Below are 113,864 nucleotides of genomic sequence, written 5' to 3'. Positions count from 1 at the left end.
TGCTGTCTCTTCTGAACTGGTGTGCTCGTGAGCCATGGTCAAAGATTACGCACCCGGAGCAACTAATCAGGGTCGGACTCGTGTGGCAATGACGGCTACACGAAGATCACACCCGTGGGCCGCGGTTCTGCGATGCTGGTCGGAACGAGCAGAGAAGGCCATCGAGGAACGGTATGAAATACGTCTACAACGGTCTCGACGAGGCGCTTCGGTGCGAACGGCCCGTCGACCTGCCGATTTCTCTCGACCTCAACCGGACCGACAACGTGGTTGTCTGGTTGTCGGCGATTCGGGTTTACTCGTTCGGGATGATGTTCGCGATTGATGCCCGCTACGAGGATCCGGCACTCTCGCTGAGTCTCGGCACTTACGACGGGCGTCCCACGTTCACACATTTCAGCGCGCCGCTACTCCTCGGCCTCGGTTTCGCGGACGGATCATCGGTGACCACCGCGCAAAGAACGCGAGGCTCGCTGCTGGAGTTACGCACGGCTGAAAGCCGCTCGGGCTCAGTGCGCGGTGAGTATTTGCTGGCTCCGATACCGCCTGCCGGGCCGATCGATGTCGCAACTGCATGGCCTCAGCTGGGAATGGACGAGAAGGTTGTCACCCTCGACGGAGAAGGCATCGCATCCGCATCCGAAAGTGTCACACAACTATGGGAACCGAAACGACAACCCGATCCCGACCTCACCAGTGAACACGTGACACATCAACTGCAGTACCAACGTGGGGGTTGGTTCGGAATCCGACTGGATTGAGGAAGATCCCGGGTGACTTTCGAGCAAGGGCCGCAGTCAGCCCAGCGGTATCCACCACTTCGACGGCGGTGTCGGTGACAACGCGTCGATCCTGCCGCCAGGCATCGGGACCGACACTGTTGTGCCTGCCTCTGCGGCCGACTCGTTGAGGCGAATGATCGGCTCCGACCACGAGTGAAACGCGAGGTTGAAGGTCGCCCAGTGGATCGGGACGAAGACACCGCGCGATCCGTCGCCCTTGTTGAGGTCGATGTGTGTCTGCACTGCCTCTTCCGGATTCATGTGAATGTCCGGCCAGCGCACGTCGTACGCGCCCACGGGGAGAAGCGTCAGATCGAAAGGCCCATAGGTTTCACCCAACTGTTCGAAACGTGATGTGTATCCGCTGTCTCCGCCGAAGAACACCCGGTGCTTCGGACCGGCGAATACCCACGACGCCCACTGCGTCGTGTTCCGGACGAGGCCACGACCGGAGAAGTGACGAGCCTCGGTGCACGTGAGAACCAGGTCGTCGATTTTTGTCGACTCGTCCCAGTCCAATTCCACGATCCGGTTCTCGGGCACCTTCCAGTGCCGCAGGTGAGCCCCGATACCGATCGGAACGACAAACGGAGCGGTCTGGGTGCGAGTCAGAATCTTGACCGTCGCCATGTCGAGGTGGTCGTAATGATCATGCGAGATGACTATCGCATCTACCGTCGGTAGATCAGCCAAGGCCACGGGAGTGGGATGCATACGTGCGGGACCTACTGTGGCCGAGGGTGATACGCGTTCGCTCCACACCGGATCGGCGAGAACGCGGTAACCGTCGACCTCGACGAGAACACTCGAATGGCCGTACCACGTCACGGCCGCGTCACCCGCTACCGACGGCGCCAGCGGAGTTGCCAACGGAATCGGCTGACGCGGCCGACCCGTCGACCCCCGTGTAGCCATCGACTTGAACATCCCGGCATCGGTGCCCGGAACCAGAGTGCTGCTGGGCTCCGAGTTGTGGAACTGGCGGTCCCGGTATCGCGGGGACATCGCCGCATACGGTTGCACTGTGTTTCGCGACGCCCCGATCTGCGTCGGGATTCCCCATGCGGCTCGCGCCACCCACCCTGTCGCCGCGGCAACAGCCGCAACTCCGAGAACCGTCGTCTTCTTCATTCAGACGAGCGTAGCCACTATCTGTCCCGCGTGCCTGGTGCCTGTTTTCCCTGCAACGAGCTTTACTTTCCCTTGAATACGGGAGGGCGGTTCTCGATGCGGGCGGCGCGGGCTTCCTGGACGTCCTCGCTGAGCCAGGCGGCGTGGAGGGCGTCGAGTTGCTCGGGAGACTGTTCCTCCATGGTGCCGTCGTCGTTGAGAACCATCTTCATGTGCCGCAACGACAGCGGTGCGAGATTGGCGATGCGGTGCGCCCATTCCTGAGCGTCGTCGAGGGTTCCGAGCTTGTTGGCGAGACCGCGCGTGAAAGCTTCCTCGGCGCCGATCTGTTCGATGCCGAGCAGAATGGTACGCGCCGGACCGCCGCCGACCAGCGACGCGAGCCGACGCATGGTCCACTTGTCCACCGAGACTCCGAGGGTGGCCGCGGGGATTCCGAAGCGAGCGGTCGGTGCCACGACGCGCAGATCCGACGCGATGGCCAGCTGGGTACCGGCGCCGATGGCCGGACCGTTGACAGCGGCAATGACGGGGATGGGCGCCGTGTCGATCGACCGGAGCATTTCGAACAAGCGGTCGGTGAAGCCCTCCATGTAGACGTCGCCGGACAGGTCCGCGCCTGCACAGAACGCCGATCCCTCACCGGTGATGACGACAACGTGCGCATGCTCGGCGACTGCCGCGTTCATCGCGTCCCGTATTGCAATGCAGAGTTCGGCGCTGAGCGCATTACGACGCTCGTGACGCTGCAACTCGATGGTCACGACGTTGCCGTCACGGGAGAACCCGATCATGTCCGCTCACTTTCGTTTCTGGAAGGCTCGACACACGGGAGTTCCGAGGCGCCGCTACCGTCCGCATACTTCTCTGCAGCTAAGTTCTGTACATCAGGAGGTTAGATTACCGATGAGTACAGACGACCTTGCCGCACAGCAACCACACCCGGTTGACGTGGTGGTGATCGGCGCGGGACAGGCCGGACTCTCCGCCGCGTACTACCTGCGCAAGTTCGGAATCGAACCCGAATCGGGGTTCGTGGTGCTCGATCATGCGTCCGGTCCGGGTGGAGCGTGGCAGTTCCGCTGGCCGAGCCTGACACTGAGCACCGTCAACGGTGTGCACGACCTCCCGGGGATGTCCTTTGCGGAAACCACCGGTACAGACGCCGAACAAGTGCCTGCATCGGTGGCGGTCCCCCATTACTTCGAACTGTACGAAAAGCAATTCGAACTTCCCGTCCACCGCCCGGTACACACACGGGTGGTGTGTCCGAGGGAAGAGCGACTGCGAATCGAAACCGACCAGGGGGTGTTCGCGGCGCGAGGCTTGATCAACGCGACGGGAACCTGGGAGCGCCCCTTCATCCCCCACTATCGCGGGGCCGAGTCCTTCCGTGGCCGACAGCTCCATACGAAGGACTATCGAACCGCTGCGGAGTTCGAAGGCAAACATGTTGTGGTGGTCGGCGGCGGTATCTCGGCCGTCCAACTGCTCGACGAGATCTCACGCGTCACGACCACTACCTGGGTGACGCGGCGCGAACCCGAGTTCCGCGACGAGCCGTTCACGCCGGACATCGGCCGCGATGCGGTTGCCATGGTCGAAGATCGTGTACGACGCGGCCTGCCACCGGGATCCGTTGTCTCGGTGACCGGCCTCCCCGTGACGCCTGCCATCCGGGCAGCGCGAGAGCGTGGTGTGATGAATCGACTGCCGATGTTCTCCGAAATTCTTCCGAACGGCGTGAAGTGGGCCGACGGTACCGTCGTCGACGCCGATGTCATCTTGTGGTGCACCGGTTTTCGTAGCTCACTCGATCACCTGGCGCCGTTGCACCTGCGCGGACCGGGTGGCGGAATCCCGATGACCGGGCGCCTCGCCACGCAGGTCGAAGCGGACCCTCGCGTGCACCTGGTGGGATACGGACCGTCGTCGTCGACGATCGGAGCCAACCGCGCCGGCCAAGCGGCAGCGCGCGAACTGACCGCGTACCTGGGAATCGGCGAATGAACAGAATACTGATTCCGGGCGAAACCTGCTGGCGCATCGAACCGGCGGACAATCTTGCCTGCATCGTCGACGCCGCTGACTACTTTCATCATGCGAAGTCCGCAATGCTGCAAGCGGAAAAGCGAATCATGTTGATCGGCTGGGACTTCGACACGCGCATCAAACTCGAACCAGGCAAGCAGACGCTCGACGGCCCCAACCGATTGGGAATGTTCCTCCGCTGGCTGGTCCGCGAGAAACCCGACCTCGAAATCCTCGTACTCAAATGGAACATCGGCGCGTTCACCGCAATTGGGCGCGGCATGACTCCCGTCTTCGTGTCCAACTGGCTGACCGACGAGCGCCTGCGGTTCGAGATCGACGGCGCCCATCCCGTGGGTGCGGCGCACCATCAGAAAATCATCGTCATCGACGACGCTCTGGCGTTCTGCGGCGGCATCGACATGACGGTGGACCGCTGGGACACCTCGGATCACGTCGACCGCAACGACTACCGGATCACACCGAGCGGAAGACGTTACGGCCCTTGGCATGACGCAACCACGGCGGTCGACGGCAATGCTGCCGCGGCCATCGGCGAATTAGCGCGGGCACGCTGGAAATCCGCAACCGGAGAGGACCTCCCACCGGTCCAGAGCACGGCGACGCCGTGGCCGGTCAATTTGGCTCCTACCTTGCGCGTCGTCGACGTGGCCATCGCCAGAACGCTGCCGGAACTCGGCGAACGCACAGAGGTACGCGAGATCGAGGCGCTCTATCTCGCGGCCATCGCCGGGGCAGAACACACGCTGTACATCGAAAGCCAGTACCTCGCCTCACGCACGCTGGCCGAGGCGATTGCCGCGCGTCTACGTGAGGCCGACGGGCCGGAGATCGTTCTGGTCATTCCGCGCAATGCCGATGGATGGCTCGAACAAAAGGCGATGGACGGGGCACGCCACGACCTGCTGCATTTGCTGTGGTCGGCCGATATCCACGACCGGTTCGGTGCGTTCTATCCCGTGACCTCTTCCGGCGCACCAATTTACGTGCATGCCAAGGTCCTCGTGATGGACGATCGCCTCCTGCGAATCGGGTCGTCGAACCTCAACAACCGTTCGATGGGCTTCGACACCGAGTGCGACATCGCCGTCGAATCCAACGACGACGCAGATGTCGAGTTGCGCGCCTCGATCATCGGATTGAGGCGCCGGCTACTCAGCGAGCACCTCGACGTCACCGAGGAAGAAGTCGACGACGCGTTGGGTGAGCAGTCACTGTTGTCGACGGTTCGCGCTCTCTCGACCTCCGACGCTCGCAGTCTGCGCGAATTCGACCGGAATACAGTCGACGGCGAAGACCACGTGCTCGCTGAAAATGCACTGATGGATCCCGAGCGCACGCCGCCCAGACTGAGCGATCGAATCGAAGGATTGCGCCGCCTGCTCGGCAAACGCTGAGACTCTAGAACACGCGCACGCAGTGCCCGGCTGCCAGCGCGAGTTCGACGAGTGTTGCACCGTGAACACTCGGGACGAGCGCGATGAGAAACGTATCGCTGTCGCTGTCGAGCCAGGCAAGTGAAACGCCCGTCTCGGTGATGTTGTCGCCGACTCGAGCGAGAAGCGATTCGAGTCCGGCAGCTCGATCGAAGGCCATGGCAAGACTCTGCGCCCACTCCCACGATCCTGCCGGCGCCGACTCGAGCGCTCGTAGCTGACCGAGAACCTCGGCAGCGTCCTCGTTCCAGTCCACCCAGACCAGGAGTTTTCGGTCGTGCAACGCGTCGACGAGAGCAAACCACGCCAATTCCGGGTGCGGCTTCTCGAGCGTCTGTGAGTACAGCTCGTTCTGTACTTCGACATACCGTTCCGGATAGTCGATCGCGAGAGTCACCCGGTCGATGACGACAGTGCTGTCAGGGGCGAGCAGTTCGGCGATCGCGCGCAACGCGTCGCGAGCAGGTCCACCCACTATGGCTCCAAGGTTCGATTCGGTCATCGGTGCGGTTTCCACAGTCTGACATGCGAGTGCGCCTCGTTCGGACGTGTCTTCGATGTCAGGTCCTGAGGCAGATCCCTCCGGAGATTCCCGCGCGCCGCACATCAACGAGTCGACGAGTTACCGAATCGAACAACCCGGCTATCCCATTCGCCGCACTTGTCCGTTTACCCTTTCACCTGGCCTTACAATCCGGATATAGTCATCGGCGATCCATGAAGCCAACTGGGATGTAGCGAGCCAGCGAACAGTCTGTTACCGTTCAGCTAACTACCCCTTCTGGTCAAACCGGATTGAAGGGGTTCGGGCAATGACCCACGGGGGGTTGACGTGAAGGGGCCATGTTCCGCATGAAACACGATTCACACACGACAACCTCTTGGTGGTCGATCGGCGAATGGCGCCTGGGATGGAAGGTCATCGCCGTTCTCGCATTGCCGATGATCGTCGCCGTCGTCCTCGGCGCACTTCGAGTTCAGACAGAACTCGAAGAAGCCGCACAGCTGAGTTCCTCGTCCGAGCGTGCCCTCGCAGTGCCCGCGGCGATCAACCTCGAATCCGCACTGTACGAACTCGCCGAAGCCGCATCGGCACGCACTGACACCGGCCCGGCAACACAAGCAGTTTCGGACGCAATGGACCAACTGGTAGACGCCGCGCGCGCGTTCCAGTCCGACGGCGACCTCAACGACCAAGTGACTTCGGCGCTCGCCGAGAGCCGTTCCATCACCGAGGAGATCGCCGCCGGCGCGGTGGCTCCCGCACGCTTGGTTTCGCGGGTCGGCGAAGTCTCGCGCGCACTCTCGAGCACCTTCACCAGCGTCGTCGAGCATTCTCAACGCCCTGTCCTGCGCGAACAAGGTGGTCGACTCTCCGCACTCTGGGAAGCGCGACGAGCGCTGGCCGAACAACGAATCCTCTTCGGCTCCGGTGATCCGGACCAGCAAGCTCGTACGTCGATGGTCAGTGCTGCCGGTGCCGAACTGGTCGCTCTGAACAACATTCTGGCCATCGACGGGAGTAACGACACCGTCCAGACCCTCAGCAACTCTGCTCAGAACCGGATCAACGCCCTCGGATCAACGCCGTCGACCTCTCCTCTGGGGAGTCGCGTCGGCGCCGATCTGAAATCCGGCAACGACCAGTACAACAGCCTGACCGACACCACCGTCACCGAGTTCGGCGACACCGTCACCGCCGAATCCAATGCAGCACGAACCGCAGCACTCCGTGACACTGCAATCGTGCTCGGCGCGGTTCTGCTGGCACTGGCCATCGCCCTCGTCATCAGCCGATCGCTCATCGATCCGATCCGCCGGTTGCGATTTGCCGCATTGCAGGCCGCACGACGCGGACTCCCCGACGCGATCGAACGAATTCGCGCAGGTGCCAGTACCGACGAACTCGACTTCGCCCGTGTCCCGATCCGCACCCACGAGGAAATCGGCGAGCTTGCGCGCGCGGTGGACGACATGCACGGTCAGGCCATCACGCTTGCCGGCGAGCAGGCCACCCTGCGGCGCCAGGTCAACGACATGTTCGAAACGCTGTCGAGGCGCAACAAGTCCCTCGTCGACCAGCAACTCGGTTTGATCGAACAGTTGGAGCAGGACGAAGACGACCCGCGTCGCCTCGAGAATCTGTTCCGGCTCGATCACATCGCCGCGAGAATGCGTCGAAACGGCGACAACTTGCTGGTCCTCGCCGGAACCGATGTACGCCGCGCCAGGACCGCCCCCGTCGCTCTCGGCGATACGCTTCGCGCCGCGGTATCAGGCGTCGAGGAATATCGACGCGTCGAACTCGGGCAGATCCCGCCCGGAGTCGTCACCGGTCATGCTGCCCCGGACGTCGTTCACCTCATCGCTGAGCTGCTCGACAATTCTCTGCGGTACTCCCCACCGGAGACCACCGTCTCCATCAACGCTGCCCGCACTATCGACGGCTCCATGATCGTCGAGATCGCAGATCTCGGTATCGGCATGTCGCCTGCCGATATCCTCGATGCCAACGAGCGCCTCGCCGCCGGCGGCGAGATGAGCGCGGATACAGCGCGTCGCATGGGTTTGTTCGTCGTGAGCCGAATCAGCCGTCGCTACAACATCTCTGTGCGCCTGCGCCCGACGGCAACGTCATCGACGCACAGCGGCATCACCGCCACGGTGCTCCTACCGACGTCGATACTCGATTCGTCTCGGGGACCCGAGATCCGCACGCCGCGAACCGGACCCATTCCCACGCTCGATCGGACTCCCCCTCCCACACCGCCCGCACCGTCATGGTCACAGCCCGTCCCGACCGACTCCGCACCCCCGCGGCCTGCGACCAGAAGTTTCGCTGATCTCCCGCGTCGAACGCCCGGTAACAGTACCGATCGGACCGAGACGTTCGCCCCGATCACACCACAATCCACTCCTACGGCAACAGCGCCTTCGGGATTGCCACGTCGCACTCCGGGCACAAGTGGAGTACCGGCAGTCAGCACCTCGACTCCGACCACTGCTGCACCCGCCACCTCGGTGTCGTCCTTCGCTCCTCTGCCCGATCCCGAAGGCACAAGCACATCGACGTCCCTTCCCGTTCGTACTCCGTCGCCGGAATTCACCTCGCCGGCACAGGGTCCCGAGATCCCGGTGGGTCCACAACCGTCGACAACCCCGCCGCCGCGGCACCGGCTCTCAGCCCCGACGCCGACAAATACTGCGGCATTCTTCTCCTCACGCACCCGTGACGGGCTCTCTGCTCGCGCATCGGCGAGGGCTGACGGCGCGGGCGACGGCAACTCGAACGGCGTACCCTCTGCTCCGACCACGATGCCGATTTTCGCCCGGATGGTGTCGGAGTGGCTCGTGGATCCGACGGCGGAGACTTCAGCGGCTTCCACCGGCAGTTCGTGGACCACCGACGCGGATCAAGGCTGGCTGGCCGCTCGGACCTCGTTCGAGATGCCGGTCACCAAGATCGCCGATTCCGGTCTGCCCATTCGAGACCGCGGAGCCCGCCTGGTTCCTGGTGCCGTCGGCGGAGGCGGTACGACACAACGCCATGCATCCAATCCGGCGGACGTCCAACGTGGTTGGAGCAGTTACCAATCCGGAGTACAACGAGGGCGTCGGCGCGCCGCCGACCATCAGCCCGATGGCGGACAGTCTTTCGAATCGTCCACGATGTTGCACAACGATGAAGGAGAACAGTGAACACTGTCGGAGCCCAAGAGACTCCCCGCGCACTCGACTGGCTGGTTTCGGCTTTTGCCCGAGACGTGCCGGGTGTGAGTCACGCGATCATCGTCTCAGCCGACGGGTTGTTGACCGCCTCGAGCACACACCTTCCGCTTGATCGGGCGGATCAATTGGCCGCTGTCACTTCCGGACTCGCCAGCCTGTCCGCGGGAGCGTCACGCCTCTTCGACGGTGGAGCCGTCATGCAGTCCGTCGTCGAGATGGAGAACGGCTACCTGCTTCTCATGGGCGTCGGTAGCGGCGCTTACCTTGCCGCCCTCGCTGTCGCCGGATGCGACATCGGCCAGATCGGTTACGAAATGGCGACTCTCGTCGATCGCGTCGGGACCACGATGGACATTGCCCCGCGAACGTCGCAGGGTATTTGAGTTCGATGCCTCACCATCAATCCGAGTACGACGACGCCGAACCCAGCTTGGTCCGGCCGTACGCGCTCACCGAAGGTCGGACCCTGCCGTCCATCGACCTCCCGCTCGAAGCGATCATCGCGACGATCGAGGACGTGGTCTCGAACAATCTTGCACCGCAGGATATTCGTGCATCGATCGTCGCACTCTGCGAGCAGCGGATCTCGATTGCCGAGATCGCTGCCCACCTCGGTGTTCCGATCGGAGTCGTGCGGGTACTGGTTGCCGACCTCGTAGTAGCCGGATCACTGGAAATACATGCCACTCTGCGAAGCGACGCATCTCGAGTCGAGCGACGCGAACTGATCGAAAGGACCCTCAGTGGACTTCGGGCACTCTGACTCATCGTCTCGCGTGAAATCGACAAAAATCGTGATCGCCGGGGGTTTCGGTGTTGGCAAGACAACGCTTGTGGGGACCGTCTCCGAAATCGTCCCCCTTCGCACGGAGGCAATGGTCACCGACGCCAGCGACGGTATCGACAATCTCGGTTCCACTCCCGACAAGAGCACCACGACGGTCGCGATGGACTTCGGGCGCATCACTCTCGCCGACGACCTGGTCCTCTATCTGTTCGGAACCCCGGGACAGCGCCGCTTCTGGTTCATGTGGGACGACTTGATCACCGGTGCAATCGGTGCGGTCATTCTGGTCGACACGCGCCGCCTGGAAGACAGCTTCGCTGCAGTCGACTTCTTCGAGGCGCGAGGGCTCCCGTTCATTGTGGCGGTCAACCGTTTCGACGGCGCACCAATCCATTCGGCGAGCGATCTCCGGCAGGCATTGGCGCTACCCAACCGCGTTCCCATGATCGAGATCGACGCCCGAAACCGCGAATCGGCCAAACGCGCGCTGATCGCCGTCACCGAGTACTCCCTCGAACGACTTGCAGCTGAAGCAGTCGTCTAGATGAATCACCAGATGCAAATCGTCGCCGAAAGGAACTGGCATGTCGGATGAAATGCACCATTTCTCGATGGGAATCTGGCTGCTCGGGCTCGCCTACGTCGTGTCCGTGGTCGGGTCGGTAGTCGGCCTGGCGTGCACCAGGCATTCAGCGTCGGCGACGACAACCGCCACACGCATGCGATGGCTCGCCATGGCTGCCCTGTCGATCGGTGGTGTCGCCATCTGGCTGATGCACTTCATCGCCATGCTCGGCTTCGCAGTCCCCGGCAGTCCCATTCGATACAACCTCGGATGGACCGTGATCTCCGCGATCATCTCAGTAGGTGCTGTTTTTGTCGGTCTGCTGATCATCGGGACCGAATTCCGCTGGACGCGGCTTCTGATCGGCGGCGTGGTGACCGGTCTCGCCGTGAACATCATGCATTACACCGGCATGCGCGCCTTGCGCTTTCAGGGTGAGATCCACTACGACCTGCTCTTCGTTGCATTGTCGGTTCTCATCGCAGTCGTCGCCGGAACCGCTGCACTGTGGTTCACCATGGTGCTCGAGTCCACGATTCTGCGTTTTGTCGCCGGAATCATCATGGGCATCGCCGTCGTCGGTATGCACTACACCGGAATGGCCGCAGTCGAGGTTGTTCACGACGCGGCAGCCCCGGCGCCGCAGGGACTCGAAGTGTTCTCATTCCTCTTCCCCGTCTTCGTTCTCGGCCTGCTGGCGTTGGCAGTTCCGATTGTCGCCGTGTTGACAGCACCCAACCGTGCGACGGCACGGATGGAATCCGCCGCCGACGACCTGGCGTTCGAAGCACGAGAGTTCGCGACCTCGAACTGAGAGGAGTACGGGGCGAGTCGATGTGAATCGACGACGCCCCGTACATTTCGGGGATGGTGGATGCCGGACACAACCCCCAGCCGTCGGCCGACGCGGCACTGGTCGTGATCGGTGGTTTGCCGGCCACCGGCAAGTCGACGATCGCGCGGGCGCTTGCTCAGCATCACAAGATCCCCTACGTGCGAATCGATACCATCGAACAGTCGCTGATCCGCAGCGGTATCGCTGATGTATCCGGGACCGCCGGATACATCACCGGGTACGCGCTCGCCGCCGAACAATTGCGACTGGGACTCTCGGTCGTGGTCGAATGCGTCAACCCAGTCGAGGCGACACGAAACGCCTGGTCAGCTACCGCACAACAGAATTCGGCGCGCTTGCTCAGTGTCGAAGTCATCTGTTCGGATCCCGACGAGCATCGCAGACGCGCAGAACAGCGAGTCGTCGACATCCCGGATCTTGTACTACCTACGTGGCAGGAAATCCTGGACCGAGACTACGAGCCGTGGACCACGGAACGGCTCGTGCTCGACACCGCAATCATGAACTCCGAGAGCGCAGTACGATGAATAACTGCCAGAATGTTCACCGAATGAGAGCTGCTCACAGGGTGAGAACGAAGAATGCACTGTTCGGATCTTCGCGGTAGTTTCCGAACGGTGGACACGGGACGAACCCGAATCTCGCGTACAACCGGCGTGCCGGATCGAAGAAGTCCTGTGTGCCGGTCTCCAATTCGAGTTGCCGGTAACCTCGTTGTCTCGACTCGTCCACGACGTGTTGAAGAAGTCGCGTACCCACGCCACGCCCTCGAGCTACCGATGAGGTTCGCATCGACTTGATCTCGCCACCGGTCGACGACCGTTCCTTGAGTGCAACACAACCGAGTAGCTCGTCACCTTCGCTCCACAGCGTCCACATGGTCACGGAGCTATCCGTCAGCCCGGTGATGTCCAGCGCGTGAACGCTGTCCGCGGGCGAGGTCGCATGCATGTCGGCGAGATGTTCGGTCAGTAGAGCACGGACCACATCCCGACTCAGGTCGTCAATTTCGATTCGCACGGATCCTCACTGTCCTCTTCGCTTCCGGCAGCATCGAATGAAAGTATGACTGGCCGTCACTTCGGCGAAGGCTTGGCCCGTACGTGGATGCGTTCTCCTTGGGGGCCGAACAGACTCAGTACCTCGACCGGGCCGCCGCCGTCACTACCGAACCAATGCGGGTTTCGGGTGTCGAATTCAGCAGCTTCACCCGTACCCATCACGATGTCGTGATCGGCCAACACCAACCGCAACCTCCCCGACAAGACGTACAGCCATTCGTAGCCGTCGTGCACTTGCGGGTCGGGGTCCGTCTGGCTTGCCGGGATGGTCATCTTGAATGCCTGCAGCCCACCGGGTTGCCGAGTCAGCGGCAATACCGTTCGCCCACTGACGCTTCGAGGCGCACTCTGGATACGTGGATCGGCGACCTGTGGTGCCGCAACCAGTTGGTCCAACGGCACTTGGTGGGCAAGCGCGATCGGAAGCAGCAACTCCAGACTGGGTCGACGCTCCCCCGCTTCGAGCCTCGACAGGGTGCTCTTCGAAATACCGGTGGACTCGGACAGCGCTGTGAGCGTGACGTTCCTCTGTGTACGAATGCGTTTGAGGCGCGCGCCGATCTGCGAGATGGCGGCATCGATGTGCGGACCGTTGACATTCATGGTGCCGAGTCTGACGACGATTCCCAGAAATGGCAACATTAGTTGCTGACGAACCTCCTCCGCGAGCAATCTGTGCTCATGCGAACACACACTGAAACAGAGATCCTCGACGCCGTGATCGTCGGCGGTGGCGCCGCCGGACTCAGTGCAGCCCTGGTGTTGGGTCGTGCTCGGCGCGCGGTCGTCGTCATCGATTCCGGCAAACCGCGCAACACACCGGCAGCACACATGCACGGCTTCCTCTCGCGAGACGGCATGGCGCCAGGTGAGTTGCTCGCCGTCGGACGCAGCGAATTACAGACGTACGGAGTCGAATTCAAACGCGACGACGTAGTCGACATCTCCTGGCGCGGTATCGAACCCGGCTTTGTCGTCGAACTGTCGGGAGGCACGACGCTCGAAACTCGCACTGTGCTGGTTGCCACCGGCCTACGGGATTCACTCCCGGAAATACCAGGAATCCAGGAGCTTTGGGGGCAAAGCGTGCTCCATTGCCCGTACTGCCATGCGTACGAGATCAGCGACCAACCGATCGGCGTTCTCGGCGGCGACGCTCGCGAGATGTCACTTCACCAGGCGTTTCTACTCCGACAGTGGTCGTCGGATGTGACGTTCTTCCCCGACAAGATCTCGCTCACCCCCGACGAACGCGCGCGACTGGCTGCCCGAGGAGTGACGGTTGCCGACGGATCGGTATCTGGATTGGTCTGCGAGAAGAGCAAACTGAAAGCCGTCGAACTCGACAACGGCCAACTGGTTGCGCGCTCAGCACTGTTCGTTGCGCCGCGTTTCGTTCCGAACGACGCACATCTGACGCGACTCGGCTGCAAAGCCAGCCCCACGGGATTCGTGGCTGTCGATCATTCCGGCGCCACCAGTGTTCCCGGTATCTGGGGCGCCGGCAACGTCGTCGACCCTCGCGCACAGGTAATCAATGCTGCGGCTGCAGGTTCAACCGCGGCGATCGCAATCAACGGATACCTGGTCGAGCAGGACGTCGAATCGGCTCTTCGTTCGACCGAGCCTGAAGGTGGTTTCTCGGCGGCCATGGAGCAGGGCGTCTGCGAGATGAACGGCGGCAGCGCCCTTCACGGCATCTGACCGAAGCGTCTAGGTCGCGGGGCCGCCGTGCAACTTCTCGTAGGCGGCCTTCTCGGCGTCGTGGCGCGAGACCTTCTTCGGGTTCTCGAGGTCGGAAGGCAAACCGTGACGCTCGAGGCGACGCGACCTGTTCTGAGCCATGTAGGAGACCGAATAGAACAGCGCCAGAAGCACTCCGAGCAGCACCATCGACGCCCGCAGGGCCCACGGCCCGGGGAAGAGCATGAAGGCCGCGAAGACGGGAATGAACGGCACCATGCTGCGGATCAGGTGACGTGGCACAGCCCAGTCACCGATCAGGTCGTTTCGCACCCAGTCCTGCATCGAATCGGGCAACTTGCGCCCCACTGAATAACCCAACCACTGAAGGGGATTCGGGCTCGTGCGTTGCTTTTTGGAAGTCACGGAAGTCACCTGTTCGGTACGCATCGGTCTTGACGCAGTCGTCACGTTTCTTTCAGATGTGGTCATCACATTTCTCTCATTGGTCCAAAGCGCCGGCGCGGAGCGCGGCCTCGTTGACCCGCGTCAGAACGTTGTGGAGTTCTTCGAGTTCGGCGAGGCTGACGCCGAGCTTCGCGACAACCGCCGGCGGGATCTTCTCCGCCTCGTCACGCAGTGCCACACCGGCTTCGGTGAGGTCGACGTCGAGTTGACGTTCGTCGGCGCGGCTACGGGTTCGCGTGATCAACCCGGACGCCTCGAGTCGCTTGAGGAGCGGCGAGAGTGTCGGCGAATCGAGCTGCAATGCCTGCCCGATTTCCTTGACCGCCATCGGCGACTTCCCCCACAGGGCAAGCATCACCAGATACTGGGGATGTGTGAGGCCCATCGGCTCGAGCAGTGGCCGGTAGACGGACAGGACTGCCCGGTTCGCGACCGCAAGTGCAAAACACACCTGCCGGTCGAGAGCCAGCGGATCGTCCATCTGCGTCTGCGGAGCCTTCGTCGTCATGAATCCGATGTTACCAGATTGATTAGTGCAGTAACTATTATCGCACTAATCAATCTGGCGACGATCGTCACTTTTCTCCAACGTCGACGTGGGTTGCCCGGTGAGGCCCACGTGCGCTTCCGCCCTCATTCGCTCCACCATGTGCGGGTAGTGCAGCTCGAAGGCCGGACGCTCGCTGCGGATGCGCGGCAACTCGGTGAAGTTGTGACGCGGCGGCGGGCAAGTTGTCGCCCACTCGAGCGAGTTTCCGTAGCCCCACGGATCGTCGACGGTGACCACTTCGCCGTAGCGGTAACTCTTGAAGACGTTCCAGATGAACGGCAGTGTCGACGCGCCGAGCACGAAGGCGAAGATCGTGGACACCGAGTTCAGCACCGTGAACCCGTCCGAGGGCAGGTAGTCGGCGTAACGACGGGGCATACCTTCGCCACCGAGCCAGTGCTGGACGAGGAAAGTGCCGTGGAAACCGACGAACGTGGTCCAGAAGTGCCACTTGCCGAGGCGCTCGTCCATCATGCGACCGGTCATCTTCGGGAACCAGAAGTAGATACCGGCGTACGTGGCGAACACGACCGTACCGAAGACCACGTAATGGAAGTGGGCGACAACAAAATACGTGTCGGTGACGTGGAAGTCGATCGGCGGACTCGCGAGAATGACGCCCGACAGACCACCGAAGAGGAAGGTGATCAGGAAGCCGATCGAGAACAGCATCGGTGATTCGAAGGTCAACTGCCCCTTCCACATCGTTCCGATCCAGTTGAAGATCTTCACACCTGTCGGCACGGCGATCAGGAACGTCATGAACGAGAAGTAGGGCAGGAGAACAGCACCCGTCGCATACATGTGGTGAGCCCACACCGCGATGGACAGAGCTGAGATCGCCAGTGTCGCGTAAACCAAACCGGTGTATCCGAAGATCGGCTTACGGCTGAAGACCGGGAAGATCTCCGAGACGATGCCGAAGAACGGCAGCGCGATGATGTACACCTCGGGGTGCCCGAAGAACCAGAACAGGTGCTGCCACAACAGAACTCCACCTGACGCTGGGTCGAAGATGTGTCCACCGAGATGGCGGTCGACGAACAGGCCCATGAATGCGGCGGTCAGCAGCGGGAACGCCATCAAGATCAGGATGCTGGTGATGAAGATATTCCAGGTGAAGATCGACATCCGGAACATCGTCATGCCTGGTGCGCGCAAACAGATCACCGTGGTGATCATGTTGACCGCACCGAGAATAGTGCCGAGACCGCCCACTGTCAGTCCGAAGACCCACAGGTCGGCTCCGACACCGGGGCTGTGCACCGCACCCGACAGTGGGGTGTACGCAGTCCAACCGAAGTCGGCAGCGCCGCCCGGCGTGAGGAATCCGCCGAGTACGATCAAACCACCAAAAGTGAAGAGCCAGAAGCCGAATGCGTTCAAGCGCGGGAAGGCCACGTCCGGGGCACCGATTTGCAGCGGAAGTATGTAGTTCGCGAAGCCGAAAACGACGGGCGTCGCGTACAGCAGCAACATGATCGTGCCGTGCATGGTGAACAACTGATTGAACTGCTCGTTCGAGAGGAACTGCATCCCGGGGACAGCCAGTTCCGCACGCATGAACAGGGCCATCAGGCCGCCGATCAAGAAGAACACGAAAGCCGTGATCATGTACATGATCCCGATCTTCTTGTGATCGGTGGTCTTGATCATGTCGAACATCCACGACCCCTTGGGATCACGACGCTTCGGGTACGGCCGCTCCGGAATCGGCTCCAGCTCTCCGGTCCGCTCGTCCGGCACCGTTGTTGTCATGCTCGCGCGTCCTCTTTCGTGCTCGATACCGCCCTCAAGAACTTTCCGCACGACCATATCGCATGTTAATAGTTAATGCACAAACTAAGTGTGGTCGACGTGGACATCAATCGAAAACCGAACGTACGCAACCTTTTGCAGATTTCGGTGAGATAAAGTCAGGCGGCGGAATAGGTCAAGGGTCCGCCGCGTTGAACAAACCCGTGACTCTTCCCGACACATCGACAGCACCCGAGGCCCCCGCGTTGCGCGGCCTCTTCGAGCCTTTCGAGGTCAAATCACTCTCGTTGCGCAACCGTTTTGCGATGGCCCCGATGACTCGCGCCTTCTCTCCTGACGGGATCCCCGGCGCCGACGTGGCCGAGTACTACCGTCGTCGCGCAGCGGGCGGGGTCGGCCTGATCATCACGGAAGGCACCTATATCCCGGACCCGGCAGCCGGCCCCCACACCCGCGTACCGCGCATCTACGGTGATTCGAGCCTGGGCGGCTGGAAGTCGGTAGTGGACGCCGTGCACGCCGAGGGTGGATCGATCATTCCTCAGCTGTGGCACCTCGGAGTCGAGCGCGGCGAAAACTCGCGTCTGAACCCCGAGGTCGAAACCGTCAGCCCCTCCGGCCTGGCGCTGGACGGCACCCGTCTGGGACGAGAATTCACCACCTCGGATCTCGACACCTTGAAGCAGTCGTGGGTCGACGCCGCACTCAACGCGAAGAACACCGGTTTCGACGGGCTCGAGTTGCACGGAGCGCACGGCTACCTGCTCGACGAATTCATGTGGGCCGGAACCAATGTCCGCACCGATGAATACGGCGGATCACTGGAAGCCCGCACCCGTTTCCCGGCCGAGGTCGTCGCCGCAATCCGAGAGGCTGTCGGAAACGAGTTCGCGATCGTCTACCGATTCTCGCAGTGGAAGTCCGGCCACTACGACGCTCGTATCGCCCAGAGCCCGGCTGAACTCGGCCGCATCCTCACTCCCCTGGTCGACGCCGGCGTCGACGTTCTGCATCCGTCGACGAGGCGCCACTGGGAACCGGCGTTCGCTGAACTCGACGGTGAAGACGGCAAGCTCGGCCTCGCCGGCTGGACGAAGAAGCTGACCGGGTTGCCGACCATCACCGTCGGCTCGGTCGGACTCGACTCCGTGTTCACGACGGCATTCACCGGCGACGCCGCATCGGCTGTCACGGGGCTGGAGCGTCTCGAAGCTCAGTACGATAGGGGTGAATTCGACATGGTTGCCATCGGACGCGCGCTGCTCGCCGATCCCGAGTGGGTCGAGAAGCTCCGCACCGGACGCGCGGACGAGCACATCGCATTCACTGCAGAACATCGCACGCACCTGAACTGACCTCGCACGACAGAACGGCACTCCCGCGATTGCGGGAGTGCCGTTCGTGGGTCTACCGGAAGTTCTAGCTGCCGAGCGTGACCGGGTCGGGGCCGATGCGGCCGGCCGGGTCGTCGAGAGCACCGATCGCGTTGATCTGTTCCGGCGTCAGTTCGAATCCGAAGATATCGAAGTTTGCGGCGATACGTTCGGGGGTCACCGACTTCGGAATCACCACGTTTCCGATCTGCAGGTGCCAGCGAATGATCACCTGAGCCGCGGTGACGCCATGAGCGTCGGCGATAGCGGTGATGGCGGGGTCACCGAGAACAGTTCCCTGGCCGAGCGGGCTCCACGCTTCCGTCGCGATTCCCTTGCCGGTGTGGAAGGCGCGCAGTTCGGCTTGGTTGAACTTGGGGTGAAGCTCGATCTGGTTGAGGACCGGCACCTCACCGGTTTCACCGATGACACGCTCGAGGTTCTCGATGGTGAAGTTGGAGACGCCGATGGATCGAACCCGTCCGTCCGCCTTGAGCGTCTGGAATGCCTTGAAGGTCTCGACGTACAGGTCCTTGGACGGAACCGGCCAGTGGATCAGGTACAGATCGAGGTAGTCGAGACCCAACTTGTCGAGGCTGGCGTCGAAGGCGGCAAGCGTCGAGTCGTAGCCCTGATCGTCGTTCCACAGTTTTGTCGTGATGTACAGGTCTTCGCGGGCGATGCCGGATTCGGCGATCGCGCGGCCGACGCCCACCTCGTTGCCGTAGATCTTGGCGGTGTCGATACTGCGGTAACCGGTCTTCAGAGCGGTGGAGACGGCTTCCTGCGTCTCGTCGTCCGGAACCTGGAACACACCGAATCCCAGTGCGGGGATCGTCTTACCGTCGTTCAGAACAATGGTCGGTACAGAGGTCACATCGTTGGTCTCGGTCATATGTGGATCCAACGCACGGGCGCCAGGAGGCATTCCCCACCGAACCTCCTCTTCGCACCCTTGTCGCACCCGAAATGCCGGTCTACCTTGGAATACAAGTAATCGAATCGCCTCGAGAAAAGAGAGAGCGATGAATCTCGGATATCGCCTCGCCTACAAGGTCGGCGTCACTCCATGGGAGCACACCGGTCACGGCTTCGACGCTCAACTGTCCGGCCTTCTGGATGCAATTCCCCTCCCGGACGGTGGCCGTGCACTCGATATCGGTTGCGGCACCGGACGCCATTCCATCGAGCTGGCGCAACGCGGGTGGCACGTCACCGGCGTCGACGCCGAACAGGAACCGCTGGACAAAGCGCGCATTCACGCGCGTGAAGCACACGTCGACGTCCGGTTCCTCCACGAGGACGCGGCAGACCTGCACATTGCTGTCGACGGCGGGCACATGCTGGTGCTCGACATCGGCTGCTTTCACGGGCTCACCGATCATCAACGACGCGACTACGGGAGGTCGGTCAACGCGATCACCGCACCCGGGGCGTCCATGGTGATGTTCGCATTCGGGCCAGGTCACCGTTGGCCGATGCCACATGGCGTCTCCGAGGAGGACGTCATGCGAGTATTCGACGGTTGGTCGATGGCCTCGAGTACGGCCGCCGACGTGAGTGAATCGCCACTTCCGGTCCGTGCGGCACATCCGTGCTGGTACCACCTGGTCCGTGACTGACTGCTGTGCGCCTTTATTAACCGCCCGCGGTTAATAAAGGCGCACAGCACCGATTAACACAGGCGCACAGCTCCGGGGATACTTCTCAGGTGACTGCAACACTGCGCATCAGCGGCCTCTCTGCCTCCCGGGGAGAACGCACTCTGTTCTCCGACCTCGATCTCACCGTCGCGCCCGGCGACGTCATCGGCCTCGTCGGCGCGAACGGCGCCGGCAAGTCGACGCTTCTCACTGCACTGGCGGGAATCGGAACTGCCGACGTCGAAGGTTCGATCATCCTCAGCCCGCCAGACGCTGCGGTGGGCTATCTCGCGCAGGAACCCGACCGCATCGAGGGCGAGACCGTCCTCGAGTTCCTCGGCCGACGCACCGGCGTCGCGCACGCCGAGGCGGTCATGAACGCCGCGGCCGAAACCCTGGCTGAAGCGGAGGAGGATCTGTACTCTCCGGCTCTCGAACGCTGGCTGGCTCTCGGCGGCGCCGATCTGTTCGAGCGCGCTGAGAAGGTGGTCGAAGAACTCGGGCTCGGAGTTCCGCTCGATGCTCACATGACGGCGTTGTCCGGCGGTCAGGCCGCACGCGCCGGGCTCGCGTCGCTGTTGCTCTCGCGCTACGACATTCTCCTGTTGGACGAACCCACCAACGATCTCGACCTGCGGGGTCTCGAGCAGTTGGAGCGATTTGTCGCCGAGACCCGAGCGGCGCTGGTTGTCGTGAGCCACGATCGCGAGTTCCTCTCGCGCACCGTCACGGGGATCGTGGAACTCGATCTGGCACAACAGGACATCGCCGTTTACGACGGCGGCTACGAGTCGTACCTCGCCGAACGCGAGATCGCCCGCCAGCACGCACGCGAGGCGTTCGAGGAATACGCAGGCACCCGCTCCGATCTCGAAGATCGCGCACAGATGCAGCGCAACTGGATGGAACACGGCGTCCGCAATGCGCGTCGTAAGGCCAAGGACAACGACAAGATCGGACGCGGATTGCGGACCGAGTCGACGGAGAAGCAAGCCGCGAAGGCACGCCAGACCCAACGTCGCATCGAGCGACTCGAAGTGGTCGAGGCACCGCGCAAGGAGTGGGAACTTCGCATGGAGATCGCGGCGGCTCCGCGGTCCGGATCCGTTGTCGCAACCACGAATGGTGCCAAGGTAACGCGCGGTCAGTTCACGTTCGGTCCGGTCACGACACAGATCGACTGGGGCGATCGAATCCTCGTCACGGGCGCGAACGGGGCAGGCAAGACCACCCTCCTGAACGTTTTGCTCGGCAAACTCGTCCCAGACGAGGGCATCGCGTCCTTGGGTTCCGGTGTCGCGATCGGTGAGATCGATCAGGCGCGTGGATTGTTCGAAGGTGATCAACCAGTCGTCGAGGCCTTCGGCGCTCAGGTTCCGGACTGGCCCGATGCCGATGTCCGTACTCTGCTCGCCAAGTTCGGCCTGCGCGGACACCACGTACTCAGATCTGCCGCTTCCCTGTCCCCCGGCGAAAGAACAAGGGCTGCACTTGCTTTGCTCCAAGCTCGCGGCGTGAACCTACTGGTACTGGACGAGCCGACGAACCATCTCGACCTTCCGGCGATCGAACAGCTCGAGCAGGCGATGGAATCCTTCGAGGGAACCCTCCTCCTGGTCACTCACGATCGACGCATGCTGCAGTCCACCCGAAGCACGCGCCGGTGGCGAATGGAGAACGGACAGCTCTTCGAGGAGTAGCCAACCGACTCTGCTTGCGCAGACAACCCGCGTGTGCAACTATTTATCAGGCGCACGCAATAGTTGCATGCGCGGCATAGGTGGGCACGGGCGACACGATCGCCCGTCGAACCGCCACACCCAGTCTTGAAAGGCGCTCTTCAATGTTGTCGATCCCCGACCGCACACTGACTCACGGAACCACCGGCGAACCGATCACCATCCCGCAACTCGGGTACGGCGTTTTCCAGGTACCGGACGCACAGACCGAAGAGGTCACTGCCACCGCTCTCGAGATCGGCTACCGCCACATCGACACGGCCGCAATCTACGGAAACGAAGCCGGTGTCGGCCGCGCCATCGCTAGTTCGGGTGTTCCGAGGTCAGAGCTTTTTGTCACCACCAAGTTGTGGAATGACGATCAGGGCCACGACCGAGCGCTCGCCGCGTTCGACACGAGCCTCGACAAGCTCTGCCTCGACTTCGTCGACCTGTATCTGATCCACTGGCCGGCACCGGCAAAGGGCCTGTTCGTGGAGACGTGGGCCGCTTTCGAGGAGATCCTCGCCTCCGGCCGTGCCCGTGCGATCGGCGTGTCCAACTTCCTGCCGGAGCACCTCGAACTGCTGGCCGAGCACAGCTCGATCACCCCGGCCGTCAACCAGATCGAATTGCACCCCAGACTGCAACAGCACGCGTCACGGGAGTACACGCGAAGTCGCGGCATCGAAATCGAGGCATGGAGCCCACTGGGACAGGGAACTATCCTCGACGACCCGACCATCGGGAACATCGCTGCAGCACACGGAAAGAGCCCAGCGCAGATCATTCTGCGCTGGCATCTCGAACAGGGACACACCGTTTTGTCGAAGTCGGTGACACCTGCCCGCATGCGCGACAACGCCGCAATCTTCGACTTCGCACTCGATACCGACGAGTCAGCTGCCATCGCAGCGCTGAACACCGACAGCCGTGTCGGACCCGATCCAGTCGAATTGAACTGAATCGAAACGGCTTCAGGAATTTTCGTGGGGAGTCAACGTCAGCAGCACGGAATCGACGGACTGCTCGGCCAGGAGCGCGTCCAGCGGTAAGTGACGGAACAACGCTCGGTAATAGATCGGCGACGCCAGGGCATCCAGGACGAAGTCCAGGTCGAAGTCGCTCCGAATTTCGCCGCGTAGCCGCGCCGATTCCAGCACTGCCGCAGTGGAATCGCGTCGTGGCTGAAAGAATGCCGACTGGAAATCCCGCGCCAATTCCGGGTCCGCCGCCAGATCCGCGACCAACGCGGGCAGGATCCGCCCAACTACCGTTTCGCTCAGCCCCACAACCAATGTCGTGATGCCGGCGACCAGGTCTGCCCTGAGATCGCCGGTGTCCGGCGTCGGATCAGTGCCGATGTGCGCCACGACGACGTCGACCACCAGATGCCGCTTCGACGGCCATCTCCGGTAGATGGCGGGTCGGTGCACGCCGGCTCTCGTCGCCACCGAACCGATCGACAGCTCCGCATAACCGTTCTCCCCCAACAACTCCAGGGTTGCCGCCAGTACGGCGTCGTCGATCCGCTCGTCGCGGGCGCGCACCATCTACAGCACCGGTCGCGGCATGAGCACCAGACGCCAGCCGTCGGGATCTTCGAAAGTCATCCCCGCATTCTCCTCCCAGTACGGATTCTCGGCGCCAACGGGTTCGTGCCCTGCTTCACCCAACCGCTGAACTACCTCGTACATCGCCGATTCGCCGGCGAAGTAGAGCACCAACAGGTTGTCCTGCGTCGGCGCCGGGCACGGGCTTCCGTCTTCGTGGGTCGTGAATTCGAGGTGATAGTTCGAATCCGGCAGCCCCAGCATGATTCCGTCGTACCCGGCATGACCGGAGAACCGGTAGAGCTCGGGCAATCCTAGACAGTCGCGATAGAACGCAATCACGTCGTCGAGCCTGTCGGTGGGTCGCGCTACGCGCACTTGCACTACTGCGAGGTCGTTCGGCCAAGTTGTCATTCCCAAACAGTACAGTACGTACCGTAATGTTTCGAGAAGATGGCCGCCAGCCTCCCGACGCCAGCTCGCTGCAACTACAAGCGATCATTCTCCGGAAACGCCGCTTTGGGCATGAACTTCGGCCTGGCGAACAGCACAGAGAGATTGGTGGGCTGCGACTCAACCGGGCGATCGGACCGATACAGCAAGGCCTGCTGCGGGGTACTCACCCATTCGCTGGCGAAAATCTCACCGATACGGCCCACCGGCACGTGCGATCCATCCTCGAGTCGAACGGTGACGTCTGCCCCGGCGTCCGACTGGCCGTACACGACCCACCACGATTCACCCTCAACGTCCCCTGGAGTGTGCTGACCGATACCGATGACGGCACCTTTTTCCATCGCATCGCGCCAGACCACTTCACGCCCTTGCGGTCCCACGCTGTAACTACCGTCCTCGCGCACCTGCACGACGAGACAGGACTTCTCGAGCACCAACTTTTCGACCACCATGCGACGCCCCTTCTGTTGCCCGAACCCTATCCGCCGACACCACCCAGAAACGGCATCTTCGCGGTTCATGTTGACAAACTGTTGGGTTTTTACAACACTTTGATGCATGAGCCCAGTCCGACGGGGAGACGCGCTCCCCATCTTCAATCGCATCGGAGTGCTTCGCGCCGAGCGGAAGATGAGTCGGGCCCAGCTTGCACAACTCGTCGACGTCAACCCGCAGACGGTGGGGGCGCTCGAACGCGGCGATCACTACCCCAGCCTGGATCTCGCGTTCAGGATCTGCTGGGTGTTCGACCTTCCGGTCGAAGCGGTGTTCTCCCGGACGGAGTTCGGGCCGCTGTCGACGGAGGTCTACCGGAATGCACTGTCGACGGAGGTCTACCGGAATGCACCGTCGACAGAGGTCTACCGATCTGACCGCACTACCGAGGGGAGTGAAAAGCCCAGTGCCTGAATCAAATCTGATCGACCGCTACCAGGCCCACCGCACTCGGCGGTTCCTGCAGAACGAGGAGACGTTCCGACATTGGCTCCCGAATTGGCGAACCCGTCGACGTCGGCGGATGCTCGTCATCGCCCTCGGAGTCCTGTTCGCCACGATGGTTGCCATCGGCATAGCGTGCCTGTTCAACCCACTGTTCGCGGTGGCATGGCCGGTCCTAACCCTGTTGTTCCTACCGACGTGGTCTTCACTTCAAATCGTGTCGGGCAGGCAAGGGGATGCGCCGCGGCATGCTCTGGACGAATGGGAGATCCAGCAACGCAACGACGCCCGTTCCGTCGGGTTGAGCGTGACTCAATCGTTGGTCTTCATTGTCGCCATTTTCCTCATTTTCACCTCGTCGGTGCAGTGGAATGTAGAGAGACTGCCTTACTCGGGAGGTTTATTGGCACTGACTGCAATGCTGATCGGCGCGTGCACGCCCGCGATGATTCTCTCGTGGACCAATCCAGACCCGGATCCGATTGATTCCGAAGAGTTCGACCTCTGACCCGTATTACCGAAGCGCACCACTCGACCGATGGGAAGGACCCATGTCAGCCACCCTCACGATCGACGGCATCTCGAAACGCTACGGCGACGTCGTTGCACTCGACAACCTCAGTTTCGAAGTGCGACCAGGCGAGATCTTCGGATTCGTCGGCAGCAACGGCGCCGGCAAGACGACCACGATGCGCATTGCGCTGGGTGTGCTCGGAGCAGATTCGGGGGAAGTTCGCCTCGGCGGCAAACCCGTCGACCTCGACGTGCGTCGCACTATCGGATACATGCCGGAGGAACGCGGCCTCTACCCCAAGATGAAGGTGGGCGCGCAACTTTCCTATCTGGCCGAGCTACATGGACTCTCGAAAGCCGATGCGCATGCGGCGACAGAGCGCTGGACCGAACGTCTGGGTATCGCCGAACGCGTCAAGGACACCGTCGACTCCCTGTCCCTCGGTAATCAGCAACGTGTGCAGCTCGCGGCCGCGCTGGTTCACGATCCAGCGGTACTCGTTCTGGACGAACCGTTTTCGGGCTTGGACCCCGTAGCGGTCGATGTCATGAGTGACGTGTTGGTCGAGAAGGCTCGCACCGGTGTTCCCGTAATCTTCTCCAGCCATCAGCTGGATCTGGTGGAGCGCTTGTGCGATCGCGTGGGCATCATCAGCCGCGGCAGCATGCGAGAGATCGGAACCGTCGACGAACTACGAGGCAAGGGCGACGGCCGAATCGAAGTCTTCGCCCCTGACGCGCCGGTCGGCTGGGCACACCACCTGATCGGTGTCACCACACTGAGCCACCTCGACGGTCGAACGCTCCTGAGCGTCGACGGAACCGCCGACGATCAGCAGATCCTGCATGCAGCGTTGAAAACCGGACCGGTGCACGAGTTCACGCTACGACGTCCGTCACTGACCGATCTGTTCCGAGAGGTAGTAGCCGCATGAGCAACCAGTTGAGCGGAGGTCGAGCCATCGGGTTGGTCGCCCGACGCGAATTCATGACGCAGATCTCGAAGAAGAGTTTTGTGATCAGCAACGTCATCATTCTGGTCGCGATCGTCGGCGGCATCATCGCCTTCTCACTCTTCTCCGGCGGTGACGAGGACAAGTCGAAGATCGGCTTGGTCGGCAACCAATCACTCAGTGCCACGATGGTGTCCATCGGCGACACCCTCGGAAATCCGGTGACGGTGACGGAGGTTTCCGACGACGGAACCGCGCGTAACCAGGTCAAGGACGGCGACCTCGACGTGGCCGTGATCGCTGGATCGGGCGGCGGCGTCACTGTCGTGACCAAGAAGGAAGTGCCCACGAATCTGCGCGCCGTCATCGAGAGTTCCGTTGCACAACAGGCACAATCGAATGCGCTCTCCGCCGCGGGGATCGATCCGGCTCAGCTCGCCGAAGCCACGTCCACCGCAGTGGTCACCATCGATGCCATCGATCCCCCGGATCCCGAACAGGGCCAACGCATAGCGATGTCGATCGCTGCTGTGGTGCTCCTGTACATGCAGATCCTGCTGTTCGGAACGTACGTGGCGATGGGCGTCGTCGAGGAGAAGTCCAGTCGCGTGGTCGAGCTGCTGCTCTCCACTCTTCGTCCGCTTCAGTTGTTGTGGGGCAAGGTTCTCGGAATCGGTGCTGTCGGCCTGATGCAGATGGCTGCCTATGCCGTCGCGGGCGTCGCCACCGGACTGGCGACGGGCGTCCTGACCGTGACGGGCACCGCGATCGGCGTTCTGTTCGGCACTCTCGGGTGGTTCATTCTCGGCTTCCTCTTCTTCGCCGTGCTGTACGCCGCCGCCGGGTCCATGGTCTCGCGGCAGGAGGACGTCAACGCCACCGCGATGCCTCTCGCGCTGCTCGTCATGGCGATGGTCAGCGTGGCTTTCGTTTCGGTGAGCAATCCAGAAGGAACCCTGAGCAACGTGTTGAGTTGGATTCCGCCGTTCTCGGCAATCCTCATGCCCCTGCGTATTTCCGCCGGTGTTGCTTCTCCGTTCCAGATCGTGGGAACGATTCTGCTGATGCTGGTGGTGACCGCTGCGTTGTCGATGATCGCGGCAAAGATCTACCAGCGCTCCATCCTTCGTATCGGCAAGGTCGTGTCATGGAAAGAGGCGTTCGGACGCTGATTCTCCAGCGCACAACTGGCGCCACGCGATCCCGGCGGCACCCCGTCCAGGTAGGTTCATCCTGGACGGGGTGCTGCTTACTTGGAGGACGTTGTGCGAATCTCGGCCGAAGAACTACTCACTGCGGTACTCGATCCCGAGAGCTTCGTCTCTTGGGACTCCCCGCCCGTCGACGTCGGACCTGGCCCGAAATACGCAGAAGACCTGGCGAAGGCCCGCGAGAAGAGCGGAGTGGACGAGTCCGTCGTCACCGGTGTCGGTACGGTTCGGGGCCGTCGGGTCGCGGTAATTGCCTGTGAATTCAGCTTTCTCGCCGGTTCCATCGGAGTCGCCGCGGCCGAGCGGATCGTGACCGCCGTCGAACGTGCTACGGCAGAACAACTCCCGCTGCTCGCCTCGCCCACCTCCGGCGGAACGCGGATGCAGGAGGGCACCGTCGCCTTCGTTCAGATGGTGAAGATCGCTGCGGCAGTGGCTGTTCACAAAGCGGCACACCTGCCCTACCTGGTATACCTGCGCAATCCCACCACCGGCGGGGTCTTTGCCTCGTGGGGATCCCTCGGCCACATCACCGTCGCGGAACCCGGTGCTCTGGTGGGATTCCTCGGACCCCGTGTCTACGAATCGCTGTACGGCGAAAAGTTTCCCGACGGTATCCAGACGTCCGAAAACTTGTATCGCAACGGCGTTATCGACGGCGTCGTACCCGTCGACCGCCTCCGTCTGCTGGTCAATCGAGCGTTGTGCGTGCTCACCGATCCCCCGGCCCCGGCGGCCACGGACCCGATTCCCTCACCCGAGATTCCCGATGTTCCCGCCTGGCAGTCGGTGATGCTCTCGCGCCGGGCCGATCGACCCGGCATCCGGCAGTTGCTCCGCCATGCCGCAACTGAACAGGTACCGCTCAGCGGCACCGGGCAGGGTGAAACCGACAAGACGATCTTGCTCTCGCTCGCCCGCTTCCGAGGCTTTCCGTGCATCCTGCTCGGCCAGGACCGCAGTGGCCAATCCGCGCTCACCACGATGGGACCGGCCGCGCTCAGGGAAGCGCGACGGGGCATGAAACTTGCCGAAGAACTACAACTCCCGCTTGTCCTCGTGATCGACACTTTGGGCGCGTCGCTGTCCAAAGAAGCTGAAGAACGTGGACTGGCCCCTGAGATCGCCCGTTGCATCGCCGACCTCGTGACGCTGAAGACCCCGACAGTGTCGGTGTTGCTCGGTCAGGGAACAGGCGGCGGGGCGCTCGCGCTGCTGCCCGCCGATCGGGTACTCGCGGCACAGAACGGGTGGCTCGCTCCCCTGCCGCCGGAAGGCGCAAGCGCGATCGTCCATCGCGACATCAGTCACGCACCGGAGATGGCGGCAGCGCAGGGCATTCGTTCGTTGGATCTGCTTCGAGACGGCGTAATCGACGCGATCATTCCCGAAACGCCTGACGCGGCCGACGAACCCGTGGAATTCTCCAAGAGGGTAGGGGCTGCGATAGCGCACGAACTCTTCATGCTCGCCGAAGAGTCGGACACCGATCGCCAGTCCTCCCGTATCGCGCGCTATCGAAACCTGGGAGTTCCGCAATGACGACGAAGGACCGGAATGCGCTGACGCTGCCGCACAGTTACGACCGCGCGGCACTCGCTCGTTTCGAATTGTTCCTGTTCGCGGGCATCGCCACCGTGTTGATCACCCGCGCTTATCTGGCGGCAACGGGCTATCCCCAGATCGGGGGCGGCGCCCTCCACATCGCACACGTTCTCTGGGGCGGATTGCTGATGGCCGTCGCCATCGTCGCGACCGCCATCACCGAAGGCTCTCGCACGCGTGACCTGGCCACGCTCGTCGGCGGAATCGGGTTCGGTCTCTTCATCGACGAGGTCGGAAAATTCGTCACCGCCGACGTTGATTACTTCTACCAGCCTGCCATCGCGATCATGTACGTCGTCTTCGTTCTCTTCTATCTTGCCGCGCGCGAGGTGGTGATTCGGCGCGGAATGAATGATCGTCATCGGCTCGCCATCGGGGCGCGAGCGCTCTCGGACCTCGCTCTCGGTCAGCTCGACGAGATCCAGTACAACCACGCCCTCCGCGTACTCGACGGCGTCGAAGACCGCAGCCTCACCGACCTCGTCGATTCGATCAAAGCCGGCCTGCATTCACAGACTCCGCCGACCGGCGGTATCGAATCGAAGATCACTCGTGGCCGCAACGCGTTCTTCCACCGCGCCGAGGAACTGCTCCGGCACCGTGTCGTCCGCCGACTGGTACTGACCCTGTTCGTACTGCAGGCTCTTCTGGCGATTGTCCAGGTGATCTACGCGTTGGTGTCCGAGAACGTCGTCGAGGCCGACGACGTCTCCGACCTGGTGGTCCAGATCTCCACCGTCGCAACCGGAGTTCTTGTGGTTCTGGGAGTGTGGTTCCTCTTCCGCGGCCCGTACCTGCGAGCCCTGAGACTCCTGCGTGCATCCCTCATCGTGAGTCTCCTGGTGACGCAGGTCTATCTGTTCACGCAGGACCAGTTCGGCGCGCTTTTCGGTTTCGCAGTGTCACTGTTCATGCTCGCGACACTTCGCATCGCGATTCGAAGCGAAGAGGCCGCCGCGGCTCTACCGCAGTAATTCTCTACCGCAGCGAGATCGCCGGCCGACTCGGTAGATCGCGGATCCCGCGGAGGGGGCTGAAGAGCAAGATCAATCCGCACGGCGCGATCAGGCAGGCCATGATCCACATCGTCCCGCGCGGTCCCACCGCGTCGCCGAGGTAGCCTGCCGTCAGCGCACCGAGCGGAATGCTGCTGTGCAGCAGGAACATACTCGTTGCCACTACTCGTCCGAGGCGGTCCGGCGGACAGTAACTTTGACGGAAACTGCCGAGCACCACGTTGCACGACACGACACCCGCAACCATCACCATGCCGCCGATGCAGAACCAGAACAGGCCGGCACCGTACGTCGTCAGAGGCGCCAACAGGATGAACGGTCCCGTCACCAACTGACAGATGAGAACGCTTCGGGCAGTGCCGAATCTGCGGCCGAGCGGGCGCGCGATCATCGATCCGACAATTCCGCCCACCCCGGCAATCGCCAAGAGAAGCCCGAGTCCGAACTCCCCCACACCAACCGTCTTTTCCAAGAACACGATCTGAATCGTGGTGTACCCGGTGAGACCGAAATTGAGCAGAGTGCCGTAGACGACGATTGACCGCAGATACGGATCACCGGCAACGAATCGCAGTCCGAGCGCAATCTGCCGTCGCAACGGTTCTCGCTGATTCTGTCCGCGATGGACGGTCTCCTGCACACGAATCAGCCAGATGCATACGAAGCAGAAGGCGAACGTGAACGCGTCGACAACCAGACCGGCCGCGAGCCCGACAGTTGCAACCACCAGCCCACCGACGCTTGGGCCGATCACCCGAGTTGCGGCCTCGGCGCCCTGAATCTTCGAGTTCCCTTCGACAAGATCCGCTTCGGCGAGCACCGTGGGGAGATACGAGTGATAGGCCGCCTGGAAGAAGACCGTGGCTGTACCGGTGAGCAGCGCGACCAGGAGCAGGTGGCCGTATGTCATCGCCTCCAGGAGGCCCGCGATCGCGAGGCTCGCGAAGAGCAGCGCGCACGCAGCGTTCGCGATCATCATGATCGGACGCCGTGGCAGCCGGTCGATCCAGGCACCGGCAGGTAGTCCGACGATCAACCACGGCAACCACACTGCCGATGCCAGCACACCGATCTGGAAGCTACTCGCGTCCAGTTCGCGAAGCGCGACCAGCGGCAGTACGACGGTCGTGACACCGTTTCCGATACCGCTGACTGCGTCGCCGGTCCACAGCAGTCGGAAGTCACGCAGAGCGAGTACTCCCCAGAAGCCTGCGCGTTGCGCTGCACCTGTCACATCGATCCCCCTTTCCGTCCCTGGCTTATCCCACCCCTACGCGCCACTGGCCGACGGGACAGGCCCGCCCGGCGCAAAGGGACGGTACCCGCACCGCTACTGAGGCGCACCGCACTGACGGTGACCTAAGGTGTTTCAGGTCACCGGTAAGCGAAGTTCACGAGAGGACACACGTCGATGAGCTCTTCCGAGCAGGCGTCCCACACCACGTATGCCGACGCATATCGCGAGAGCATGGATCAGCCGGAGAAGTTCTGGCTCGACGCTGCGCGTGCCGTCGACTGGGATGTCGCCCCCACGAAGGCTCTCGACGATTCTGCCGCGCCGATCTATCGCTGGTTCCCGGATGCTTCGCTCAACACCAGCTTCAATGCCCTCGATCGGCACGTCCGCGACGGCCGCGGCGATCAGACCGCGTTGATCTTCGACTCCGCGATGGTCCCAGCCAAGACGACCTACACCTACGCCGAATTGCTCGAGCAGGTCTCACTCTTCGCCGGCGTCTTGAAAGATCAGGGTGTGGTGGCGGGCGACCGCGTGATCATCTACATGCCGATGATCCCCGAGGCCGCGATCGCGATGCTCGCGTGTGCGCGAATCGGCGCGGTGCATTCGGTGGTGTTCGGCGGCTTTGCGGCCAAGGAACTCGCAACCCGTATCGACGACGCCGGTCCAGTGGTGCTCGTGACGGCGTCCGGCGGCCTCGAACCCGGACGAACAATCGAGTACCTGCCGATGGTCGAGAAGGCTCTGCAACTGTCCGCCACGCCCGCGCACACCGTGATCGTGAAGAATCGCGAGCAGATTCCCGGCGCAGCTGCCGACTACAAGTCAAGTGCCGCAGCCTGGTTCGACTGGGACGAGCTGATCGCTGATGCAACTCCTGCCGACCCGGTGTCGGTCGCCGCGACGGATCCGCTCTACATTCTCTACACCTCGGGAACGACCGGTAAGCCCAAGGGCGTCGTCCGGGACAACGGTGGCCATGCCGTTGCCCTGACGTGGACGATGAAGAATCTCTACGACATCAGCCCCGGCCAGGTCTGGTGGACCGCCTCAGACGTCGGTTGGGTGGTCGGCCACTCCTACATCGTCTACGGGCCACTGCTCGCCGGAGCTACGACGGTCATGTACGAAGGCAAGCCCGTCGGGACCCCCGATGCAGGTGCATTCTGGCGCATCATTTCCGAATACAAAGTGTCGGCACTCTTCACCGCTCCGACAGCGATCCGCGCGGTCCGCAAGGCCGACCCGGATGCAAAAGAGCTTGCCAAGTACGACATCTCGTCGCTCGACACACTGTTCGCGGCCGGCGAGCGCTTGGATCCCGACACCTACGAGTGGGCTACTCGGATTCTCGATCGCCCGGTGGTCGATCACTGGTGGCAGACCGAAACCGGTTGGGCCATCTGCGCGAACCTGCGCGGCCTCGAACCGATGGAGATCAAAGCAGGCTCACCCACCGTCGCCTGCCCCGGATACCGCGTCGAAATCGTCGACGGCAAGGGCGAACTCGTGGGTCCGGGCACCGAGGGCAACATCGTGATCGGCCTGCCGCTTCCTCCCGGAACACTCGCCGGACTGTGGCGTGACGAGGACCGATACGTGAAGTCCTACCTGTCGACTTTCGAAGGCTATTACCTCACCGGCGACTCCGGATACATCGACGAGGACAACTACGTCTTCGTGCTCGGACGAAGTGACGACGTGATCAACGTTGCCGGACATCGCCTTTCGACCGGAAGCATGGAGGCCGTCGTCGCCGGCCACCCGGCTGTCGCCGAATGCGCGGTCATCGGCATTCACGACGAACTCAAGGGGCAACGCCCCAGCGGCTACGTCGTGCTCAAGTCCGGCGTCGACATCGATCCCGAAACACTCCGACAGGAACTGGTCGCCCGGGTGCGAGACCAGATCGGTGCCGTCGCCACGTTCCGGGACGTCACCGTCGTCGCTGCACTACCGAAGACTCGTTCCGGCAAGATCCTCCGCAAGACCATGCGGCAGATTGCCGACAACGAGGAGTACACGGTCCCGTCGACCATCGAGGACGCGAGCGTACTGGACGAGTTGTCCAAACTCCTTCGCGGATAAGGATTCAGAGAATTCCCCTGCCTGGCTCGCACCGAACGTAGCAGTATGAACACGTTCCAGTTTTCAACGATTCAGACGGGCAGGGGAAGTTCGATGGGCAATTTGGACGGTCAGGTCGCATTCATCACCGGAGCGGCGCGCGGTCAAGGGCGCGCACATGCCGTCAAGCTCGCGTCCGAGGGCGCGGACATCATCGCGGTGGATCTGTGCGCGCCGGTCGCAACGGCGGGGTACGACATGGCCACCGAAGCCGACCTCGACCAGACCGTCGCCCTGGTCGAAGCTCAGGGCCGGCGCATCGTCGCATCCGTCGCGGACACTCGCGACCTCGATGCCCTGAAATCAGCGGTCGACGCCGGAGTCGAGAAACTCGGCCGACTGGACATCGTGATCGCCAACGCGGGAATCGCGGCGTCGGCGAAATTGTCCTGGGACCTGAGCGCCGAAGAGTTCCGCGAGCTGATGGACATCAACGTCACCGGCGTTTGGTTGACGACCAAGGTATCGATTCCGCACATCATGAACGGCAATCGAGGTGGATCCATCGTGTTGATCAGCTCGATGGCCGGGCTTCGAGGCGTGCCGGGTATCGCACACTATTCCGCGTCGAAGCACGCCGTTCGGGGGTTGGCGAAGTCTCTGGCCAACGAACTCGGCTGGGCGGACATTCGGGTCAACTCTGTACACCCGGGCAATGTGCGAACGACGATGATCGACAACGAACCGATGGTTCGTGCGTTCCGTCCAGACTTGGAGAATCCTGTCCTCGCCGATACCGCTCCGATCATGTCGAAGCTGAATCTGCTGCCCCACCCGTGGGTCGACCCCGAAGTGATTGCGGATGCGGTGTTCTATCTGGTGGGGCCGGCCGGGCGCGGGATCACCGGCATCGCGTTGCCGATCGATCTCGGCACCTCGGAAAAATTCGCCGGCGGCTGAAGGCCCGAACTGATGCAGAATTGCCTCTGCCGGATGGGTCTCGAGCACCATCCGGCAGAGGCAATTCCGGCTTGATCAAGCCTTCGTAGCAACAGAACAAGTAGTCGACAACCTCATAGGCGCTCCTCGTCTGGCGTGGGAAAAACCGTTGTGGGATGCGCAACAAACCCAAGACCCAGCGTAGAAGCATTTGGCCGCAAACGCGCGTCATTCGGCACTATTTTTTTGGATTCGGGCATACTGGACAACGCTCCCACCACGTATTATGGACCCGAGTTCACACTTACAGGGGGTAAGGCACAGTGACGGTCAAATACGCCGCAAAAGACCCGATTCACGGAAAAGTCGAGATCTCGTTCGATGTCGACACGGGGGTCGTCGACGTCCGAAACGGCAACTCACACGCTCTGTTGACGCGTCGAGTCGATTCCCCGCGCCGCGAAGGCACACCCATCGGAACGCGCGCCGCCGCCGACTTGTTCTTCACTGTCGGTGGCGACGAAGTCGAACTCACTGTCGGCAAAGGGTTTCTGTCCCGTCGCTCGTACTCTGTCTCGGCACTCGTCGACGGCGTGAGTTTGAACTTCGCCCCAGTCGACGACGCGAACAGTGCATTCACCCGCGACGGATTGCGGATCGGGCACTTCTCCAAGAACGAGGAATCCGATCCCAGACAGACCGACGCAGTCTGGTCGAGCACGCCGAGCACCGACGAACTTGTCATCGGTTACGCCCTGGCCGAAGCCTTCGATTGCGGAGCACTCAACGGTGCTTTTGCGTTGATCGAATCACTGGTGCTCGGCGGCGGATAGAGACCACTCAAAGCAGGTGGATTACCAGCAGAACAACGGCAATAGCTGGGAAAAGCATCTGCACGACGGCTGCGCGGGCTTTGTCGGGAGACGAGAGAATCAGCACCAATCCCGCGGCAACCATCGATCCTGTGCCCGCCAGGACGAGGGCAATTCCGACCGACGCGGAGCCGGTCGCCGCAATCACGATGCCGACCGCCGACACGATCGCCAGGAAAAGGTTGTAAAAGCCCTGGTTGAAGGCGAGCGGCTGCGTGGTGATCGCCTCTTCCTCGGACTTCACGCCGAACGTGGCGCGGGTCTTCGGTGCCGTCCAGAGGATCGATTCGAGGACAAAAATGTATACGTGCACTGCTGCGGCCAGTCCCGCGAAGATGTAGCCGGCGACGTTCATCGGTGAACTCCTGTTGCTTCGAGTGAATTCTGTATCGTTCGGTCCAATATATACTGGACCGAACGATACAGAAAGAGCGAGGCTTTGATGGGCAGATCACAAGAATTCGACACAACAGCCGTGGTCGCTGCCGCTTTGGACGTTTTCTGGGCACGCGGATACGAAGGCGCCTCACTCGGAGACCTCGAATCCGCGACGGGGCTGAGTCGGTCAAGTCTCTACAACTCGTTCACCAACAAGCGCGGATTGTTCGACGCCGCAGTGCAGATGTACCTCGAACATGTCATCCGGCCACGTCTGCGCGGCCTCACGACAAATCCCGGGACAGACGCCGTCGACGACTACCTTTCCTCGCTTGAACACGCGATCGGCACCATGACCGCCGACTCGCCTCGGCGCGGTTGCCTACTTCTCAATACGGCTGCCGGACTCGGCGCGCACGACGATGCGGTGGCAGCCGTGATCCGCGCCTATCGGCAAGAACTTGCCGTTGCAATTCGCAGCGGGCTACAAGCCACATTTCCGACCGCGACAGACGCCACCCTGAAGGATCGCACTCGAATCATTCTCTCCTGCACAGTAAGTGCACTGGTCCTCGCGCGAGTTGATACCGAAGAGGCGATCGCAACTCTGGAATCCGCGCGCCGCCTGAACGAAGAGTGGCAGAGCCGGAACACGTAGGCTGTAACCGCACTGTCCGAGTGGGCATTCCGCGAAGTAGGGTTTCATCGCTTGGAACTCGAGCACTCGATCCACAACCCACGATCGTGCCGAGTCGCCACCAAAGCAGGCTTCAGCGAAGAAGGTGTTCGACGAGGCTCCGCCAGGCACGCCGACGGCTGGCACGACATGCATGTCCACGCCCGACTACGTAGCGATCAGCCTTCGGCACCGACCCGCGCCGCGAGCGCAAGTGTCTGATCCACCAATTCCGCAACTCGCTGCGGCGCGACCGGTTCGAGGTCGAACAGAATTCGGTAGATGATCGGTGCCACCACGTGGTCCACTACCGAATCACCATCCACGTCAGCAGCTTCCGGCCAACGAGCTAGTATCACGTCGATCTGTGTCCGACAGAAAAAGGCGCACTTGAACTTCTTCGTGCCGTCCGGTGCGTGCGTCTGGTCGTCGCTCATCAGCACATCTCGCAGCGATGCGCGACCGACGGGTGCAGACATCTCCTCCAGATAGTCCTGCGCCCAGATCGTCAGATCCCCTCGGAGCGAACCCGTTTCACGCGGGTCGGCGTCCGGTCGCAATCTCTCGATCGAGACATCGGCAAAGACTTCGTTGATGTCGCCCCACCGCCGATAGATGGTCGACGGGGTCACACCCGCATCGGTTGCGATCATCGGCACCGTGATCTCTGCCCGATCACGCTGTTCCAACAACTTGCGCGCCGACGCATGCACTGCCTGTTGGATGCGCGCACTGCGGCCACCGGGGCGCGGACCTGCGGACGGACTCATAAATCAATACTAACGCAAAGATGTTGCATTAGGCTACGGCCAGGCGTAGCGTCCCAAACGCAAAGTATTTGCGTTTGAAGTCTTCACCACCCGCACGGGAAGCGCTACGACAATGACAACGACCATTTCACCACCGACCGAGAGCACTTCACGCCCACGCTTGGGGCGAGGCGTCGCTTTCACACTCATCGCCGTCATCATCGCTACGTTCCTGGGCGCCTCCGCGACCCCGACACCGTTGTACGAGCACTATCAACAGTTGTGGGGATTCTCCTCGCTCGCGTCGACGCTCGTGTTCGGCATCTACGCTCTCGCATTGCTCGCCACGCTCTTGACCGCCGGATCCCTGTCCGATCACATCGGCAGGCGCCCGGTCCTGCTCGGAGCGCTCGCCTTGGAGGCGGTCTCGCTCGCCCTGTTCGCGTCGGCCGATGGTTTGACCATTCTGCTGATTGCCCGGGTCGTGCAGGGTGTTGCCACCGGCGCTGCAATCAGCGCTTTGGGTTCGGCGTTGATCGACCTCGAACGCACTCCGGGACGCGGATCGATCATCAACAGCGTTGCTCCGACGGTGGGGCTTGCCGTCGGAGCCGTGGGTTCGAGTCTCATCAGCGAGCACCTGCCCAGGCCAACCAGCACTGTCTACCTGGTCCTTCTCGTACTCGTCGTCCTCGAGATCCTCGGGGTTTGGGCCGCTCCCGAGACTTCGGGCGGACGCCCCGGAGCCTGGCAGTCGCTACGCCCCACCCTTGCTGTTCCTCGCGAGGCCCGAACCATGATTGCGCTCACCGCACCGTGCCTGATCGCGGTCTGGGCGCTGGGCGGTTTCTACCTCTCACTCGGACCTGCGCTGGCGCGCAACGCACTTGACGTTCACAGCTCGCTCATCGGTGCCATCATGGTCGCAACACTGACGGGATTCGGAGCCGCAGCGGTGCTCACCTTCCGCAAACTCGGCGGCCGAACCGTGATGCTGATCGGAACAACCGCCTTGGTGCTCGGGGTGGCCGTCACACTCATCGGTGCTGAAACATCCTCTGCAGTATTGATTCTGGTTGGTACGGCTGTTGCCGGGATCGGCTTCGGAGCAGGATTCCAGGGAACCATCCTCACTGTCATGCCGCTGGCCGAGAATCACCAACGCGCGGGGTTGTTGTCCACCGTCTACGTCATCGCGTATCTGGCCAACAGCCTTCCGGCATTGCTGGCCGGCTACCTGGTCGGCAAGGTGGGGTTGGTGGATACGACGCGTGGCTACGGCGCACTCGTCATGGTTCTCGCGGCCGCCGCACTGATCGGACTGCTGGTCACCGGCGAGCGAAAGGTCGAAGCTGTCTCCGTGTCGGAGTAGGTGTCCCCCGATCGGTGGACACACCGTTCCTCCTGCACAGGGCCCCGGAAGTGGACATACGACATCGATCCGCTCCGACATAGTTGTCTTCGAGAGAGCCAACCGAACGCTCACCCGGACAAAGGACACCGACGATGACGAACCCACGCTACGTAGTTGCCGCAATCACAGCTCTGGCCGCCGGCGCCCTCACTTTGGGATTGAGCGGAATCGCCAGTGCCGGAACTCTTCCCACGACCGGCAACACCATCACAATGACGATCAGCAACGACACCGAACAGACAATTCATCTCGAAGGCGCCGACAACCCCTACGGACAGTGGATGCAGAGCCCACGCCAGTCGCTCGCGCCCCACGAGACCGAGATCGTCACGGCATACAACCACGACCCGCGCGGCCTGACGGTCGACGTCGTCTATTCCACTCCCGGCGGCGGACAAGCCGTCTTCATGGCCAACGACTATCCGCAGTTCGACACCGACGGAACTCGCACCACCGACCCTGATCACTACTTCATCTCGAGCTACATCGACGGCTACTACCCGAACCTGAGCGTCGGGTACCACCTCAGTGCGGTGTGACTGCAGCAGTCGTCATAAGTAAACCATCTGCCTCTCAGACGCACTCGTTCTTGGACATTCGTCCGGCGCGCGGGAAGTGTTGAACACGGCCCCGCACGACCAGGCACACGCCCCGCTGCCGGTGGTCCGAACATCAACGGGAGAGGGAAAACCACAGTGCGACTACCCAACCAGTTTCTGATCTACGTCAGCGATGCCGCCTCCGCAGCAGCGTTCTACGGCGAATTGTTCGACGCGAAGCCTGAGGTCCTCAGCCCTCGGTACATGACCTTCGACCTCGGCGGCGGCGTGGTCCTTGCACTGTGGAGCGGCAAGTCCCGCGACCTCGATCCCGCGACTCCGCGCAATTTCGAAGTCGGCATATTGGTCGACGGCGGGAGCAATGAAATTCGGGCGATCTACGACGAGTGGGTGGCCAAGGGAATTGAGGTCGTCGAAGAGCCAAACGAAGATGTCTTCGGTCTGACATTCGTCATTTCAGATCTGGACGGAAACCGCCTCCGCGTAGCGCCCGCAGATCACTGATTCACCGCCAGCAATCGAACGCGCCACTCGATTGCTGGCGGTGATGCAAGATCGTCGAGTGGACGACCAGTCGCGAGGAGGCATGGTCATCGGCACAACTTAGCCGTTCCAGCCGCATGGAAGCCCGCAAGTCGCAAACAATCGGTTCCGTTCCTCGTCCTCGAACTGCGCGGCAATAGTGGAAGATAGGGAAGGATATCCGCACAGCGAGCGTTTGCCGATATAGTTGTGTAGTACTTCCACCTTCGACGCAGTGGCCCGTCTGGGCACATTCTTGTTGCGTCGATCCATCTTGTTACTTCCCACACACACAGCGTGCTTCGGAGAATATTGGGTTCAGGTATTGGCTGGCCACTCAACCGAGACTGTTCGTGGCGCAAGGAACCCCTCAACCCTCTTTGTAACATTTCTGCGCTCGGGCTCACTCACGATCGGAAGCGTTATCAGTGGCCGGGTCGAGATGGCCACCTGGGCGTATCCCTTTGACGGGGGTGGGCAGTTGCCAAGATCATCATGCACTTCGGGGACATGGGTACTCGTAGGCTCCATCCGAAAACGGGTCACCAATACGTTGGCACGAACGGCCGTTCGGCCAGTAAAAGTTCTAAAACGGGTCAATCTGAGCAAGATCTACTACCATTGGAAATCTTGCGATCGTAAGTAGTCGCCCGCGCCTTCGGAGGAAAAATGGAACCCGTCCATCCACAGATCATCGAAATCGCCCTCGACCGTGCAGGCGGAGCAGAGTTTGAATCCTTCGTAAACAACTTCCTCCCAACTCTCGTTGGGCACAAATACAAGCCATTAGGTGGCACCAAAGACGGCGGTGCCGACGGCTTAGAAGAACCGATTCACGAAAAGGTTGACTCGACCTCAGTATTTTATCAGGCATCTATACAAAAAGAGTATCTCACCAAAATTAAGGGAACAGTTACTCGACTGACTAACTTCGGCAGAGAACCGAGAATTCTCCACTACATAACCAACCAAGAAATAAGGTACCCCGATCAAGTAGAGGACGACCTGACTGAAGAACTCGGTGTCACAATCCGAATTAAGGATAGAAAATACATTGCATCGCACATAAATCACAACGATCAAACAAAAATGGCATTCGAAGCCAATCTTCGACATTATACGGACTATTTGAAATCCGTGGGCGCATCGAAATTGATATCCGCTTCAGCTCATATTAAGAATCCCGAAATATACATATTCCTTTCCCAAGAAATGGAACGTAGGGGAGGTAATTCAGACACCATATCAGGCGTCGTCGACAGTCTCATACTCTGGGCACTCGAAGGAACCAATCCGGATGCAGGGATACTCTACAGCGAAAAAGATATCACCCAAAAGATCGAGGGAGTTCTTCCGTCGGTTTCTTCCATGATCTCCATTAAAGTTAGGCCCAGGCTGCAATCACTGGCCTCCGGTAATCGAGATTCACGACGAGTGCGATGGCACCGAAAGGAGGATGCTTTTTGCCTACCCTGGGAATCTCGCCGCTTCATCGAAGAGGACAATCGCGAGGATGAAACAATTAGGCTTGAAATGCAGTCATCCATAGCAAAAAGGATTTCTGATTCTTCTCCTGATATGACCGATAGGCGTCGTTCTATGTGCGAATCGGTAGTAACTGGAGCCATACAGCTAATATTCGAAAGGGAGGGTCTCAGTTTCGTAGCCTCTATCGAAAATGGTTCAAATCCAATGAAGGACCTCACCGTTGCTGACGCAGTTCGGACAGCGCTCGATAATTGCGAGGAGCTGAAGAAAGACGAGGTTCGGAGCGTCGGTGAAATTTCGTTCTCGGCATTGCGGGGAATCTTAAATAATTCAACAGACCAGGAGCGAACATACCTTGCGCGGCTAATCCGAACTTATTCACTTCTCTTCACGCTCAACCGCCAGCCTCGACTACTTGAGTATTTTCAAGACATGGCTGGGGACTATTATCTTTACATCGGGGCCGACCAACTCATTCTGTCATTAAGTGAGAGATACTTGCCTGAAGGCGATCGAGCGATGACCAACACGCTCAAAGCTGCATCTCGGGTGGGCGCAACTCTAGTGCTCACCGAGACCGCAATCTCAGAGGTTGTACATAATTTGCGCTCGAGCGATCGAGAGTACATGGATTCTTTCGCGAGCCTTCCAAGCCCAATCCCATTCGACATGGCAAGAAATTCACCTAAAATCTTAGTTCGATCGTTCCTGTACGCAAACCTCGAGAAAAATCGCCTAGGTAGCAAGTGGCCAGCAAGCTGGCAGAATTTCGTGACGAAGATCTGCCAGTATTCACTTCTACATAAGCCGGAAGCTTTTGATTTTGTTCGAAGAAACCTCCAAGCTATGTTTGCCATGGATTACAGAACAACCCAAGATCTCGAAAAACTTGTAGATAACGACGAGTTGAATGATTTAACCGGAAGCCTCATGGACATCAAGAAGGGATCATACGAATTGGCTCGAAACGATGCGCTAATGGCATTATCCGTTTACGGTCATCGAAGAAAAGAAAAAGAGGATTCAACAGTGTCCGAGTTCGGATACAAAACATGGTGGTTAACGAATGAATTCAAAATTATCAACGAGACCGAGGACTTGATATCGAAGCATCATGGCTCGACATACATAATGAGGCCCGCATATCTCCTAAATTTTCTAACATTAGCGCCAGCAGCGGAAGAAGCTAGAAGATCCTTTGGAAGTCTATTTCCAAGCCACCTCGGCATGAGACTCTCTCGACGTATGCCTCAGAATTCATTTCATAAGTTGATTGAAAAAGTTAAAGAAGCCGAAAACATGGACGAGTCCGAACGCATTGCAGCCATGGCCCATTGCTCCGACGTCATGCGTGGCGATTTTTCCAAACAGTACGATTCGAGTTTGGATCGCGGTCTGGATTCGATCGCCGAAGACCTAATTCAATGAATAGGGTCAACTAGCCTCGAACGGCACTATCTACGCACCCGGCCTCGATGCGTCAAGAGTTTTCAACGCAACGTACTGCAGCGATACGGCCCGAGTGGCCGATCCAGCCCCGTACAAACGCTGATTCAGCCCTTGATCTCGCCGTACCGGCGCAAGGCTTCCTCACGCTCATGCGCGTGATCGACGATCGGGTCCGGGTAGTCGACCGGGCGCATCGCCTTCAACGAGTGGACGTCCTTCCCGGGAACATCGCGGAGTTCGGGAACCCACCGACGGACGTATGTGCCGTCGGGATCGAACTTCTCTCCCTGCGTGATGGGGTTGAAGACGCGGAAGAAGGGCGAAGCATCTGTGCCCGACCCTGCAGTCCACTGCCACCCGTGCTGATTGGAGGCCAAGTCACCGTCCACCAGATGCGACATGAAGAACCGTGCGCCACGCCACCACGGAATGTGTAGGTCCTTCACCAGAAAAGACGCGACGATCATTCGCACCCGATTATGCATCCAGTTCTCGGCCGCGAGTTGCCGCATGCCGGCATCCACGATCGGGAAGCCGGTCTTGCCCTCACACCAGGCCGTGAAGGCGGCGTCTGCGTCCACTCCACCGTCGTGACGTAAACGGTCGAACTTGTCGTCGTAGTTTTTCCGCGCGCTGTCGGGGCGTTGAAACAGGATGTCTGCGTAGAAGTCTCGCCACGCCAACTGGCGACGGTAAGCCTGAGCGCCGTCGCCCAGTCGCTTGGAGAGATCTGCCAACATCGTTCGCGGATGGATCGTGCCGTACTTGAGCGGAATCGACATCCGGCTCGTGGTGTCGAGGTCAGGCCGATTTCGTTCGTCGTCGTACCGGTCAAGATCGTTCTCACAGTATTCTTTCCACTGTTCGAGGGCGCCGACCTCACCGACGAAATCGCTGACGGCGGCGGATGGCGCGGGGATACTCACCCGCCGCGGGCCACCCTCCTTGTCGCTCGGATCGAACCAACAGACCGTCTGCGCATCGGTCGACGCGGGGCCCCGCCAACCGTGTTCCATCCACTGACGGAAGTACGGCGTGAACACCTTGTACGGATCACCGTCCGCCTTGGTGACGCGTCCGGGCGCCACGGCATACGGAGATCCGGTGGCGATCAACTCCACCTGCTCCGCCACGGCCGCGTCGCGCCGTCGGCCGTAGGGTCCGTAGTCGGCACTGATGTGAACTTCTTCGGCGCCAACGGATTCCGCTACACGGGGCACCACGTCCGCCGGATCACCTCGAACAACCATCAGTTTTCCGTCGAGTTGATGATCGAGCGCCGTCAAGTTGGCGAACAGTTGATCCTGACGGGGTGAGCCTGCCGGTCCGAGCAGGTTCTCGTCGAGAACGAACAAACCCAACGTCCGCCCGCCGGCATCCGACGCTGCACTCAGGGTGGGAAGGTCACCTACCCTCAGATCACGTCGAAACCAGACCACAGAGTTACTCACCCAGTCGAGCCTACCGATCAGATCCCAGAACGCATCCCACCGCACGAGCTGCAAGTTGCGCAGCTCGTTCTGTTGTCGGTTCGGAAGCGAGCCCGAGCAGTCGCTGCCGGTGCTCCTCCCCGAGCAGCAACGTGTACAACTGATCCGCGCACAGCGCAGCCTTCTGGCCGTGCTGATCGATCAATATCTTCTCCAGAAAGGCAATCGACTTGGCCGGGCCGGATTCGTAGAACGCGGCGGCCAGTTCCGGGAACTGCACGGCCTCGCCGATCATCATGCGGTGCAGCGCAATCGAGTTGTCGCTGTGCAGTGCGACGACGATGTCCACTGCAGCGGCGAGCAGGTCCGACTGGTCGCCACCGGCGTTCTCGACATACGCGTGCTGACGCGAAACAGCAGCAGCAAAGACCGCGGATTTGTCGCCGAAATAGCTGTACACGGTGCGCTTGGCGACGCCGGCCGCTGTGGCAATGGCGTCGATGGTCGTTCGAGCGAACCCGACTTCTCGAAACGAGTCGACCGCAACGTCGAGAATCTCGTTGCGTCGATCAGCTCGCTCCGCGTCGCTGGTTCTCCCACGTCTGCGCGGTTGCTCCATCAAGTCCCCTACTACCGTGCCACTCAATTAATGCTACGTTGACGTTTCATTATTTCGAACACTACAGGAGCACTGCATGACCGGACAACGACTCGTCCACGTCGCCATCGCCGACGACTGGGAAGCATGCAAGCGTTTCGGTGAGTACGAGGTCTCGACGCGCGGAATCAGTTACGACGAGGCGGGATTCATTCGCGCAACCACCCCGGACGCGCTCGCTTCGGTGCTCGATCTGGTGTTCGGCGACCTCACGTTGCCACTGATCGTCGCCGTCATCGACCAGGACGCTCTGACCTCCGCAGGCATCGACGTCGAATGGGAGGCGGGAAAGCCCCGAATCCTCCGACCTCTACCGATGGACGAGGACACCGTGGTCGTCGAACTGGTCGTGGAACGCGTTGACGGGGCCTGGCCGATTCCCGACCTGACCCCGTACGCAAGCCCCGCCGGCTAGACCAGCGCAGCCTCGGGTTCGACCACGGGGGTCGACGCCTTCTTCCGGCCGGCTGCGACGCACAGCGCGATCCCGACGGCAATCCAGCACACCAGCACCAGAAGTGGCGTGGCGGCGCCATGGCCGTCGAAGAACGCCATCGAACGGACGGATGCTCCTGCGGCGCCAGGTGGGAGCAGCTGCCCCAATGCACCCCAGCCTGCGGGCAACCACGCGGCAGTTGTCGCCATCCCCGAGAGTGGGTTTCCGATGAACATCATCGTGACGGCACCCAACGCGAATCCCTTCATCCCGAGCAGGGATTCGAGTCCCAGAATGGGCAACGAGATGGCCGACATGCCCATGGTGAGTGCGAGCGCGGTGAGCAGGTAGTTTCCGTCAAGACTGTTGGTGCCGAACTGCAGAATGGCAGTCAGTGCAAAACCCGCGACAACCGCGACGCCGGCAGCGCCCAACACTCGCTTGACGATGCTGCGCGGAAACAGTTGCACGAGAACAACAGCAGGCATGATTCCGCCGAACACCAAGGGCAAGGCCAATGCCGTGAGCCCAGCACCCGTCGGGTCGTCCGCCGTCAGCGGCACAACGTCTTCGACAGGCACCTTTGCCCCCGAGGCCTCCGAGAGGCCGTTGGCCACCCCGGTCAGGGTCTGGGCGATCGGGGTTCCGCCTGCAGTCGCGATCAACACGTGAGGACCGTTGGCATCAACGGCGATTCCGCCGACCACGTCGCGATTCCGAATCGCGTCACGCAGGGCGTCGGCGTCAGCGAATTCTCGAGTATCGAAGGCGCCTTGCTTACTCGCCTCGAGCGAGGTGCTGATCTGTTCGGTTGCCGGAGCTGGACCGGTGATGCCCAACTTCAGTTCGTGCGGGCCACTGTTGACCGAGGGCAGTACGAAGGCAAGCAGCATCAGCCCGATCACGGCGGACAAGCCCAACACCACAGCCACCAACTTCTTGCGGTCCCGTGCTTCAACTTCGGCGTTCATAACTACCTTCCCTAAGTGGAAGTTTTTCCTCCACTATTTGTGGAAGATATTCCTCCGGTTATGATGAACTGTCAATACCGGAGGTGAATGTGCGAGCCGATGCACGTGAACGCAGAAACGCAATAGTCGACGCCGCACGAGCGGTGTTCACCGAGCGCGGGCACGACGCGCCCCTCGACGCAGTCGCAGAACTCGCGAAAGTGGGCATCGCCACGCTGTATCGGAACTTTCCGACGCGCGAGGACCTCGTGACCGCCGTCGCCGTCGCAACACTGACCGATGTTCGCGAGGCTGCCGACATCGCACTCACGGCAATGTCCACCGATCCCACAAACGCGTGGCACACGCTGGTGGACCGCCTCGTGGAACTGCGCCTGGGTGCGCTCATTCCTGCACTGGTGGAACGCAGTTTCACCGAGCTGGCGCCCGAAGTTCTGGCGGTGCGTGAGGTGACGAAATCGAAGATGACCGCGACGATCGGCGCCGCTCAGAGCGCCGGACTGGTTCGCGCCGATCTGCAACCGCTCGAATTCGTCATGGCTCTGGCCAAACTGACGCGCCCGCAAATCGAATTGTCCGACGAGGCCATGCCGAACCTGGTCCCGCGGTTGGTCGCGGTGTTCATGGCCGGTTTGCGTCCGGACGGTACCGACTTGCCGGTCTGATCGGCGAAACCCGACGTACCAGGCAAGGCACAATGGGACTGTGACCGAGATACCGAAAATCCTCGTAGTCGACGACGACGCAGACGTCCTGACCTCACTCGAACGCGGATTGCGGCTCTCGGGATTCACCGTACTGACGGCAGTGGACGGCGCCGACGCGCTCCGAGTGATCTCCGACAAGCGACCGGACGCGGTAGTCCTCGACATCAACATGCCGGTGCTCGACGGCACCGGTGTGGTGACGGCGCTTCGTGCCGCCGGCAACGAAATCCCGATCTGCGTGCTCAGCGCACGCAATTCGGTCGACGATCGCATCGCCGGGCTCGAATCCGGCGCAGACGACTACATGGTCAAACCGTTTGTCCTCGCCGAACTGGTTGCCCGGATCCGCGCAATGCTCCGTCGCAGCAACACTCCGGCCGGTGATCACTCCGAGGGAACGAACACCCTGCGGGTCGGCAACCTCGACATCGACCTCTCCGGCCGGCGGGTTCGCGTCGACGGCAAGGAAGTACCGCTCACCAAACGCGAATTCGAGCTACTCGAAGTGCTCGCTCACAATTCCGGCATCGTGCTTACTCGCGAACGTCTCCTCGAACTCGTATGGGGCTACGACTTCGTCGCCGACACCAACGTCGTGGACGTCTTCATCGGCTACCTGCGTCGAAAGTTCGAATCCGGCGGTTCACCTCGTCTGCTGCATACCGTTCGCGGCGTCGGGTTCGTGCTTCGGGAGAACCCGTGAAGCGTCGCCGCTTCTCACTACGAACTCGCGTTGCCGCGGCCGCGGCACTGGGGGCGACGTTCATCGTCATCGCACTCGGCGTGGTCGTTGCACTGGCTATTGCACGAAACAATTTGGCACAGTTGGACCGTCGCTTGGAGACGGCATCGACGGTCATCGTGGCCAATGCGGCAACAGCGGGACCTTTTCTCGGCGCATTCGGAGACGGCGGAGCGTTCTCCGTGACCATCCGCTCCGACACCGACGGAACCGTCAAATCCAGTACCCCGACGCGACTGCCCGAATTACCGGTCGGCTCGGCGACCGTCGACGTGGACGGTACGAAGTACCGGGCTTACACCGCCGAGGCCGACGGGATCAATGCCCTGGTCTCGCTGGCGGTTCCCTATGCCGAGGCGCGGGACATCACGGTCGACCAACAGCGTCAGGTTGCGTTCTTCGGCGTCGGAGCCGTAGCGGCCGCAGCCGCGTTGGGATGGTTGTTCGGTGGCCCGGCGGTGCGCCCACTCGTGGAATTGACCCGCCGGATCGCCAGGCGAGATCCCAATCTTGCCACCGAGGTTTCCGGCATCCGTGAAGCGGACGAGCTTGCCGCAGCAGCAGAATCGATGCTCAGCGACGTCGCCCGGGCACAGGCCGCGACCAACTCGGCCCTTGCTGCCGCTCGGGACTTTGCTTCCGCGTCGGCTCACGAACTCCGAACTCCGTTGACGGCGATGCGAACCGACATCGAAGTGTTGTCCATTCACGATCTCGACCACGAGCAGCGACGTGAGATCCTCACAGATCTGGCCCGCGCACAGGGCCGCGTCGAATCGACTCTCCGGGACCTGGAGCGACTGGCGAAGGGCGAGTTGTCGACGGCTGAGGACTTCAAGGACACCGATTTGACCGAGGTCTGCGACATCGCGGCCGACGATGCACGACGCCACCACCCGAGCGTCGATGTCAGTCTCGTCACGGTGGATTCCCCACTGCCCTATTGCATCCGGGCCCTTCCCGGCGGAATCCGGTTGATCCTCGACAACGCGATCACCAATGCAGTCCGCCACGGCGGCGCGAGCACGGTGCGCATCACCCTCGCGCGCCCGGTCGATTCACCGGACACCGTCACGATCACGATCGACGACAACGGTTGCGGAATACCGGCCGAGGAACGCTCGAGCGTCTTCGAACGCTTCACTCGCGGATCGACGGCAGGCAAGACGGGTTCCGGTTTGGGCCTGGCACTGGTGGCGCAGCAGGCGGCCCTGCACGGCGGACGTACGACATTTCACGACAGTCCGCTCGGCGGGGCTCGCCTGCTGGTCGAACTCAGGGATCAGCCCGGACCCGAATAGCCCCTTCAGGTCTCGATCAACTCGCCGATCCCTGACGCTGTCACTTCGATGACCCGAGTCGAGCCGATGTCGAAGAACAGTCCGGCGATACGCAGGCGACCGTCCACACGGGCCTGACCGACCAGAGGATGGCGTTCGAGAGTCTGCAATTGGACTGCAACATTGACCATTCCGAGCTGATCGACCTCCGAGAAACCCGCCTCGGCCGCAGCACGCGCCACCGGATGGCCACTCGTATATGCCTGCAAGCTCGTCTCCGCATGCCTCAACCACTCACCGACAACTCCCGCTTCCGACGAACTGTTCGTCAGGAGTGCCTGCATCGCGCCGCAACCCGAGTGTCCGCACACGATCACCGAACTGACACCCAACTCGTCGATCCCGAAGGCCAGTGCCGCTTCCACCGACGTATCGCGGCCGCCGGCAGGAACCAAGTTTCCGACGTTGCGCACAGTGAACAGGTCACCTGGGCCACTGCTCGTGATGATGTTCGGCACCACTCGCGAATCTGCGCAGGTAAGGAAAAGAGAGTCGGGATTCTGGCCGTCGCGCAACTGATCCATGTGCGGCCGTATCGCTTCGGCGCGATGGCGATGATAGTTGGACACCCCGTCGAGAATGGGTCGCAAGGCTGGCGGGCTGCTCAGATTCCTTCCCGAAGCCTGTGGTTGCCAACTACCCCACGGAGCGAGCAATCCGCGCAGGTCGGTGACTGCGGCGCCGCGCTTCGGCGGACCGGTGGTCGCGCTCTCCATACTCACCGAGCCGACTTCGTCGATGATCACCGAACCACCTGCCAACTCGTACTGCCTCGCCCACTCTTCGATGACGTCGAAGACGGCATGGTCGAGGAAGTCGACGGACAACTCGACGGTGACGTCGGACCGCGGCGGGATGCCGGCGAGTACCGAGGTGAGCTTGGGCAGCACCAGGAAGGTGCACGACCCTTCGACCAGCACCCGCCACTTCCCGGAATCCTTGTCACCCAACTCTTCTGCCGTGACCGACGCGCGGATGACCCGCCACACCAGGAGAGCGATCGCCAACGCCAATCCGATCAGCACGCCCTCGAGCAGGTTCAAGAACACGACGCCGACCACTGTGATGCCGTACACCCACAGATCACCGGTGCGTCGCGCCAACCGAATGTGCGCCAGCTTGACCAGTTGAATGCCGATGACGATCAACAGTCCGGCAAGCGCAGACTTCGGAATCTGCTGCACCAACCCGGCCAGCGCGGCCGAGAACAGCAGGATCCACAGGCCGTGCATGATCGACGACGCACGGGATTTCGCCCCGGCTTCGACATTGGTGGCGCTGCGTACGATCACACCCGTGACGGGCAGGCCGCCGATCGCCCCGGACACCATGTTCGCAGTACCTTGGCCGAGCATCTCGCGATCGAAGTTCGAGCGCGGGCCCGAGTGCATCTTGTCCACAGCCACGGCCGAGAGCAGACTCTCCACGCTGGCGATCAGTGCGATGGTCAGGATGCCGGTTGCGACTCCGAGCCACTGGCCGTCGGGCAGAGCGGGAAGTCCGATCGAGTCCAGCAGGGACCCGTCGAGAGCAATACGTTCGACGTCGATCGGCAGCAGGAGCGAAGCGAGAGTTGCCAATACGATGCCGACCAATGCCGCCGGCACCTTCCGGACGCCCGCGGGGAGATAGCGCCACCCGAGAAGAGTGGCGATGACAACGAGTCCGATCATCAAGTCCTCGACGTGCAGGGCACCGATCTGTGCGGGCAACTGCCGTAGATTGTCCAGCGCCGAACTGGCCGAGCTTCCGCCCAACAACACGTGAACCTGTTGTAGCGCAATGGTGATGCCGATACCGGCGAGCATCGCATGCACCACCACCGGCGCAATAGCCAGTGCCGCACGGGCAATTCGGCTGAGCCCGAACACGATCTGCAGAATTCCGGCGCCGACGGTGATCAGGCAGGTGACTTTCCACCCGAACTTGCCGATCAGTTCGGCGACCACCACGGTCAGGCCGGCTGCGGGACCACTGACTTGCAGCGGTGAACCTCCCACCGCTCCGGCCACTACTCCGCCGACGATGGCGGCGATCAGACCTGCCATGATCGGTGCCCCGGAGGCGATAGCAATTCCCAAGGACAGGGGAAGCGCCACCAGGAAGACGACCAGCGACGCCGGCACGTCGTATCTGATCAGTTGCTCGAGATAACGCCGGCTTCCACCACCCGGCGGAGACGAATCCCCCACGACGGCTTCGTCTGCGGATGATTGTGCGTGCACTACGGACTGCGTCGACATAGATCTCCTCGCCGGACCCCGGATCCGGCTGCTGGGCAACATGTTCGAAGCGAATCGGCGATCGGTATCGCCGATCGACTGTGACCATGGTAACCGCGATTCCTTACTGTTCCCTTAGATGCGAACCCAGACGTGGTCGACGTCACCGCCGCCCGGCACTGTGACTCGAACCTGAACGTCGGTCCAGAAGAGCGATCGAATTGCTTTAACCCGCAAGCATTTTCGTACGGGCCGCCCGAGTGTTCAGCACACCTGAATGCCGTCGGCGATAATGGTCGGGAGTAAATGCTCAACCACAACGATGTGAAGGCAGGCACCATGTCCGATCAGTACGTCGCCGCGCAGGACCGCTACGAAGCCATGCCCTACCGCCGAACCGGTCGGAGCGGTCTCAAACTCCCGGCGATCTCGCTCGGGCTCTGGCACAACTTCGGCGACGACGTACCGATCGAGAACCAGCGCGCAGTCCTGCGGCGGGCATTCGATCTCGGAATCACGCACTTCGATCTGGCCAACAACTACGGGCCGCCGTACGGAAGCGCCGAGACGAACTTCGGCAGGATCCTGCGTGAGGATTTCTCTTCGTACCGCGAGGAATTGGTCATCTCGTCGAAGGCCGGGTGGGACATGTGGCCCGGCCCTTACGGGTTCGGCGGTTCCCGCAAGTACTTGCTGTCATCCCTCGACCAGTCACTCGGCCGACTCGGAGTCGATTACGTCGACATCTTCTACAGCCATCGCCCCGACGCCGAAACTCCGATCGACGAGACCGCAGGCGCGCTGATCAGTGCCGTCCAGCAGGGCAAGGCGCTGTACGCGGGTATCAGTTCGTATTCGCCGGAGCGCACCCGTGAAATCGCCGCACTGCTCGCCGCTGCGGGGGTCCCCTTGTTGATCCACCAGCCGAGCTATTCGATGCTGAATCGGTGGATCGAGCAGGACCTGCTTTCGGCTGTCGACGATCTCGGCGTGGGCGTCATCGCGTTCTCACCGCTCGCGCAAGGCATGCTCACCGACCGGTATCTGAACGGCGTCCCCGAGAATTCTCGGGCCGCCCAAGGTAAGTCACTCGATCCGTCGTGGTTGACCGACGACGCTCTCACCCACATCCGCGCGCTCAACGACATCGCGGCAGACCGCGGCCAGTCGCTGGCTCAGCTGGCACTGAGTTGGGCACTCCGCGATTCGCGGGTCACCTCGGTATTGATCGGTGCATCCAGCGTCGCCCAACTCGAAGCCAACGTCGGCGCGCTCGACAATCTCGAATTCAGCGCAGCCGAACTGGCCTCCATAGATCAGCACGCAAAGGACAGCGGCATCAATCTGTGGGCAGAGGCCAGTTCGATCTGAGCGATCATCTGCGCTAGAGCTGAGGCAACTCCACGTTCACGTGCTCGCCCTCTTCGAATACGGCCGAAGCAGGCCCGACGATCAAGGGATCCGGAGTACCGACTGCCCGGTGATCCTTGTTGGGATAGTCGAAGCTGGCGAGCACGTGACGCATCGCTTCGAGGCGGGCGCGCTTCTTGTCGTTGCTCTTGATCACCGTCCAGGGCGCATCCCCGGTATCGGTGTAGAAGAACATCGCTTCCTTGGCCTGCGTGTAGTCGTCCCACTTGTCGAGCGAAGCCAGATCAGTCGGTGAGAGCTTCCACTGACGCACCGGGTCTGTTCGACGGGCTGCGAATCGCGCCAACTGCTCTTCCCGGCTGACCGAGAACCACAGCTTGTGCAGATGGATCCCGGAGTTGACGAGCATCCGCTCGAAGTCCGGGGTCTCTCTCATGAACTCGAGGTACTGAGTCGGCGTGCAGTAACCCATCACTCGTTCGACACCGGCGCGGTTGTACCAGGACCGGTCCATCATCACGATCTCGCCGCCGCTGGGTAGGTGTGCGACATACCTCTGGAAGTACCACTGCGTTCGCTCGATGTCTGTGGGCTTCTCGAGCGCGACGACCCGGGCACCACGAGGATTGAGATGCTCGGTGAACCTCTTGATCGACCCGCCCTTACCGGCAGCATCGCGACCTTCGAAGATGATGAGCACTTTCTGCCCGGTTTCCTTGACCCACAGCTGCAGCTTGAGCAACTCGATCTGCAGACGCCGCTTCTTCCGCTCGTACTCGCGGCGCGACATCTTCTTCTCGTACGGGTAGCCCTGCTTCCAGGCATCCGCGAACTCTGAGGGCTCGAGTCCGCCGAGCTTGTGCTTGAGACTCGAGAGCTCGTCGATCTCGGCCGCATAGTCCTCGGTGACGGAAATTCTGGTCGACGGGGTCGGCAGGTCAGGAACCCGACCGTCCACACCGCTGGCGTCGGGACTCATGAATACGCACTCCCTGTCGTCGAAATGAACGAACGTCCGGAAAGTGAATTTTACGCGCCGAAGCCCTCCGCCGCGGGGCCGAAGCGAATGTTGCTTGGCATCGAGGAGGTAACGACAGGTCCGGCTTCCCAGGCGCCGAACCCCCACGCGGTACCTTGATCGAGGTAACTGAGACGGTCGGTAACCCCCGAGAGAAGAGAGTTCTGGCGAGATGCGAGTAGACGGACGGGAGATCCCGGTAACGGGAAGCCTCCTGCCACCACTGCACCGCCGTACGAGCGATATCATGCGGGTCGCGATCGCTGCCGTGCTGCTCGGCGGCGTCATCGCGGGTTCTCTGATCACCCGAAGTCAGTGGGACGCCCTCGAAACATCGGTGTCCAACATCGTCGGAGTGCTGTCGCCGAGCCTGTCCGACACTGTGTACCTCCTCTACGGCATCGCAATCCTGGCGCTACCGTTTGCCATTCTGATCGGGCTCATCGTGGGGCGCCGATGGAAGTTGCTGGCCGGATACGCCGCTGCCGGCCTGTGCGCCGGACTCGCGCTGTCGTTCACCGGTACAGGACTCGCCGCACCCAAGTGGCACCTCGACGTCCCTGACCGACTCGACGCCACGTTCCTGTCCCAATTTCTCGACGATCCGCGGTGGATTGCGATGCTCGCGGCGGTGCTCACCGTCTCGGGTCCGTGGCTACCGAAAAAGTGGCGACGAGCCTGGTGGACGCTGCTTCTGCTGTTTGCGCCCATTCACCTGATCGTCAGCTCGATCGTTCCCGCCCGATCGATGCTGGGTCTCGCCGTCGGATATCTGATCGGCGCGGTGATCGTTCTTGCCGTCGGCACACCTGCCCTCGAAGTGCCGTTGGACTCTGCAGTACGCGTGCTCGCGCGGCGTGGTTACCGCGTCACCGCTTTCCGCGTCGTGAGTCCTTCGGGAATCGGCCCGCTGGTCATGTCCGCCGACATCGACAAGGCTCCGGACGACGAACCGTTCGACGAACTGATTGTCGAGTTGTACGGACAGAACCAGCGAAGCAGCGGAGCAATTCGACAGACGTTCCGCTGGATCTCGTTCCGGAACCGTGAAACTCCTCCCCCTTACGGATCGCTTCGGCGCGCCGTCGAACATCGCGCGCTGATGGGTATCGCGTTCGCCGACATCGGTCTGGCCAGTTCCAAAGCCGTCGCCATCTCGGTGCTCGATCGCGGATGGGAGATGTACGCCCGCCCGAGCCCTCGCGGTATCCCACTTGCCGTCGCCGTCGAAAACCAGGCGGACGAGGAAGAATCCTCCAAACTGATCGACGCGTTGTGGCAAACACTGCACACCATTCACGTACATCAGATGGCGCACGGTGACCTGCGCGCTTCCGAGATTCGCGTCGAGGGCGGAACGATCCTCTTCGGCGGCTACGCGTACTCCGAATTCGGCGCCACCGAAGTTCAGATGCAGTCCGACAACGCCCAACTTCTTTTTGCCACCGCATCACTGTTCGGCGTCGACGCAGCGGTGGACGCCGCGATTCGTGCGCAAGGCGCAGACACGATTCTCGCTGCCTCCGGCCGATTGACCACCTCGGCGTTGCCCAACCGAATTCGGCGGACCGCCGAGGATTCCGCAAAATTGATGACCGAGATCCGAGACGAGGTCGGCGCGAAGAACGGGATCGAAAAGGTCGCTCCCGCACAGGTCACCCGATTCAGTCGCAATCAACTGATCCAGCTCGTTCTGCTCATCGGCTTGGTCTACGTCGCCTATCCCTTCATCAGCCAGGTACCCGCATTCATCACGGAGTTGAAGACAGCCAACTGGTGGTGGGCACTGCTCGGCCTCGGCGTCTCCGCACTGACGTACGTCGGCGCGGCAGCAGCTCTGTGGGCCTGTGCGTCGTCGATGGTCAGTTACCGCAACCTCCTGATCATGCAGGTAGCCAACACCTTTGCCGCGACGACAACTCCGGCCGGAGTCGGCGGGCTCGCCCTGAGTGTGCGGTTCCTGCAGAAGGGCGGGCTCGGTACCGTCCGTGCAACGGCCGCAGTCGCGCTTCAACAGACGGTTCAGGTGGTCACCCACGTCGGCTTGCTGATCTTCTTCTCGATCGTCGCCGGACGCGATACAAACCTCTCGCACTTCATCCCGGGATCCACTGTTCTGTATCTGGCGGGTGGCGTCGCGCTCGGAGTTCTCGGTGCATTCATGTTCATTCCGAAACTTCGTGGGTGGCTGCGCGACGATCTGCGTCCTCAGATCACCGAGGTGTTGGGTGAACTGAGCCAACTTGCACGAAACCCGACCCGATTCCTCATCATCGTGGGCGGCAGCGCTGCAACAACTCTCGGTGCCGCCCTGGCTCTGTGGGCAAGCGTCGAGGCATTCGGCGGCGGAACCACGTTCATCACCGTCACCATCGTGACGATGATCGGTGGAACCCTCGCCTCGGCAGCTCCGACACCGGGTGGCGTCGGAGCCGTCGAGGCCGCCCTCATCGGTGGCCTGTCCGCGTTCGGATTGCCGGCAAGCATCGCTGTGCCGTCGGTTCTGCTCTACCGAGTCCTGACCTGCTGGCTCCCGGTGTTCTGCGGCTGGCCGACCCTGCGATGGCTGCAGAAGAACGACATGGTCTGAGCGTTCACTGCCGGCGAACGATGTGCGCCCGCAACGCTTCACCGTCGTCGTCGACCCAGCCCTTGCTTTGGGCGTAGTCGACCATCGCCGCCACTCCGTCGACGTCCGTGGTGTTCTCGCGAACACGGGCTACCGAGATGAATGCACTACCACCGCTGACGTATCCGTAATTCCGAAGGCGCAAGAGCTCGTCCAGTTCGGAATCGGCGATGTCGCCGGTCACCTCGACGTGAAAGGCCTTCAGGTTGTCCACATCGCGGACGCTGACGCGGCCGTTGTCCACCAGTACATACATGGCTTTCCTTTCGTGGATCACTCACGACGGTGAGTGCGTACCGAATACACGCCGGTGATAGGTCAGTGGATTCGCCTCGCAGTGCCAGGCGTCGTCCACCGATCCTGTCACGATCTTGTGATCACCACCGTCCACGACGGCATCGACGGTGCATGCGATCCAGATGGGAGCGTCCGGCAGTCTCGGTGAGCACACGTGTCCATGGCTTCTCGAAAACACAACGCCCTGTTGCCCTGTGGATCGTTCACGACGTCAGCCCTTGTCTGCCAACTCTTGTGTGTTCTTCTTCGTCATGTGGTCGACGGCGTCGAGTTGCGCCTTCGCATGCCCCTCCCGGACGGCGCGCGCGTGAGCGCGGACAGCATCAGCACAACTTCGAAAAAACGGACAACTTCGCTGCCTACCAGCACTGTTGATGCCGATAACCGATACTGAGCTCTATGTCGGAACTCGGAAATGAACCAGACTCGAAGCAGAAGGCGGTGCTCGAGCGACACGCGTCATGGATCGAATTGTTCTTCGACCTGGTCGTGGTAGCCGGTATCGGTCAGCTGGCTCACCTGCTCCACGGTTCGCCGTCGTGGTCGGATGTCGCGCTCTACGCCTTGCTCTATCTCGCGTTCTGGACCGCATGGGCGACGTTCACGATGTACGGCAACGTTGCCGGCGACCGCGTCCGAATCCCGAGCATGCTGATCGCCATGTTCGGACTGGCAGTCATGATGGCGGCCGTGGCCGGCATCCACGACAACCATGCGCTGGCCTTCGCTGTCGCCTACGTGGCCGTACGCCTGCTGGCGAGTCGGGTGTGGCACAACGGCCAGATAGTAGTGGACTGGCCGATCGCCCAGATGTCTCTCGGTGTGATCCCGTGGATCGTCTCGTTCTGGTTCGAGGGCGAAACTCGTTTCTGGCTCTGGACCGCCGGCGTGACTATCGACCTGCTGATCATGTTCGTCGTCTCCGGCAGCGCGATCATGGAAGACGCGCAGGAAAAGCTCGACCGCATCATCAAGGTTCGCGGGTTCAAGGACGACCGGATGCCCGAACTCGAAGCCCTGCACTCCGATCGGGCTCATCTTGCCGAGCGGCTGGGCCTGTACGTCATCATCGTGCTGGGTGAGGGTGTGATCCTCGTGATCTCGGCGGCCTCGAAGCTCACCTGGGACTCCACGGTCGTCAGCCTCGCAGTCGGATCGTTTGTCCTGCTCTCGGGTATGTGGGCACTCTCGCTTCTCTACGGCCACGCCGGTGTTCCGCACCTGCAGCCCGAGAAGTTTCCCGCTCGCATCGACATGGCACTGCACTGTTTCACCACCGGCGCTATCGCGGTTCTGGTCGCAGGACTCGGAGCTGCCACCGAACACGGCGCGGAACACACACCCGCGAACCTACGGTGGTTGTTGTGCGGAAGCATCGCAGTCTATTTCGGAATCAGCACCGTGGCGGGGCTGTTTGCGCGATCGGATCGACGGTGGCTGCTCGGCTGGGCGCTCCCCTGCACGGCCGTCCCCATCGTCATGGGCATTGTCGGCACGCACATGAGCGCCACGTGGATCATCTGGGTGCTGGTGGCCACCGTGACCTGGCAGAACGGCTACGAGTATGCGCAGGTGCGGCGTTCGCGCCGCTCTGCTGTGCGCCTTTATTAACCCCCCGCGGTTAATAAAGGCGCACAGCAGGGACGGTCTTTACCCGCACCGCCGGGTCGAAGCGATAGGGCTGAGCCAGCACGATTCCAGCCAATCGCTTACGCAACCTCGACATCTCGGCCCGGACGGTCACCGTCTTGCGCGGATCGCCGAACAACTCTGAGGCGAGCTGCGAGGCCGTGAGGCCCTCGGGCGCCTGTGTCAGAGCCAGGAGGATCTGCGAATGGCGCGGGCTGAGGTCGATACTCCAACCTCCCAAGTCCGAGGAGTACCGCAGTTCCATCGCATTCGAATCTCGCAGGTCCAATTCGACTTCGGCACAGACATTTCCAGACGCCGGGTTCACCTGAGGACGGATGAGCCAGCCGCCCGGCAGTGGCTCGCACATACACAATCCGAGTGACGGGAGCCAATGCTCGCCGCTGCTCATCGCTTTCGGTAGTGCAATTCGGTAGATCGGCGCCATCGAGTCCACCGCAGCAACCCAGCCACTACGGTCCACAACCATTGTCGGCTGACTCGCGCGAGCCAGCGTCGACGCCGAGATCATCCGAAGCCGATCCAATCCGATTCGATGCTTCTCCCGCAGTGCGGATTCCGCCAGCCTGGCCACACTGTCCACCAAAGCGAGAGTCGACGGGTGGACAGTGCCTGCGGCGCCGGCGACGTTGACGACGGCGAGCGCCCGGCGACTACGCGGATCCCGAACCGTCGCCCCGGAGCAAGTCCATGGATGCTGCGAGCGCGAGTAGTGCTCGGCCGAGAACACCTGCACTGCCGAACCTGATGCCAACGAAGTACCGATCCCGTTGGTACCGACAGCTTCCTCGGTCCACGACGCACCCTCGATCATCCCGAGGCGTTCGGCCCGATCCAGCATTCGACCGGGCCCGTGGCGCCAGAGGATGCGACCCTGTCGGTCCGCCACCACTATCAAATTCGCGTCGTCCGGGCCGACGAGCGGTGCCAGACCGCGTACCGCCTCGTCGAAGATCTCCGTCATTCCGGCCGCACCCCGACTCTCTTCGATCTCCGAGGCACGAGTGGTCTTCGTGATCGAACACCGCTCCGGATCGAGACCGAGGGCGCGCAGACGCGACCACGAATCGGCGATCACGGAGCGCGGGCGCGCGGGCGGTTTGCGCCCGGACATCGTTGCTTCGTACACGGATTCGAGAACACGTGCGTACTGCGCCGGGTCTTCACCACTACCCAGGGCCGGTTCGAGTCGATTCGTTGCGCCGATCACACTCCAGTCCTATGTGATGGGGTCATCGAAAGCGAGCGTTGCACCCGGTTGCAGAGTTGTCCGCGTGCGTGAACGTAGGACGGCGTTCACGCACGCGGACTGTGCTCATGCGTTGAGGGGTCTCCCCAGCGCCGAGAGCACAGACTCGTGCATTGCCTCCGAGAGCGTCGGATGAGCAAACACGACCTCGGCGAGATCATCGCCGGTGGCTTCGAGGGATCGGGCGATACCGAAACCCTGGATCTGCTCGGTCACATCCGGACCGACCATGTGCGCGCCGAGCAGTTCCCCGGTATCGGCGTCGAAGATCGTCTTGACGAAGCCTTCGGCCTCGCCGATCGCCAATGCCTTGCCGTTCGCCTGCAGGTCGAAGTATCCGACCCGCAGCGTGCGACCAGTACCGGCGCACTGCTTCTCCGTCAGACCCAGACTCGCCACCTGCGGGCGGGCATACGTGCATCCCGGAACGTAGTCGCGATCGAGCGGATGAACATCGGGCACGCCTGCCAGCTTTTCGACGCACAGGACAGCTTCGTGACTTGCCTTGTGCGCCAAACATGGAGCGCCCGCGACGTCACCGATCGCGTAGATCCCGAAGGCACTGGTACGGCACCACTGGTCGGTGACGATCGCACCGCGCTCGATCTCGACGCCCAGAGCCTCCAACCCCAGATCCTCGACGTTGCCGGTGATCCCGGCAGCCACCAACACCCGGTCCACGGTCACCGCCTGGACACCGTCGCTCGTCTGCACGTTCACTTCGACGGCGTCGGCGCCGACGGTCACCGCCGACACCGAGGCTCCGGTGTGAATCGTGATGCCACGCTTGTCGAACTGCTTGCGAACGAACGCCGAAATCTCTTCGTCCTCGACCGGCATGATGTGTGGTGCCATCTCGACGATGGTCACCTCGGTGCCGAGATCGCGGTACAGGCTGGCGAATTCGACTCCGATCGCGCCGGACCCGATCACGAGCAGCGACTTCGGTAGTTCCTTCGGGACGAGTGCGTCGAAGTAGGTCCACACCCGATCACCGTCGGGGGCAACCCCGGGAATCGAACGCGGCCGGGCGCCGGTTGCAATGATCACGTGGTCGGCTCGATACGTCTGACCTTCCACGGACACGACGCCCTTGCCCACCAACTTCGCGGTGCCTGAGATGACGTCTACGCCGTTCTTCTTCATCAGGTAGGCAACACCGCCGGACAATTTCTCCGAAACCCCTCGGCTGAACGACACCAACTTCGAGATGTCGAACTGGACAGACGCCGAACTGAATCCGTATTTGTCGAGTTCACTCAAGGTATGCGCGACGTCCGCGCCGTGAAGCATCGCTTTGGTGGGGATACAACCCCAGTTGAGGCAGATCCCGCCGAGGCGATCACGTTCTACCAGCGCAACGTTCAACCCCAACTGGGCGGCCCGGATCGCCGCCACGTAACCACCGGGGCCACCACCGATGACAAGAACGTCGTGCTTCTTCGACGTATTGCTTTCCACCACAGCCCCTTACACCAACATCAGCGCGGGAGAAGCGACAAAGCGCTGGAGCTCCCGAAGGAAGGTCGCGCCCAAGGCTCCGTCGATCACCCGGTGATCGCACGAGAGGGTCACGGTCATCACGGTCCGGACGGAAACACTGTCGCCGACCACCACGGCCCGCTTCTCCCCCGCACCTACGGCGAGGATCGCTCCCTGGGGCGGGTTGATGATCGCGTCGAATGCCTTGATCCCGAACATGCCGAGGTTGGACACCGTGAATGTTCCGCCTTGGAATTCTTCGGGACGGAGTTTGCCGGTCTTCGCCTTGGTGGCCAACGAGAGCACCTCACCGGAGATGTCCGCCAACGACTTTGTGTTCGCGCCACGCACGATGGGCGTGATCAGCCCGGTCGGAAGTGCAACTGCCACCGAGACATCCGCCGACGCGAATCGAAGAACCGATTCGTTCGCGGCATCGAATTGGACGTTCACGTCCGGCACCTTCATCAGCGCAGCCGCGCAGGCCTTCACGATGAAGTCGTTGACCGACAGCTTGACCGCCGGGACAGTCGAATTGATCTCCTTGCGCAGAGCGAGGAGCGCATCGAGCTCGAGATCCGCCGTGAGCCGGAAATGGGGAGCCTGCTGCTTGGACGCCTGCAACCTGCCGGCGATTGCCGATCGCATGGGCGTGAACGGAATTGTGTCGTACTCGGGTTCGACGGCAATGGTTCCCGTCTGAGCCGCCGCTTCTGGCAGGAGCTGCGCGGAACGAGCGGCGTCGTGCACGTCGGCGACGCAGACGCGTCCCCGCGAGCCTGTCGGACGACAATCGTGCAGGTTTACGCCCAGCGATCGGGCAGTTCTGCGTGCGACCGGGGTGGCAGGCACGGCACTGTCGTCGGCGGTTGATCGCAGCGGGAGGCCGGATCTCGTGGCCGGCGCTACTGTCGCAACAGTGCCACCGGCGTCACGAATCGCGTCGTCGATGTCTCGGACACTGATCCGCCCGAGTGGGCCGGTACCCACTACGGCGGCGAGATCGATTCCGAGCGCTTCGGCACGTCGGAGTGCTCGAGGACTCGCAAACACGTCGCTCTGCGTCGTGCCCTGCAGAACACTCGGTACGACGGTGGAACCGGTTGGTGCAGGTTTCGCTGCAACAACCACCTTCGCAGCGGGTGTAGCCGTAGGTGTCGCGGGAGCCTCCGGTTCGGCAACTGGTGAGGGTGCCGGCTCTTCCGCCGGCGCGGTTGCGCCGCGAGCGGCGAGGAACTGCTCGATCTCCGCATCCGTCGTGGACGCATCGGCGGACACACCGATCACGGCACCGACGGGCAGAGTCTGCCCCGGTATGCCGACGATCTTGCGGAGAACACCGTCGAACGGCGCCTCCAGTTCGTTGGTGATCTTGCTGGTCTCGATCTCACAGATCAACTGGCCCTTGGTGAACGAGTCACCTTCCTCGATGAGCCACGCGTTGACCAACCCCTCCTCCATGGAGAGCCCCCATTTGGGGATGTCGATAGCTTTGATGTCAGCCATGATCAGGCTCTCACCAGCTTGCGAACCGACTCTTCGATGCGCGCAACGTCAGGCAGCCAGGCAGTTTCGAGGGTCGGTGAGAACGGAACCGGAGTATGTGGCGGCGTGATCAGTTCGATCGGCGCTTTCAGGTAGTTGAATCCCTTGGTGGCGATCAGCGCGGCCACGTCGTGCCCGAAACCGCAGCGGGCGGCGGATTCGTCGACGATCACGACGCGTCCGGTCGATGCGACGGATTCGAGGATGCCGTCCTCGTCCAATGGTGAGACGGTACGAGGATCGACGACCTCGACCGAAATACCCTCGGCGGCCAGCTTGTCCGCTACGTCATTGGCGCGGTTCACCATTGCGGACAAAGCGATGATCGTGACGTCGTCGCCCTGCCTGGTGTAGTTGGCGACGCCGAACGGAATCGCGTACGGCTCGTCCGGCACCTCGCCCTTGAGGTCGTAGAGCACCTTGTGCTCACAGAACACAACAGGATCGTCGTCCCGGATAGCCTGGATGAGAAGGCCTTTGGCGTCGTAGGCGTTGGACGGCGCGACCACTTTCAGGCCAGGCACCGCGGCAAACACGTTGTACGGAGACTGAGAGTGCTGCGCAGCGGCGGAGAAGCCGGCGCCGATCATGCCTCGCACCACCAGCGGAGTTCTGGCTTTGCCACCGAACATGTAGCGGAACTTGGCAGCCTGGTTGTAGAGCGCGTCGTAGGAGACTCCGAAGAAGTCCATGAACATCAGCTCGGCGACCGGCCTCAGTCCGGTCAGTGCGGCTCCGGCAGCCATTCCGATGATCGCGGATTCGGTGATCGGGGTATCGATTACACGCTCCGATCCGAACTCCGTCCACAATCCCTTGGTGACACCCAGGACACCGCCGAATGCCTCGATCTTCTTCGTCTCCAGATCGGGATTGGTACCGGCATGCCCACCGCGTACGTCCTCACCGATCAGGACGACGCTCGGATCTCGTTGCATTTCTTGAGCGATGGCCTCTTTGACGGCCTCGCGGTAGGTCTTCTTCGACACGTTCGTGGCTTCCACGCTTGTCATCTCGGGCTCCTCAGTACGACACGTAGACATCGGTCAGCAGATTTTCGACTGGTGGGTACGCTGCGGCGCGCGCCTTCGCCACCGCCTCGTCCACCAGCACTCGCGACTGCTCGTCCACCGCGTCCAGATCAGCGGTGCTGACCTTCTTCGCATCCACACTGCTACGGAAATTCTTGAGCGGATCCTTGGTTTCCCGCAGTTGCGCAACCTGTTCCGCCGTGCGATACAGCTGCGCGTCACCCTCGAAGTGGCCGTGCCAACGGAATGCGGCCGCCTCGATCGTGGTGGGGCCACCGCCGGTCCTGGCTCGCTCGGATGCTTCCGCCATTGCGTCGTAGACCGCGAAGAAGTCGGTGCCGTCCACCTTGACGGCAGGCATTCCGAAGGATGCAGCGCGGGCGGCGATGTCGGGTGCGCCCACCGCGTAGTCGGTTCCTGTTGCTTCACCGAATCCGTTGTTCTCGATCACGAAGACGATCGGAAGATCCAGCACCACAGCCATGTTCATCGCCTCGAAGACGGTTCCCTGGTTGGATCCACCGTCTCCCGTGAACGACGCTGCGATGACGCCGTTTCGAAGTGTCTTGCCACTCAGTGCAGCGCCGATCGCCAACGACGGGGCTCCGCCGACAATCGCATTGGCACCCAGCATTCCAACGGACAGGTCGGCGATGTGCATCGACCCACCCTTACCGCGACACAGGCCGTCGTCCTTGCCGAAGATCTCGGCCATCATGCCGTTCAGATCGCAGCCCTTGGCGATGCAGTGCCCGTGACCGCGGTGAGTGGATCCGATGTAGTCGGCGTCGCTCAGGTTCTCGCACACTCCCACTGCGATGGCTTCCTGGCCCGAGTAGAGGTGAATGAAGCCGGGGATGTCACCGGTTGCATTCTCTTCGTGCAATCGATCCTCGAACGCGCGGATGCGCGACATCTTCTCGTACGCCTTCAGCAATGCATCCCGGTCCAGCCCTGAATGAGGCTTGGCCCCGGTCTTTTTCGATCCTGACGTTGCCGGCTTCTGCGCCGTCCGTTGAACCACCGTCACACTCCTCGTTCTCGATCACTCGTCGCCATGCAGTGTCGTGTAGGTCACGGGCGAAGAGAAAGAGTTGCGTGAGGTTGCCGGGAGTTGCGAAGGGTTGCAGCTGTTGACTTTCGAGCGTTGGCTCAGGCGCCGCTGAGGCTGCCGCGTCTGATCTTGGACAGCGCGCGGTGTTGGACGAGTTCAACGGCGCTCGTTGTTGTTCTCAGTGACAGCGCCGTCTCGCGCACGTCGAAACCGACAACGATGCGAGCTACCAAGACATTGCGTTCGACGGCCGACAGATCACCGAACGGCAGAGTGAGTCGACTGGATGCGGGTAGCGAATCGATTTCGCGACTGATCGCGTCGTACAGATGCGCGAGGAACGCTTCTCCGGCGCGTCTTCGTCGCTGGATATCGTCCAGGACGGAACGGCAGATTCCGACGGCAATACGGTCAGCGTCGACCGGTCGCAATTCGGCACGACAGCGCCGCGTCACCAAAGGCACGATGCGTTGAAGGAGTTCCGCAATCGCGTCACGATCCCCTCGGGACGCATCGTCGGCAACACCGTCGATCGAACGTCCACCTGCCCTGCTTGTCATTCCGATCTCCCCCTGGTTCCACCCTTGGTCGAATTCCCGACTACTGCTCAGGTTTCGAGCTCGCTAGGGGCGTATCGGCTCGGGGCAGATCCCGGTTTGTTCCCCGATGATGTTGATCTCGGCGTTGGAACGAGGGTCAGCGCCGTAGTTGATCTGGTCAGTGCACTTCTCGGGGGGTTCGACGGCACCGGATGGGAGCGGGGCCGGGCATGAACCCATCTGCTCTCCGATGCTGTTGATCTCTGCATTCGAACGAGGATCGCCCGCATAGTTGATCTGATCGGTGCACTTGGTCGACCCGGTAGCCGGACCAGGGGCCGCAGGGGCAACTGTGCTGGCCGAGACCGGCGTCCAGGCCGGTGCTGCTCCACCCGCCGGGACTCCCGGGGTGGATTCGTCCGCGCTGCCGGCCGAATTCGAATTTTCGACTGTCTCCGACGTAGGTGCCACCGTGGTCAGCGGGGGTGTGGTCGCGGACGCCGCGACCACTGACGTAGCCGTCGAACCGTTTTCAGGTGCAGTGGTGTCTTCACTCGAACACGCGGTCATGGCGCACGCGCTTCCGATCGTCAGTACGGCAAGAAACACTCGCAGGCGCCGAGACTTGTTGGTCAGCAAAACATCAGGCATGTGCTCTCACGCTCCTCGATACAGAAATTCGGGTCCGTTCACCTCAAATGGCGAACATCGACGTGACTCACTCTAAAAGCCTGATTCCATCGGTTTCGTAACAGAATTCCGGCGGTCGCGTACCAACTCTCAACGGTCCCGACATTCATACGATTACGTAACGGTGGGTGGCGAAACGCCGATATCGAGATCACGTGTGATCCTATGAAAAGTGCGCATGCCGATGAGACAGTTCGCACCGGCAGGGGAGGGGAAAGTGTTGTATCGGAATGAGATCTGCGAGGGCCGAACAGGCCGCACTCGCAGGCTGTTCGGTACGGCACTCGCGACAGCGGCCGTCGGAGCGTCCGTGATCACCGGATGCGGGTCCACCCAGGGTGTTGTGATCGAAGGCGATGTCGCTTCCACCGGATTGTCCGTCACACAGCCCGCCGACCTGGCCAGACGGGTTGCCGAGAATTCGAGGCTGGGCCGTGCGCTTCTCGACGACCCCGGGGTGTCGGAAGGCGTGAAGACAGAACTCCGATCGTGCCCGGACTGGTATCCGATCTCTGTCGGATCCATCCTTCTCGATCCAGGCGCACCTCGTATCGTGCCGGAGACCGAACTGGTCGTCATGAATGTGTATCCGTGCCAACCGGCCCACCAACCCGGGACCGGAGTATCGATTTCGGTCAACCTCGCCGGCTACGTCTACCGCAGCGGCAAGGCCGGTTCGAGTGAAGACAATCCCGAACTGGGTGAGCGCCTGTTCTCCGTCGAAGAGCGCGGAAAGTTCATCGTCAGCGGTCAACGCGCCGCGAGTTTGTCTGTCCTGGAAACGGATCCGCGGCCACCGGAGTTCGAATGTTGCCCCCGTCCACCGCTTCGGACCGAGTTCCACTGGGATGGAACGGAGTTCATCCGTGATTGATCGCCGTCGCCGCGCGATGCTCGCCGGTCTTTGCCTGCCGGTCGCGTTTGCTCTCGCCTCCTGTTCCACCGAGCCTGAATCAGAACCCACTCCGAATATCGCAGCATCACTCGACCCCTCGGATCTCTCACAGGGCTTGAGCATCGATCCTGTTGCCCTCCTCAGAGCAGACCCGGAAGTGTCCGATGCGGTCAAGGACAGTCTCCGACTGTGCGGGGATGCGAACTTCCCCTTCGAAATCCGGTACTCCCACGTGACGGACGCCGTTTGGCAAGATGCCGTCGTCAATGTCTTCACCTGCGAGTCTGTCGGCATCTGGGGACGACCGGCCCCACCGGTCAGCTTCATGGTCGCCGGATTCGTCTACCAGATCGACGAATCGGGCGCTCACAAAGTCTTCGGAGTGCAAGACCCAGGACGCTACGTCGTCGGCTCAACCGGAGGATTGTCGGTCATGGTCGACCTGTGCAAAGACCCCGGCATTCCGGAGTTCTGTCAATCGTCGACTGCATACAAGTGGACCGGTGAAGGGTTTGAGAGTGTTCCGTTCCCATGAAAGCGAAGGCCGATGACCGATCCGTTGATTTTGCTGGTCGAAGACGACGCTGTCATCCGCGAAGCAACGCAATTGAATCTCGAACGCAACGGGTTTCGGGTGATCACCGCATCGGGTGGGTTGACCGGAATGGATTTGGCGGTCGACGCCAAGCCGGATATCGCCGTCCTCGACGTGATGCTTCCCGACCTGAACGGAATCAGCCTGTGCCGACGCATTCGTGAGGAACTGTCGGTGCCGGTCATCATGCTGTCCGCGCGCGACGACCCGGTCGACATCGTTCTCGGATTGGAAGCCGGTGCCGACGACTACGTCACCAAGCCCTTCGACAGCGGTGTCCTGGTGGCCCGTATCCGAAGTGTGCTCCGGCGGGTCGAATCCCATTCCGGTACGGAGAAAGACATCGTGACTCTCGGCGATCTGGAGATCGATCGCGAGTTGGTGACCGTCACGCGTTCGGGCGCCGAAGTGGCACTCACCCCCACTGAAATGAAGCTGCTCCTGATCATGGTGAGTGTGCCGCGCAAAGTCTGGTCTCGCTCCGAACTGCTCTCGGACGTCTGGGATTACGACTGGGGCGGCGATACGCGCATCGTCGACGTTCACGTTCAGCGATTGCGCACGAAGATCGGCTCCGAACAGATCCGAACCGTCCGGGGGTTCGGCTACACGATGGACAACCATCGGTGAGATCGCGGGATCTCGCCGCCAAGCTCCCGTCCACCGGGAGGCGGTTGTCGTTTCAGTGGAAGATCGCTGCAGCGATCACGTTCGTGATTGCCGTCGCCTCGATCACGCTCAGTACCGTGATGCATCAAACCTTTTCACACAACCAAGAGGATGCAGCGCGGGCGGCAGCTGATCGCAATCTCCAACTGGTGTTGCAGGACGAAACGGGCAGCATGCGTGCGCTGTTCCGCGCCACCACAGATGGTCTCGACGTTCCGGAAGAGTTGCGTCAGGCCGTGGCGGGCGGCAAACGTGCCACCTACCTTGTCAACAGCGGGGACCAGCCATTTGTCTGGGCTGCTGCCGACGTCAACACTCAGGTGGTGGCGATTCGCGTCCCGTACACCGCGCAGCGGGAATCGATCGCCAGCGTCGATCGGACACTTCGCAATGCCACCATCGCAGTGATCGCAGCGGGTGCCGTCCTGGGTGTGCTGCTTGGACTCGCGATGTCGTATCGATTGCGCTCGGCCGCCCGTGCGGCTCGCAAAGTGTCCACCGGAGCGAACATCCGCGTCCGATCGGTCACCTGGTCGCTTTTCGACGACGAGATCACCGAGCTGGCGGATGCGGTCGACGCAATGTCGGATGCGCTGCGGGGACAATTGGACGCCGAGAAGCGCGTGACAGCCAACATCGCGCATGATCTCAGAACACCCATCTCCGGACTGGTCGGCGCCGCAGAGCTTCTGCCGCCAGGTAGGCCTACCGAATTGGTGCGCGACGGCGTCCATAAACTCAGGAGGCTTGCCGAGGACGTCATCGAAGTGGCCCGCCTCGACACCACGTCCGAGCAGGCTGACATCCAATCGGTGGAACTGGCACCGGTGGTTCACCACGCGATTTCCACCACCGGGGTGGAGTGCGAAGTGAGAGTTCACGGGACCCCTGTGTCGCACACCGACGCACGTCGGCTCGAGCGGATCATCGCCAACCTGATCTTGAATGCTCGAAATCACGGAAAGCCGCCGATCAATGTCGACGTCGACCACTCCCGCGTCACGGTGCGGGATCGGGGCAGCGGGTTCACTGAAGAGTGGCTTCGTCAGGGGCCGAAGAGATTTCAGACCGATTGCGTCGAACGCGGCCCGAACTCGGGCCTGGGCCTCGGCTTGACGATCGTAGTCGGGCAAGCGGCGGTCATCGGCGCTCGTATCAACTTCTCGAACCATCCGAACGGCGGCGCTGTGGTGACGATCGACCTCCCCGAATGCCCGCCAGACGAGTTCGCTTGACACCGAGCCAGTTCGGCCGATCGGCCGGGACGCAATGCCCCGGCCGATCAGTGGTGTCTCAGGTTCAAACCTGTCCGACAGTGACTCCGGTGCGAACGTCCGGTGCACCAAGGCGCGCCGCATCAGCGGTCAGGTCATCGGGCTGCTCCTGCGATTCCCGCTCGGCTGCAACACGCAACCGGTAGTGTTCGATCTCCTCGGCAATGTGCTCGGGAGTCCAACCCAGCACCGGCGCAACCAGTTCGGCTACTTCCGCGGCTGCCGCGTCGCCGCGGTCGGTCACCTCGATGGAGATGCGGGTACGACGGGTGAGGATGTCGTCGAGATGCTGCGCACCCTCGTGACTCGCGGCGTAGTGAATCTCCGCCTTGAGGTACTCAGAGGCGGAGTCCAACGGCTGCCCCAGTTCAGGCCTCGCCTCGATGAGTTCGAACAACTCGTCAGCCAAAGTGCCGTACCGACCGAGTAGGTGCTCGATGGTCGAAACGTGGAGCCCGGTGCGCTCAGCGGTGAGATGCCGATTGTTGTGTGCGGCAAAATAGCCGTCGGCACCCACCAGCTGGATACGCTCGGTGCAGGACTTCGGCACCTTCTGTTCGAGTCCGTGTACCGCGGAATCGACTGCGTCCTTGGCCATCACGCGGTAGGTCGTGTACTTGCCACCGGCGACCACCGTCAACCCTCGAACCGGACTCGACACCGCGTGCTCACGCGAGAGAGTGCTGGTCGAGTCCGATTCGCCGAACAACAACGGACGCAGTCCCGCGTACACACCGACAACATCCTCGTGCGTCAACTCGTCCTGGAGCAGCTTGTTGACATGTCCGAGGATGTAGTCGATATCGCTTCGGCTCGCTGCCGGATGCGCGAGGTCGAGGTTCCAGTCGGTGTCCGTCGTACCGATGATCCAGTGGCTTCCCCACGGGATCACGAACAGCAGACTCTTCTCGGTCCGCGTAATGATTCCGGTAGAGGAGTTGATGCGGTTTCGCGGGACGACCAGGTGCACACCTTTCGAAGCGCGAACCTGGAATTGCCCTCGCCCACCGACCATTTCCTGGATCTCGTCGGTCCAGACCCCGGCGGCGTTGATGACCTGACGAGCACGGATCTCGAACGCGCGACCCGTTTCCAGATCCACTGCCTTCACTCCGACAACGCGGTCCTCCTCACGGAGAAAACCGATTACGCGGGTGCTGTTGACGCACAGTGCGCCGTATTCGGCTGCTGTGCGCGCCAGCATCATCGTGTGGCGGGCGTCATCTACCTGGCCCTCGTAGAACTTGACCGAACCCCTGATAGCAGAGCGCTTTCCGGAAGGGAACGACTCGAGAGTCTTCTTCTTTCCCACATGCTTGTGGTGTGAGGGAACCCCGCGGCCTGCGCCCATCACGTCGTAGACGCCGATGCCCAGACCGACGTACGGCCGGTCGATCAACTTCTCGAGCGGGTAGATGAACGGCACCGGCTTCGCGAGATGCGGGCACAGCGAGTTCAGAACCAGCGAACGCTCACGCAGTGCCTCGAACACGAGCGCAAAATTGAACTGCTCCAGGTAACGCAGTCCGCCGTGGAACAACTTGCTGGACCTGCTCGAGGTTCCGGACGCGAAGTCACGAGCCTCCACCAAGCCCACCTTCAGACCACGAGTTGCGGCATCGAGCGCGCTACCCGCGCCGACCACGCCACCGCCGATGACCAGGACGTCGAGTTCGGTTTCTTCCAACTTCTTCAGCGACTCCGCCCGCGAGGACGGACTCAATGCTTGTGCTGTGCTCATGAAAAGGGTTCCTTCACTTGAAAATAGGTAGAAATTCGGGCGCCGCTATCAGTCTGCGTCAACCCAGTCGAGTGTCCGAGTGACGGCTTTCTGCCAGCCTGCGTACAGCCGCTCACGCTCGGCCGAATCCATCGACGGCGTCCAGCTCTTGTCCTTCGCCCAGTTGCTGCGAATGTCGTCCTCGCTCTCCCAGTACCCGACCGCGAGACCAGCGGCGTACGCAGCGCCCAATGCCGTGGTCTCCGCAACGACAGGGCGGATCACCTCGACGTCGAGCAGATCGGCCTGGAATTGCATGAGGAGTTCGTTCGCGACCATTCCGCCGTCGACCTTGAGTACCTTCAAGTCGACGCCCGAGTCGAGGTTCATCGCCTCGATCACCTCACGGCTCTGGTACGCAGTCGCTTCGAGTACCGCCCGGGCAAGGTGCCCCTTGTTCACGAACCGGGTCAGACCGACGATGGCACCGCGGGCATCCGCGCGCCAGTGCGGTGCGAACAGACCCGAGAACGCAGGCACGAAGTACGCGCCACCGTTGTCGTCCACAGAGCGCGCATTGACCTCGATGTCGGCCGCGTTGTCGATCATGCCGAGGTTGTCCCGAAGCCACTGGACCAGCGAACCGGTCACGGCGATCGATCCTTCCAGCGCGTAAACCGTTGGCTGCTCACCGATCTTGTAGCAGACCGTAGTCAACAAACCGTTCTTGCTCATCACCTTTTCGGTGCCGGTGTTGAGGAGCACGAAGTTGCCGGTTCCGTAGGTGTTCTTCGCTTCTCCGGGTGAGAGGCAGGCCTGACCGAAAGTCGCTGCTTGCTGATCGCCGAGGATTCCGGCGATCGGCACACCGGACAACGTTCCGCGTTCGCGTACGAATCCGAAAGTTTCGGACGAGCTGCGAATCTCGGGGAGCATCGATTCGGGGATGCCCATGTCGGCGCAGATCGCCGAATCCCAAGCGAGAGTGTCAAGATCCATCAACAGGGTGCGCGACGCATTGGTGGGGTCGGTTGCGTGCACTCCGCCGTCGACGCCGCCGGTCATGTTCCACAGCACCCAGGTGTCCATCGTGCCGAAGCACAACTCTCCTGCGTCGGCCTTCTCACGCGCCCCCTCGACGTTGTCGAGAATCCACTTGACCTTGGGACCCGAGAAGTACGTGGCCAAAGGCAATCCGGTGACTTCGGTGTACTTCTTCGGCCCGTCCTCGCCGGCGAGTGCAGTACAGATTCGATCGGTGCGTGTGTCCTGCCAGACGATTGCGTTGTAGACGGGTTTTCCGGTGGCGCGTTCCCACACCACCGCTGTCTCACGCTGATTGGTGATGCCGACGGACGCGATATCGGCCGCGGTCAGGTCTGCGTTTGCCAAAGCGCCCGCGGTGACGTTGCGGACGTTGTCCCAAATTTCGATCGGATCGTGTTCGACCCAGCCTGCCTGCGGAAAGATCTGTGTGTGCTCGTGCTGTTCGACAGCGACTACGTGCCCACTGTGATCGAAGATCATGCAACGTGTGGAGGTGGTTCCCTGGTCTATCGCGGCTACGAACTGCGTCATCGTGCTACCCCTTTGGTATCGAAAGAAAGTACGAGAGATTGACTGTCAGAGATAATGTTTCGCGGTCACGCCGGTATCGACGCCGGCTCTTCGGTCGCTTCCTCCGCCGACTCGTCGTCAGGCAGGAATCTTCCAACCAGCTTGTCGTAGAGGAACACTCCGATCGGAGCGCCGATCAGGGGTCCCACGATGGGCACCCAGAAATACAAGCTCCCGTACTGATCTCGCCAGGCGCTGCCGTAGCCGGTGATGAAGGACGCCAGTCGTGGCCCGAAGTCGCGCGCCGGGTTGATGGCGTACCCCGCGTTGGTCGCCCAGGCGAATCCGATTCCCACCACGATCAATCCGACGACAAACGGCGCGAGATTCGCGAGCGGCGGAGTTCCACGAGAATCGGTGACTGCAACGATGAGGAACAACAGGATGGCGGTGCCGATGATCTGATCGATCAGAGCCGAGCCGAGACTGACCGGAAGCGTTCCGTTTCCGGGCATCGTCGAGAAGATCGTCTGGGTGGCGGTTGTGTGTCCGGGATCGATCGCATTGAGCATGTCGTTGTAATTCCACCGGACTATCAACGCGGCGACAAAGGCTCCAGCGGTCTGCGCCAGGGTGTACGGCAGCACCTTGCGCCAGGAGAATCCCCGGAAGATCGCGAAGGCGAAGGTCACTGCGGGGTTCAGATGAGCACCCGTCACCCGGCCTGCGACATAGATGCCGAACATGACGCCGAGTCCCCAGGCCCACGCAATACTGTCGTGTCCGCCGAGACCCCCACCGCTCCCGCCGGACACAACCTGCGCCACAACTCCGACGCCGAACAAGATCAAGATCATCGTTCCGGCGAACTCGGCTGCCAACTCGCCCGGAAGCCCCAATCGCTTGGCTTTCTCCATCCCCACCCTCACTTCGTTGTGATGCATGTCATAGTTTGGATTGCTGCACCCGTAGCGTAAAGCCCATTGCACATTCACGCATAGCTCGTGCACATATGTGCAAATGCGTCATTTGCGCACCGTAACGCTGGTAACAGACACACTTCTGGGACTTTGCGTGATCGAGCGGCTCAACCTGGTTCTACTCGGATAAGATTCGGTTCAGTGCTCTTGCACGTACGTGCAGACAGGACGAACCCATGGAAACTCCCACTTCCGACTCCGCTACCTCCGATCCGGCGGACCCTCGCATCGCCGACGCCGTTCAGGCCGCACGCCTCTATTACTTCCAGGACCAGACCATGGCTGCCATCGGCCGCGACATGGGGGTGTCCCGATCCACCGTCTCCCGATTGATCACCTACGCGCGCACCTCAGGCCTCGTCGAGATCAAGATCAGCACCCCGCACGGCCAGGCTCCTCGCATCGAACGCGAGTTCTCGGAACGGTACGGAGTGCGTGCCCACGTGGTGACGGTGCCGGAACTGGTGGGCGATCTCGAGCGACTCGAGAAGGTCGCAACCTTTGCCGGACGCCTGCTCGCGTCGTTCTTCGACAGCGACATGGTGATGGGGATCGCCTGGGGAACCACTCTCAGTGAAGTCAGCAAGCACCTTGCCCCCAAACGCACGTACAACTCGTACGTCGTGCAACTCAACGGCGCCGCGAATACTCGCACCACCGGAATCTCGTACGCCAGCGACATCATCAGAACCATCGCCGACGCCTACGGCGCTCTCCCCCAAGGATTTCCGGTCCCCGCATTCTTCGACTACCCGGAGACCCGGGAGCAGTTGTGGCGCGAACGAAGTATCAAACGCGTACTGGACATGCAAAAGCGAATGGACCTGGCAGTCTTCAGCATCGGCGTACCGGGCGGCAACGTCCCGAGTCACGTCTACACCGCCGGATACCTCGAACCCGATGAAGCAGAAGCACTTCGACGCGACGGAGTAGTCGGCGACATCGCAACCGTGTTCTTCCGGTCAGACGGGAGCTACCGCGGAATCGAACTCAACGAGCGCGCGAGCGGCCCACGACTGGACCTTTTCGAGAAGGTCGCCAGGCGCGTGTGCATTGTCGCCGGAACAGCAAAACTGCCCGCACTGGAGGGTGCACTACGGGGCGGGCTGATCACCGACCTGATCATCGACGACGTCAGTGCCACCGCGCTGGTGTCCTGACCGCTGCACCAGCTTCTCGATTCCGTCGAGCAGTAAGCCAAGCGAGAAACTGAAATCGAAGGCATCATCGCCGGCGGCCTCACCCTCCGGGCTGCCGTCCTCGAAGCCACCCTCCTCGATTGCGGCACTCAGGTGGGGGAATTCCTCCCGATTGATGACACGAGCAATGAGAGCACCGTATGCGACGTCGTCATCTTCCGACTGCGCTGAACGAGTAGCCAGGTCGGCCGAGAATCGGGCGCGGCCGATGACGAACAACGACACGTTGGTCACCACCTGGAACTTCGACGCGGCACTCAGGGCGACACCGTCGAGGGCGCTCAGACCCGCGTCGAGCCACGCCATGTTGTTGGGCCCGGTCGGTGGAGCCGTGATGGGCAGCTTGAGCCACCACGGTCGACTCAGCATCGTGGCATACTCCTGATTCGCCCACGCCTCGAGCTTGACGCGCCAGGTCACGCCGTCGGGAATCACCGGCGGTGGCCCGATCACCCGATCCGAAATCAGTTCGATCAGTTCGTCTTTGCTTGCCACGTAGCGGTAGAGCGACATGGTCGTGAACCCGAGCGCTTTGGCCACGCGGCCCATCGACAGAGCCGTGACACCTTCCGCGTCGGCCAACTCGATCGCGGTGTCGAGAATTTGCTCGAGACTGAGCCCCTTCTTGGGACCCCGCGTTCCCGGCTGGTCCAATCCCCAGGCCAGTTCAACTGCTCTCGGTAGCGCTCCGCGATCCATAAGCTCCCACTCTTCACTCTTGCCATCATCCTAGAACTGTGTACGCTATAAACACGAGTTTATGACATACACAGTTCTTACTTGGAGGTCTCGATGTCAGGAACGATCCCCGCAATCTCGGTCCGCGGACTCCGAAAGCGCTACGGCGTTCAACAGGTACTGGGTGGACTCGACCTGTCGGTCCCGGCCGGATCGGTGTACGCCCTCCTCGGCGCGAACGGCGCCGGAAAGACCACGGCCGTAAGAATTCTCACCACCCTCATCCCCTTCGACGGAGGCGAGGTCACGGTCGCGGGGCATTCACTGCCCGGAGATCCACAGAACGTTCGGCGGCGCATCAGCGTGACCGGGCAGTACGCAGCCGTCGATACCTTGCTGACCGGATTCGAGAACCTGACCCTTCTGGGCGAACTGAATCACCTGGGCCGGAAGAACTCCCGTCGCCGTGCCGAGGAATTGCTCGACCAGTTCGATTTGACGGACTTCGGCGACAAACGCGCCGGCGACTACTCTGGCGGCATGCTCAGACGACTCGACATCGCAATGAGCCTCGTCGCCCGACCGGACGTCGTCTTTCTCGACGAACCCACCACCGGCCTGGACCCGCGGAGCCGCCACGAAATGTGGTCGATCGTTCGAGGACTCACAGCGTCAGGCGTCACCATCTTCCTCACCACCCAATACCTCGACGAGGCAGACGAATTGGCCGATACAGTCGGCGTGCTGAGCGGCGGTCGCCTCGTCGCCGAGGGAACACCGGACGAACTCAAACGCCTTGTTCCCGGCGGCCACGTCGCTCTGCAATTCGAGAACCTGGCCCAACTCGAACTCGCCGCGGCATCACTGCCGCAGGCGCATTCGAATGCCGAGACCTTGACCCTGCACATCCCTTCCGACGGAGCGGTTCCGTCGATCAAAGCCATCCTCGACTCGATCGACGATCCGTCGATCACCGTCGAGAAGTTCTCCGTTCACACCCCTGATCTGGACGACGTGTTCTTCGCGCTCACCGGATCAGGCCAACCTGAGATTGCGAGCGTTCGATGACCTCCACCATTGCAATCGATTCCGCGGTGATGCTCCGCCGGAATCTCAAACACGTTCTGCGCAGTCCGGATTCGATGATCACCGCGATAGCCCTTCCGGTCATGCTCATGCTGCTGTTCGTCTACGTCTTCGGCGGCGCCATCAACACCGGTAGCGAGTACATCGACTACGTCGTACCAGGAATCATCCTTCTGTGCGCCGGTTTCGGTGCCTCGACCACCGCGGTCAGCGTCTCGAGCGACATGAAGGACGGGGTCATCGACCGTTTCCGGACCCTGGCGATCTCTCCGTCGTCGGTCCTGACCGGTCATGTAATGGCCAGCGTCGTCCGCAACATCCTGACTACGGCGATCGTGGTCGTCGTTGCGCTGATCATGGGATTTCGCCCGACCAGCGATCCGTTGCGCTGGCTCGGCGTCGCCGCTGTGATCGTCGCCTTCGTCTTTGCCATGTCGTACCTCTCGACAGCTTTGGGGCTCTTGGCCAAGAACCCGGAGGCTGCAAGCGGATTCACCTTCGCCATCATGTTCCTGCCCTACGTCAGCACTGCTTTCGTACCGGCTGAGACAATGCCGTCATGGCTGCAGGGATTTGCCCGGCACCAACCGGTAACCCCGATCATCGAGACGGTGCGCGGACTCCTGATGGGCACGCCGATCGGGAACAGCGCGGCCATCGCCCTCGCGTGGTGCCTGGGCATCGCCGCCGCGGGATTCGTGTGGTCGAACTGGCTCTACCGACGAAAGACCGCGAGCTGACCACACAAGAAAGCCCCACACCTGACGGTGCGGGGCTGCTTGTGCTGTGCGCCTTTATTAACCGCGGGGGGTTAATAAAGGCGCACAGTGAATTACTTGGCTTCCAGCAGATCGATCACGAAGACCAAGGTCTTGCCGGAAAGCTGGTGCCCTGCACCGGCGGGGCCGTATGCCAGCTCCGGCGGAATGGTGAGCTGGCGACGTCCGCCAACCTTCATGCCCGGGATGCCGTCCTGCCAACCCTTGATCAGGCCACGAAGCGGGAACTGAATGGACTCGCCACGGCTCCAGGAAGAGTCGAACTCTTCACCGGACTCGAACTCGACACCGACGTAGTGAACATCGACGGTGCCACCGGGAACGGCTTCGGCGCCTTCTCCGACAACAAGATCCTTGATGACCAGATCGGTCGGCGCGGGGCCTTCCTGGAACTCGATTACGGGCTTGCTACTCATGGGTCCTCCTCGTTGAGGCGAAATAATGTGTACAGAAGACTAGCGGGTGGTGATGTCGCTAGGTCACGCGTCAGCGGGACGTGATGTCGCTAGGTCACGCGTCAGCGGGACGTGATGTCTCTGTAGTCACGCTCGGTGTAGCCGGTGTAGATCTGGCGCGGGCGGCCGATCTTCGTAGCCGGATCCTCGTGCATTTCACGCCAGTGCGCAATCCAGCCGGGCAGACGGCCCATGGCGAACAGCACCGTGAACATGCGCGGCGGGAAGCCCATCGCGCGGTAGATGAGGCCGGTGTAGAAGTCGACGTTCGGGTAGAGCTTGCGCTCGATGAAGTAGTCGTCCGTGAGGGCGGCCTCTTCGAGTTGCATTGCGATGTTGAGCAGTTCGTCGTCGCCGCCGAGCTTGGCGAGGATGGTGTGCGCGGTTTCGCGGACCAGCGCAGCGCGCGGATCGTAGTTGCGGTAGACGCGGTGCCCGAAGCCCATGAGCTTCACGCCGTCTTCCTTGTTCTTGACCTTGCGGACGAACTCGGCTGCGGTGCTGCCGCTGGCCTTGATCTCGTCGAGCATCTCGAGCACTGCCTGGTTCGCGCCACCGTGCAGCGGGCCCCACAGTGCGTTGATGCCGGCAGAGACGGAGGTGAACAGGTTGGCGTCCGACGAGCCGACCATGCGCACGGTCGACGTGGAGCAGTTCTGCTCGTGGTCCGCGTGCAGGATCAGCAGCATGTCGAGTGCCTTGGCGACCTCGGGATCACCCTGGTACGGCTCGGCCGGGAAGCCGAACGTCATACGCATGAAGTTCTCGACCAGGTTCAACGAGTTGTCCGGGTACAGGAACGGCTGTCCGACGGACTTCTTGTACGCGTACGCAGCGATGGTCGGCAGCTTCGCAAGAAGACGGATGGTGGACAGTTCCACCTGCTCCGGATCCTCGGGATCGAGCGAATCCTGGTAGTACGCCGACAGTGCGTTCACTGCGGACGAGAGAACCGGCATCGGGTGAGCGTTGCGCGGGAATCCGTCGAAGAACCGCTTGAGGTCCTCGTGGAGCAGGGTGTGTCGACGAATGCGGTCCGTGAAGGACTCGAGCTGGGCGTCGGTCGGCAGTTCGCCGTAGATCAGCAGGTAGCTGACCTCGATGAACGTCGACTTACCTGCCAACTGCTCGATGGGATATCCGCGGTAACGCAGGATTCCCTTCTCACCGTCGATGTATGTGATTGCAGAACTGGTGGATGCAGTGTTCACAAAACCGGGGTCAAGGGTGGTGTACCCCGTTGTGGCCAGCAGCTTTCCCAGCTCGATGCCGTCATTGCCCTCTGTTGCCCTGGCAATGGACATCGTGTACTCACCACCGGGGTAAGTAAGCGTGGGCTTTGTGTCATTGTCAGCGGGCACGAAGGATCCCTCTCAAGCTCGAACCAACGAGTAACTACATGCGATCAACTAGAAACTAGTCGCACGGGAGAGATCGTGCCGAAGGAGGGTCGCTCCACGGCTATTTTTCGGGTACTCACGAACCCGACATACCCACCGAAACTGAAACACGTTCCAGGCTGGGTTTTCCCACTCGCATGACCGGTACTCCAGTCTACGGAATCGCGCATTTACCCACACTGATCTGCAAATCTCGGCAGCTATCCGAGAATGGGACCAATGTCGGACCGTCCGGAGCACTGACACGAGGTACCGAAAACCGATCGTTATCGCCTGATGCCTACTCGGCGTTACACGATCCCACGGTATGAGAGCCGGATCACAGAGCCTTGATGCCCCAGCTACCCGTCCACGTCTGACCCGGGTGAAGCACCAGGAGGTCGATGCCCGAATTGAAGGCGTCAGGCGGGCAGGTCATCGGTTCCAAAGCCAATGCGCGGCCGCGATCGGGATACCCCTTGTCGTTGGCGGGATCTGCGATGAAGGCCTGAATCCACGGGAACTCGCGGTTGGTCCACAGGGCAGTGCCCGTTCCATCCGGAGCCAGCAGCTCATGTTGCGTCCGACCACTGCCGTCGACGACGTCCAATGCGCTGTACGGCGTGTCCAACTGAACCCCGTCGAGCGGTCTCGGTGTCCGGAAGTCGTAATCCGTACCGGCGACTGCCTGCGAATACGCGTTCGGCAGCATCCTCGCCGGATCGATCGGCAACCGCGTGCCTGCGGCCAGATGCAGTGCACATTCGTCGAGCGGAAAGTCGCCGGCGCGAATGAAGGTGTGCATTCCGAGCCCGAACGGAGACGAGGTCGCACCCTTGTTCGTGGCCGTATGCGTGACGGTCAACCCGTCGGCACCGACCTCATAGGCGATCGTCAGCTGCAACGGATACGGCCAACCCTTGTGCAGTCCGACGTCCACCGACAGTTCGACGCGCTCGTAGGTGTGGTCCACGAGGCTCCAATTGCGACGACGGACGAACCCGTGGCTCGCGTTCCCCAGCGCAGGTTCGGTGATCTCGAGTTGATGCTCGATCCCGTCGAACATGAAGTGCCCGTCGCGAATTCGGTTGGGCCACGGCGCGAGAACCAATCCGGCCGACAGCGGCGGCTTCGATCCGAGTGCCCAGGTCTCGGTCAGCGCGCGCTGACCGTTCGGTCCTTCGTGGTCGAGAAGCCGCAACCCGGCACCGGCCGCGGCGATCTCGGCTCGATAGCCGCCACCACGGATCTCGAACCCTCCCCTACCCGTGCTGTGCGGCGCAGTCATACGTACCAGTTTCCACCACGAGCGACCGGTTAACCAGGACGTCAGACGGCGCGTCCCACCTTGTAGCGAACGAACGCCGGAAATGCGAGGGCAGAAAGGACAACACCGACAATCACCAGGAAGCCGCCGCCCGCTGCCGCGACACCGGTCCCGAACAGGAAGGCCGCACCGCCGTGCAGGACGTCACCGATACGCGGACCACCAGCCACGACCACGATGAACACGCCCTGCAGTCGTCCGCGCATGTCGTCGGTTGCCACTTGCTGAAGCATCGTGCTGCGGAATGCGGCCGAGACCATGTCGACGGCGCCGCCGAATGCCAGGAACGCAACCGCCACCCAGAGCAGAATCACACTGGAACCGGGACTCGCGAAGTACACCGCTACTCCGAAGCCGACCATGGACAGCCCCCACAGTGCGATGCAGACCAGCACGGCCCGCCCCTGGTACTGAACCCGTGGCAACCAACCCGAGAACACTCCGCCCAGAACGGCTCCCACCGACATCGCCGCGAACAGCAGTCCGAGCGCAAAACCGCCGCTGGCGGGGTCACCGAAGGATTCGTGTGCGATCTCCGGGAACAGTGCTCGCGACATCCCGAACACCATCGCGATGATGTCCACCACGAACGACGCGAGCAGAACCTTCTGCGTCGCGAGATACGTGAAACCGCCCAGAACCTCGCTGAGCCCGGCCCGCCGAGACGTGCCGGTCGGCGGAATCGCCGGGAGCTTCCACACTGCCCACAACGTGGCGATCAGAAAGATCGAGTCGAGCAGGTACAGCAGTTGCAGACCGGCCGACGGTATGAGGACACCCGCCAGTAGCGGGCCGGCTATCGCACCGAACTGCACGACAGTCATGTTCAGCGAGTTCGCGGCAGGTAACTGCCTGCCCGGGATCAACCGAGGGATGATCGCCGCTCGCGTCGGTTGGTTCACCGCGAAGAACGCCTGTTGAACCGAGAACAATCCGAGCACCAACCACACGTTGTTCACGTTCAGAGCAGCCTGGATCCAGAACAGCACCGACGTGACACCGAGTCCGACCGAGGTGATCATCAACAGCCGTCGTCGATCCATGACGTCGGCCAGTGCGCCGCCCCACAGACCGAAAACGACCAGCGGGACCAGACCGAAGATTCCCGTCAGACCGACGTAGGCCGAGCTTCGGGTGATCTCGTACACCTGTTGCGGTACGGCGACCACACTGAGCTGAGCGCCGATGACGGTGACGATGCCGGCCGTCCACAGCCGTCGATAGTCGCGATTCTCGAGCGGAGTCGTGTCCGCGAGTAACCGGCTCACGGCTGGAGACGGACGGCGGACCACTGTCCGTCGACCAGGCTCGTGCGAACTCGATTGTGCATGCGGTTGGCGCGTCCTTGCCAGAACTCGACGGACTCGGGCCGAATCAGAATCCCGCCCCAGTTCGGTGGCACCGGAATCTCACCGTCCACGCCGAATCGCGCGGCGACCTCACGCAGTTGCTCGTCGAGATCGGCACGCGAGTCGATCGGACGAGACTGCGACGACGCCCACGCGCCGAGCTGCGATCCACGAGGCCTGGTTCGCCAATAATCCTGCGTCAGTTGAGCACTCACGCGCTCGGTGGTGCCGCGGACGATCACCTGCCTGGCAAGGGTCAGCCACGTGAAGTTGGCCGACGCGTACGGGTGCGCGTCGAGGTGACGAGCCTTGTCGGATCCGTAGTTGGTGAAGAAGAGGACACCGTCTTCGCTGAGCCCTTTGCAAAGCACGGTCCGCGACGCCGGACGGCCACCGTCGTCCACCGTCGACAGAGTCATGGCGTTGGGCTCCGGCGCGTCAGCTTCGACGGCGTCCACGAGCCATTGACGCATGAGGGGCAGCCAACCGGTCTCGACGACCGAGGTATCCAATTCCGCACTCATGCGGTCCTCGACGGACTCCGATTCGCTGCCTGCTTGCGGATAGCCCACACGCATGGCCGCGAGTTCGTTGTCCACCGCCTGCGGGTCCTGACGTTCATTCGACACAGCCGAGAACGCTACTCCCGGGTACTCACTGGCCAACGGCTACGCGGCACGCGCTAAAGTTTGCCGTGGCTAGACCCGACCCGGACCGCGAGCCGCACCAGCGACAGCAACCGAATCGGGACGAGACGATTGCGCAGTACAAAACACGGTGCGTGCTCATCCCTGCGAGCACCGAGGCGCAGTCACTGAAGCTGAGGCAGTGCGACTGTAGACCTGGCGCACTCGAACGAGGAGAGTCCACGAGAATGGCAGCGAGCGCAGCAATACCGGACGATTTTGTGAGCGGACTCGAAGGCGTCGTCGCCTTCACCAGCGATATCGCAGAACCCGACAAGGACGGCGGCGCACTGCGCTACCGCGGTGTCGACATCGAAGACCTGGTCGGCCAGAGGGTCACCTTCGGCAACGTATGGGCCCTTCTCGTCGACGGCCGCTTCGGCCCCGGCCTCCCGCCGGCCGAGCCCTTCCCCCTCCCCATTCACACCGGCGACGTCCGTGTCGACGTCCAGGCCGGACTGGCGATGCTGGCTCCCATCTGGGGATACCAGCCGCTCCTCGACATCGATGACGAGACCGCCCGCGACCAGCTCGCCCGCGCATCCGTCATGGCACTGTCGTACGTCGCGCAGTCCGCTCGCGGCATCTACCAGCCTGCAGTCCCCCAGAGCCGCATCGACGAGGCCAAGACGGTCACCGAGCGCTTCATGGTTCGCTGGAAGGGTGAGCCCGATCCGGCACACGTCGAGGCAATCGACGCGTACTGGGTCTCGGCAGCCGAGCACGGCATGAACGCCTCCACCTTCACGGCCCGCGTCATCGCCTCCACCGGCGCCGACGTCGCTGCCTCGCTTTCCGGCGCCATCGGCGCGATGTCCGGCCCGCTGCACGGCGGCGCACCGGCCCGCGTTCTTCCGATGATCGAAGAGACCGAGAAGACCGGCGACGCCCGCGCACTGGTCAAGGGAATCCTCGACCGCAAGGAAAAGCTCATGGGCTTCGGACACCGCGTCTACCGCGCCGAAGATCCCCGTGCACGCGTGCTCCGCGCTACCGCGAAGCGCCTCAACGCTCCCCGCTACGAAGCTGCCGCAGCTCTCGAGCAGGCTGCACTGGCAGAACTGCGTGAGCGTCGTCCCGATCGCGCGATCGAGACCAACGTCGAGTTCTGGGCCGCCGTCATCCTCGACTTCGCCGAGGTTCCCGCGCACATGATGCCTGCCATGTTCACCTGTGGCCGCACCGCCGGCTGGTGTGCACACATCCTCGAGCAGAAGCGTCTCGGTAAACTGGTACGCCCGGCCGCCATCTACACCGGCCCGGCGCCCCGTACTCCGGAGTCGGTCGAGGGCTGGGACCAGATCAGCCACGCGTAGTACCCCGCTCGAATTCGCCAATCACGGTAGTACAGAACACAAGTGAAGGAACAGAAAGAAGCGATGACCTCCACACCGATCATCCCCGCCGACCTCAAGCCCGCCGACGGACGCTTCGGCTGCGGTCCTTCCAAGGTTCGCCCCGAGCAGCTGCAGTCCCTGGTCGAGGTGGGCGCTTCGGTGTTCGGCACCAGCCATCGCCAGAAGCCGGTCAAGAACGTTGTGGCCAGCATTCGTTCCGGCCTCGCCGATCTGTTCTCACTGCCCGAGGGCTACGAGGTCGTCCTCGGCAACGGCGGAACCACTGCGTTCTGGGATGCGGCCGCATTCGGCCTCATCCGCGAGAAGTCGCTGCACCTGACCAACGGCGAATTCAGCTCCAAGTTCGCTTCGGTCGCCAAGGCCAACCCGTTCATCGGTGACCCGATCGTCGTTTCCGCCGATCCGGGCAGCGCACCGGTGCCGGTCTCCGACCCGTCCGTCGATCTCATCGGCTGGGCGCACAACGAGACCTCCACCGGTGTGTCGATCCCCGTCTCGCGCCCCGCGGGTTCGGAGAACGCACTGATCGCCATCGACGCCACCTCGGGCGCCGGTGGACTTCCGGTCAACGTCGCCGATTCCGACGTCTACTACTTCGCTCCGCAGAAGTGCTTCGCCGCAGACGGCGGACTGTGGATCGCGCTGATGAGCCCGGCCGCCCTCGAGCGCGTCGCGGAGATCAAGGATTCGGGACGCTGGACTCCTGACTTCCTCTCACTGCCCATCGCCGTGGACAACAGCTCCAAGGATCAGACGTACAACACCCCGGCCCTGGCCACCCTCCTGCTCTTCGCCAACCAGATCGAGTGGATGAACAGCAACGGCGGCCTCGACTGGACCACCGCACGCACCGCGGATTCGTCCTCGCGCCTGTACAACTGGGCCGAGGCCAGCGAGTTCGCAACGCCGTTCGTCGCTGATCCGGCACACCGCTCGCAGGTTGTCGGCACCATCGACTTCAAGGACGACGTCGACGCTGCCGAGGTGGCAAAGATCCTGCGCGCCAACGGAATCGTCGATACCGAGCCGTACCGCAAGCTCGGCCGCAACCAGCTGCGCGTCGGCATGTTCCCGGCCATCGACCCCGATGACGTCACCGCTCTCACCAAGAGCATCGACTGGGTCGTTTCTCAGCTCGGCTGATTTTCATACTGCTTCACCGCTCGGCCCCCGACATGATGTCGGGGGCCGAGCGTCGTTTGCGCCAGGCCTTGTGAGCTACCACACCGGTGGTCGGATCCGAGGTCATCTCGCCCTGCGTGTCCTGCCGAGTCCATGGTCACGAATGAATTACAGTTGAGCGCGGCGCAAAGTCGCGAGCCGGCGCGATAAGGAGGTCAATGTGCGAGAGCTTCGAGTGATCGGACTTGAACCCGATGGATCGCATGTGGTGTGCGCAGATGCTGAAACCGGCCAGAAATTCCGGCTTCCCGCCGATGACAAACTTCGTGCAGCTTCCCGCGGAGACGTGGCTCGACTCGGCCAGATTGAGATCGAAATGGAAAGCCAACTCCGTCCCCGCGAAATTCAGGCGCGCATTCGTTCCGGTGCTTCCGTAGAGCAGGTCGCCGAAGAAGCGAAGATCCCCATCAGCAAGGTCGAGCGCTTTGCGTACCCCGTTCTGCTCGAGCGTTCCCGCGCCGCGGAAATGGCGCAGGGCGGACACCCGGTACGCGACAACGGCCCGACGGTTCCCACCCTCTCCGAAATCGTGACCCACGCATTCCGCGCCCGCGGCCACAGCATCGACGAGGCCACCTGGGATGCCTGGCGCGACGAGGACAATCAGTGGGTCGCGCAGTTGCAGTGGCAGGCCGGCCGCACCACCAACGCCGCACACTGGCGCTACCAGCCCGACGCGCACGGCGGAACGATCGTCGCACTCGACGACGCGGCATTCGACTTGATCGATCCCGACTTCGGTCGCCCGCTCCGCGGCCTGGTACCGGTGGTTTCGAACGAGCCGCAGCAGCTTGAACTGTCCCGATTCGACGTCGAACCGGTGGCGGAGATCGAGCCGGAGCCCGCAGCAGTTTCCGAGCGAACAGCAGTTTCCGAGCGGACAGCAGCTTCCGAGCGAACGGTGGTGGCGGAACGAATCGTGGCGCCCGAGCCGATTGCTGTCGAGCCGGAAACAGTCGTCGACGAAGAGGTTCCCGAGCCTGCACCGGACGTGACCCCGAAAACCGCTCCGCAGCAGACGCAGACCAAGGACAAGCGCGGACGGCCTGCTCTTCCCTCGTGGGACGACGTACTCCTCGGGGTCCGCAGCAGCGGTCGCTGACCCGAAGGAAAGTATTCTTCTTTCGAGCGAGGCTGAGGAGAGAGGGCTGCCGGTGGCTGCACGGGTATCGACGATCTGGTTTCTGGGCGGCGCAGACGCTCGCACCGAATTGAGCAAGTACCCACAGCCGGATCAGACCGAGGCGCTGAAAATCGCCATGTCGCTGTACCCGGACAAGGAGTTCGAGTCTCTCGGTCCTCAGCCGCTGTCGATGGCCGCGACGGTGAGCCCCGGCTACGTCTTCGTCGGCGCGTACGGCCGAGTGAGCGTCGTCTGCAGTTCCGAACTCAGCACATTTGTCCCCTCGAAACTGCCTGAGTCCTGGCACCTTTCGGCCGAGGGTGGCTCGACGCTGTTGATCAGCTCCGTCCCCGAAACCGCGCAGGGTTCGTTTGCACTGTGGGAGAACGGCGAGCTACGACGCTCGTTCAGTGCCATCCCGATCGACATCGTCGAAAATCTGGGGATCCCGCAGACGTGGGAACTGGAATTCTGGGCCGGCAACCATCCCCTGCGTTACCCGCCCGGGATCCTGCCCGATCCGCAGTCACTTCCGTTCCACCCGCAGCAGTTCGCGGAGTCCGCCAACCTCGAGTGGCTGGGATTCCGATACACCGGCGCGCCGCGAGAACACGAACTCGACACAACGCAGATTCTCCTGTGGGGCTTCAAGATTCACCGCCCCGGCGAGGCACCCAAACCTGCGCCCCCAGCTCCCGTACCGGTACCCGAGCAGGCGCCGACAGAGATACCCATGCCCGAAAACATGCCGCCGATCCACGACGCACCCGTGGCCAAGCCGCGCGGTCGCCTCGCCCGGTACTTCGGGTTCAAGTAGCGCGAACAAGCATCACACAGTCACGCGGCTATCGCTGCGATCCACCCGAGCGGAACGCCGACTACCGCGCCGTAGACCACCCATCGCCACACGGGGACGGCTCGCCAGCGCCAGACGGTCGGCGCAAGTCCGCCTACCGCAATGATATTGACGACAACCGCCAGGAGCACGTTCACGTTGCCGAGCGCGACGCAGAACGCCGCGACGGCGCTGGTCGAGAGCATCGCGGCGAATACCGACACCGCGATTCCGGTGAACCAGGGCGTGCGGTCCAGAGTCACCGGCCGGTCCTGACACGTTCGTAGAAGGCCATCGCCGCTGCGGTCGCGACGTTGAGCGAATCGGTACCAGGTGCCATCGGTATCTTGGCACGAATGTCGGTGGCCCGCATCGCATGTTCGGTCAGACCTGGCCCCTCGGCGCCCAGCAGTAGCGCCACCTTCTCCCCGGTCATCGCATCGGCCAAAGTGACCGCTTCCGGATTCGGAGTCAAGGATATGAGCTGAAAACCGTTGCCACGCAGCTCATCCAAGTCATGTGGCCACTTTGCCACATGCGCGAAGGGCACTCGCAGCACGTGCCCCATCGACACACGGACCGACCGCCGGTACAGCGGGTCAGCACAACCCTTCCCGAACAGAACGGCGTCGACGCCGAGCCCTGCAGCGTTGCGGAACATCGAGCCGAGGTTCTCGTGATCGTTGACGCCTTCGAGGACCACGACGGTCTTTGCGTCCTTCAGCACGTCCGAGACCGCGAGTGGTGCCGGGCGCGCTGCTGCAGCGAGGACGCCACGGTTCAGGTGGAATCCGACGACCTCGGCCATCACTTCGGCGCTCGTACGGTAGAACGGCACGTCCACACCGTCGAGATCGTCAGCGAGCTCCAGGAGCCGTCGTTCGACGCCGAGAAGACTGATCGGCTGGAACCGCGACGTCAGCAGTCGCTGAGTGACGAACACTCCTTCGGCGATGACCAGTCCCTTGCCCTCCGGCAGGTCGGGGCGCCGATCCGAGGAGTTGAGATCGCGAAAGTCATCCAACCGGGGGTCGGCGGGATCTGAGATGTCGATGACGTGAACCACGGGTCTATCGTGCCGTACGCACCGCGGGCCCCCGCCACTACTCCCGACCTAGCGCAGCAGCGTAGCGAAATGCGCGTCGAGCACCTGGCCGATCACCTGCGGATTGGTTCGCTCGGGATTGTCGACGCCGTGCGACGCGAGCCCGTCGGCGAGCGCATGCAACCTCATCGCCTCGATGTCGACCGAAGCGTCCGGCTGCAGGAATCCTGCATCATGTACGGCCTCGACAAATGTTCGATAGTGCTCGAACAGCGTCCGGTCCGTCTCGTCACGCACTGCGGTCAACGTCGAATCGGTCTGGGCGGCAGCAGCAAACGCCTCCCAGACCTGCATTTCTTCACGCCGATCTTCGTCGAGGGGAACGAACTGATCGGTGAACTGGCGGATCGCGCGGCGGATGTCGGGATCGAAGTCGATGCCGGCGATTCTCTTCTCCACTCGGACGGTCACGAGCGTCATCGCGAACAGCAAGAGTTCGGACTGCGTCGCGAAGAAGTGCCTTAGCGACCCCGTCGACATCTTCGCCTCGTCCGCGACGGCCCGGACGCTCGCGCTCGCCACACCATCACGACGGATCACACGCCAGACAGCCTCGGCGATCTCTTCCCGTCGCTCATCGGGGCTGCTTCGTTTCACCACTTCACAAAGCTAACACAGTTGTGCTAGTTTTCGATCACTAACACAGTCGTACTAGAAATGAGCTGATGTCATGATCGTCCATCTGATCATCGCGTGCGAAATCATGTTCTGGGTGTTCATCGCCGCCGGTCTCGCCGCCCGCTATCTGCTGCGCCGCAAGACGCTGGGTGCCGCACTGCTCATCTGCGCACCCCTGGTCGACGTCGTCCTGCTCGTCGCCACAGCCCTCGATCTTCGGGGCGGCGGCGAGGCGAACTTCACCCACGGGCTTGCTGCGGCCTACATCGGCTTCTCCGTTGCGTTCGGGCACAGTCTCATCTCCTGGGCCGACGCCAGGTTCGCCTACCGATTCGCCGGCGGCCCGGCTCCCGTCGCGCCACCCGAGTACGGGAGTGCGCGAGCACTGCGCGAATGGCGCGAGTTCGGCAAAGCCGCGATCGCCTGGGCCATCGCGTGCGGACTTCTCGGCGCGGCCATCTTCCTCGTCGACGACCCCGCACGTACGGGTGCCCTCGACGGATGGATCAGCAAGCTGACAGTGGCGCTGGGAATCTGGGGAGCAATCGCCCTGAGCTACACGGTGTTTCCCAAGCGCGAGAAGGTCACGGCGCGCGGCTAGCCTCGACTGCCTGTTCGGTCGCGTCGCACACGATCACCGGACGCAGGACGAACACCGGCAACCTTCCACCGTCTTCCGGCCTCGCAAGACGAAGTTTCAGCCCTTCGCTACGTAGCAGGTACACCCCGGCCACTGTGCCCGAGACGAGCGAGATCACTCCGCCCACGATCAGGGGCGCACGGGGATCCACGGAGTCGGCGAGCCAACCAAGCAGCGGGCTTCCCAGCGGTGTGCCACCGAGGAAACTGAGCATGTAGATGCCCATCACCCGCCCACGCATCTCGGAGGGGACCGACATCTGCAGGATGTTCATCGCGGACGTCGTGAACGTCAACGTCAGTGCGCCCGTGGGAATCAACATCAGCGCCACCAACGCGTAGGTAGGCATCAATCCCACCGCGACCTCGAACACGCCGAAAGCCACGGCGGCACCGAGGAACGTCCGCAACCGCGGCGCTTCCTTGCGCCTTGCGGCATACGCAGCGCCTGCAAGGGTTCCCACGGCAAGCGTCGTGGACAGCAGTCCGTAACCGTCGGCTTCGAGACCGAACGTGTTGCGCGCCATCACCGCCAGGCTGATCGCGAAGTTCAGGCCGAACGTCGAGACCATGAAGACGGACACCATGATCACCCGAAGGTCTTTGCGACCCCACACATATCGGAACCCGTCGCGCACCTGCCCCTTGGTACGCGGCGCCGGTTCGGACGGGATCAGCTCCTTCTTGTTCATCAGGTACAGCGCGATGAGGACCCCACCGAACGTCGCGACGTTGAGCAGGAACACCCACCCGGTTCCGATCAGGTTGATCAAAACACCCGAGATGGCCGGACCGACGATGCGGGCCGTGTTGAACGTCATCGAGTTGAGCGCGATGGCATTGGACAGGTGTTCCTTGCCCACCATCTCGATAGTGAACGACTGACGCACCGGTGCGTCGAGCGCCGAGACACAGCCGAGGGCAAAGGCGATCAGGAAGACGTGCCACAACGCGACGAGCCCACCGACGTCCAACAGACCCAACACCAGTGCGCATACCGCACTCGCCCACTGCGTGAAGATCAGGATCCGACGCTTGTCGTACCGATCGGCCAGCACCCCACCCCACACCGACAGAAACAGCGTCGGACCGAACTGCAAGGCCATGACGATGCCCACCGCCAACGCGTTGCCGTCCGAGAGCGTCAGTACCAGCCAGTCCTGGGCAATACGTTGCATCCACGTGCCGACCAGAGAAACAATCTGTCCGGAAGCCCAAAGGCGGTAGTTGCGGTTGTGGAGCGCGGCAAACATGCCGGAATCGGGGTCTCGGGGCACTCCACCATCTTGCCCCTCGAGTAATTCGTTTGGGCAACGACCTCTATGTAGCGGAGCTACGCGACCGCATAACTCGCGGAACTACTCCGTCTTGTTGACCATCTCCGTGATGATCCCGACGGCACCGCGCAGCGTCGCGAGTTCTTCGCCACCCAGCCCGGCCAGCTGCTCGTTCATCCACGCCTCACGCGCATGGGTCTCGTCCGCGAGCAACGCCTGCCCGGCGTCGGAGAGATTCACGATGATCTGACGACCGTCCGTGGGATGCGGCGAGCGCTCGACCAGACCGAGCTCGGCGAGAGAAGCAACAACGCGCGTCATCGACGGCGGCTGAACTTTCTCACGTGCTGCGAGTACGCCAGGGGTCATCGGGCCGTACTGATCCAGGCTCGCCAAAGCGGACAGTTGCGTCAGCGATACCTGAGCGTCGACTCTGCGGCCGCGCAGATGCCTGGTGAGACGCACTACAGCCAGGGAAAGATCGCTGGCCAGCGCACGAGTTTCGGTGGTCACGCGTCAGACAATACGTCAAGAGCTGGCCGGTAGCTCACGTAATCGAATACCGGTCAACCCTGATTTCACGTAAGGGCGTCGGTAATGGGTCCGACAGTGAAGTAGGCCACAAAAAGTGCCGCCACGATCCAGAGCAACGGGTGGATCTTCTTGATACCACCGCTGGCAGCGTGCAGGACCACCCATGAAATGAAGCCGACACCGATGCCGTTGGCGATCGAGTAGGTGAACGGCATGACGATCATGGTCAGGAACGCCGGGAGTGCCACCGAGAACTTGGTGAAATCGATGTCTCGGACCTGTCCGATCATCAGCGCACCGACGACGACGAGGGCAGGCGCAGCTGCCTCGATCGGCACGACGGAGTAGAGCGGCGTCAGGAACATCGCGACGAGGAAGAGCAGTCCGGTCACGACATTTGCCAGGCCCGTGCGGGCGCCTTCGGCGATACCCGACGCGGATTCCACGAACACGGTGTTCGACGACGCCGAAGCGCCACCGCCCACGATCGCGCCCGCGCCTTCGACGACAAGCGCGCGACCGACGTTGGGGAGGTTTCCGTCCTTGTCGGTCAGGCCGGCTTCCTTACCGAGACCCGTCATCGTGCCCATGGCGTCGAAGAAATTCGCGAGCACGAGGGTGAAGACAAGCAGGCTGGCGGCCAGAACACCGATGCGGGTGAACGCGCCGAAGATGCTGACGTCGCCGACCAGGCTCAGATCAGGCATACCACCGAGCATCTCCGGGATCGCGGGGATGCTGAGGTTCCAGCCCTTGGGGTTGGTTCCGAGCGAGGGTCCGACATCGGCAACTGCCTCGATGATCGCGGCGAGGATCGTCGTGACGACGATGCCGATCAGCAGTCCACCACGAACCTTGCGCACGACCAGAACACCCATGAGCAGGACACCGAAGATGAACACCACGGTCGGCCACGAAGCGATCGAGCCGTTGATTCCGAGTCCGACGGGAACCGTCGTACCGGCGGCATCGGGGATGCGGCGGACGAATCCGGCGTCGACCAGTCCGATGAAAGCGATGAACATGCCGATACCGGCCGCGATCGCGGACTTCAATGCCGAGGGAATCGCATTGAACACCGCAGTTCGGAAACCGGTGAGTGCCAACAGAACGATGATCACACCGTCGATGACCACCAGTCCCATCGCCTCGGGCCAGGTGACCTGAGGTGCGATGGTGACGGCGAGCAGGCTGTTGATGCCGAGACCCGCGGCGATGGCAAACGGATAGTTGGCAACGAGACCGAAGACGATGCTCATCAGGCCGGCAACCAGAGCGGTGACCGCAGCCACCTGGTTGACCGGAAGGATGTTGCCGAGAACGTCGGTCTTCGCTGCAGCGTCGTCAGCCGAGAAACTGCCGAGGATCAGGGGGTTGAGGACCACGATGTAGGCCATCGCCACGAAGGTGACGACACCGCCGCGAACCTCGGTCGAGATCGTCGACCCTCGTTCGCTGATCTTGAAATAGGTGTCGAGGATCTTGCCGGGTGCCGCCATGTTTGTTCTTTCCCCATCGCTGTAGGTCGCCGTGTGCCGGCGCACATGAAGCCGGTCGCACTAGGGAGAGTAGGCCACCGGGGTACGGGTAGCGTTAATTTTGTGACGGAGACTCGCAACACAACCAGCCTGATCGGCAAATTGTCCGCACCCGCGCCGGCACTGATCATCGGCACCGCGTTGTGGGTGGTCGCCACGATCGTGGTCGCGGTGAGCGGCGATCGTTGGTCGGATGCACTCCCGATCTGTTACGCGGGTATCGGAGTCGGCTTCCTCGGCCTCGCTCTGTTCTCCATTCAACGACGCGCAGCTGTGCGCGGTGACAAGGGCGCACAACAGGGCGCCGGTCTGGTCGACTGAGCAGGTCGATTCACCCTTTCAGTGTGGTAAGCCTACCCTGCACCCTAGTGTCGGTCTTAGCTTGTCAATGCTGAAAGGAACCACGTAACCGTGAAGATCTCCCACCGAAATCGTTGGAAAAGCCGAGGACGTTGGATGAGACTGACATCGGTTGCTCTGGTCGCCCTGGTCGGCACAGCACTCGTCTCCTGCAGTTCGAACGATGACGCAGCAAGTAGTTCGTCGAGTTCCGGTGGCGGCGCCTTCCCCGTCACGATCGATCACGCTTTCGGCAGCACCACGATCGATTCCGAACCAAAACGGATCGTCACCGTCGGTTACAACGACGAGCAGGCTCTGCTGGCCTTGGGCATCAAGCCCGTCGGAATGGTCAATCAGTACCCGGGCGAGCCGGACGTCAACCGCACGTGGCCGTGGGTCACCGGCCCTTGGGGCGGAACCGAACCGACCGTCGTCGGCAGCAATCCCGAAACCACGATCAGCGTCGAAAAGATCGCTGCGCTCGAGCCTGACTTGATCCTCGCGCTCTACTCGAGCATCGACAAAGACCTGTACAGCACACTTTCCGCGATCGCCCCGACCGTCGCGAAGGATCCGGCCTACGGCGACTACGCAACTCCGTGGCAGATCACGACGAAGACCGCAGCGAAGGCAGTGGGTCGCGAAGCCGACGGCGAGAAGTTGGTCGCCGATATCGACAAGCAGTTCGCCGACGCCAGAAGCGCTCACCCGGAATTTGCAGACCAGACCGCGGTGATCATCAGCGTCGACACGACCCCGGAGTTCTACGCCTTCTCCTCCGAGGACGCCCGCGGACGGGTCCTCGGCAGTCTCGAATTCAAACCTGCTCCCGCGGTCGAGGCATTGATGAACGGTGAGTTCTACGCGCCCATCTCCACCGAGCGACTAGATCTCCTCGACGTGGACCGTCTCGTTGTCATCGGCAATCCCGATGCCGCCCAGGCGGTCCGAAACAATCCGGGCTTCCAGCAACTCGACGTGGTCAAGAACAATCGCGTCGTCTACGTCAACGACGATCAGGCCCCGCAGGTCGGTGCGGCCCTGACCGCGAGTTCAGCACTGAGCTTGCCGTGGGCGACAAGCCAACTACTCGCCGAACTCACGAAGTAACCAGCGCCCGGCGCTTCCTGATCTGCGCAGTTCCCCAGATCCACACTCCGGCCCACACCATCCCGAACGCCCAACCTGCCAGCACATCGGTCATCCAATGGGCAGCCAGGTAGACGCGGGAGAATCCGACAGCGATCGTGTACAGGCCGAGGCTCGCGAGCATTGCCATCTTCGCGAGCCTCGGCAAAGCAAGCCGAAGAATCACTGCGGCAACCGAAGTCGCGAGTATCGCGCTCATCATCGCGTGGCCCGACGGGAACGAATACGAATCGATTTCGATCAAACGCTCCGGCAGGGGTGGACGGGTTCGCGTGAAGATGCGCTTCAATCCGCTCATCACGAGCAGACCGGTCAACATCGATCCGGCGATCAGCAGAGCTTCCGTTCGGAGCCCCCGAACCAGAAGCACGATCGTGAGCAGCGTCGCGATCAGCCACGACGCGAGGGTTCCGCCGCTGTCGGTGATGACGTCGACCACGTCCACGAGCCACGCCGTCCGCTGGCTCACTGCACTGTCGAGTACCCACTGATCAAAAGACATCTGCCCTCACATCCCTTGCGGCAGAGTCCACGTGCGCATCACGTGATGAACGCCGTCCGAGTCCACCCACCACGGCACGGTCACTGTCGCCTCCACCGCTCCTGTCAGTTCCACCGACAGTTCGTGATGGATCACTACCTCGCCGCCGGGAACCTCACGGCCGAGGGCTGCGAAGCCGAGAACTGCCTGTGGTTCGTTCGCCCACGTCGTCACAACGCCGGTGCTGCTCACTCGTCCGTGAACGGATGTGGACGCCGTAGCGACGTCGAGCAGATCTGCCAGTGCGTCAGCTGTCTCGAAACTGCCGAGCACCACTCGTTGTGCAGGCAGTGCCGCTCCCAGCCACGGTCGGTCGAGAACAAGGGCGTCGCCGGGATCGACCAGATCGCCGGAAAGGCCTCGCACGAACGGCGGCAGGTGCAGTTCCTCCAGGTCGAGAACCCGTCGCTGCGCTGCCTCACCCAGCAGTCGGTGCGTCCGCGCGACGACGGCGGAGGCCGGCATCCGTAGTGGGTCGGCAAGCCGATCGAGTAGCAGCTGAGCCAGTTCCGGATCGTCGACGGTATCCGATGCCAGCAATCCGGAGAAGAATCCGGCGTCGGGGTGTTCGGCAGCATCGAGCAATCCCTCGAAGGTGCGATCGCCCGGAGCGCGCAGCAAGCCAAGCACCTCACCGCCGAGTTCGGCATTCGAACGCAACCACCACGCCGTGTATCCACGACGGTCGGTGAGCAGCGCCCGCGTCGCCGGCGACTCGACCAGCAGCGACAGCGCCTGCGGCCAGCGGTCTTCGTCCACGAGATCGAGATCGCGCACGGCTTCGATGTATTCGGGGTCCTCGTCGAGGGTGTCCCACCATGCGTCTTCGGCGTCGAGATCGTGATCGGGGCCGGACGGCAATTCCTCACGGACCACCGTGAAACCCCACCCGACACCGACTACCCGTAGCGCCTGCTCCCCCACCCGCTGAACAAAATCAGCGTCGACGATGCCGAAGGGAGAATCCTCGACCAGGACGCTTGCAAGGGGAGCTCCCGGAAGCAGAAGTTGGTCGGCGGACCGCAATTCGCCCTCCGAATCAGGAAGCAGCACTTCACCGATCCACGACGGCAGCGCCCCTGGCGCCACGTGGGCCGCCAATCCGAGCACCACTTGCGCCAACTCCGTCGCTACCGAATCATCCTGATCCGCAGCATCTTCGATCAAGGCTCGCAGTGCCGGATCGGACAGCAGGTCGGTGGCACTCGCGGTCTGTGCTCCCAATCGAGACAGCAACGGGTGCGCCGCGACAGGATGAACCAACCTCGTCCACTGCACAGACGGTGCGTCTTCGCCCAGTTCGACGCCGACGACGACGGTCCGCGGTCCGGTCACCGTTCGTCCATCGGAGAGCGGAACCGGCAGTGTTCCAAGCTCTTCCACCGCAAGAGTGTCGATCACCAAGGGCTCGAGAGCCGAATAGAGTCGATTCCACCACTTCGGTTCACGTTCCAAGCCGCTGAGCAGTTCCGCGATGCGCGCGAGCCCGATGCGGTGCGTCGACACTGCCGAGAGTGCTCGCTCGTGCTTGGGGCCGGAGAGCTCGGGGACAACCAGGCCGCCGATGATGTCGGTGAGCAACTCGGCAAGGTCATCACTGAGCCCGGGCACCACGGATGCTCGCTGCGGCGCGCGGTCGGGTTCACCGACCACCGGAAGCCACTCGTTTTCCTGCAGCTCCTTCAGAAGCGCTTCGCGCAGAAGCGAATCGGTTTCGCTGCGGGCAAAGGCAGGGATCGGGACGAGTGCCGTTCGCTGCCGAGGAGGTAGTGCAGCAAGGAACTTCGCGTACCCCTCGGCAAGCGGAGCGATCGGTGCAGCGGGCATGAGGCGTCGCCGATCGGGTTGCATTGCAATGTCGGCAATGATGATCGCGGGGATCGACAGTTCCTCGTCGGATCGGGTCGGCGCCCGCAGCACGTCGTCTGCGACCGGCTCGACGACCCCGTCGCGGACCGGCACCAACCACCGTGCGTTCGGCGCCGAGTACTGCCACCACGTGCGATCTCCGATGACCACCTCGACGAGACCGGAATCCAGCACTCGTTCCGATCGCCGAAAAGTCTTCTCACCCAAACGAATTGATCCGAGAGCCGGGAGTTCGAGCAGCAGATCGACTGCCTCACGTGCCATCTGCGAAAGCAGCGCCGCGGCATCGACGTCCGGCCGAAGCGTCAGCACCACCTCCGAATCGGCACCGTCGCTCGGCAATTCGCCAGACGGCCACACCAAACGAAGTACGGGGACACCGGTTTCCGGCACGGGGAGTTCGCGAGACTCGATCTCGCGCAGAGTTTGCGAGGCAGAGAATCGAATCGATCCCGTCGACGAGCGCAGTTCCACCTCGTCACCGACCGAGAGAACTGCCGAGAATCCGACTCCGAACCGTCCCGTCACGCCTTCGTCGGCGTCGACCTTGTTCGACGCACGCAGCGCCGTGAGTGCGTGAACGCCGGATTCGTCCAGCGGACGGCCGGTGTTCGCGACGGTCAGCGTCCGACCGTCCACGTCCACCCACAAAGAGCCCTCGACGCCCTCGCGTGCAGCTGCATCGGCAGCGTTCTGCGCCAGTTCGGTGAGCAGACGGTCGCGGTACCCGGCCTTCGCGAGGTCGGATTCCGCAGCCGCGTCTTCACGCAATCGCGTCGGAGATTCCGACCACGCGCGCAGCGTCGCCTCGCGGAGTGCGTCCGTGCCGAACGGATCTTCTACTCGGTGGATACCGAATCCTCAACTGCAACAACGCTCGACGGGCGAGCGGGCACCGCAATCAGCTCGACTGCTCCGTCGTCGAATGCGTCGAACTGCGGCGAGCCCGCACCGAGCGGCAAGCTGGTGTCCGAATGCGCGCCACAGCCGTAGGACACGCTGACCACCCGGCCGTCTGCGGAGAGTTCGTTGCCGCACACGCCGAACGCTGCGTGCAGCGAACCTGCGAGTGGAAGGAAGAATCCACACAGCCCACACGTCGACGGGGCAGCCTTGGCCATCTCCGACTCCGGGCCGAAGTCACCGTCGAACCAACGCTGCGCGGCATCGAGTCGGCCCTCGAGGCTCATGACCTGTTTGCGGCCTAGCCCGATTTCGAGAGCTACCTCGTCGACTTCCGGGTCACCGGTGGCGACGTAGCCGGGAACGAGCCGAGGATCCTCGGCCGGCGGGGCGAGTAGGTCACCGACGGAGAGATCGCCGGGACGAATCCGCTGATCCCATGGCAGCCATTCCGGCGCAACCAACGCGTCGGGACCCGGCAGCAGCGCCAACTCACTGACAGTTGCGCGGGTGTCCTCCGGTCCGGCAGCGACGACAACCGCCCACTGCCAACCGCGGTATCCGGGAATGTCTGCTGCAAATCGATGGGTGGCGGCAAATTCGTCCTCCGACGTCACGCCGAGGTATGCCCCCACACCGCCTTCATGCAGGTCGACGACTGCCGTTCGGGCAAGCTCGACCGCATCGGCCAGTACTGGGCGCGGCACTGCACGCTCTGGAGAAGTAGCAACACTCACTCCTCCAGTTTGCCGCACCACCGCAAGTCCGCAACGCACTGGGCTGCCATGCTGGGCAGATGAGTAGGTCACACGCCAATTCCGTGCGCACTTTTGCAGTGGTCGCCGTGATCGCGTCAGCCCTGGCGGGGTGCTCCGATTCCCCCGGTGCTCCCGACAGCCTCACGTCCGAAACCGGCTCCGTCGAGATCGTTCGAGTGTCCGCGCACGATCCCGACGCGTTCACGCAGGGCCTCGAGATCGACGGAAACCGGTTGTACGAAAGCACCGGACGCGTCGGGCAGTCCTGGGTGCGCTCGAGCGAGATCTCCGACGAGCAGTCCCCCGCTTCGGGACCGGAAGTTGCGCGTGCCGATCTCGACCCGCCGTTGTTCGGTGAGGGCATCACGGTCGCCGGAGACACACTGTGGCAACTCACCTGGAAAGACGGCGTCGCCATCGCCCGTGACAAGGACACCTTGACCGAACGTGGGCGGTTCCCACTCGACACCGAGGGATGGGGAATCTGTTCGCTCGGGGATCGGCTGGTCTCCAGCGACGGTTCGGCCACGTTGACCTTTCGCGATCCCGAAACCTTTGCGCCGATCTCGACAGTCGACGTCACCAGATCTTCGGAGTCCGTCGGCAAGCTGAACGAATTGGAATGCGCCGAAGACGGCTCCGTCTACGCCAATGTCTGGACCACCGACACCGTCGTCCGAATCGACCCGTCGGACGGCGCCGTCACGAACGTGTACGACGCATCGGCTCTACGCGAAGAACTCGTCACGGATGGATCGACCAGCACCGTCGACGTTCTCAACGGCATCGCGCAGATTCCCGGTACCGATCGATTCCTGCTCACCGGCAAGTATTGGCCCCAGATGTTCGAAGTCCGTTTTGTTAACTGAGTCCGACATGACACAGGACTCGCAGGGGTGTGCGTGGTAGCCGCGCCGACACTAGGACAGAATTGAGTGGTGACCGGACCGCGCGAACCCTACGACCCCGAAACTCGGCGAATCCACGACGAGCCGGAGGGGCAACAGGTGCACCCCGGTTACGACAATTACCCACCCGCGGCCCGCCCGGACAACTACCCGCCTTCGGCTCGCCCCGCTGCGCGTCGCACGCCGTTGCCGCCGCTGCACCCGATCCCCGAATCACGGGGAGACTCGGATTCCGCGTCCGGTTCGAAGGCACCGGGTGCGGACGCCCCCAAGGCTCCCCCGATGCCCCGCAAGCTCACCGTCACCCGCGTCGCAGCGATGCGCAGCCGCGAACTGACGAACAAGGGCATCGCGACCTTCCAGCGCGCAGCGAAGGCCGACGGCGCGGACAAGTCCGGTCTGACCGCTCTCACCTACGCGGTGATGACGAACAACGCCACCGACGCCGCGATCTCCGTCGCTCTGGCCAACACGCTGTTCTTCTCGGCTGCGACGGGTGAGGACAAGACCAAGGTCGCGCTCTATCTCCTGATCACGATCGCACCGTTCGCGGTCATCGCACCGCTCATCGGTCCGATGCTCGACCGGTTGCAGCGCGGCCGCCGCATCGCACTCGCGTCGTCGTTCGGAATCCGGACACTCCTCGCAGTGATCCTGGTCTTCAACTTCGACAGTTGGATCCTCTATCCGGCCGCGCTCGGCATGATGGTGCTCAGTAAATCGTTCTCGGTACTCAAGAGTGCGGTGACACCACGCGTCCTACCACCGGAAATAGACCTGGTGCGCGTCAATTCGCGTCTGACGGTCTTCGGGTTGATCGGCGGAACGATCGGCGCCGGCGCCGTCGCGGGTGCGCTCGCGCTCGCTTTCGGTTCCACCGGAGCCTTGTGGTTCGCCGTCGCCGTCACCGTCTTCGGCGCATATCTGAGCATGCGAATCCCGTCGTGGGTCGAAGTCACCGAGGGTGAGGTTCCCGCGACCATCACCTACCACCCGGACGAGGCGCACCACGCCGGCAGCGCCCCACCACAGCCGAACGCGAAACCGGCCAAGGTCCGACAGCCTCTCGGACGCGCCGTGATCATCGGACTCTGGGGCAACGGCACCATTCGCGTGCTCACCGGCTTCCTGACGCTCTACATCGCGTTCGTCGCCAAATCACGCACCGATCACGAGCCGCTCCAGCAAGCCATGATGCTCGGCCTGGTCGGCGCAGCGGCCGGTCTGGGAAACTTCGCCGGAAATGCCACGGGTGCGCGCCTCAAGCTCGGCCGGCCCGCACTGATCGTGCTCCGGTGCACTGCGTCGGTCTGGATCATCGCGGTGATCGCAGCGCTGACGGACAACCTGATGACCGCTGCGCTGGCCACACTCGTAGCCTCCGCCGCCAGCGCACTCGCAAAGGTCTCACTCGACGCGTCACTCCAGCACGACCTGCCCGAGGAATCGATCGCGTCCGGATTCGGCAGATCCGAGACGGTTCTGCAGTTGAGCTGGGTACTCGGCGGCGCATTGGGGGTTCTGCTTCCGACCGAATACTGGATCGGGTTCACTGTTGTATCGGTGTTCCTGACGATCGGGCTTCTACAGACCTTCCTGAGCTACCGAGGAAGCAGCCTCCTGCCCGGCCTAGGCGGGAAGCGACCCGACCTGGCCGAACAAGAAGTGACCGAAGTGATTTACACCGGTAAATCCAACCGAGGACAAGGAAGTACTCCGCAGTGATGATGCGCTCGAGAACAAAGAAGATCGTGGCAGCGATCAGTGTCCTGATGGTGGTGGCACTAGTTGCTTACGTCTCCGTTCTTTTCGTGATCATCAAGAACATCAACGACGACCCCGAAAAGCTGCCGGTCATCACTGCATACGCACACGCCAAGACGATCGAGACGAACCCTGCCGGGTTCTGCACCATCGATCTGTCCCAGTGCGCCCAGGTGGGCGACATCTATGCCCTCGACGTTCCCGCGGGCTACCCGCTGCAGCTGTCGTTGTCGACGGACGTCTCCGATGCGCAGTGGGCCCTGCTGGCGGTCTACGAGGATGCCGACGGCAACCAGACCGGCGAACCCCGAGTCTTCGAGCCCGGCGAGGCCCTGGCAGTGACGGTCGAATCTTCGAGCGATCCCGTCAAGCAACTCGTCGGCGTCGAAATCCACCTCGCCGTCGGTGAGGGAAGCGAACAGGGACTACTGATCTGGTCGATCAAGACCGCCTGATCCCCGGAAGAACGAAAATGCCCTGCACACCGATTGGTGTGCAGGGCATTTTGTTTCGAAGCCGTGTACGGCAGCTCGAATCGAGCGATCAGGTATCGAGCTCGCGAGCGACGGCTCGGACGACCTCGGAGATCCGCTGAGCGGTCTTGCGGTCCGGGTACTTGCCGTTGCGCAGATCCGGCTGGACCTTCGCCTCGAGCAACGTGATCATGTCCTCGACCATGCCGTGCAGCTGGTCAGGGGTGTGCTTACGCTCGACGGGCTCACGACGCGTCGCCGTAGCGCCCCGCAACGACGGCGCCGGCTCCAGCACCTTCAGGCTCAGCGCCTGCGGACCGCGGCGGCCCGCAGCCATGCCGAACTCGACGCGCTGGCCGGCCTTCAAGCCTTCGACGCCCTCGGGGAGAGCGGAAGCACGGACGTAGACGTCCTCGCCCTCTTCCTGCGACAGAAAGCCGAAACCCTTTTCGACGTCGTACCACTTCACCTTGCCGGTCGGCACCGCGTTCACCTGCTCATCACTCGACTGGGGCATCTGCCCCAATGTGCTCGGGAGGCTCTCGGAAGAGCCTCATGGCCTTGCTCGCATCGCTTCCGGTGGAAGAATGCAAAAGAACGCGCCCCACACTTGCTTCAGCGGGGCGCGCAGTCTGTTAACAGTCTACCTGTGACGAACCCGGGTCGGCACCCAGGTTTACAGGCACTATCCTCGTAGGTGTGGACCCTCAACCGAACCCGCGCACTTCCGGCACCGGAAACGGTCTGTTCCGTACGGCGATGGCACTGTTCATCGTCGGATTCCTGGCGATCGTGGCCATCTTCGCAGTCCACATCTTCAGCGACACCCCGCCCGGCCTAGCGTTGTACCTGGTGGCACTCGCGTGCCCGATCGGCTTCCTTCTGGCCATCGTCTACACGCTCAGATCCGGTCGACGAGTGCGCTGATCACTCCCGCCTCCAACCGAAAGGTCACTGACCATGAGAATCCTCCTGAACGTGATCTGGCTGGTGTTCGGCGGCTTCTGGCTGGCGTTGGGTTACTTCGCCGCAGGCATCATCTGCTGCATCCTCATCATCACGATTCCCTTCGGAATCGCGGCATTCCGCATCGGCATCTACGCACTGTGGCCGTTCGGTAAGACCGTCGTCGACAAGCCGACCGCTGGTGTCGGTTCGATGATCGGCAATGTCATCTGGGTGATCATCGCGGGTATCTGGTTGGCGATCGGACACATCGTCACCGCCGTCGCGATGGCGATCACGATCATCGGAATTCCGCTCGCGGTCGCGAACCTGAAGATGATTCCGATCTCGCTGATGCCGCTCGGCAAGGAGATCGTCGACGTGGACCGCGTCAATTACGCATAGCCGTGGACCGCGTCAATTACGCATAGCCGTGGACCGGGTGAATTACGCGTAAGCGGGCCCGGAGACAGAAGAACCCGACCACTGCAGGTGCTGTGGTCGGGTTCTCTCGTATCAGGTCGGATCAGCGGCCGAGGCTACCGAGTCCGGGGAGGTTACCGAGCGAACCGGTACCCGTTCCCGGGTTGCCCGGATCAACGGGGCCGACCGGACCCTCGGAGACCACGATGGTCACACTCGAAGCGCGCGAAAGCACGCTCTTCGCAGTTATCTCGACGGTGACGCTGCCGACGGCCGTGGGGGTTCCCGAGATGGTGCCGTCCTGTGCGAGGGACAGTCCGCCGGGCAGAGTGCCGTTGGTGAGCGCAAAGGCTGCCCGGGTATCAGCGGCAGTGAGCTTCTGCGAATACGCCTTACCGACCTGAGCGGCAGGCAGTTCGACGGTCGCGGGTAGCGGGTACGCAGCAACGACGGTCACCTTGCCCCCGTTGGTCGTCGACGCGATGGCGCCGGTCGAGGTGTCGAGCGCGAGGTTTTTGACCTTCTCCAGTGCCGGAACCTTGGTATCGGTCAGAGCGGTGGTGGCGCGGGTCGTCAGATCGACCGACCACAGGTGTCCGTTCATGACGTCCGCGACATATGCAATGCCTGCAGCAGCGTCGACGACCACGCCGTTGGGAATCGCGGTCGGAGACAGCGTGGTCTTCGACAGAACCGCGCCGGCCGGGGTGATCGCCCACAGGTTGGTTGCCCGGGTGTCGGTCATGTAGATGTTGCCGGTGTTCGTGTCGACATCGACGTCGACCGGGTAGAGGTTGTCGGCACGCACGATCGACTTGAGTGCTCCGCCCTTGCGTACGTCCGCCTGCCACAGCGTGCGGCCGTAATTCTCGTCGAAGAAGTTGGTGTCCGCGATGTAGAGGACGCCGCGGACACTGTCGAAGGCGAGCTTGGTCGGCGTTGCCGACTTGTCGACCAGAATGCTCGACACGGCGTCGGCGGCGTTGGGGTCGACGACTCGGATGTTGCCGGACTTGTAGTCCGAGAAGTACGCGCGGTGTGTTGTGGGGTCGACGACGACATCGTTGATCTGCGGCCGCGAGCCGTCGGGGTTCTTCTCGCTCAGCGTGACCGTCTTTTCGACCTTGCCGGTCTTCGTGTCGACAATCGAGATCGCGCCGCCGTAGGAGGAGGACACGTATGCGCGTCCGAGGTCCGAGTCCACGGCAAGTGCCGACGGGTAACCGACGACACCGTCGATGGTGCCGACGGACTTGCCGGTCTTCGTGTCGACGACGGACAACGAGCTGGTCGGTCCGCCGTACTGCGTGATGTATCCGCGGTGGGTTGCCGAGTCGACGACGATGTCACCGGGCTGGGTTGCGGAATAGCTTCCGACAACACCGTGTGTCGGATCCTCGGGTGAGGCGTGTGCAGCGGGAGCAGTGACGGCCAGGCCGACAGCAGCAGCGGCGACGGCGAGTGACGCGGTGACCGCACGCCGACGGTATTGCAGTTTCATGAGGGGTGCCCTACTTCTTTGGAAGACTCTGCGAACCCTGCCCATTCGGGGCAAGTCAGGCAAACCTAACCTAAGTTTCAATCTCGATGTTGAGACACAGGACACATCTTCGACCTGGATCGGCACACCTCTCACTCGGCCGGAATTCCATTTCCACATAACGTGTGACCTTGCTCACATTACGGATGGATAACGGAACGGACACAACCGGACATTCACTCAGGCACCCCCACCTACCTGGGAAGAGTCTCCTGCGCTTTGTGTGACGCGTTGTACGTCCTTCGCCACGCCGCGTTATCAAATGGTGACACGAGAGACTCGAGCCGTTACCGTCGTTTTCGGCCGGGAAACTCGGCCACCTCCGGCCCGCCGCGCCAAGCCTTGTCCCGCGGGTACCGGACTTCCGACAGAGCATTCCAGGGACGAGGACGGGGGACCCAAAGTCCTCTGTGAGAACAGAAAAGTTCTCCAGTGGACACCGGTTCGATCGCAAGACCGAATCTTGGGGTGAAGCCAGACCCTTTCCAGCCAGGAAAGGCGAGGCCGGGCGACCTCTCAGCCCGAACCCGACAGCTGACCTCGCAGGCGCGTGTGGAGAGGATTTCGACCATCATGAGCGGACGCCATCGCAAGCCCACCACCACCGGTCGCACTGTCGCCAAGGTCGCCGTCACCGGCGCCATCATGGGCGTAGCAGGAATTGCAGCCACCGGAACCGCAAGCGCTGCCCCCGACTCCGACTGGGATCGTCTCGCCCAGTGTGAGGCCGGCGGAAACTGGGCCATCAACACCGGCAACGGTTACCAGGGCGGACTGCAGTTCTCCCCCAGCACGTGGAACGCACACGGCGGCGGACAGTACGCAGCCACCGCAAACCAGGCCACCCGCGAGCAGCAGATCGTTGTTGCCGAGCGTGTTCTCGCAAACCAGGGTTGGGGCGCATGGCCGTCCTGCTCCTCCAGCCTCGGACTGAGCAGCGGCGCCACCGAGCGTTCCGCTCCGGCCACCACGGCTCCTCAGGCAGCTCCGGCTCCGGCACAGCAGGTCGCTCAGACCGTTGCACACCCGGTCGCTGACGCCATCGATCAGGCAATCGCGTTCGCCAAGGCCAACGGCATCCCGGTCGACCCGCAGATCCTCGCAGTCGCCGACACCGCGAAGACGTTCCTCAAGTAACACCGGTAAGACTGTCCGCTCGGACGCTCGAACATCAAGAAGGCCCGCACCGAATCGGTGCGGGCCTTCTTCGTGTCGAGTTGTTATCGGTTGATGACGGTGTGCGGGTGTACGTAAGGAAGTGACTCCACCGGAACCGGAAAGGTGGTGTCCTCGCCGAAGGGTGAAAGTCCACCTGCGCGGGTCGATGACAATTCGGTCACTGCGTGATCTCCGTCTGCAGTTTCCGGCCATCCTGGATCTACATAGTGTTGCTTCGAATTGTTGGCCACGAAGTCATTTTGACAGGACGCCGTTACGCCGTACAGACCAGGTCTCTAATCTGATACCTGATGACCGAAACACGTGGCACCCCGGCGGGCAGTTCCGCAGCCGAAAGTCTGACCGATTGGCTCTCGGCGCGCAGTGACGCCGAGTTGACGGAGTTGCTGCGTCTGCGCCCCGATCTGGCCGTACCGCCGCCGAGCACGATGGTGGTTCTCAGTGGTCGGGCGCAGCAACGCGCGTCGGTCAGCCGAGCGGCGGACGAACTCGACACCCTGGATTTCGGTCTTCTCGAATTGTTGGCACTGGCTGGCGCCGAGGAAACTCCGATGACGCGGGCGGAGCTCAACAGTGCAATCGCCGAACGCGCCCTGACCGGCAAGGGCAAGGTCACCAAGAAGGCCGTCGACAAGTCACTGTCGAAGATGCGTGAGTCCGCCCTCGTCTGGGGTGTCGATCCCATCAGCGTCGTCCCGGCAGTCATCGGGATGATTCCGTGGCGTGTGGGGCGAGCCCTCGAACCTGCCGAGGCGATGACCGAGACCGAGATCTCGGCAGCCCTCGACGCTCTGGACACCCGCGAGCGGGATCTCCTCGAGACTCTCGCCAACTCCAGCCCGATCGGTCGCACCCGCGACGCCGCCCCCGGAACGCCGCCTGAGCGCCCGGTTCAGCGACTGCTGGCGGCCGGCCTGCTGCGGTGGCTCGACGAGCAGACCGTCGAGCTTCCGGCGACGGTTCGTCAGGTCATCCGCGGCGAGCCGGTTTTCGATCCGACGACGCTGACCGCACCCGTCATCGGGGGCGACAAACTCAAACCCGCGGACGTGAACGCCGCAGCGGCCGGCGAGGCGCTCGAGTTGGTACGCCAATGCGAGAGCGTGATCGCTGTTCTGGGCGCAGCACCGGCCCCAGCACTGCGAGCAGGTGGACTCGGTGTTCGAGAACTACGACGCGTGGCCAAGACGGCCGATCTCGACGAAGCGCGAGTGAGCCTGCTCGTCGAATTGCTCTCGGCAGCCGGACTCATCGCCAGTGGAACGCCCGACCCGGCGCCGGTCTCGGACAACGCGGACGAATACTGGACGCCCACACTCGCCGTCGACGGCTGGCTCAACGCGTCCACAGCTCGTCGGTGGGAGGTGCTGGCGTCCGCCTGGGTCGACGTACCGCGAGTTCCGTGGATGATCGGGCTGAGGGATTCCACCGACAAGCCCATCGCGGCGCTGTCCGAGGAAGGCCGGGCCCCGGCGGCTCCGCGCGATCGCCAGGCCATTCTGGGGCTACTCTCCGAACTCGACAGTGGCCAGACTGCATCGGCCGTCGAGGTAAGTCGACTACTGGCGTGGCGACGCCCGCGATGGAGCGGGCGCCTACGGACGTTCGCAATCGAGCGGACTCTGGACGAGGCCGCGGCCCTCGGGCTGGTGGCCCGCGGCGCGTTGTCGTCACCTGGACGAGCTTTGCTGCACGGCGGGGACGCCGAAGCCGAAATGCAGTCCGCGCTACCCGAGCCCATCGACTACATCCTGGTCCAGGCAGATCTGACTCTGGTTGCGCCCGGCCCGCTCGTACCGGACCTGCTCGAGCAGGTGAGCCTGGTCGCGGACATCGAGTCGGCAGGATCGGCGTCCATGTACCGCATCAGCGAGGACAGCGTGCGTCGTGCGCTCGACGCCGGTCTGACGGCCACCGAACTGCATGCGATGTTCGCCTCGAAATCGAAGACGCCTGTTCCCCAATCACTTTCGTATCTGATCGACGATGTCGCCCGTCGACACGGGCGACTGCGTGCCGGAGTGGCGGCGTCGTTCATTCGATGTGAGGACGCGTCACTGCTGGCGGAGGTCCTCGCTTCGGCGGTGGCGGAGCCCCTGGCATTGCGCGCCTTGGCTCCCACAGTCGCGATTTCGCAGGCCCCACTGCGCGAGGTCCTGGCCGAGCTGCGCGCAGCCGGATTCGCGCCGGCAGGTGAGGACTCCTCGGGCACGTTGGTCGATCTCCGCCCACGCGGGGCGCGTGTACCGAACCGTCGCAGCCGACCGGCGTCGCGAATGCCCGCGAGCCCGTCGGCGGATCAATTGGCGTCGTTGGTACGGACGATGCGAGCAGGTGACCGCGCTTCCGCCCCGGGCCGTGGTGGTGTCCGGACGGACGGTTCGAGGGAGAACAATGCCGCCACCATCGCGTTACTGGCCACAGCGGCCCGGGACAATTCGAGCGTCAACATCGGCTATGTCGACGCTCAGGGGGTAGCGACTCATCGCATCGTCGACCCCGTCAGCGTGGGTGGCGGACAGCTGGACGCCTTCGACCCGGCAAGTGGTGCCGTACGCCGTTTCACGTTGCACCGCATTACTTCCGTCAGCCCCGTCGACTCCGGAAAAAAGTAGCAGAAAAGAAGCAACTGGCTTTTTTCTGTAAATGAAGTATGGTCGAGGTCAGTTTGTGATTGCCACTTCGAAAAATGAGGAGCGACAATGGCTGACAAGGCGCCGGGAAAGAACATGAAGAAACCCGCTCAGTCGATCAAGGAACGCCGCGCGGAAAAGCGGGCGAAAACTACGGAGTCTTCCGAGTTCATTCGTAAGCGGAAGCGGAGCTGACAGCACAGTCCAGAGGAAGACGAGCTGACTGCGAAGCTGACCAATGCCTGCCTCCACCGACACCCTCGTGCACCTGCACGAAACATTCAACCTGTTCAAGTCACGTAGTCGAGGAACTGATGCACGCTCGCGCGGCTACGCAGCGGGCATGACCCTGGCATCACTGTGTGTCCTCGACGAACACGCTCGGCAATCCGGAATACTTCTTTCGGATTTACCGCAGAAAGAGAATCAACCATCGTGAAAAGAACAATCCACACCCTGGACCGTATTCAAACGAGACTCGAATCGGAGCTTGATTCCACTCCGGGTGATTCCGAAAAGAATATCGGTTATAGATCCGGAATTTCCGAAGCTATTACTCATGTAATGGAAATGCGGAAGTCAGTGGTCGCACAGAAATAGGAGGCGCATCAATTAGGCGCTCATCCCAATAACTGTCGCACTCCACCCACCAGAAAGACGACCTGGTCCTCGTAGAAGTCGGCAAGTCGCTCCGGCGCGAGCGGCTTGCTGCTTCCGCTCCAATCGTCCGCCCGGCTCAACGCCTGGAGGAAGCCCATCAAGGCAACCGCCCAGCGAGTCTCGAGCCTTTCGGGATCGGTAGCAGGAAAGGTACGACGGACCTGGTCGAGAAGATGATCACGAAGGTGCAGCTCGGTCGCCTCGAGGGCTGGATGGCCCGGTCGTGACATCTGCGGCTGCGAAATCTGCGTGACAATTCTGATCCATCGCATTCCCCGCGTGCGATGGCGAAGAAGCAGTGTCTTGTATGGCGCCGTGACGGCCCGCACCAACGCTTCGACCGTCGGCGGCTCCTTGTCCGCGGCTAGGGCGTCCACGTTCGCGCTGATCTGATCTCGCACCGACGTTCCCATGTCCAACAGCACCGCGGCGACCAGATCCTCCTTGGTGCCGAAATGGTAGTGGACGGACGACGGTCCGAGACCGGCCGCCGCGTTGACCGCGCGCAGCGAAACTGCATCCAATCCCTCTGTCGCGAAAAGCCGTTCAGCAGTTTTGAGCAAACGCAGACGTGTCACGTCGCCTTGACGGTTCTGCCGGGAGTCGGTCATACGAACGAGCTTCGCACGGGCTCGCCGAACTTCTCCGAAGCGCTGACCGCGGAGTCAGAGTGATTCACGGTGTGCTCGCACCCTGTTGTCGCGATCGACCCAGCCGTGGGCGCGCGCGTAGTCCACCATCGCGGAGAACTTCTGCTTCCACTGCGCGTTTCCGACCTGGGCCGCGACGGCTTGTTCCAGGTGAGCAATGTCGAGCCAGACATGATCGTCCTCGAGTTCCCCCCACGGTTCCAATGCCCGACTCAGAGTCGCGGATTGATCGTCGCCGCCTACGACGACCGAGAGACTGGTGAAGTCGTCGACCCCGTTCAGTTCGACGGTCGAGGAGGTGGGGGTGATTGTGACGTCCAGTCGCATGACCTCTTCAACGCTCCTTCTCAAAATACCTGGTTCAGTTGATCGACTTGAAACAACCTTAGACGACATTACTGCGCCAGATAGCGTTGAGCTACAAGTGATTACAAACCTCCCACTGTGCGGGAGGCTCAACTTATTGGATCAGTTGATCCATGTTAGACATCTCCATCAGAGCGAGTGATCCAAATCACTCCCCTGTCGACAGGAGATGTCATCGTGTGGTCCGCATCGTCCATCCGCTTCGGAGCCTTCCTCGCCCCGTACCATCCGCTCGACGCCGATCCCGCCCTGCAACTCAGACGCGACATCGACCTCATGACACACCTGGACCACCTCGGATTCGAAGAAGCGTGGATGGGTGAGCATCATTCGACCGGCGCCGAGATCGTGCCTGCCCCGGACATGTTCATCGCGGCCGCCGCAGAGCGAACCGAGCGCATCCAGTTCGGCACAGGCGTGACGTCCCTGCCCTATCACCACCCGCTGATCACGGCCGACCGCATCACTCAGCTCGATCTGCAGACCCGCGGACGGCTCATCTTCGGCACCGGCCCGGGCAAGATCCCCCTCGATGCACACATGATGGGCATCAACCCGTCGGACCAGCGTCGTCGCCAGGGCGAAGCGCTCGAGGCCATTCTCGCGTTGCTCCGCGGCGAGGTCGTCAACATGGAAACCGACTGGTTCACGTTGCGTGACGCACGCGCACAGCTGCCCACATACCGTGCGGACGGCATCGAGACCGTGACAGCGTCGACGATTTCCCCCAACGGTTCGGTGCTCGCCGGCAAGAACGGGCTCTCCCTGCTCTCACTCGCGGCGAGTTCACCCAGCGGATTCGACGCACTGGATCGCAACTGGGATGTGTACGAGAAGGTCTCGGCCGAGCACGGCCACCACGCCGACCGGGCGACGTGGCGTGTGGTCAATCCGATGTTCATCGCCGAGACCCGAGCCGAGGCCGAGCGCGCCGTGAGCCGACGGATCGGATCGATGGCCTCCTACGTGAATCGACAGACCGGCCAGAACCCGGCCTGGGCAGATACACCTGCCGGAATCATCGACCAGTGGCGCAACGACACGCTCGGCGAGTTCGGTCAGGCGATCATCGGTACGCCCGAAGATGCGATTGCTCAGATCGAGCGTCTGATCGAGAAGACAGGAGGGTTCGGCACGTTCCTGATCCTTCACGTGGACATGGCGAGCTGGGAGGACACCAAACGCAGCTACGAATTGTTCGCCTCCGAGGTGGTCCCGCACTTCCGGAAGCGGAATGTCGGACGTCAGGCGAGCATGCAGTTCGCCGAGGACAACCGCGAATACCTGATCGGCGGGCTGGTCGGAGCGATCACCAAAGCCCATACCGACTACTACGGCCAACCGGCCGAGACGGGAGCCTTGCGCGCATGAGGGCTGTCCGATTCCAACAGGGAGAATTCGCCGTCGCCGAGATGGCCGACGCGCCGCCGTTGGCACCCCATCAGATCCGCATCGACGTCGTCGCCTGCGGAATCTGCGGCAGCGACCTGAGCATGTCGAAGGACCCGTGCCGATTCGTCGAAGTCGCACAGAACGGTGGCTACCCGCTCGCCACCTTCGATCCAGACACACCCGTGGTGCTGGGCCACGAGTACGCGGGTATCGTCGCCGAGACCGGTTCTGCAGTAGACGATTTCATGATCGGTGATCGGGTGGCCGGCATCGGCTTGGCCACCGACACGGCTACCGGGATCCCGACGATCATCGGTTACTCGAACGAATACCACGGTGCGTTCGGCGATCACATCGTTGTCGACGCATTCTGGGTCCGCAAGGTTCCCGACCATCTGTCACTCGAGCACGCCACACTGGCCGAACCTCTACACGTCGGCGAGATGCATCTCCAGCAGTCCGGCCTCACCTCGGCCGATTCAGCGCTCGTCGTCGGTTGCGGGACGATCGGACTGGGTGCCATCGTCGCGGCGAAAGCGAGAGGGGCACAGATCGTCATCGCGTCCGAACCCTCCCCCAAACGCCGCGAGCTCGCCAAGAAGATGGGCGCGGACATCGTCGTCGACCCCTTCACACAGGATCCGATCGAACTGTGGAATCAGATGGTCGCCGAAGGCAACCCGCTCGTGGGCCAGGCCGCGAACGGCATCCTGATCGCCTACGAATGCAGCGGCCGGGCGGGGGTCATCGGCGAACTGATGCGCACCCTGCCGTTCAACTCGCGGATTCAGGTCCTGGCTGCGCCGTTCGGCGACGAGACCATCGTTCCCGTCATCGGGCAGTTCCGAAGGATCTCGATCAACTTCGGTCATGGCCCCTACGAGAACGCGTACGACATCACCCTTGCTCGGTTGGCCGCCGGCGAGATCGACGCCGAAGCGATCATTACCGGCCGTGTCGGGCTCGACGGAGTTTCGGACGCTTTTGCGGCTCTTCGCGCACCCGACGAGCACGTGAAGATCCTCGTCCTGCCCGCTGCAGGTCGTCCGGAATAGCGGTTGGTCCTGCTCTGTTGACGTAGGGGTGCCCGAACTCGGGCACCTCTACTTCTGGCTGTGCGAGCGTCGCCTGTTGGCGTATGCGCTCCGATACCAGGACAATGGCAGGGTTGGCGTCAGCCGACAACGCGGTGCAACGCTCTGTGGCTGCTGCGTTTGTTTCACTAGGAGGCTTCCGTGACCGACGGACCGTTGATCGTCCAATCCGACAAGACGCTGCTGTTGGAGGTCGACCACGAGCGCGCCGGCGATGCCAGGCAGGCAATCGCCCCCTTCGCGGAACTCGAACGCGCCCCCGAGCACGTCCACACGTATCGCATCACTCCCCTGGCCTTGTGGAATGCCCGCGCCGCCGGACACGACGCCGAGCAGGTTGTCGACGCTCTGGTTTCGTTCTCACGATTCGCTGTTCCGCAACCGCTGCTGGTCGACATCGTCGACACGATGGCCAGGTACGGACGCTTGCAGCTGGTCAAGAGCCCGGTGCACGGCCTCATCCTGGTCAGCCTCGACCGGGCAGTCCTCACCGAGGTGATGCGACACAAGAAGATCTCACCGATGCTCGGTGAGAAGGTCGACGACGACACGGTGATCGTCCACCCGAGCGAACGCGGCCGCCTCAAGCAGATGTTGCTCAAGGTGGGCTGGCCGGCCGAGGACCTCGCCGGCTATGTGGACGGCGAAGCGCACCCGATCGATCTCGCTTTCGAAGAGGGCCACTGGGAACTGCGCGACTACCAGCAGATGGCAGCGGATTCGTTCTGGGCCGGCGGCTCGGGCGTCGTCGTGCTGCCATGTGGCGCCGGCAAGACGATGGTGGGCGCAGCAGCCATGGCAAAGGCCAAAGCCACCACACTCATCCTCGTCACCAATACCGTCGCCGGTCGTCAGTGGAAGCGTGAGCTCATCGCCCGCACGTCGTTGACCGAGGAAGAAATCGGCGAATACTCCGGCGAGCGCAAGGAGATTCGGCCGGTCACGATCGCGACCTACCAGGTGATCACGCGTCGTACGAAGGGCGAGTACAAGCATCTCGAACTCTTCGACTCCCGCGACTGGGGACTGGTGATCTACGACGAGGTCCACTTGCTGCCCGCGCCCGTCTTCCGGATGACGGCAGACCTGCAGTCGCGCCGCCGTCTCGGCCTGACCGCAACGCTGGTTCGTGAGGACGGCCGCGAAGGCGACGTCTTCTCGCTCATCGGCCCCAAGCGCTACGACGCTCCGTGGAAGGACATCGAAGCGCAGGGCTGGATCGCGCCGGCTGACTGCATCGAGGTGCGAGTGACGATGACGGACGCCGAGCGCATGTCCTATGCCGTCGCCGAACCGGAGGAGCGCTACAAACTGTGCTCGACGGCGCACACCAAAATTGCTGTCGTGAAGTCGATTCTGGCCAAGCACCCGGATTCACCGACCTTGGTTATCGGTGCGTATCTCGATCAGCTCGACGAACTCGGCGAAGCCCTGAACGCCCCGGTGATCAAGGGATCCACCAAGAACAAGGAACGTGAGATCCTGTTCGATCAGTTCCGCAACGGTGAGATCCAGACGCTGGTGGTGAGCAAGGTCGCGAACTTCTCGATCGACCTTCCGGAGGCGTCTGTCGCCGTGCAGGTTTCGGGAACCTTCGGATCGAGGCAGGAAGAAGCTCAGCGGCTCGGACGACTGTTGCGCCCCAAGCACGACGGCGGTCAGGCCCACTTCTATTCGGTGGTTTCCCGCGACACTCTCGATGCGGAATATGCGGCACATCGTCAGCGATTCCTCGCCGAACAGGGCTACGCCTACCGGATCACCGACGCCGATGACCTGCTCGGACCTGCAATCGGCTGAGCATTTCTGCAACACGTTGCAGAATCAAATGGACATACGTCCAGTTATCTGTAGAGTGTCCCCTGTCACAGTCGTGTCCATCGGCCGGGGGTCACCAGCACCATGCGCTCAGTTCCACGTCTACGGGGTCGGCTCGCCGGAACCATCTCGCTGCTGACTGCCGCCGTCGTCGTCGCCACGACAGGCGTCAGCGCCGCGGCACCGAGTCCTGCCCCTACCGCGCAGAACTCGGTGTACGCACTTGCGAACGGTTGCTTCGCGCTGCGCACCGAGTCTGGTGATTTCGTCCGTCGTGACGGGTCGGCGTACCTCACCGACGTAACGAAAGCCGCAGACGCCGAACCGTTCCGGCTACATGCGGCCCAGTTGGGTCGTTTCATGCTGT

Annotated in this window: 115 protein-coding genes and 1 riboswitch (2 of these 116 running past the window's edge); of the genes, 62 read left to right on the top strand and 53 right to left on the bottom strand. The window is 62.2% G+C overall.

Going from position 1 to position 113,864, the window contains the following annotated elements; genetic code table 11:
* Positions 1-36, bottom strand: partial view of an HAD-IC family P-type ATPase gene (locus FEZ59_RS18255; RefSeq protein WP_019744843.1) — the start only. The gene continues 2,469 nt to the left of window position 1, outside the view; only the first 36 of its 2,505 coding nucleotides appear in the window; its start codon is at positions 34-36; the stop codon falls past the left edge of the window.
* Between the two features lie 137 nt (positions 37-173).
* Here FEZ59_RS18255 and FEZ59_RS18250 point away from each other — a divergent pair, with 137 nt between their 5' ends.
* A complete protein-coding gene (locus FEZ59_RS18250) occupies positions 174-761 on the top strand; it encodes a hypothetical protein (RefSeq protein ID WP_070795841.1) in 588 nt (195 codons plus the stop codon).
* A gap of 36 nt (positions 762-797) precedes the next feature.
* On the opposite strand, the gene FEZ59_RS18245 is transcribed toward FEZ59_RS18250, so the two are convergent.
* Together FEZ59_RS18245 and FEZ59_RS18240 are read right to left on the bottom strand one after the other, a co-directional pair.
* Positions 798-1,913, bottom strand: a complete 1,116-nt coding sequence (locus FEZ59_RS18245; protein WP_019744844.1) for an MBL fold metallo-hydrolase — start codon at positions 1,911-1,913, stop codon at positions 798-800.
* Positions 1,914-1,975: 62 nt separating this feature from the next.
* A complete protein-coding gene (locus FEZ59_RS18240; RefSeq protein ID WP_019744845.1) occupies positions 1,976-2,707 on the bottom strand; it encodes an enoyl-CoA hydratase in 732 nt (243 codons plus the stop codon).
* A gap of 112 nt (positions 2,708-2,819) precedes the next feature.
* Between FEZ59_RS18240 and FEZ59_RS18235 the strand changes: the two genes are divergently transcribed.
* Positions 2,820-3,923: an NAD(P)-binding domain-containing protein gene (locus FEZ59_RS18235; protein ID WP_029255983.1), complete on the top strand. Its 1,104-nt coding sequence runs from the start codon at positions 2,820-2,822 to the stop codon at positions 3,921-3,923.
* Positions 3,920-5,362: a phospholipase D-like domain-containing protein gene (locus FEZ59_RS18230; protein WP_069146435.1), complete on the top strand. Its 1,443-nt coding sequence runs from the start codon at positions 3,920-3,922 to the stop codon at positions 5,360-5,362. The genes FEZ59_RS18235 and FEZ59_RS18230 overlap by 4 nt, the downstream gene beginning before the upstream one ends.
* Before the next feature lie 4 nt (positions 5,363-5,366).
* On the opposite strand, the gene FEZ59_RS18225 is transcribed toward FEZ59_RS18230, so the two are convergent.
* Positions 5,367-5,903, bottom strand: a complete 537-nt coding sequence (locus FEZ59_RS18225; RefSeq protein WP_202022970.1) for a hypothetical protein — start codon at positions 5,901-5,903, stop codon at positions 5,367-5,369.
* A 350-nt stretch (positions 5,904-6,253) separates the two neighbouring features.
* On the opposite strand from FEZ59_RS18225, the gene FEZ59_RS18220 reads away from it, so the two are divergent.
* From FEZ59_RS18220 to FEZ59_RS18195, 6 genes are read left to right on the top strand one after another with little or no spacing between them, the layout of a single operon-like run.
* Entirely contained in the window at positions 6,254-9,100 is a 2,847-nt protein-coding gene (locus FEZ59_RS18220; protein ID WP_242459847.1) for an ATP-binding protein, read from the top strand.
* On the top strand, positions 9,097-9,513 hold the full coding sequence (locus tag FEZ59_RS18215) for a roadblock/LC7 domain-containing protein (RefSeq protein ID WP_003940329.1): 417 nt from the start codon (positions 9,097-9,099) through the stop codon (positions 9,511-9,513). The genes FEZ59_RS18220 and FEZ59_RS18215 overlap by 4 nt, the downstream gene beginning before the upstream one ends.
* Before the next feature lie 5 nt (positions 9,514-9,518).
* Positions 9,519-9,893, top strand: a complete 375-nt coding sequence (locus tag FEZ59_RS18210) for a DUF742 domain-containing protein (protein ID WP_019744850.1) — start codon at positions 9,519-9,521, stop codon at positions 9,891-9,893.
* Positions 9,874-10,461 carry an ATP/GTP-binding protein gene (locus tag FEZ59_RS18205; protein WP_003940118.1) on the top strand — a complete coding sequence of 196 codons (588 nt, stop codon included), beginning with the start codon at positions 9,874-9,876 and terminating at the stop codon, positions 10,459-10,461. The genes FEZ59_RS18210 and FEZ59_RS18205 overlap by 20 nt, the downstream gene beginning before the upstream one ends.
* 40 nt (positions 10,462-10,501) lie before the next feature.
* On the top strand, positions 10,502-11,296 hold the full coding sequence (locus FEZ59_RS18200; RefSeq protein WP_019744851.1) for an MHYT domain-containing protein: 795 nt from the start codon (positions 10,502-10,504) through the stop codon (positions 11,294-11,296).
* Positions 11,297-11,349: 53 nt separating this feature from the next.
* Positions 11,350-11,865: an AAA family ATPase gene (locus tag FEZ59_RS18195; RefSeq protein ID WP_172932981.1), complete on the top strand. Its 516-nt coding sequence runs from the start codon at positions 11,350-11,352 to the stop codon at positions 11,863-11,865.
* Positions 11,866-11,899: 34 nt separating this feature from the next.
* Here the strand turns inward: FEZ59_RS18195 and FEZ59_RS18190 are convergent, their stop codons facing one another.
* Both FEZ59_RS18190 and FEZ59_RS18185 read right to left on the bottom strand, forming a co-directional pair.
* Complete coding sequence (locus tag FEZ59_RS18190; protein WP_020970438.1) at positions 11,900-12,358, bottom strand: GNAT family N-acetyltransferase; 459 nt, start codon at positions 12,356-12,358, stop codon at positions 11,900-11,902.
* A 56-nt stretch (positions 12,359-12,414) separates the two neighbouring features.
* On the bottom strand, positions 12,415-13,002 hold the full coding sequence (locus tag FEZ59_RS18185) for an XRE family transcriptional regulator (RefSeq protein WP_020908731.1): 588 nt from the start codon (positions 13,000-13,002) through the stop codon (positions 12,415-12,417).
* A gap of 78 nt (positions 13,003-13,080) precedes the next feature.
* On the opposite strand from FEZ59_RS18185, the gene FEZ59_RS18180 reads away from it, so the two are divergent.
* Complete coding sequence (locus tag FEZ59_RS18180) at positions 13,081-14,103, top strand: NAD(P)/FAD-dependent oxidoreductase (RefSeq protein ID WP_202022969.1); 1,023 nt, start codon at positions 13,081-13,083, stop codon at positions 14,101-14,103.
* 9 nt (positions 14,104-14,112) lie between these two features.
* On the opposite strand, the gene FEZ59_RS18175 is transcribed toward FEZ59_RS18180, so the two are convergent.
* The 3 genes from FEZ59_RS18175 to ctaD are packed head-to-tail and all read right to left on the bottom strand — an operon-like array spanning position 14,113 to position 16,858.
* On the bottom strand, positions 14,113-14,532 hold the full coding sequence (locus tag FEZ59_RS18175; RefSeq protein WP_044479364.1) for a DUF5313 family protein: 420 nt from the start codon (positions 14,530-14,532) through the stop codon (positions 14,113-14,115).
* 52 nt (positions 14,533-14,584) lie between these two features.
* Entirely contained in the window at positions 14,585-15,058 is a 474-nt protein-coding gene (locus FEZ59_RS18170) for a MarR family transcriptional regulator (protein ID WP_019744857.1), read from the bottom strand.
* Positions 15,059-15,103: 45 nt separating this feature from the next.
* The gene (ctaD, locus tag FEZ59_RS18165) at positions 15,104-16,858 is read right to left on the bottom strand and encodes a cytochrome c oxidase subunit I (protein ID WP_172932979.1); all 1,755 of its coding nucleotides are present in this window, start codon (positions 16,856-16,858) and stop codon (positions 15,104-15,106) included.
* Between the two features lie 203 nt (positions 16,859-17,061).
* Between ctaD and FEZ59_RS18160 the strand changes: the two genes are divergently transcribed.
* Positions 17,062-18,213: an NADH:flavin oxidoreductase gene (locus tag FEZ59_RS18160; protein ID WP_172932978.1), complete on the top strand. Its 1,152-nt coding sequence runs from the start codon at positions 17,062-17,064 to the stop codon at positions 18,211-18,213.
* Between the two features lie 64 nt (positions 18,214-18,277).
* Here the strand turns inward: FEZ59_RS18160 and FEZ59_RS18155 are convergent, their stop codons facing one another.
* Complete coding sequence (locus tag FEZ59_RS18155) at positions 18,278-19,126, bottom strand: aldo/keto reductase (RefSeq protein WP_172932977.1); 849 nt, start codon at positions 19,124-19,126, stop codon at positions 18,278-18,280.
* Between the two features lie 130 nt (positions 19,127-19,256).
* Here FEZ59_RS18155 and FEZ59_RS18150 point away from each other — a divergent pair, with 130 nt between their 5' ends.
* The 3 genes from FEZ59_RS18150 to FEZ59_RS18140 all read left to right on the top strand — a co-directional run bounded on the left by FEZ59_RS18150 (position 19,257) and on the right by FEZ59_RS18140 (position 22,557).
* Positions 19,257-19,853: a class I SAM-dependent methyltransferase gene (locus tag FEZ59_RS18150; RefSeq protein WP_080909129.1), complete on the top strand. Its 597-nt coding sequence runs from the start codon at positions 19,257-19,259 to the stop codon at positions 19,851-19,853.
* Positions 19,854-19,942: 89 nt separating this feature from the next.
* Positions 19,943-21,574 carry an ATP-binding cassette domain-containing protein gene (locus tag FEZ59_RS18145; RefSeq protein ID WP_172932976.1) on the top strand — a complete coding sequence of 544 codons (1,632 nt, stop codon included), beginning with the start codon at positions 19,943-19,945 and terminating at the stop codon, positions 21,572-21,574.
* A gap of 143 nt (positions 21,575-21,717) precedes the next feature.
* Entirely contained in the window at positions 21,718-22,557 is an 840-nt protein-coding gene (locus FEZ59_RS18140) for an aldo/keto reductase (RefSeq protein WP_172932975.1), read from the top strand.
* A gap of 12 nt (positions 22,558-22,569) precedes the next feature.
* On the opposite strand, the gene FEZ59_RS18135 is transcribed toward FEZ59_RS18140, so the two are convergent.
* The 3 genes from FEZ59_RS18135 to FEZ59_RS18125 all read right to left on the bottom strand — a co-directional run bounded on the left by FEZ59_RS18135 (position 22,570) and on the right by FEZ59_RS18125 (position 24,053).
* Positions 22,570-23,145, bottom strand: a complete 576-nt coding sequence (locus FEZ59_RS18135; RefSeq protein ID WP_021345234.1) for a TetR/AcrR family transcriptional regulator — start codon at positions 23,143-23,145, stop codon at positions 22,570-22,572.
* On the bottom strand, positions 23,146-23,559 hold the full coding sequence (locus FEZ59_RS18130) for a VOC family protein (RefSeq protein ID WP_021332241.1): 414 nt from the start codon (positions 23,557-23,559) through the stop codon (positions 23,146-23,148).
* Positions 23,560-23,633: 74 nt separating this feature from the next.
* Entirely contained in the window at positions 23,634-24,053 is a 420-nt protein-coding gene (locus FEZ59_RS18125) for a hypothetical protein (protein WP_029255992.1), read from the bottom strand.
* Between the two features lie 106 nt (positions 24,054-24,159).
* Here FEZ59_RS18125 and FEZ59_RS18120 point away from each other — a divergent pair, with 106 nt between their 5' ends.
* The 6 genes from FEZ59_RS18120 to FEZ59_RS18095 all read left to right on the top strand — a co-directional run bounded on the left by FEZ59_RS18120 (position 24,160) and on the right by FEZ59_RS18095 (position 29,796).
* Positions 24,160-24,510: a helix-turn-helix transcriptional regulator gene (locus tag FEZ59_RS18120; protein WP_020970449.1), complete on the top strand. Its 351-nt coding sequence runs from the start codon at positions 24,160-24,162 to the stop codon at positions 24,508-24,510.
* Positions 24,503-25,048, top strand: coding sequence for a hypothetical protein (locus FEZ59_RS18115; RefSeq protein WP_020970450.1), 546 nt, complete (start codon positions 24,503-24,505; stop codon positions 25,046-25,048). Before FEZ59_RS18120 ends, FEZ59_RS18115 begins: the two co-directional genes overlap by 8 nt.
* Before the next feature lie 43 nt (positions 25,049-25,091).
* Positions 25,092-25,988 carry an ATP-binding cassette domain-containing protein gene (locus FEZ59_RS18110; protein ID WP_019744869.1) on the top strand — a complete coding sequence of 299 codons (897 nt, stop codon included), beginning with the start codon at positions 25,092-25,094 and terminating at the stop codon, positions 25,986-25,988.
* Positions 25,985-27,178, top strand: coding sequence for an ABC transporter permease (locus FEZ59_RS18105; RefSeq protein WP_019744870.1), 1,194 nt, complete (start codon positions 25,985-25,987; stop codon positions 27,176-27,178). Before FEZ59_RS18110 ends, FEZ59_RS18105 begins: the two co-directional genes overlap by 4 nt.
* Positions 27,179-27,271: 93 nt before the next feature.
* Positions 27,272-28,759: a carboxyl transferase domain-containing protein gene (locus tag FEZ59_RS18100; RefSeq protein WP_019744871.1), complete on the top strand. Its 1,488-nt coding sequence runs from the start codon at positions 27,272-27,274 to the stop codon at positions 28,757-28,759.
* Positions 28,756-29,796, top strand: coding sequence for a hypothetical protein (locus tag FEZ59_RS18095; protein ID WP_020908745.1), 1,041 nt, complete (start codon positions 28,756-28,758; stop codon positions 29,794-29,796). The genes FEZ59_RS18100 and FEZ59_RS18095 overlap by 4 nt, the downstream gene beginning before the upstream one ends.
* A gap of 4 nt (positions 29,797-29,800) precedes the next feature.
* Here FEZ59_RS18095 and FEZ59_RS18090 read toward each other — a convergent pair whose 3' ends face one another.
* Entirely contained in the window at positions 29,801-31,072 is a 1,272-nt protein-coding gene (locus tag FEZ59_RS18090; RefSeq protein ID WP_134999149.1) for an MFS transporter, read from the bottom strand.
* A gap of 177 nt (positions 31,073-31,249) precedes the next feature.
* Here FEZ59_RS18090 and FEZ59_RS18085 point away from each other — a divergent pair, with 177 nt between their 5' ends.
* The 3 genes from FEZ59_RS18085 (at position 31,250) to FEZ59_RS18075 (ending at position 34,917) form a co-directional block, all read left to right on the top strand.
* On the top strand, positions 31,250-33,166 hold the full coding sequence (locus FEZ59_RS18085) for a propionyl-CoA synthetase (protein ID WP_019744874.1): 1,917 nt from the start codon (positions 31,250-31,252) through the stop codon (positions 33,164-33,166).
* A gap of 93 nt (positions 33,167-33,259) precedes the next feature.
* The gene (locus FEZ59_RS18080; protein ID WP_020908748.1) at positions 33,260-34,105 is read left to right on the top strand and encodes a mycofactocin-coupled SDR family oxidoreductase; all 846 of its coding nucleotides are present in this window, start codon (positions 33,260-33,262) and stop codon (positions 34,103-34,105) included.
* 302 nt (positions 34,106-34,407) lie between these two features.
* Positions 34,408-34,917 carry a hypothetical protein gene (locus FEZ59_RS18075; protein ID WP_042952672.1) on the top strand — a complete coding sequence of 170 codons (510 nt, stop codon included), beginning with the start codon at positions 34,408-34,410 and terminating at the stop codon, positions 34,915-34,917.
* A gap of 7 nt (positions 34,918-34,924) precedes the next feature.
* Here FEZ59_RS18075 and FEZ59_RS18070 read toward each other — a convergent pair whose 3' ends face one another.
* The gene (locus FEZ59_RS18070; protein ID WP_003939752.1) at positions 34,925-35,311 is read right to left on the bottom strand and encodes a DUF1304 domain-containing protein; all 387 of its coding nucleotides are present in this window, start codon (positions 35,309-35,311) and stop codon (positions 34,925-34,927) included.
* Positions 35,312-35,398: 87 nt separating this feature from the next.
* On the opposite strand from FEZ59_RS18070, the gene FEZ59_RS18065 reads away from it, so the two are divergent.
* Positions 35,399-35,992: a TetR/AcrR family transcriptional regulator gene (locus tag FEZ59_RS18065; protein WP_069146442.1), complete on the top strand. Its 594-nt coding sequence runs from the start codon at positions 35,399-35,401 to the stop codon at positions 35,990-35,992.
* Positions 35,993-36,004: 12 nt separating this feature from the next.
* Positions 36,005-36,232 carry a GNAT family protein gene (locus tag FEZ59_RS30435; RefSeq protein ID WP_302622414.1) on the top strand — a complete coding sequence of 76 codons (228 nt, stop codon included), beginning with the start codon at positions 36,005-36,007 and terminating at the stop codon, positions 36,230-36,232.
* On the opposite strand, the gene FEZ59_RS18060 is transcribed toward FEZ59_RS30435, so the two are convergent.
* Positions 36,190-36,780, bottom strand: a complete 591-nt coding sequence (locus FEZ59_RS18060) for a TetR/AcrR family transcriptional regulator (RefSeq protein WP_020970457.1) — start codon at positions 36,778-36,780, stop codon at positions 36,190-36,192. The two genes, FEZ59_RS30435 and FEZ59_RS18060, sit on opposite strands and share 43 nt — an antisense overlap.
* 112 nt (positions 36,781-36,892) lie before the next feature.
* On the opposite strand from FEZ59_RS18060, the gene FEZ59_RS18055 reads away from it, so the two are divergent.
* The 4 genes from FEZ59_RS18055 (at position 36,893) to FEZ59_RS18040 (ending at position 42,171) form a co-directional block, all read left to right on the top strand.
* Entirely contained in the window at positions 36,893-38,131 is a 1,239-nt protein-coding gene (locus FEZ59_RS18055) for an MFS transporter (RefSeq protein WP_172932974.1), read from the top strand.
* A 134-nt stretch (positions 38,132-38,265) separates the two neighbouring features.
* Positions 38,266-38,712 (top strand): hypothetical protein, encoded by a 447-nt coding sequence (locus FEZ59_RS18050; protein WP_134999147.1) that lies wholly within the window; start codon positions 38,266-38,268, stop codon positions 38,710-38,712.
* A 156-nt stretch (positions 38,713-38,868) separates the two neighbouring features.
* Complete coding sequence (locus tag FEZ59_RS18045; protein WP_020908755.1) at positions 38,869-39,237, top strand: VOC family protein; 369 nt, start codon at positions 38,869-38,871, stop codon at positions 39,235-39,237.
* 687 nt (positions 39,238-39,924) lie between these two features.
* Entirely contained in the window at positions 39,925-42,171 is a 2,247-nt protein-coding gene (locus FEZ59_RS18040) for a hypothetical protein (protein ID WP_172932973.1), read from the top strand.
* A gap of 125 nt (positions 42,172-42,296) precedes the next feature.
* On the opposite strand, the gene FEZ59_RS18035 is transcribed toward FEZ59_RS18040, so the two are convergent.
* Together FEZ59_RS18035 and FEZ59_RS18030 are read right to left on the bottom strand one after the other, a co-directional pair.
* Positions 42,297-43,643 carry a deoxyribodipyrimidine photo-lyase gene (locus FEZ59_RS18035; RefSeq protein WP_134999145.1) on the bottom strand — a complete coding sequence of 449 codons (1,347 nt, stop codon included), beginning with the start codon at positions 43,641-43,643 and terminating at the stop codon, positions 42,297-42,299.
* Between the two features lie 10 nt (positions 43,644-43,653).
* Positions 43,654-44,241 (bottom strand): TetR/AcrR family transcriptional regulator, encoded by a 588-nt coding sequence (locus FEZ59_RS18030; protein WP_021345249.1) that lies wholly within the window; start codon positions 44,239-44,241, stop codon positions 43,654-43,656.
* A gap of 76 nt (positions 44,242-44,317) precedes the next feature.
* On the opposite strand from FEZ59_RS18030, the gene FEZ59_RS18025 reads away from it, so the two are divergent.
* On the top strand, positions 44,318-44,695 hold the full coding sequence (locus FEZ59_RS18025) for a DUF952 domain-containing protein (protein WP_029256002.1): 378 nt from the start codon (positions 44,318-44,320) through the stop codon (positions 44,693-44,695).
* Here FEZ59_RS18025 and FEZ59_RS18020 read toward each other — a convergent pair.
* A complete protein-coding gene (locus tag FEZ59_RS18020) occupies positions 44,692-45,687 on the bottom strand; it encodes a hypothetical protein (RefSeq protein WP_060938170.1) in 996 nt (331 codons plus the stop codon). The genes FEZ59_RS18025 and FEZ59_RS18020 overlap by 4 nt on opposite strands.
* Positions 45,688-45,776: 89 nt before the next feature.
* Between FEZ59_RS18020 and FEZ59_RS18015 the strand changes: the two genes are divergently transcribed.
* From FEZ59_RS18015 to FEZ59_RS18005, 3 genes are read left to right on the top strand one after another with little or no spacing between them, the layout of a single operon-like run.
* Positions 45,777-46,352: a TetR/AcrR family transcriptional regulator gene (locus FEZ59_RS18015; protein ID WP_020970464.1), complete on the top strand. Its 576-nt coding sequence runs from the start codon at positions 45,777-45,779 to the stop codon at positions 46,350-46,352.
* Between the two features lie 40 nt (positions 46,353-46,392).
* On the top strand, positions 46,393-47,097 hold the full coding sequence (locus FEZ59_RS18010; RefSeq protein WP_003939853.1) for a response regulator: 705 nt from the start codon (positions 46,393-46,395) through the stop codon (positions 47,095-47,097).
* Positions 47,094-48,437, top strand: coding sequence for a HAMP domain-containing sensor histidine kinase (locus FEZ59_RS18005; RefSeq protein WP_134999144.1), 1,344 nt, complete (start codon positions 47,094-47,096; stop codon positions 48,435-48,437). The genes FEZ59_RS18010 and FEZ59_RS18005 overlap by 4 nt, the downstream gene beginning before the upstream one ends.
* A gap of 5 nt (positions 48,438-48,442) precedes the next feature.
* Here FEZ59_RS18005 and FEZ59_RS18000 read toward each other — a convergent pair whose 3' ends face one another.
* The gene (locus FEZ59_RS18000; protein ID WP_134999143.1) at positions 48,443-50,719 is read right to left on the bottom strand and encodes a bifunctional SulP family inorganic anion transporter/carbonic anhydrase; all 2,277 of its coding nucleotides are present in this window, start codon (positions 50,717-50,719) and stop codon (positions 48,443-48,445) included.
* Between the two features lie 318 nt (positions 50,720-51,037).
* On the opposite strand from FEZ59_RS18000, the gene mgrA reads away from it, so the two are divergent.
* The gene (mgrA, locus tag FEZ59_RS17995; RefSeq protein ID WP_070796082.1) at positions 51,038-52,069 is read left to right on the top strand and encodes an L-glyceraldehyde 3-phosphate reductase; all 1,032 of its coding nucleotides are present in this window, start codon (positions 51,038-51,040) and stop codon (positions 52,067-52,069) included.
* A 13-nt stretch (positions 52,070-52,082) separates the two neighbouring features.
* Here the strand turns inward: mgrA and ppk2 are convergent, their stop codons facing one another.
* Positions 52,083-53,048 (bottom strand): polyphosphate kinase 2, encoded by a 966-nt coding sequence (gene ppk2, locus FEZ59_RS17990; RefSeq protein WP_047889565.1) that lies wholly within the window; start codon positions 53,046-53,048, stop codon positions 52,083-52,085.
* A 211-nt stretch (positions 53,049-53,259) separates the two neighbouring features.
* Here ppk2 and FEZ59_RS17985 point away from each other — a divergent pair, with 211 nt between their 5' ends.
* Positions 53,260-55,677, top strand: coding sequence for a lysylphosphatidylglycerol synthase transmembrane domain-containing protein (locus FEZ59_RS17985; protein WP_019744892.1), 2,418 nt, complete (start codon positions 53,260-53,262; stop codon positions 55,675-55,677).
* A 4-nt stretch (positions 55,678-55,681) separates the two neighbouring features.
* Here FEZ59_RS17985 and FEZ59_RS17980 read toward each other — a convergent pair whose 3' ends face one another.
* Positions 55,682-55,972, bottom strand: a complete 291-nt coding sequence (locus tag FEZ59_RS17980) for a hypothetical protein (protein ID WP_134999142.1) — start codon at positions 55,970-55,972, stop codon at positions 55,682-55,684.
* A 21-nt stretch (positions 55,973-55,993) separates the two neighbouring features.
* The gene (locus FEZ59_RS17975) at positions 55,994-56,191 is read right to left on the bottom strand and encodes a flavin reductase (RefSeq protein WP_134999141.1); all 198 of its coding nucleotides are present in this window, start codon (positions 56,189-56,191) and stop codon (positions 55,994-55,996) included.
* A gap of 221 nt (positions 56,192-56,412) precedes the next feature.
* Here FEZ59_RS17975 and FEZ59_RS17970 point away from each other — a divergent pair, with 221 nt between their 5' ends.
* On the top strand, positions 56,413-57,624 hold the full coding sequence (locus FEZ59_RS17970; RefSeq protein ID WP_113683277.1) for a low temperature requirement protein A: 1,212 nt from the start codon (positions 56,413-56,415) through the stop codon (positions 57,622-57,624).
* Positions 57,625-57,634: 10 nt separating this feature from the next.
* On the opposite strand, the gene FEZ59_RS17965 is transcribed toward FEZ59_RS17970, so the two are convergent.
* The 7 genes from FEZ59_RS17965 to FEZ59_RS17935 form a co-directional block, all read right to left on the bottom strand.
* On the bottom strand, positions 57,635-58,873 hold the full coding sequence (locus tag FEZ59_RS17965) for a helix-turn-helix domain-containing protein (RefSeq protein ID WP_021332229.1): 1,239 nt from the start codon (positions 58,871-58,873) through the stop codon (positions 57,635-57,637).
* Positions 58,874-58,978: 105 nt separating this feature from the next.
* Positions 58,979-60,376 (bottom strand): dihydrolipoyl dehydrogenase, encoded by a 1,398-nt coding sequence (gene lpdA, locus FEZ59_RS17960; protein WP_021332228.1) that lies wholly within the window; start codon positions 60,374-60,376, stop codon positions 58,979-58,981.
* 6 nt (positions 60,377-60,382) lie between these two features.
* Positions 60,383-61,900, bottom strand: a complete 1,518-nt coding sequence (locus FEZ59_RS17955; RefSeq protein ID WP_172932972.1) for a 2-oxo acid dehydrogenase subunit E2 — start codon at positions 61,898-61,900, stop codon at positions 60,383-60,385.
* 2 nt (positions 61,901-61,902) lie between these two features.
* A complete protein-coding gene (locus tag FEZ59_RS17950) occupies positions 61,903-62,952 on the bottom strand; it encodes an alpha-ketoacid dehydrogenase subunit beta (RefSeq protein WP_020970473.1) in 1,050 nt (349 codons plus the stop codon).
* Between the two features lie 10 nt (positions 62,953-62,962).
* A complete protein-coding gene (locus tag FEZ59_RS17945; protein WP_044479496.1) occupies positions 62,963-63,886 on the bottom strand; it encodes a thiamine pyrophosphate-dependent dehydrogenase E1 component subunit alpha in 924 nt (307 codons plus the stop codon).
* 236 nt (positions 63,887-64,122) lie between these two features.
* A complete protein-coding gene (locus FEZ59_RS17940; protein WP_134999140.1) occupies positions 64,123-64,584 on the bottom strand; it encodes an RNA polymerase subunit sigma in 462 nt (153 codons plus the stop codon).
* Between the two features lie 63 nt (positions 64,585-64,647).
* Positions 64,648-65,214, bottom strand: coding sequence for a hypothetical protein (locus tag FEZ59_RS17935; protein WP_020970475.1), 567 nt, complete (start codon positions 65,212-65,214; stop codon positions 64,648-64,650).
* Between the two features lie 256 nt (positions 65,215-65,470).
* On the opposite strand from FEZ59_RS17935, the gene FEZ59_RS17930 reads away from it, so the two are divergent.
* Genes FEZ59_RS17930 through FEZ59_RS17915 form a run of 4 tightly spaced genes read left to right on the top strand, consistent with a single transcriptional unit; the run spans position 65,471 to position 68,647 of the window.
* Positions 65,471-66,127, top strand: a complete 657-nt coding sequence (locus tag FEZ59_RS17930) for a hypothetical protein (RefSeq protein WP_020970476.1) — start codon at positions 65,471-65,473, stop codon at positions 66,125-66,127.
* Positions 66,120-66,683, top strand: coding sequence for a hypothetical protein (locus FEZ59_RS17925; protein WP_020970477.1), 564 nt, complete (start codon positions 66,120-66,122; stop codon positions 66,681-66,683). The genes FEZ59_RS17930 and FEZ59_RS17925 overlap by 8 nt, the downstream gene beginning before the upstream one ends.
* Positions 66,684-66,695: 12 nt before the next feature.
* On the top strand, positions 66,696-67,373 hold the full coding sequence (locus FEZ59_RS17920) for a response regulator transcription factor (RefSeq protein ID WP_172932971.1): 678 nt from the start codon (positions 66,696-66,698) through the stop codon (positions 67,371-67,373).
* Complete coding sequence (locus FEZ59_RS17915) at positions 67,370-68,647, top strand: ATP-binding protein (RefSeq protein ID WP_172932970.1); 1,278 nt, start codon at positions 67,370-67,372, stop codon at positions 68,645-68,647. Before FEZ59_RS17920 ends, FEZ59_RS17915 begins: the two co-directional genes overlap by 4 nt.
* A 64-nt stretch (positions 68,648-68,711) precedes the next feature.
* Here FEZ59_RS17915 and FEZ59_RS17910 read toward each other — a convergent pair whose 3' ends face one another.
* The 3 genes from FEZ59_RS17910 to FEZ59_RS17900 all read right to left on the bottom strand — a co-directional run bounded on the left by FEZ59_RS17910 (position 68,712) and on the right by FEZ59_RS17900 (position 72,880).
* A complete protein-coding gene (locus FEZ59_RS17910; RefSeq protein WP_134999138.1) occupies positions 68,712-70,427 on the bottom strand; it encodes a glycerol-3-phosphate dehydrogenase/oxidase in 1,716 nt (571 codons plus the stop codon).
* A gap of 48 nt (positions 70,428-70,475) precedes the next feature.
* Entirely contained in the window at positions 70,476-71,984 is a 1,509-nt protein-coding gene (glpK, locus tag FEZ59_RS17905; protein WP_020970480.1) for a glycerol kinase GlpK, read from the bottom strand.
* 65 nt (positions 71,985-72,049) lie between these two features.
* The gene (locus FEZ59_RS17900) at positions 72,050-72,880 is read right to left on the bottom strand and encodes an MIP/aquaporin family protein (protein WP_021345269.1); all 831 of its coding nucleotides are present in this window, start codon (positions 72,878-72,880) and stop codon (positions 72,050-72,052) included.
* A 239-nt stretch (positions 72,881-73,119) separates the two neighbouring features.
* Between FEZ59_RS17900 and FEZ59_RS17895 the strand changes: the two genes are divergently transcribed.
* The gene (locus tag FEZ59_RS17895; protein ID WP_007733475.1) at positions 73,120-74,103 is read left to right on the top strand and encodes a sugar-binding domain-containing protein; all 984 of its coding nucleotides are present in this window, start codon (positions 73,120-73,122) and stop codon (positions 74,101-74,103) included.
* On the opposite strand, the gene FEZ59_RS17890 is transcribed toward FEZ59_RS17895, so the two are convergent.
* Positions 74,038-74,841 carry a TetR/AcrR family transcriptional regulator gene (locus FEZ59_RS17890; RefSeq protein ID WP_019744910.1) on the bottom strand — a complete coding sequence of 268 codons (804 nt, stop codon included), beginning with the start codon at positions 74,839-74,841 and terminating at the stop codon, positions 74,038-74,040. The two genes, FEZ59_RS17895 and FEZ59_RS17890, sit on opposite strands and share 66 nt — an antisense overlap.
* Positions 74,842-74,934: 93 nt before the next feature.
* On the opposite strand from FEZ59_RS17890, the gene FEZ59_RS17885 reads away from it, so the two are divergent.
* Positions 74,935-75,888: an ATP-binding cassette domain-containing protein gene (locus tag FEZ59_RS17885; protein WP_134999137.1), complete on the top strand. Its 954-nt coding sequence runs from the start codon at positions 74,935-74,937 to the stop codon at positions 75,886-75,888.
* Positions 75,885-76,646: an ABC transporter permease gene (locus FEZ59_RS17880; protein WP_134999136.1), complete on the top strand. Its 762-nt coding sequence runs from the start codon at positions 75,885-75,887 to the stop codon at positions 76,644-76,646. Before FEZ59_RS17885 ends, FEZ59_RS17880 begins: the two co-directional genes overlap by 4 nt.
* Before the next feature lie 92 nt (positions 76,647-76,738).
* On the opposite strand, the gene FEZ59_RS17875 is transcribed toward FEZ59_RS17880, so the two are convergent.
* From FEZ59_RS17875 to pdxH, 5 genes are all read right to left on the bottom strand, one after another.
* A complete protein-coding gene (locus FEZ59_RS17875; protein WP_019744913.1) occupies positions 76,739-77,101 on the bottom strand; it encodes an FKBP-type peptidyl-prolyl cis-trans isomerase in 363 nt (120 codons plus the stop codon).
* A 101-nt stretch (positions 77,102-77,202) separates the two neighbouring features.
* Positions 77,203-78,501: a citrate synthase gene (locus tag FEZ59_RS17870; RefSeq protein WP_003940509.1), complete on the bottom strand. Its 1,299-nt coding sequence runs from the start codon at positions 78,499-78,501 to the stop codon at positions 77,203-77,205.
* 358 nt (positions 78,502-78,859) lie between these two features.
* Positions 78,860-79,807: an aldose 1-epimerase family protein gene (locus FEZ59_RS17865; RefSeq protein WP_046379061.1), complete on the bottom strand. Its 948-nt coding sequence runs from the start codon at positions 79,805-79,807 to the stop codon at positions 78,860-78,862.
* A 41-nt stretch (positions 79,808-79,848) separates the two neighbouring features.
* Complete coding sequence (locus FEZ59_RS17860; protein ID WP_046379062.1) at positions 79,849-81,114, bottom strand: MFS transporter; 1,266 nt, start codon at positions 81,112-81,114, stop codon at positions 79,849-79,851.
* Positions 81,111-81,824 (bottom strand): pyridoxamine 5'-phosphate oxidase, encoded by a 714-nt coding sequence (pdxH, locus tag FEZ59_RS17855; RefSeq protein ID WP_042952686.1) that lies wholly within the window; start codon positions 81,822-81,824, stop codon positions 81,111-81,113. Before pdxH ends, FEZ59_RS17860 begins: the two co-directional genes overlap by 4 nt.
* Positions 81,825-82,069: 245 nt before the next feature.
* Here pdxH and FEZ59_RS17850 point away from each other — a divergent pair, with 245 nt between their 5' ends.
* From FEZ59_RS17850 to FEZ59_RS17835, 4 genes are all read left to right on the top strand, one after another.
* Positions 82,070-83,197, top strand: a complete 1,128-nt coding sequence (locus FEZ59_RS17850; protein ID WP_003940025.1) for a citrate synthase 2 — start codon at positions 82,070-82,072, stop codon at positions 83,195-83,197.
* A gap of 63 nt (positions 83,198-83,260) precedes the next feature.
* A complete protein-coding gene (gene serC / locus FEZ59_RS17845; RefSeq protein ID WP_029536908.1) occupies positions 83,261-84,382 on the top strand; it encodes a phosphoserine transaminase in 1,122 nt (373 codons plus the stop codon).
* A gap of 199 nt (positions 84,383-84,581) precedes the next feature.
* Positions 84,582-85,523 (top strand): septation protein SepH, encoded by a 942-nt coding sequence (gene sepH / locus FEZ59_RS17840; RefSeq protein ID WP_019744919.1) that lies wholly within the window; start codon positions 84,582-84,584, stop codon positions 85,521-85,523.
* 52 nt (positions 85,524-85,575) lie between these two features.
* The gene (locus tag FEZ59_RS17835) at positions 85,576-86,361 is read left to right on the top strand and encodes a hypothetical protein (protein ID WP_046379063.1); all 786 of its coding nucleotides are present in this window, start codon (positions 85,576-85,578) and stop codon (positions 86,359-86,361) included.
* Positions 86,362-86,381: 20 nt separating this feature from the next.
* On the opposite strand, the gene FEZ59_RS17830 is transcribed toward FEZ59_RS17835, so the two are convergent.
* From FEZ59_RS17830 to FEZ59_RS17820, 3 genes are read right to left on the bottom strand one after another with little or no spacing between them, the layout of a single operon-like run.
* Complete coding sequence (locus tag FEZ59_RS17830) at positions 86,382-86,642, bottom strand: DUF2537 domain-containing protein (RefSeq protein ID WP_019744921.1); 261 nt, start codon at positions 86,640-86,642, stop codon at positions 86,382-86,384.
* Positions 86,639-87,445, bottom strand: coding sequence for an RNA methyltransferase (locus FEZ59_RS17825; protein WP_019744922.1), 807 nt, complete (start codon positions 87,443-87,445; stop codon positions 86,639-86,641). Before FEZ59_RS17825 ends, FEZ59_RS17830 begins: the two co-directional genes overlap by 4 nt.
* Before the next feature lie 48 nt (positions 87,446-87,493).
* Positions 87,494-88,084 carry a TetR family transcriptional regulator C-terminal domain-containing protein gene (locus FEZ59_RS17820; protein ID WP_019744923.1) on the bottom strand — a complete coding sequence of 197 codons (591 nt, stop codon included), beginning with the start codon at positions 88,082-88,084 and terminating at the stop codon, positions 87,494-87,496.
* 70 nt (positions 88,085-88,154) lie between these two features.
* On the opposite strand from FEZ59_RS17820, the gene FEZ59_RS17815 reads away from it, so the two are divergent.
* The gene (locus tag FEZ59_RS17815) at positions 88,155-88,703 is read left to right on the top strand and encodes a hypothetical protein (RefSeq protein ID WP_134999132.1); all 549 of its coding nucleotides are present in this window, start codon (positions 88,155-88,157) and stop codon (positions 88,701-88,703) included.
* Here the strand turns inward: FEZ59_RS17815 and FEZ59_RS17810 are convergent.
* The 3 genes from FEZ59_RS17810 to FEZ59_RS17800 all read right to left on the bottom strand — a co-directional run bounded on the left by FEZ59_RS17810 (position 88,687) and on the right by FEZ59_RS17800 (position 92,051).
* The gene (locus FEZ59_RS17810; RefSeq protein WP_007733487.1) at positions 88,687-89,994 is read right to left on the bottom strand and encodes an MFS transporter; all 1,308 of its coding nucleotides are present in this window, start codon (positions 89,992-89,994) and stop codon (positions 88,687-88,689) included. The genes FEZ59_RS17815 and FEZ59_RS17810 overlap by 17 nt on opposite strands.
* Before the next feature lie 105 nt (positions 89,995-90,099).
* Positions 90,100-90,531, bottom strand: coding sequence for a MarR family transcriptional regulator (locus FEZ59_RS17805; protein ID WP_019744926.1), 432 nt, complete (start codon positions 90,529-90,531; stop codon positions 90,100-90,102).
* A 65-nt stretch (positions 90,532-90,596) separates the two neighbouring features.
* Entirely contained in the window at positions 90,597-92,051 is a 1,455-nt protein-coding gene (locus FEZ59_RS17800) for an NCS2 family permease (RefSeq protein WP_020970489.1), read from the bottom strand.
* Positions 92,052-92,153: 102 nt separating this feature from the next.
* Here FEZ59_RS17800 and FEZ59_RS17795 point away from each other — a divergent pair, with 102 nt between their 5' ends.
* Together FEZ59_RS17795 and FEZ59_RS17790 are read left to right on the top strand one after the other, a co-directional pair.
* Positions 92,154-92,411: a DUF2530 domain-containing protein gene (locus FEZ59_RS17795; protein WP_019744928.1), complete on the top strand. Its 258-nt coding sequence runs from the start codon at positions 92,154-92,156 to the stop codon at positions 92,409-92,411.
* 135 nt (positions 92,412-92,546) lie between these two features.
* Positions 92,547-93,542, top strand: coding sequence for an iron-siderophore ABC transporter substrate-binding protein (locus FEZ59_RS17790; RefSeq protein ID WP_172932969.1), 996 nt, complete (start codon positions 92,547-92,549; stop codon positions 93,540-93,542).
* On the opposite strand, the gene FEZ59_RS17785 is transcribed toward FEZ59_RS17790, so the two are convergent.
* The 3 genes from FEZ59_RS17785 to FEZ59_RS17775 all read right to left on the bottom strand — a co-directional run bounded on the left by FEZ59_RS17785 (position 93,532) and on the right by FEZ59_RS17775 (position 97,652).
* Positions 93,532-94,083, bottom strand: a complete 552-nt coding sequence (locus tag FEZ59_RS17785; RefSeq protein ID WP_020908797.1) for a phosphatase PAP2 family protein — start codon at positions 94,081-94,083, stop codon at positions 93,532-93,534. The two genes, FEZ59_RS17790 and FEZ59_RS17785, sit on opposite strands and share 11 nt — an antisense overlap.
* 6 nt (positions 94,084-94,089) lie before the next feature.
* On the bottom strand, positions 94,090-96,762 hold the full coding sequence (locus tag FEZ59_RS17780) for an ATP-binding protein (protein ID WP_134999129.1): 2,673 nt from the start codon (positions 96,760-96,762) through the stop codon (positions 94,090-94,092).
* 68 nt (positions 96,763-96,830) lie between these two features.
* Positions 96,831-97,652 (bottom strand): DUF3027 domain-containing protein, encoded by an 822-nt coding sequence (locus FEZ59_RS17775; RefSeq protein ID WP_019744932.1) that lies wholly within the window; start codon positions 97,650-97,652, stop codon positions 96,831-96,833.
* Between the two features lie 38 nt (positions 97,653-97,690).
* Here FEZ59_RS17775 and FEZ59_RS17770 point away from each other — a divergent pair, with 38 nt between their 5' ends.
* The 3 genes from FEZ59_RS17770 (at position 97,691) to FEZ59_RS17760 (ending at position 100,779) form a co-directional block, all read left to right on the top strand.
* Entirely contained in the window at positions 97,691-98,521 is an 831-nt protein-coding gene (locus tag FEZ59_RS17770) for a glutaminyl-peptide cyclotransferase (protein WP_021332212.1), read from the top strand.
* A gap of 69 nt (positions 98,522-98,590) precedes the next feature.
* A complete protein-coding gene (locus tag FEZ59_RS17765; RefSeq protein WP_030244200.1) occupies positions 98,591-100,285 on the top strand; it encodes an MFS transporter in 1,695 nt (564 codons plus the stop codon).
* Positions 100,285-100,779, top strand: a complete 495-nt coding sequence (locus FEZ59_RS17760) for a DUF2771 domain-containing protein (RefSeq protein WP_202022966.1) — start codon at positions 100,285-100,287, stop codon at positions 100,777-100,779. Before FEZ59_RS17765 ends, FEZ59_RS17760 begins: the two co-directional genes overlap by 1 nt.
* An 88-nt stretch (positions 100,780-100,867) precedes the next feature.
* On the opposite strand, the gene FEZ59_RS17755 is transcribed toward FEZ59_RS17760, so the two are convergent.
* Positions 100,868-101,281, bottom strand: coding sequence for a cold-shock protein (locus FEZ59_RS17755; RefSeq protein ID WP_007733502.1), 414 nt, complete (start codon positions 101,279-101,281; stop codon positions 100,868-100,870).
* 215 nt (positions 101,282-101,496) lie between these two features.
* Here FEZ59_RS17755 and FEZ59_RS17750 point away from each other — a divergent pair, with 215 nt between their 5' ends.
* The gene (locus tag FEZ59_RS17750) at positions 101,497-101,724 is read left to right on the top strand and encodes a hypothetical protein (protein ID WP_003940194.1); all 228 of its coding nucleotides are present in this window, start codon (positions 101,497-101,499) and stop codon (positions 101,722-101,724) included.
* A gap of 33 nt (positions 101,725-101,757) precedes the next feature.
* Complete coding sequence (locus FEZ59_RS17745; RefSeq protein ID WP_003939919.1) at positions 101,758-102,147, top strand: YccF domain-containing protein; 390 nt, start codon at positions 101,758-101,760, stop codon at positions 102,145-102,147.
* Between the two features lie 121 nt (positions 102,148-102,268).
* Here the strand turns inward: FEZ59_RS17745 and FEZ59_RS17740 are convergent, their stop codons facing one another.
* The gene (locus tag FEZ59_RS17740) at positions 102,269-103,666 is read right to left on the bottom strand and encodes a putative Ig domain-containing protein (protein WP_172932967.1); all 1,398 of its coding nucleotides are present in this window, start codon (positions 103,664-103,666) and stop codon (positions 102,269-102,271) included.
* Between the two features lie 383 nt (positions 103,667-104,049).
* Positions 104,050-104,270: riboswitch (cyclic di-AMP (ydaO/yuaA leader) on the top strand.
* A gap of 8 nt (positions 104,271-104,278) precedes the next feature.
* On the opposite strand from FEZ59_RS17740, the gene FEZ59_RS17735 reads away from it, so the two are divergent.
* Positions 104,279-104,842: a transglycosylase family protein gene (locus FEZ59_RS17735; protein ID WP_019744938.1), complete on the top strand. Its 564-nt coding sequence runs from the start codon at positions 104,279-104,281 to the stop codon at positions 104,840-104,842.
* A gap of 83 nt (positions 104,843-104,925) precedes the next feature.
* Here the strand turns inward: FEZ59_RS17735 and FEZ59_RS17730 are convergent, their stop codons facing one another.
* Positions 104,926-105,114: a hypothetical protein gene (locus FEZ59_RS17730; RefSeq protein WP_019744939.1), complete on the bottom strand. Its 189-nt coding sequence runs from the start codon at positions 105,112-105,114 to the stop codon at positions 104,926-104,928.
* A gap of 60 nt (positions 105,115-105,174) precedes the next feature.
* Here FEZ59_RS17730 and FEZ59_RS17725 point away from each other — a divergent pair, with 60 nt between their 5' ends.
* Together FEZ59_RS17725 and FEZ59_RS30280 are read left to right on the top strand one after the other, a co-directional pair.
* Positions 105,175-107,499: a helicase-associated domain-containing protein gene (locus FEZ59_RS17725; RefSeq protein ID WP_020908802.1), complete on the top strand. Its 2,325-nt coding sequence runs from the start codon at positions 105,175-105,177 to the stop codon at positions 107,497-107,499.
* 87 nt (positions 107,500-107,586) lie between these two features.
* The gene (locus tag FEZ59_RS30280) at positions 107,587-107,712 is read left to right on the top strand and encodes a hypothetical protein (protein ID WP_019744941.1); all 126 of its coding nucleotides are present in this window, start codon (positions 107,587-107,589) and stop codon (positions 107,710-107,712) included.
* 425 nt (positions 107,713-108,137) lie between these two features.
* Here FEZ59_RS30280 and FEZ59_RS17720 read toward each other — a convergent pair whose 3' ends face one another.
* Both FEZ59_RS17720 and FEZ59_RS17715 read right to left on the bottom strand, forming a co-directional pair.
* Positions 108,138-108,788, bottom strand: coding sequence for a TetR/AcrR family transcriptional regulator (locus FEZ59_RS17720; protein WP_092763021.1), 651 nt, complete (start codon positions 108,786-108,788; stop codon positions 108,138-108,140).
* Between the two features lie 54 nt (positions 108,789-108,842).
* On the bottom strand, positions 108,843-109,154 hold the full coding sequence (locus tag FEZ59_RS17715) for a hypothetical protein (protein WP_060938151.1): 312 nt from the start codon (positions 109,152-109,154) through the stop codon (positions 108,843-108,845).
* Positions 109,155-109,370: 216 nt separating this feature from the next.
* Here FEZ59_RS17715 and FEZ59_RS17710 point away from each other — a divergent pair, with 216 nt between their 5' ends.
* From FEZ59_RS17710 to FEZ59_RS17695, 4 genes are all read left to right on the top strand, one after another.
* Positions 109,371-110,564: an LLM class flavin-dependent oxidoreductase gene (locus FEZ59_RS17710; RefSeq protein WP_037120507.1), complete on the top strand. Its 1,194-nt coding sequence runs from the start codon at positions 109,371-109,373 to the stop codon at positions 110,562-110,564.
* On the top strand, positions 110,561-111,640 hold the full coding sequence (locus FEZ59_RS17705) for an alcohol dehydrogenase catalytic domain-containing protein (RefSeq protein ID WP_172932966.1): 1,080 nt from the start codon (positions 110,561-110,563) through the stop codon (positions 111,638-111,640). The genes FEZ59_RS17710 and FEZ59_RS17705 overlap by 4 nt, the downstream gene beginning before the upstream one ends.
* Positions 111,641-111,820: 180 nt before the next feature.
* Complete coding sequence (locus FEZ59_RS17700) at positions 111,821-113,479, top strand: DNA repair helicase XPB (RefSeq protein ID WP_134999127.1); 1,659 nt, start codon at positions 111,821-111,823, stop codon at positions 113,477-113,479.
* Positions 113,480-113,581: 102 nt separating this feature from the next.
* Positions 113,582-113,864: the 5' portion of a peptidase gene (locus FEZ59_RS17695; protein WP_172932965.1), read on the top strand. 1,796 nt of this gene lie beyond the right edge of the window; the window shows 283 of its 2,079 coding nt (coding positions 1-283); it begins with the start codon at positions 113,582-113,584; its stop codon lies beyond the right edge, outside the window.

It is taken from the genome of Rhodococcus sp. MS13 (genome assembly GCF_013277835.1).
Classification (GTDB): domain Bacteria; phylum Actinomycetota; class Actinomycetes; order Mycobacteriales; family Mycobacteriaceae; genus Rhodococcus_F; species Rhodococcus_F erythropolis.
Note: the sequence above shows the minus strand (reverse complement) of the source record. Positions and strands in the feature narration are given on the sequence as shown.

Excerpts from the sequence above, each read along its gene's own strand:
- FEZ59_RS18040 (WP_172932973.1), top strand. The coding sequence starts at position 39,925 with ATGGAACCCGTCCATCCACAGATCATCGAAATCGCCCTCGACCGTGCA.
- FEZ59_RS18065 (WP_069146442.1), top strand. The coding sequence starts at position 35,399 with ATGGGCAGATCACAAGAATTCGACACAACAGCCGTGGTCGCTGCCGCT.
- FEZ59_RS17985 (WP_019744892.1), top strand. The coding sequence starts at position 53,260 with ATGCGAGTAGACGGACGGGAGATCCCGGTAACGGGAAGCCTCCTGCCA.
- FEZ59_RS17850 (WP_003940025.1), top strand. The coding sequence starts at position 82,070 with ATGGCAGCGAGCGCAGCAATACCGGACGATTTTGTGAGCGGACTCGAA.
- FEZ59_RS17815 (WP_134999132.1), top strand. The coding sequence starts at position 88,155 with ATGATCGTCCATCTGATCATCGCGTGCGAAATCATGTTCTGGGTGTTC.
- FEZ59_RS17735 (WP_019744938.1), top strand. The coding sequence starts at position 104,279 with ATGAGCGGACGCCATCGCAAGCCCACCACCACCGGTCGCACTGTCGCC.
- FEZ59_RS17875 (WP_019744913.1), bottom strand. The coding sequence starts at position 77,101 with ATGAGTAGCAAGCCCGTAATCGAGTTCCAGGAAGGCCCCGCGCCGACC.
- FEZ59_RS17770 (WP_021332212.1), top strand. The coding sequence starts at position 97,691 with ATGAGTAGGTCACACGCCAATTCCGTGCGCACTTTTGCAGTGGTCGCC.
- FEZ59_RS18225 (WP_202022970.1), bottom strand. The coding sequence starts at position 5,903 with ATGACCGAATCGAACCTTGGAGCCATAGTGGGTGGACCTGCTCGCGAC.
- FEZ59_RS18025 (WP_029256002.1), top strand. The coding sequence starts at position 44,318 with ATGACCGGACAACGACTCGTCCACGTCGCCATCGCCGACGACTGGGAA.
- FEZ59_RS17705 (WP_172932966.1), top strand. The coding sequence starts at position 110,561 with ATGAGGGCTGTCCGATTCCAACAGGGAGAATTCGCCGTCGCCGAGATG.
- FEZ59_RS18200 (WP_019744851.1), top strand. The coding sequence starts at position 10,502 with ATGTCGGATGAAATGCACCATTTCTCGATGGGAATCTGGCTGCTCGGG.
- FEZ59_RS17745 (WP_003939919.1), top strand. The coding sequence starts at position 101,758 with ATGAGAATCCTCCTGAACGTGATCTGGCTGGTGTTCGGCGGCTTCTGG.
- FEZ59_RS17900 (WP_021345269.1), bottom strand. The coding sequence starts at position 72,880 with ATGGAGAAAGCCAAGCGATTGGGGCTTCCGGGCGAGTTGGCAGCCGAG.
- FEZ59_RS18220 (WP_242459847.1), top strand. The coding sequence starts at position 6,254 with ATGAAACACGATTCACACACGACAACCTCTTGGTGGTCGATCGGCGAA.
- ppk2 (WP_047889565.1), bottom strand. The coding sequence starts at position 53,048 with ATGAGTCCCGACGCCAGCGGTGTGGACGGTCGGGTTCCTGACCTGCCG.
- FEZ59_RS18060 (WP_020970457.1), bottom strand. The coding sequence starts at position 36,780 with ATGAGTCCGTCCGCAGGTCCGCGCCCCGGTGGCCGCAGTGCGCGCATC.
- FEZ59_RS18030 (WP_021345249.1), bottom strand. The coding sequence starts at position 44,241 with ATGGAGCAACCGCGCAGACGTGGGAGAACCAGCGACGCGGAGCGAGCT.
- FEZ59_RS18180 (WP_202022969.1), top strand. The coding sequence starts at position 13,081 with ATGCGAACACACACTGAAACAGAGATCCTCGACGCCGTGATCGTCGGC.
- FEZ59_RS17725 (WP_020908802.1), top strand. The coding sequence starts at position 105,175 with ATGACCGAAACACGTGGCACCCCGGCGGGCAGTTCCGCAGCCGAAAGT.
- FEZ59_RS18135 (WP_021345234.1), bottom strand. The coding sequence starts at position 23,145 with ATGGTGCGCGCCCGCGACGAGCGGATCGACGACGCCGTACTGGCGGCA.
- FEZ59_RS18110 (WP_019744869.1), top strand. The coding sequence starts at position 25,092 with ATGTCAGCCACCCTCACGATCGACGGCATCTCGAAACGCTACGGCGAC.
- FEZ59_RS17740 (WP_172932967.1), bottom strand. The coding sequence starts at position 103,666 with ATGAAACTGCAATACCGTCGGCGTGCGGTCACCGCGTCACTCGCCGTC.
- ctaD (WP_172932979.1), bottom strand. The coding sequence starts at position 16,858 with ATGACAACAACGGTGCCGGACGAGCGGACCGGAGAGCTGGAGCCGATT.
- FEZ59_RS30280 (WP_019744941.1), top strand. The coding sequence starts at position 107,587 with ATGGCTGACAAGGCGCCGGGAAAGAACATGAAGAAACCCGCTCAGTCG.
- FEZ59_RS18235 (WP_029255983.1), top strand. The coding sequence starts at position 2,820 with ATGAGTACAGACGACCTTGCCGCACAGCAACCACACCCGGTTGACGTG.
- FEZ59_RS17720 (WP_092763021.1), bottom strand. The coding sequence starts at position 108,788 with ATGACCGACTCCCGGCAGAACCGTCAAGGCGACGTGACACGTCTGCGT.
- FEZ59_RS18120 (WP_020970449.1), top strand. The coding sequence starts at position 24,160 with ATGAGCCCAGTCCGACGGGGAGACGCGCTCCCCATCTTCAATCGCATC.
- FEZ59_RS17715 (WP_060938151.1), bottom strand. The coding sequence starts at position 109,154 with ATGCGACTGGACGTCACAATCACCCCCACCTCCTCGACCGTCGAACTG.
- FEZ59_RS18070 (WP_003939752.1), bottom strand. The coding sequence starts at position 35,311 with ATGAACGTCGCCGGCTACATCTTCGCGGGACTGGCCGCAGCAGTGCAC.
- FEZ59_RS18155 (WP_172932977.1), bottom strand. The coding sequence starts at position 19,126 with ATGACCGAGACCAACGATGTGACCTCTGTACCGACCATTGTTCTGAAC.
- FEZ59_RS18150 (WP_080909129.1), top strand. The coding sequence starts at position 19,257 with ATGAATCTCGGATATCGCCTCGCCTACAAGGTCGGCGTCACTCCATGG.
- FEZ59_RS17865 (WP_046379061.1), bottom strand. The coding sequence starts at position 79,807 with ATGACTGCGCCGCACAGCACGGGTAGGGGAGGGTTCGAGATCCGTGGT.
- FEZ59_RS18195 (WP_172932981.1), top strand. The coding sequence starts at position 11,350 with ATGGTGGATGCCGGACACAACCCCCAGCCGTCGGCCGACGCGGCACTG.
- FEZ59_RS17810 (WP_007733487.1), bottom strand. The coding sequence starts at position 89,994 with ATGTTTGCCGCGCTCCACAACCGCAACTACCGCCTTTGGGCTTCCGGA.
- FEZ59_RS17970 (WP_113683277.1), top strand. The coding sequence starts at position 56,413 with ATGTCGGAACTCGGAAATGAACCAGACTCGAAGCAGAAGGCGGTGCTC.
- FEZ59_RS17790 (WP_172932969.1), top strand. The coding sequence starts at position 92,547 with ATGAGACTGACATCGGTTGCTCTGGTCGCCCTGGTCGGCACAGCACTC.
- FEZ59_RS17890 (WP_019744910.1), bottom strand. The coding sequence starts at position 74,841 with ATGGATCGCGGAGCGCTACCGAGAGCAGTTGAACTGGCCTGGGGATTG.
- FEZ59_RS17945 (WP_044479496.1), bottom strand. The coding sequence starts at position 63,886 with ATGTCGCGCATCCGCGCGTTCGAGGATCGATTGCACGAAGAGAATGCA.
- mgrA (WP_070796082.1), top strand. The coding sequence starts at position 51,038 with ATGTCCGATCAGTACGTCGCCGCGCAGGACCGCTACGAAGCCATGCCC.
- FEZ59_RS18020 (WP_060938170.1), bottom strand. The coding sequence starts at position 45,687 with ATGAACGCCGAAGTTGAAGCACGGGACCGCAAGAAGTTGGTGGCTGTG.
- FEZ59_RS18125 (WP_029255992.1), bottom strand. The coding sequence starts at position 24,053 with ATGGTGGTCGAAAAGTTGGTGCTCGAGAAGTCCTGTCTCGTCGTGCAG.
- FEZ59_RS18175 (WP_044479364.1), bottom strand. The coding sequence starts at position 14,532 with ATGCGTACCGAACAGGTGACTTCCGTGACTTCCAAAAAGCAACGCACG.
- FEZ59_RS18095 (WP_020908745.1), top strand. The coding sequence starts at position 28,756 with ATGACGACGAAGGACCGGAATGCGCTGACGCTGCCGCACAGTTACGAC.
- FEZ59_RS18250 (WP_070795841.1), top strand. The coding sequence starts at position 174 with ATGAAATACGTCTACAACGGTCTCGACGAGGCGCTTCGGTGCGAACGG.
- FEZ59_RS17950 (WP_020970473.1), bottom strand. The coding sequence starts at position 62,952 with ATGACAAGCGTGGAAGCCACGAACGTGTCGAAGAAGACCTACCGCGAG.
- FEZ59_RS18055 (WP_172932974.1), top strand. The coding sequence starts at position 36,893 with ATGACAACGACCATTTCACCACCGACCGAGAGCACTTCACGCCCACGC.
- FEZ59_RS18130 (WP_021332241.1), bottom strand. The coding sequence starts at position 23,559 with ATGACAACTTGGCCGAACGACCTCGCAGTAGTGCAAGTGCGCGTAGCG.
- FEZ59_RS17895 (WP_007733475.1), top strand. The coding sequence starts at position 73,120 with ATGGAAACTCCCACTTCCGACTCCGCTACCTCCGATCCGGCGGACCCT.
- FEZ59_RS18105 (WP_019744870.1), top strand. The coding sequence starts at position 25,985 with ATGAGCAACCAGTTGAGCGGAGGTCGAGCCATCGGGTTGGTCGCCCGA.
- FEZ59_RS18185 (WP_020908731.1), bottom strand. The coding sequence starts at position 13,002 with ATGAATGTCAACGGTCCGCACATCGATGCCGCCATCTCGCAGATCGGC.
- glpK (WP_020970480.1), bottom strand. The coding sequence starts at position 71,984 with ATGACGCAGTTCGTAGCCGCGATAGACCAGGGAACCACCTCCACACGT.
- FEZ59_RS17940 (WP_134999140.1), bottom strand. The coding sequence starts at position 64,584 with ATGACAAGCAGGGCAGGTGGACGTTCGATCGACGGTGTTGCCGACGAT.
- FEZ59_RS18050 (WP_134999147.1), top strand. The coding sequence starts at position 38,266 with ATGACGAACCCACGCTACGTAGTTGCCGCAATCACAGCTCTGGCCGCC.
- FEZ59_RS17800 (WP_020970489.1), bottom strand. The coding sequence starts at position 92,051 with ATGGCGGCACCCGGCAAGATCCTCGACACCTATTTCAAGATCAGCGAA.
- FEZ59_RS18230 (WP_069146435.1), top strand. The coding sequence starts at position 3,920 with ATGAACAGAATACTGATTCCGGGCGAAACCTGCTGGCGCATCGAACCG.
- FEZ59_RS18000 (WP_134999143.1), bottom strand. The coding sequence starts at position 50,719 with ATGTCGACGCAGTCCGTAGTGCACGCACAATCATCCGCAGACGAAGCC.
- FEZ59_RS17910 (WP_134999138.1), bottom strand. The coding sequence starts at position 70,427 with ATGAGCACAGCACAAGCATTGAGTCCGTCCTCGCGGGCGGAGTCGCTG.
- FEZ59_RS17885 (WP_134999137.1), top strand. The coding sequence starts at position 74,935 with ATGTCAGGAACGATCCCCGCAATCTCGGTCCGCGGACTCCGAAAGCGC.
- FEZ59_RS18140 (WP_172932975.1), top strand. The coding sequence starts at position 21,718 with ATGTTGTCGATCCCCGACCGCACACTGACTCACGGAACCACCGGCGAA.
- serC (WP_029536908.1), top strand. The coding sequence starts at position 83,261 with ATGACCTCCACACCGATCATCCCCGCCGACCTCAAGCCCGCCGACGGA.
- FEZ59_RS17920 (WP_172932971.1), top strand. The coding sequence starts at position 66,696 with ATGACCGATCCGTTGATTTTGCTGGTCGAAGACGACGCTGTCATCCGC.
- FEZ59_RS17760 (WP_202022966.1), top strand. The coding sequence starts at position 100,285 with ATGATGCGCTCGAGAACAAAGAAGATCGTGGCAGCGATCAGTGTCCTG.
- FEZ59_RS17955 (WP_172932972.1), bottom strand. The coding sequence starts at position 61,900 with ATGGCTGACATCAAAGCTATCGACATCCCCAAATGGGGGCTCTCCATG.
- FEZ59_RS18240 (WP_019744845.1), bottom strand. The coding sequence starts at position 2,707 with ATGATCGGGTTCTCCCGTGACGGCAACGTCGTGACCATCGAGTTGCAG.
- FEZ59_RS17880 (WP_134999136.1), top strand. The coding sequence starts at position 75,885 with ATGACCTCCACCATTGCAATCGATTCCGCGGTGATGCTCCGCCGGAAT.
- FEZ59_RS18080 (WP_020908748.1), top strand. The coding sequence starts at position 33,260 with ATGGGCAATTTGGACGGTCAGGTCGCATTCATCACCGGAGCGGCGCGC.
- FEZ59_RS18210 (WP_019744850.1), top strand. The coding sequence starts at position 9,519 with ATGCCTCACCATCAATCCGAGTACGACGACGCCGAACCCAGCTTGGTC.
- FEZ59_RS17935 (WP_020970475.1), bottom strand. The coding sequence starts at position 65,214 with ATGCCTGATGTTTTGCTGACCAACAAGTCTCGGCGCCTGCGAGTGTTT.
- FEZ59_RS17980 (WP_134999142.1), bottom strand. The coding sequence starts at position 55,972 with ATGTATGTACTGGTGGACAACGGCCGCGTCAGCGTCCGCGATGTGGAC.
- FEZ59_RS18170 (WP_019744857.1), bottom strand. The coding sequence starts at position 15,058 with ATGACGACGAAGGCTCCGCAGACGCAGATGGACGATCCGCTGGCTCTC.
- FEZ59_RS17785 (WP_020908797.1), bottom strand. The coding sequence starts at position 94,083 with ATGTCTTTTGATCAGTGGGTACTCGACAGTGCAGTGAGCCAGCGGACG.
- FEZ59_RS18085 (WP_019744874.1), top strand. The coding sequence starts at position 31,250 with ATGAGCTCTTCCGAGCAGGCGTCCCACACCACGTATGCCGACGCATAT.
- FEZ59_RS18245 (WP_019744844.1), bottom strand. The coding sequence starts at position 1,913 with ATGAAGAAGACGACGGTTCTCGGAGTTGCGGCTGTTGCCGCGGCGACA.